Below are 110,960 nucleotides of genomic sequence, written 5' to 3'. Positions count from 1 at the left end.
GGTCGTGTTTCCGGTCCAGCCCGGATAGTCCAGATGCGGGAAGATCGAGAAGTCGACCAGTCCCAGCGTCTCGTCGGTGCCGCCCGGATGCCGGTCGACGAACTCCGGTCCGATACGCGGCGTGAGGGCCATGCTGCCCGCGCTGATGCCGACCCAGACGGTCTCATGCAGCTCCGGCAGGAGGTCGGCCAGTCCCGACCGACGGATCCATTCGGCCAGATACACCGCCTCGCCGCCGTCGACGAGAAGCGCATCGGCTTCCTGCACCCACGGCATCCATCGCTCGGGCGCGATCGTCGGCAGGGCGGTGAGCTCGAGGACGCCGACCGCACGCCACCCGAGCTCGACGGGGCTGTGGATGCCGCCGGGCCACCGCCCCGCCGTCGAACGCCACACCGTCTCCGGCGAGCACATCGGCTGCCCCCACTGCGCGGTCGGGATGAACAGCGCGGAGCTGTCTGCGATGGGTTTGCCGAGCAGGTCTTCGAGAGTGGTGCGGATGCTGTCGTTCGTGACGCCGCCCGAGGTCAGCAGGAGCTTCATGCGGACAGTCAATCGCGTACGGCGGCGCGCGGCCAGGGGGTGAGCCTCCGCCTGCCGGCGGTGCAGTGTTAGCGTGCGAGGGTGACCTCGACGCCGCCGCCCGATTCCGCGACCGCCCGCTCCATCCGTGTTTCCGCGGCCGTCATCACCGACGTCGACGGACGGCTGCTGCTCGTGCGCAAGGCGGGGACGACCGCGTTCATGCAGCCGGGCGGCAAGCCGGAGGCGGGCGAGGACGCGGCGCAGACCCTCATCCGCGAGCTCGCCGAGGAGATCGGGCTGCGCCTGCAGCCGAGCGACCTCACCGCACTCGGGGAGTTCACCGCCCCTGCCGCGAACGAGCCGGGCTTCGCCGTCGTGGCCGACGTCTTCCGCGTCGAGATCGGCGATCAGCAGCCCGTGACGGATGCCGAGATCGAGGAGCTCCGCTGGGTCGACCGGGCCGCGGCATCCGCTCTGGAGATCGCCCCTCTCGCCGCGGCCTACTTCCTGCCCGAGGCCTGAGCGCCGGCGGCGGCCGCCCGGATCACCACGAGCTCTTGCGGTAGTCCTTGAGGAAGATGCCGAAGAGGTCTTCGCCCGCCTCGCCACGGACGATCGGGTCGTACACGCGGGCGGCGCCGTCGACCAGGTCGAGCGGGGCGTGGAAGCCCTCCTCGGCGAGCCGCACCTTCGTGTAATGCGGGCGCTCGTCGGTGATCCACCCCGTGTCGACGGCGGTCATGAGGATGCCGTCGGTCTCGAACATCTCGCGAGCGCTGGTGCGCGTGAGCATGTTGAGGGCCGCCTTCGCCATGTTGGTGTGCGGGTGTCCGGGGCCCTTGTAGCCACGACCGAACACGCCCTCCATCGCCGAGACGTTCACGACGTACTTTCGCCGCGCCGGTGACGCCGCCATCGCGGGACGCAGACGCGAGACGAGCAGGAACGGCGCGGTCATGTTCGCGAGCTGCACCTCGAGCATCTCGAGGGGCTCGACCTGCTCGACCGACTGCGTCCAGCTGTTGATGTGGTTCTCATCGGGGATGAGGCCGCCGGCGTCGATCGCGGTGCCCGCCGCGAGACGCTCGAGCGACGACGATCCGGCGGCCATCGCCTCGGCGGTGAGCTCTTCGGCCGTGCGCGCGGCGGCGGCGAGGATCGGGTGGCTCGACACCGACTGGGCCAGGGCGAGCGGATGCGCATCGTTGGTGTGGCCGAAGGTCAGCAGCTCGGGCAGCGGTCCCTGCGGCAGCGGCGCGAGCTCGGCATCCACGAGCGGCTTGTACGCCCCGGCGGAGCGGCGCACGGTCTGCGCCGCGTTGTTGATGAGGATGTCCAGCGGTCCGTCGGCGGCGACGGCATCCGCGAGGCCGATGACCTGGGCGGGGTCGCGCAGGTCGATGCCGACGATCTTGAGCCGGTGGATCCAGTCGCCGCTGTCGGGCAGCGCCGAGAAGCGGCGGACGGCGTCGCGCGGGAAGCGGGTCGTGATGGTCGTGTGGGCGCCATCACGCAGCAGGCGCAGCGCGATGTACATGCCGATCTTCGCGCGGCCGCCGGTGAGCAGAGCGCGCCGGCCGGTGAGGTCGGTGCGGGCGTCGCGCTTGGCGTGACTCATCGCCGCGCAGTCGGGGCACAGCTGGTGGTAGAACGCGTCGACGGTCGTGTACTGCTCTTTGCAGATGTAGCAGGCACGGGGCTTGATGAGCTCCCCCGCGGTCGGGGCCGCGGTGCGGGCCGCGAGCGGGATGCCGCGGGTCTCGTCGTCGATGCGGTCGGGCGCTCCGGTGGCGGTGGCGGCGACGACCGCGCGGTCGGCGTCGGCGATGCGCTGGCGCTTCTCCTTGCGCGACATCCGCTTGACGTCTTTGTACATCTTGCCGGTCTGGCGACGCAGGGCGATGTAGGCGGGGTCGTCGCGATCGAGCAGGGATGCCGCGTCGATGACGCGCAGCGCGATCTCCAACTCGTGGGGGTCGATCGCGATGGGAGCCGGGGTCGCCGCGTCGTCCGGGTCGGGGGTGATCTCGGTGTCTGCAGGCGTTTCGGGCACGAGGGATTTTATCGGACGCGGCTGAGCGCGAGCCCGACCGGACGAGACGTCGGGGGCGGAGGCGACCGCGGCGCGCGTCAGCCCGCGATACCGAGCAGCTGCTTCGCCGCGGCGACGGCCGGGGCGCCGAAGATGCGCGGGTCTTCGTTGAGTGCGCCCGAGGTGATCGAGACGCCGAGTCCCGGCACGTCGACGAGCGTGCCGTACATGCGCAGGTCTCCGGTGGATTTCGTGCCGTAGGCGATGCCACCGCGAGCCTCGACGGCCGCATCGGCGATGTACTCCGACCCGATGGCGGCGATGTCGTCCTTCGTGGGCACGTCGACCGCCCCGTTGTTGGTCGTCACCGTGACGAGAACGGTGTTCGCGTAGTCGCCCATCGTCGACTTCCAGGCGCACTGCACGGTGCCGTCTTCGTTGCTCTGGTCGCTCAGTTCGAGCCGGTCGATCGCCGAGCCGAGCGCGGAGCCCATGGCGGCGCAGTCGGGATAGCGGGCGAGCACATCGGCGAGCGCCATCGTCGGCGCGGACGGCGCACTGCCACCGCCGTTGTTGCCTCCGCCGTCGCCGTCTCCATCGCCGGGGTCGGTCGCCCCGTCCGTCGGTGCACTCGTACCTCCGCCGATGGCTCCGGGCGCGGACATCGACGGCGCCGCCGCCGTTCCGCTTCCGGCGGCGCATCCCGCGAGGGCGAGCGCTCCGGCGGCGACGAGAAGGGCGAAGGCGGTACGGGAAGCGAGGCGGGAGGTTGTCACCCCGGCATCCTAGCCATCCGCGTGAGCCGGCCTCGGAAGTTCTCCACAGCCGCTCCGCCCCACTAGCCTGGCGCCATGTCCGAAGACCAGATCGACGATGGCGCCCACGGGGCCGCTCAAGGCGAGAAGGCCCTCGACCGCCTCGTCGCGTTCAGCGACGCGGTCGTCGCGATCGCGATCACTCTCGTCGTGCTGCCCCTGGTGGATAAGGCGATGGATGCCGAGTCGGCGTCGGCCTTCTTCGCCGACAACGTGACCGGGATGATCTCCGCGGCGCTGAGCTTCGTGGTGATCGCGGCCTTCTGGCGTGCCAACCACGTGATGTTCGTGCACGCCCGTGGCTACACCCGCCTGGTCGGCCGCCTGCAGACCCTCTGGCTCGCGACGATCGTCTTCCTGCCGGTCGCGACGGCGCTCGACCTCGCCGGGCCGGGTACAGACCGGGTCGGACTGGGGGCCTACGTCGGAACGATGCTGGTGGGCGGAGTGATCCTGCGCGTGCAGGCGGTCGCGCTGCAGCGGGTGGGACTGAGCGACCGTGCACCCGCACCCCCGCTGACGCACTGGATCGGCGCGATCCTGATGGCGGTCGCACTCGTGCTCGTGCTGCTGTTTCCTCAGTATGGCGCTCTCTGGCTGCTCGTCCTGCTGCTGGAGATCCCCCTCGGCCCCCTGCTGAATCGCGGGTCGCGCTGACGCTTAGGATCCCATCGCCGTCTGGAAGAGTCTGAGCGCTATCAACAGCCCCGCCACGGTGCCCGCGCTGGCGGCGAGCGGAACCCAGGTGAGATCCTTCTCCATCCGCCACGCGAAGAGAGCCGTGGCGGCGGTGCAGAGAAACATGAGAGCCGCGATGCCGTAGTAGATCATGCCGGCGCCCTGGGCGCCGACCCAATCGCAGTGATCTGCGCACACCCCTCCGGCGAAGATCGTGCTCCCCACCCAGATCGCAGCCGTGATCGCGAAAACGACGACCGGGATGATCGCGACGGCAAGAACGGATGCCGCGGCGCTCCTACCTGACTTCGTGCTCATCCGATCAGTCTGCCGTTGTCGGTCGACGCCACGCTCCCGTTGAACACATCGTTCCCGTACCGCGCGTTGCCCGGCCACGCGACCCGCAGCCCGCGCCGCCGGATCAGCCCCCTGTGATCCAGACGGTCGTCTCTCCCGGCACGGTCTCGCCGTCGACCGGTGCGCTCGACAGCACGACGCGCTGCCCCGGCGCGAGCGACAGCGCGAGCGGTGCGGAGCCGAACACGGTCACCACCTCCCACCCGTTCGGGCGGCGGAAGCGCAGCACATCGTCGCGGCCGGTCTCGACCCACTCCAGGCGCTCCGGCGCGAGCAGCTCGTGCCGCAGGGCGAGGGCCCGGCGGTAGAGCGAGAGGGTGGATGCCGGGTCGCTCTCCTCCGCCTCGACCGACGCGTCCGCGAACCATGACGGTTGCGGCAGGTGCGCACCCCCCGACCCGAAACCGAACGAGGAGCCCTCGCGGGTCCACGGCAGCGGCACGCGGCATCCGTCGCGTCCGTACTGCTCCTGGTGGGTGCGGAAGAAGGTGGGGTCCTGGCGCTGGTCGGCGGGGATCTCCGCCACCTCGTGCAAGCCCAGCTCCTCGCCCTGATAGAGGTATGCCGACCCCGGCAGTCCGAGCAGGAACAGCGACGCCGCACGCGCGCGGCGAAGGCCACCGGCGCGATCGATGACGGCCTCGTCGGCGCCGGCCTCGAGCCAGCCGCCACCGTGCCGATTGGGCACCGCGCCCTCGACCTCCTCCGCCCGCGGCAGCGCGTAGCGGGTGGCGTGACGGAACACGTCGTGGTTCGACAGCACCCAGGTGCTCGATGAGCCCGAGCGGGCCGCGAGGGCGATGTTGTCGGACACGATCTGGCGGAACTCGCCGGCGTCGAACGACGCGCGCAGCAGGTCGAAGTTGAACGACTGGCCCAGACTCTCCGGGCTCGCGTACTTCGGCACGCGGTCGGACGCGACCCAAGCCTCGGCCACCGCCGTGCGCGGCGGGTCGTACGAGTCGAACACGCGGCGCCACTCGGCGTAGATCTCGTGCACGTCATCGCGGTCGAGCAGCGGATGCGAGCCGTCGACGGGCAGCGCGGCGAGCTCGGCGGCGGACGGCAGCGGCTCGGTCAGATCCTTCGTCAGCATGTGCGCGACGTCGATGCGGAACCCGTCGACCCCGCGATCCGACCAGAACCGCAGCGTCGTGAGGAAGTCCTCGCGCACCTCGGGATTGTTCCAGTCGAGGTCGGGCTGCTCGATCGCGAAGCTGTGCAGGTACCACTGTCCGTCGGCGACCCGCTCCCACGTCGATCCGCCGAACGCGGCGGTCCAGTCCGTGGGCGGTTCGGATCCATCGGGGCCGCTGCCCTCACGGAAGATGTAGCGCCCCCGCGCCGCCGATCCGCGGCCCGCGGCGAGCGCCTCCTGGAACCATGCGTGCCGGTCGGAGGTGTGATTGGGCACGATGTCGACGACGATGCGGATGCCGCGCTCGTGCAGTGCCGCGACGAGCTCGTCGAAATCGGCCAGCGTCCCCAACCGCGGGTCGACGTCGCGGTAGTCGGCCACGTCGTACCCCCCGTCGGCGAGCTCGGACGGGTAGAAGGGACTCAGCCACACGGCATCCACCCCGAGTTCGGCGAGGTAGTCGACCCGCGACAGGATGCCGCGGAGGTCGCCGATGCCGTCGCCGTCGGCATCGGCGAAACTGCGGGGATAGACCTGGTAGACGACGGCTTGGCGCCACCAGTCACGATCCTCCGGGCGGGAGAGCTCGAGGCGGTCGGAGGCGGAGAGCACGGCGGACATGCGGGACCTTTCGGAGTCGGGGTCAGGTTCGGGGGGCCGGGCGGCGGCGCGGGCGTCAGCCCTTGACGGCGCCCTGGGTCACACCTTCCATCACCCAGCGCTGGGTGAAGAGGTAGGCAAGGATCGCGGGCGCCATCGCCATGAGGTACGAGGCGAACGACACGTTGTAGTTGTTGCTGAACTGCGTCTGGAAGAGGTTCTGGCGCACGGGCAGCGTCTGCAGGGCGGGGTCGGAGATGATCAGCGACGGCATCATGAAGTCGTTCCAGGCGTAGAGGAACGCGAAGATGCCGACGGTCGCGCTCATGGGTGCGAGCAGCGGGAAGATGAGCTTCCAGAACGTCTGCCACGTCGTCGCGCCGTCGATGCGCGCGCTCTCTTCCAGCTCGAGCGGAATCGACCGCAGGAACGCGGTGAACAGCAGCACGCTGAAGCTCAGCTGGAACATCGTGGCGAGGATGATGACCCCGAACGGGTTGTCCAGGCCGACGCGGCCGGTCAGCTGGATCTGCGGCAGCGCGACGACCGGGAAGGGGATGAACATCGCCGCCAGCAGATAGAAGAAGGAGTAGCGGAACAGCCGGCGGTCCCAGTTGCGCACGATCGCGTACGACGCGAACGCGGCCAGCAGGATCGTGGCGATGACGGTGCCTGCGGTCACCAACAGGGAGATGCCCGCCCCGACCGGGAACTTCGTGAGGTTCCACGCCTCGACGAAGCCGTCGAAGCTGAACGGCGCCGGCAACGAGAACGCGTTGCCGTCGACGGCTTGAGCGGTGGTCTTCAGCGACATCGAGATCGTGACGTACAGCGGCAGCAGCACGGTGACAGCGCAGAGGATCAGGATGATCGTCGTCGACCAGCTGACACGCTCACCGCGGGTGGTGGGACTCTTGCGACGGCGGTCGTCCGCGGGCGCGAAGGCCGCGGCATCCTCGACGACGAGGGCGGGTTGGGTGGACATCAGAAGGCGTTCCTTCCGCGAGTCAGCGAGAGCTGGAGCAGGGAGATGAGGATGGCGACGACGAAGAAGATGGTCGCGTTGGCCATCTGGTAGGCGTAGTCGCCGCCGTTGAAGCCCGCGATGATCGTCATCGCGACGCTGCGGGTGGCCGTTCCGGGGCCTCCGTTGGTGAGGCCCACGATGATGTCGTAGGCGTTCAAGAAGCCCTTGAAGCCGAGGATGATGTTGATCACGACGTACCCCGCGACCAGGGGCAGGGTGATGCGCACGAGCTGCTGACCCTTGGAGGCGCCGTCGAGCGCCGCGGCCTCGTACACGTCACCCGGCACGGCGAGCAGCCCCGCGATGTAGATGAGAAGCGTGCCGGGAATGGCCTGCCAGGCCGTGACGAGCACGATCGCCACCCACGCGAGGTCGGGGTTGGCGAGCAGGCTCGTCGACAGCGCCGGGATGCCGAGCGACTCCCCCAGCGCCGGAAGCGAGTTCGAGAACAGGAAGTTGAAGACGTAGGCGATGATGATGCCCGAGATGACCATCGGGATCACGAAGACGGTCCGAAGGGCGGTCTTCATCCGGATGCGGGCGGTGAGGCCGACCGCGAGCAGGAACGCCACCACATTGACGACGAGCACGGTCGCGATGGAGAACCCGATGGTGAAGAGGTAGCTCTGCAGGATCGCCGGGTCGCTGAACATCGCGATGTAGTTGGTCAGTCCTGTGAAGTGCCACTCGCCGATGCCGATCGAATCGGTGAAGCTGAAGAAGATCCCCACGACGCCCGGCACCGTGATCGCCAGCGTGAACAGCACGAGGCTCGGCAGCAGGAACAGGTAGTAGATCGGCTCGACACGGCGGTGGCTGCGGCGCGCCGTGCGGTCACCGGCGGTGACGATCGTGGACGTGGTCATTGCCCGGACTCCTCTGTCTCGGTCGTGGGGGCGGGGGCGCGGAAGGCGAGGCGCGCCCAGTCGGCATCCATCGTGCGGAGGGTGCCCTGGGGGCTCGCGCCGAGCACGACGGCCTGCACGTAGTTGAAGACGGGGATCGTCTTGGGCACCAGCACCGACGGCCCCTGGTAGACCTTGCCCGCCGTGTAGAAGGGGATCATGCCCGCGATGCGCGGGTCGTCGGGCGCGGGCGCATCCTTCGTGGGAGTGAAGCCGAGCTGCGACGTGTTGTACGCCTCGATGGTCTGGGGACGGTAGAGGTACTCGAGGAAGTCGCGCGCGGCATCCTTGTGCCGTGAGCCTTCGGGGATCATCGCGGCGAGGTCCATGTTGACGCGCACGCGGCGATCGGACGGGTCGTCGGTCATCGGCAGCGGGAACGTGCCGAGGTTCATGTCGGGCGAGGTCTTCGCGATCTCGCTGAACGCCCACGGACCCTGCAGGTACATCGCCGCCTCGCCCTTCGCGAAGGCGAGGTTGCCGTCGCCGTAGCCGCGGCTGGGCGCGTCGGTGTTGACGAACTGCGACGTGAGCTGGGTCATCTTCTCCACGGGCGAGGAGAAGTCCTTCTCGAACGAGGTCGCCGAGTCGGGCCCGACGTCGGCGCCTTCTGCCGCGAGCCGGTTGAAGAAGTCGACGACGTCGACCGCGCCGCCCACCGCGTAGTCGTACCAGCCCTGGCCGACCGTCCAGTCGTCTTTGAAGGTCGCGTAGAACGGGGTGATGCCGGCCGCCTTCAGCTTCGCGCAGGCGGCGAGCAGCTCGTCCCACGTCGTGGGGACATCGACCCCGGCCTCCGCGAACAGGTCTTTGTTGTAGATGACGGATGCCGCCATCACCGAGTAGGGCAGCGCACTGATGCGCCCGGGGCACGAGCCGTACTGATCCATCAGGCCGCGGAGGTCGTCGCGGGTCGTGGAGGCGGCCGTGGTGCCGGTGAGGTCGCTGAGTGCACAGCGCTGGACGAACCGCGCGGTCTCGTAGTTGTAGTTGGCGAGCATGATGTCGGGCGGGTTGCCACGGACGAAACTCGCCGAGACGACGTCGACGCCGGAGGTGTCCATCTCGACGCGCACGCGGTCCTGCGACGCGTTGTACGCGTCGACCACGCCGTTCATGAAATCGAGGGCCTCGCGCTTGCTGAAGGTGAAGCGGATCGTCTCGCGGCCGTCGCTGCTGCAGCCGGAGAGCAGGCTCCCCGCCAGCACGAGAGCGAATCCGGCGGCCACCGCCCGGAGCGCTCGTGAGGTTCTCACAGACACCTTCGTCCTTCCGTCCGACGGCATCGTGGCCGCCTTTCCAGATTCGACTTTGAGTAGATTTAGTGGTCGAATCAACTGTTCGGCAATACTCTGACAGAACACCTGCGGAAAGGTCAAGAGTGAGTCAGACGGTCCTCGACACGGGCACCGGTCGCGCCAGCGTCGACGGAGTGCTCGACTTCGCGTGGGATGCCGGCACCTTCACCGCCACCGAGGCGATGCGCGCAGCCTCGCTCACTCGTTCCACCGCGATCGAGGCCATCGACACGCTCATCGCCGCCGGGGTGCTGCAGGAGCTTCCCAACGCGCGAGATGCCGGCGAATACCGCGCAGGCCGGCCCGCGCGGCGCTTCCGCTTGCGCGACGACGCCGGCGTCGTCGCGGCGCTCGACGCCGGCGACACGCACCTGACCGCGGCCGTGTCCGACCTTTCCGGTGAGGTGCTGCTGCGGCGCCAGATCGCGCTCTCGCCCGCCCAGAGCGTCGACGAGCGCCGCGACACGATCGTCGCGCACCTGCGTGCGACGCTCGCCGAGGGCGGCGTGGCCCGCGACGACGTGCTCTCCCTGTGTGTGGGAGTGGCCGCCCCCGTCACGCTGCAGGGGCAGTCACCGCCGCACCCGGAGGGATTCTGGGAGCGCACGAACCCGGGTCTGATCGATGCGCTGGGCGACGAAGCCGACGTCGTCGAAGTGAAGAACGACGCGCAGCTGGCGGCGGCAGCCGAAGGCACCGCGGGCGAGGCCGTGGGATGCCGCGACTACGTCGCGCTGCTGGCCGGCGAGCGCCTCGGGGCCGGCGTCGTGGTCGACGGCCACCTGCTGCACGGCGCTCACGGCGGTGTCGGCGAGATGTTCGCCTTCGACTTCATCCGCGATGTGGATTCCGCGTTCGGTCTCGGACCGACTCTCGAACGCCTCGCGCGCGAAGCCATCGCCAAGGCGGAGACCGAAACGACCGAGCGCCGCGGACTCGCTGCCATGGACCCCGCGCAGGTGCGCGGCCGCGACGTGCTGGAGCTCGCCGCCGGCGGCGATCCTCTGGCGATCGAGATCACCGATGCGATCGGCCGCGTGCTCGCGCGCATCGTGGGCGTGCTCGGCAACATGTTCGACCCCGAGCGTGTCATCGTCTGCGGAGCCATCGCCGACGGCATCCAGCCGGTGCTCGACGCCGCCCAGCGCACGCTCGCCGCCCAGATCCACCTGCCCGCGCCGACGCTGCTGCGCTCGCACCTGGGCGGCGACGTGGTGATCCGGGGAGCGCTCGCCCGAGCCCGCGACAGCGCACGCTCGACCGCCCTGCCCCGCCGCGTCGCCCGCGCCACTCGCGCCGACTGACCACCGCCACGCCGGGACGTCTCATACCCGGCAGGCGCATAATGTCGGGCGTGCACCTGAGTATCCCGAGCCCCGACCTCAGCTGGTCCAGCTTTCACATCGGCCCGCTGACGATCCACGTCTACGCGCTGTGCATCATCGCGGGAATCATCGCCGCCGTCATCATCACCGAACGACGGCTGCGGGCGCGCGGAGTGCCGGCGGGAACCGTGATCGATGTCGCACTGTGGACGGTGCCGCTGGGCATCGTCGCGGCGCGGATCTACCACGTGCTCACGCACATGGGCGACTACTTCGCGCCCGGCGACAACCCGTGGGCCGTCGTCGCCATCTGGGACGGCGGCAACGCGATCTACGGCTCGATGATCGGCGGCGCGATCGGCATCTACATCGCCACGCGGCGCGCCGGCATCCGCTTCTTCGCCTTCGCCGACGCGCTCGCGCCGGCCCTGCTGGTCGCGCAGGCCATCGGACGACTCGGCAACTACTTCAATCAGGAACTGTTCGGGCTGCCGACGACCCTTCCGTGGGGCCTGGAGATCTCCCCCGACGCGCCGATGTTCCCCGCCGGGGTCGCGCCGGGCACGCTGTTCCATCCGCTGTTCCTCTACGAGATGATCTGGAACCTCGTCGGTGCCGCGCTGATCATCGTCCTCGAGCGCAGAGTGCGTCTCGGCTGGGGCCGCAGCATCGCGTCGTACTTCATCTGGTATGGGCTGGGCCGCAGCTGGCTGGAGGCGATCCGCATCGATCCCACGAGCGATGCACCCCTCGGCATCCCGGCGAACATCTGGGCCTCGTTCGCCGTCGTGCTGCTGGGCGTCGCGATCTTCGTCGTGCAGACGGTGCGCCATCGTGGCGAGCCCGACACGTCGCCGTTCACCGCCGCGGAGCAGCAACGACAGGATGCCGAGAAGCTCGCCGTGACCCGCGAGGACGCACCGCAGCCGTCGTGACGAGCGCCGCCCCGCAGCGGGGGTGACGTGGACGCGTCCCGCGGGAGCTCAACTCGGTGTGTCCGCGCCGAACGCTGCTGCGCCCGGACCGTGGAGGTGCCCCGTCGCGGGATCGACCCAGTTGCCGGAGCCGGTCATGCGGTGCCAACGCTTGTGGAACGCGAGGTCGGTGTCATCGGCGTCGAGGACTGCGGCTCCGCACAGCTCACAGACGCGGAGGAGGACGGTGTCGCCCTCCGCGGTCGTCAACGACACTGCACCGGTCGGGAATGAGACACCCATCGTGTTCCCCTCACTCCGCGGCTGTCGCCGCGGTCAGGCTCCGAGAATGCCCTCACCCTACGCGGTCCGCTCGTGCATCGACCAACACGCCGTGGCCGCAGCTATCGTCCCTGTCGACGGCCGCTGGCCGCTGGCCGCCTAGACAGAGACCCGTCAATCTATCCGTGTACAACTCCGGAGTTTTGGCGACGGCGAGCCCCGAAGGGGCGCGGAACCGGCAGACAGCCCGAGATTTCCGGAGTTATGAACGCACGGCCGGAGTAACTCCACCCGAGAAGGCCGGCGCCAGCACCGATGCCGCCGTCGTCACGCCCGCGGGGTCTTGATCATCGCCCCCGCGACGAGGAACACGATGGCAGCCGCGGGCTGCACCAGCGACCAGACCAGGCCGTCGAAACCGAAGGGGAACACGGGATTCCAGATCACCGCGATCACGGCGAACACGACCGCCCACACCCACTGACGCGCCTGCGCGGCGAACCAGCCCACGATCAGCGCCAAGATCGCGACGACGTAGAGCACGACGATCCCCCACCCCGCCGTCAGCAGCACGGGCGCGAGGAAGAGCACGGCGGCCGCGAGCAGGGCCGGGGCGAGGGCGTTGCGCTGGAAGGCCGGCTCGCTCCGCTTCGTTCCGCTCACGCCGGCACTCCCGTCGTCGCGTGCAAGGCCGGATCGATCATGGTCATACCAGCGAGTGTGGCACGGTCGAACGTGGGCAGAAGTGCGGCCGCGTCGGCGAGCGAGATCGTACGCTCGATGAGCTCCTGCGGGCGCAGCCGTCCCTCCGCGATGAGCGCGAGCATGGCGGGATAGTCGACCGCGGCCATGCCGTGGCTGCCGAGCAGATCGAGTTCCCACGCGATGACGCGTGCCATCGGCATCCCCGACAAACCGCTCGCAGACGGCAGCAGCCCCACTTGCACATGGCGTCCGCGGCGACGCAGGCTCAGCACCGCATCGGTCGCGGTCTGCTCAGCTCCCACCGCGTCGATCGACACGTGTGCGCCTCCCCCGGTGATCCGGCGCACGGCGTCGGGCACCTCCGCCCCGTCGGCGACGACGACGGCATCGGCGCCGAGCGCGGATGCCGCGTCCAGCGCGGCCCGGTTGCGGTCGACGGCCACCACGTGCGCACCGAGCGCGCGGGCGATCATGACGACGCTGAGTCCCACACCGCCGGCGCCGACGACCACGACCCACTCACCCGGCTGCACGCGCGCACGTCCGGTGAGTGCGCGGAATGCGGTGGCGAAGCGGCATCCGAGGGAGGCGGCGGCGGCGAAGGAGACGTCATCGGGAATGCGCACGAGATTGGTGTCGGCGGCGTGCAGCGCGACGCGCTCGGCGAACGAGCCCCAGTGCGTGAAACCGGGCTGCTGTTGGTCGGGGCACACCTGCGCGTCGCCCGTGCGGCACCACTCGCAGGTGCCGCACCCGCAGACGAACGGCACGGTCACCCGATCGCCGACGGCGAACCGCTCGACGCCCGCACCGGTCTCGACGATCACTCCGGCGAGCTCATGGCCCGGAACGTGCGGCACCGCGATGTCGTCGTGGCCCACCCACGCGTGCCAATCGCTGCGGCACAGGCCGGTCGCCCGCACCTCCACGACCACGCCGCCGACGGGCGCGACCGGGTCGTCGACCTCGCGCACCTCCAACGGTTCGCCCACGGCATCCATCACCACTGCACGCATCCGCACCCTTTCGTCCCCTTCACGCTAGCTGGTGCACCCGCGCTCACGCGGCGGCCGGAGCCGCTGCCGCGGGAACGGGAGGTGCCGGCGCGGCGGCGTCCGCATACGCACGCGACTGCCGCACGAACAGCATGAGCCACGCGAACAGCAGGCCGGCGATGATGAACTCCGACCCGGTGAGGTTGTAGTAGTTGATCGGCACCCACAGGGCGACCGCGACCACGATGCCCGCGACGACGAGCACCGAGAAGACCGCGATGTCGCGGCCGATTCCGGGGACGAGCGTCAGCAGGCATCCGACGAGAACGCCGAAGACGACGACCATTCCGGATGCCGCGCCCACGTGCACCGGAAAGGCGACGGCGTCCGGCACGAAGCCGGCGACCATCAAGCACAGACCGATCACGGCCAGCAGCCAGGCGAACAGGCGGGCACGGCGCTGTGCGGTGTCGACGTGCGCACGCAGACCCACCTCGAGGTCGTGAGCGACGAAGTTGGCGAGCGCGGTGATGACGGCGCCGGTCGTGATCAGGGAGAGGTTGAACTGGTAGCCGGCGTACCCCGACTCGTTGCCGAGTTCGGAGAAGTGGAACCGCCACCAGTCGCCCTGTGAGGCGCTCACCATGCTCGCGAGCGTGCCGATGAACAGCACGAGGGTGGCGAGCGAGGCCACGCCGGTAGAGGTGACCCGCGCCCCCGAGACCGATGCGACGTAGGTCATCGTGCCGGCGGCAGCGGCGACCAGTGCCGCGGCACCGAACGGGTCGATCGTGAGGCCGCGGAAGCCCAGCTGGAACAGCTCCGCCACGGCGACGACGACGAGGGCCGCCAGCATCATCATCGCCGCCGATAGCGCGATGAGGTCGGTCACGCGTTTGGCTCGCGGCAGGCTGTTGCGCCAGGCGAGATATCCGCGGCGCCGTTCGAGCGCGAACGAGACGGCGAACGCCGGACCGGCCGCGATCGCCGCGAGCAGCGCCGCAAGGCTGCCGACGGACTCGCCGCCGCCGAGCGGCATCCGCGCCCCGCCCATGACGAGCACGGTGGTGGCGGCGGCAACGAGCGCGGATCCCAGCGCCCACCTCGTCGCCCGGGCCTCGACCGTCGGTGAGAAGCGCGGAGTCTCGGATGCCGCGTGATGCGTCCAGCGCGCGGGGGACGGCCGCCATCTGCTCACAGATCGAGCTTACTTTCGGCCGCCTCCTGACCGATCGACGTCGGTCAGGAGCAGCGGGCCCGCTACCGCCGCCGCAACGACGCCGCCTCGCCGCCACCCTTCACTGGTTGGGCTCGCGTGTGATCATGTCTCATGCCGTCTTTCCCGGAGAGGAGCCTTCCCGCCGCGCCAGAGCGTGAACCGGATATCGATGACGACTTCAGCGCCGGGCTGAGCCCAGAACGATGGGTGGCGAGCTACCTACCGCAGTGGACGACCCCAGAGCGGGCGCGCGCGCATTACGGAATCGTCGCTGCCGGGATCGAGCTGCGGATCGACTCTGATCAGCTGGACTGGCGCCTTGAAGATGCACCTCTTCGCGTCTCCAATCTGCAGACGGGTGTGTATTCCGGGCCGGTCGGCTCACAGCTCGGAACACATCGTCACCGCGTCGATCTCGACGTCCGCACCGAGACACCGCAATGCCTCCTGTTTGCGCCGTCACGCGGGCGGGTGGACATCACCGTCTCCGCGAGCCGCGCCACCAACTGCATGCTCGCGGCATGGCTGGTGGGAACCGAGCACCGATCCCCGACAGAGTCCGGGGAGATCTGCATCTTCGAGATCGACGCCGACGGCATCGGCGAGGTCACCGTGGCCCGCACCGGCATCAAAGCGCACCACGACCCGGAGCTGACCACCGACATGGGCGAAGTCGTCATCCCCTTGGACGCATCCTCTCCCCACACCTGGACGGTGATCTGGGGTCAGGGCGAGACGGTCATCGGATGCGAAGGTCGCTCACTCCGTCGGATCACGCAGGCTCCCGACTATCCGATGTTCCTCATGATCGACCTCTTCGAGATCGGACCTCGCGGCGGCAGCTACCCCAAGTCCGCCACTATCCACCATGTCCGCGCCTGGCAATGACAAGTGACACGACGCGGCTCTGCAACACGCCGTCGTCGTCTTACTCGGTGTTGGCGGCCTCTCTCTGGGCGACGAGGTGGGCGCGGAGGCTCGCTCGCGCGCGGTGGTAGCGACTGCGGGTAGTGCCTTCTTTCAAACCCATGATTCGACTGGCGTCGGTGAGGGTGAAGCCTTCCCAGTGCACGAGCCCGATGATGTCGCGGTCGATCTGGTCCAGGCCTAGCAGCGCCTGACGGAGGTCGAGGTGGTCATCCGTGGTAAAGCCGGGGTGGTCGATGACGGTGAGCATGCTGCGGAGCCGATCGGCGAGGGCGTGCTTCCTGCCGAGGGTGCGGTAGTGGTGGTGGAGCATCTTGCGGGCGATGCCGAACATCCAGGGCCGGACGTCTTCGTCGCGGGCGGGTAGCGCTCCGGCTTTTCTCCAGAGCACGGTGAGCACCTCGGAGAGTAGGTCAGCGGCGTCTTCGACGGGATCGACTCGTCGGGTGAGGTAGGCGAGGATGTCGGCGGCGTTGTCGTTGACCGCGGCGATGACGCGGTCCCGGTCGCGAGTCATGATGCCGGCGCGCAGGTCATGCCCCACGCGTCCACTGCGCGAGCGTCGGAAGCAGCGTTCTCACCCAGCCAGCCGATGCCGGGAAAGGTCTGTTCCGCGAACGCCTGAACGACCGAAGCAAGAGCGCCAGAGACCCGTTCTTCCCCGTCCGGGTCGTCGGCGCCGGCACCAACCGGGGCTGCGTTGTAGAGGTCCTGTCCGAGGCCACCCCAGTCGTGGGCCGTGATCGCGGCGTCGAGTGTTGCGGCGTCGCCGGTGGTGGGGTGACGTAGTTCGATCCAGACCCGGCATTGCTCCGTGTGTCCGGTGGGGGTGGTCCAGGTGACAGGGATGGGTTGGGTGTTGCGAATGTTCTGGGCCGGCATGCTCACTCCGGCCCAGTGCGACATCGCGACGACCGCAGTGCTGGCCCCGGCGGTCAACGCGAGCCCTCCCGCCACGACAACGGGCAGCACCCAGGGTGCGCGCGGCGCCCGGCCTCTCCGCAACCGGGGTGGCATGGTGTCCCGGGCGACGTGTCCAGCCTCGGCTTCGACCGCCGACGGCAGGCGGTCAGCCATCCGGTTCAGTCGGATGTCCAGTTCGTCGTCGGTCATCAGTGCCTCCAGCCTCTCACCAGAAACATGCCCGGAACGGGCCCAACCGTTGCAGACCCGTTCCGGAATCTTTCCGCGGAACGTGAAGGTCTCCTCGATCACTCATACCAAGCTCCTTCGCGCGGCAATCATCCGTATTCAGCAAAGGTGGGGCCTGGCCGCAGACGGGATCGTCTCGCAGTACCAAGACGTCCGAGCGTGGATCAGCTGGCCGGAGCAATGCGGCCGTCAGTCGCGGACGACGCGGTAGCGGAAGGCCTGAATCCCGCGCGCCCACCGATGCGTCGACACCAGCTCAAGCGCCGTGGGGCCCACTCCGGGCGGATAGAACGGGGTGCCACCGCCGAGCAGGATCGGATACACGACGCTGCGGTACTCGTCGACGAGCCCCGCCGCGGCCAGGGTCGCCGCCAGGGTCGCGCCGCCGACGGCGATGTCACCCGCTGCATCGTCGTTGCGCATTCGCGCGACCTCGTCGATCACGCTTCCCCGGAGCAACGTGGTGTTCTGCCCGGGCGCGGCATCCAGCGTCGACGAGACGACGATCTTCGGCAGCGCCTTCCACACCTCGGCGAACTCGCGCTCGAGCGGCTCGAAGGTGGGCTCGACGTCGGGATCCTCCCAGTACCGCATCGTCTCGTAGAGGCGCCGGCCCAGGAAGTGGGCGCTGAGACCACGCACCTCCTCGAGGGCGGCACGGAAGATGTGCTCGTCGGGCGCACCCCAGTCGAAGCGCCCCTCGGCATCCGTGATGTAGCCATCCAGGGAATGCGACATCGAGAGGATGATCCGGCCCACGTTCCGCTCCTTCGCGTCGGTGCTGTGCGCTCGACGCTACCCCGGCCGGCGGCCCGGCGACAGCGGGTCGCTCGGCATCAGCGGGATGCTGCGCTCAGCACGCCCCCGTTCGATGCCCGCGGCACGAGGCGCTCCAGCTGGGTCACGTGGCGCGGCTCGAGCTCGGCGAGGGTCGAGACGCCCAGGAGCTTCATCGTGCGCTCGATCTCGGTGCGGAGGATCTCGATCGTGCGGTCGACGCCCTGGCGTCCGCCGGCCATCAGGCCGTACAGGTAGGCGCGCCCGATCAACGTGAACTTCGCCCCCATCGCCACGGCGGCGACGATGTCGGCGCCGTTCATGATGCCGGTGTCGATCATGACCGTGGCGTCCTTGCCGACCTCGCGCACGACCTCGGGCAGCAGGTGGAACGGGATGGGAGCGCGGTCGAGCTGCCGACCGCCGTGGTTGGAGAGGATGATGCCGTCGACGCCGCGATCGATCAATCGCTTGGAGTCCTCGACGTTCTGCACGCCCTTGACGACGATCTTGCCGGGCCACATCTCCCGGATGACGTCGAGGTCGTCGTAGCTGATGGTCGGGTCCATCGCCGCGTTCAGCAGTTCGCCGACGGTGCCGCCCGTGGTCGACAACGAGGCGAACTCGAGCTTCGGCGTGGTCAGGAAGTCGATCCACCACCAGGGCCGCGGGATGGCGTTGATGATGGTGCCGACGGTCAGCTGCGGCGGGATGGAGAACCCGTTGCGCTTGTCGCGCAGGCGCGCCCCGGCGACCGGGGTGTCGACGGTGAACTGCAGGGTGTCGAAGCCCGCCGCCGCCGCGCGCTTCACGAGTCCGTAGGAGATCTCGCGCTCACGCATGACGTACAGCTGGAACCAGTTGCGCCCGTGCGGGTTCGCCGCCTTCACGTCTTCGATCGAGGTCGTGCCGAGCGTCGAGAGGGTGAACGGGATGCCGGCGGCGCCGGCGGCTCCGGCGCCGGCCGTCTCGCCCTCGGTCTGCATGAGCCGCGTGAAACCGGTCGGCGCGATGCCGAAGGGCAGCGCCGAGGGGCCTCCGAGAATCTCGGTCGACATGTCGACCTCTGCGGCCGGACGCAGGATGTCGGGATGGAACTCGATGTCCTGGAAAGCCTGGCGGGCGCGGGCGAGCGACAGCTCCCCCTCGGCCGCGCCGTCGGTGTAGTCGAACGCTGCTTTCGGGGTGCGGCGCTTGGCGATGGTGCGGAGGTCGGAGATGGTGAGCGCGGCATCCAGGCGACGCTTGCGAGCGTCGAGTTCGGGCTTCTTGAACTGCATGAGCTCCAGGAGCTCGCCGGGCTTGGGCAGCTGACGCTTCACGGGTGACATGGCGGGCCTTTCGAGAGGGGTGGGAGGAGGTTGTGGGGGTCGCCGGCCGGTTACGGCAGCATCCACGAGAGGACGGAGGACTGCAACCCGACGAGCAGGCACATGGCGGCGAGCATGCCGAGGCTCCACCAGATGACGCGCCGGAGGATCGTCGACTCCTGACCCACCAGGCCCACGGCGGTCGCAGCGATCGCGAGGTTCTGCGGGCTGATCATCTTGCCGATGACCCCGCCGGAGGTGTTGGCAGCGACCAGCAGCGCCGGATCGAGGCCGGCTTTGAGCGCCGCGCTCTGCTGCAGCGTGGCGAACAGGGCGTTGGCGCTGGTGTCGGAGCCGGTGACCGCGGTGCCGAACCAGCCGAGGATCGGTGAGAGGAAGGCGAAGAGGGCCCCGGTGCCGGCGATGAAGGCGCCGATCGTCAGCGTCTGCCCCGACATGTTCATCAGGTAGGCGAGGGCGAGCACCGCGCCGACGGTCAGGAGCGAGAAGCGGAGCTTGACGAGCGTCTGCCACCACGTGCGGGCGGCGTCCTGCAGCGGGAGGCGGTAGACGAGCGCCACGATCACCCCGCAGATCACGAGCAGGCTGCCGGCCGACGACAGCCACGGCAGCGTGTACACCGTCGCCCCGGACGCGGCGCCGGACGAGGTGAGGATGTGGCCGTTGAGACCGGGCCACGGGATCTTCACGTCGGTCGCACCGAGAGCGGCCTTCAGGTCGGGCACGAGCTTCGCGAGGGAGAACACCACGATGACGAGCAGGTACGGGAACGTGGCGAGCAGCACCGTCGCAGCGCTGAGCGGCGCGTCGGAGACGGGGACGGGGCCGGTCGCGGTGCGGGTCGCGGCGGATGCCGAGGCAGACGCCGCTGATGAGCCGCCGACACCGGCGCGCGCTGCCCCGCGGCGGGTGCGGATGCTGCCCGTGGCCGCCTTCTCGCTGGCCAGGAGGTCCACCGCGGCGTTGGTCAGCAGTCGTTCGCGAGCGGCGGCGGTACCGCGGGGCTTCCAGAAGCGCAGGAGGATGACGGCGGCGAGGATGCCGGCGAGCGAGGCAACGATGTCGGTGAGCTCGACCGAGATCCAGGTGGCGCTGACCCACTGTGCGATCGCGAACACGACGCCGAAGACGACCGTCGCCGGCCAGGTCTCACGGATGCCCCGCCAGCCGTCGGCCAGCAGCACGATGATCAGAGGGACGAACATCGCGATGAGCGGCGTCTGGTGGCCGACGATCGCGCCGATGTGACGGTAGTCGATGCCGGTCAACGCTCCGGCGGTGACGATCGGCGTCCCCACGGCACCGAAGGCGACCGGCGCGGTGTTGGCGAGCAGCACGATCACGGCGGCGCGCATCGGCGAGAATCCGGCGGCCATCAGCATCACGCCCGTGATCGCGACCGGTGCGCCGAAGCCGGCGAGCGCCTCGAGCAGCCCTCCGAACCCGAAGGCGATGATGACGGCCTGGATGCGTGGGTCGTCCGAGAGCGCGTTGATCACGCGGCGAAGGTCTTCGAAACGTCCGCTGCGCACGGTCAGCTCGTAGAGCCAGATCGCGTTCAAGACGATCCACATGATCGGGAACAGCCCGAACACGAAGCCCTGCGTGGATGCGAGCAGGGCGAGGTCGACCGGCATCCGGAATCCGAGGACCGCGACGAGGAGGGCGACGGCGAGCCCGGTCAGTCCGGCCCAGTGCGCCTTCCACCGCAGCACGCCGAGTGCGATGAAGACCGTGAGGAACGGGAGGCTGGCCACCAGTGCCGATAGCGCGAGGCTGCCACCCACCGGAGCGAGTTCGGGTGTGTACATCTCAGTCTCATTTCGTACGTCGTTGTGCGAGAGTGCGAGGTTCGAGTGCCGACCATTTAGAGGTCTGACCGCTAGCGCAATGTATTCGACTGACCGCTAGGCTGTCAACACATCTGAGAAAGGTGGCGCGGATCCGATGGAGGAGCACGCACACGACACCCTCTGGCAGCCGGTCAAGAAGGCACGCGCCCACGAGCTCGTCATCGAGGCCATCGAAGACCGGATTCTCTCCGGAGCCCTTCAGGTCGGCGATGCGTTGCCGCCGGAGCGGGAGCTCGCCACCAGCCTGGAAGTCAGCCGCGCGGGCGTACGAGAAGCCGTCCGCGTGCTCGAGGCTCAGGGCGTGCTGCGTTCACAGCCCGGGGCGGGGGCCGCGGCGGGGACATTCGTGGCGGCGCTGCCCCGCGATGCACTCACCCGCTTCCTGCGTCTGCATGTCGCACTGTCGAACTTCACGATTCAGGACGTGACCGACGCGCGTGTGGTGCTCGAGCGCGCCAGCGCGGCATCCGCTGCGCGCCACCTCGACGACATAGCGCGATCGCAGATGGTCGACGCGCTCGACCGCATGGATCAGCCGCATTCCTCGCGCGACTCGTTCAACGAGGCCGACACGCAGTTCCACCTCGCGATCGCCGAAGCCTCGGGCAGCGCGTTGTCCGCGGCGCTGACCGCCGCGATCCGCAGTGCGATGAAGGTGCCGATCCTGCGCGCCGCCGAACGCACCGAGGAGTGGCCCGAAGAATCGGATCGCCTCCGGCGGGAACACCGCGCGATCTTCGCGGCCATCGACGGCGGAGATCCCGATCGCGCGGCCGACCTCGCCGAAGCGCACATCCGGCGCGCGGCATCCGTGCTGTTCGGGCTGCCCGCCGCACCCGCGCAATAGATCAGCCGACGACGGCATCCGCCGCGTGCGCGGTGTGGATGCCGGGATCCGGCCGCACCCCAACGGTGATGAGCCAGACGGCGAACCAGATCTCGAAGGCGAAGACGGGCACCGCCGCGATCGCTGCGACGACGCCGTAGAGGGATGGCTCCGGCCAGTTGCAGCCCGTTGCTGACGAGCACGACCACGCCGCCCGCCATCCCCAGCGCGGCGAGCGCGCGGGGTACGGCTCGCGCATCCCACAGCAGCCAGCCGAGGATCACCGTGTTGACGCTGATGACGAGGCCCTGTCCGAGCAGGAAGGCGGCGGTGTGCATGGCCGCGGATGCGCCGTCGACCGTCGTGCCGGCCAGCGCCGCTGCGAGCATAGGGAGCGCGCCGGCGACGATGACGGCCGCTTCGAGGGTACGCAGCAGGGCGAAGCTCGCCGCTCGGGCAGGACCGCGCGCCTGCAGCAACACCCAGAGCAGCACGCCGGTGCCGAGGCAGCCGAATGCGAGCACCAGCTCCAGAGCGACACCGGCGCGGACGAAACCTCCGCCATAGGCGATCACGGCGGTGACCGACGTGACGTGCGTGACGAGATAGAGGATGCCGGCGAGTTGCGACTGACGGCGGACGAGCTGAGACACGGTGTTCCTTCCATGTTTGGTATACGGCGTAAACCAGTTCGCACACACACTAGGTGTACGGTGTATACATGTCAACCGTGCGTCCACGCCTCGACCTGGAGCGCATCATCGATGCCGCGATCGCCATCGCCGACGAGAGCGGCCTCGACGCGGCGAGCATGCGTGCGGTCGCGGAGCGCCTGGGCGTGACACCGATGGCGCTGTACAAGCACCTGGCCGATCGTGCCGCCCTGGTAGATGCGATGCTCGACCGTGTCCTTGCCGACGTCGCTCGCCCCGCGCCCACCGCATCGTGGGACGACGCCGTGCGCTCGCGGATCATGGCAACGCGCGCAGCTCTGTCGTCGCACGCCTGGACCCGACAGGCGATCGAGACGCGCGAGCACGCCACGCCGCGCGTTCTCGCGCACATGGACGCACTCATGGCCGACATGTTCGCGGGTGGGCTGTCAGCCGATCTCGTGCATCACGCGATGCACGCCTTGAGCACCCGCATGTGGGGCTTCACCCGCGACGTGCTGCCCACACCGGTGCCCCCCGACGATCCACGGGAGCGCGCCGCCGCGATGGCCGCGTTCGCGACGACCTACCCGGCGATCATCCGCATGGCCACGACCGCGCCGCACGCCGGGCAGGCCTGCGACGACGACGCGGAGTTCGCCTTCGCCCTCGACCTGCTGCTCGACGGCATCCGACGTCGACACGAGCAGTCGTGGACGTCGGCCGAAGCCGGTGACGAACCCCGCCGGTAACGTGGAGGGAATGCCGCACCCTCCCCTCGTCACACTGCGCGCTCGCACCGCCGCCGATGTCGACGCCCTGTACCGCGTCGCCGCCGACCTGGACACGTGGGAGGAGCGCACGCCGTCGCGCCCGTCGCCGCTGACGAGGGCGGCGTTCGAGAAGCGGCTCACCGACGCGACGAACGGCTCGAGTACGCGCAGCATCGAGTTCGTGATCGACGTCGACGGCGCCGCAGTCGGCAGCGTGAGCCTGTTCGGCTTCGACGACCTCGCCCACCACGCCGAGATCGGCATCGCCGTGCTCGCCGAACATCGCGGGCACGGCATCGGATCCGCGGCCCTCGCCCAGATGGTGGAGTTCGCGTTCGTGCGCTGCAACCTGCGCCGGGTGCACCTGCAGGCGATCAGCTCGAACACGGGCGCGATCCGCGTCTACGAGAAGGCGGGTTTCGTCAGGGAAGGCCGCTTGCGCGAGCATGCGTGGGTGCGCGGCGCCTACGAGGACATGGTGGTTCTCGGGCTGTTGCGCGCGGAGTGGGAGCGCAAGGACGGCTGACGTCGCGCCCCGCTACTGAGCGGATGCCGGCGGCACGACCGTGCCCTGATGGAAGCGCAGGCGCGGTGCGGTGCCGCCGACGTCCCACAGTGATGAGTGCCGACTGATCCGCGAGGGCGTCGTGAGCCGATAGGTGACCAGCACCAGCTCGGGCGAGAGCTGACGGAACTGCCACTCATCGGTCTGCGGCGTGACGCGCGAGTCCGCGCTCTCCTCGGCAAGCGCACCGACGATCTGTTCCCGCGTCCAGAGGGTGCCGGAGCGGCCGATCTCGACGAAAGCGGGATGCAGCAGCTCGTCGACCTGCGCGGTGTCGCGGCGCACGTCGGCGGTGAGCAGGGCCGTCTCGGCATCCTTCACCGCCGCCCATTGCCGTACGCCGGCGTGACGCACCAGCCGGACGATGTGGATGGGATGGCCTGCCAAGAGCTGGTCGCGCTCGATCGCGTCGCGGACGAAGCCGTTGCGCAGATAGAACGCTTCGGCGCGGGGGTTGTCGTCCATCATCCAGAGGTAGGCGTCGCCGGCACCGATCGCCGCGTCCAGCAGCAGCTGCCCCGCACCGGTACCGTGGTGCGCCGCCAGGACGTAGATGCCCTCCAGCTCCCGCGACGTCGGCCGATCGTCGTCGCGCCCGTCACCGGCCGTCGCCCAGCCGACGATCCGCCCGTCGACCTCGGCGACGAAGACGTCGGTGACGTCGTCTTCGATGATCGACGCCCACCGCTCGATGCGCGGCTCGACCCGCAACCCGGCGAGGACCGTCGCCGGAAGCTGGCGGACGTACGCCTCGCGCCACGCCTGGACATGAACCTCGGCGACGCCCCGGGCGTCGTCGACGGATGCCGGGCGCACGCGCACGATGGGCGGGGCAACGGGTGCGCTCATCTCCTCATGTTCGCAGGCCGCATCGAAAGAGATTCGCACGAATCGCGTAACGAAAGCCGCGTCGAGTCATCTCATCAGTGCGGCGGTGATGGTATCCCGCCGTGTTCGGGCCTCGATGAGCTGGGGGGCTCGTCACCCGCAGACGCCGCCTTCCCCAGAGGCCCGTGCTGCGGGGCGGGGCGGCGCACAGCGTCGCCCCGCGGCCCGAACTCACCCGGCGGTGCCGGCGCCCTCGCTCTGCGTGGCCCGCGCGACCACGCGCACGCCCGAGACGCGGCGGCGGTCCATCGCGACCACATGGATCGCAGCATCGGGCAGCTCGACGGTGTCGCCGACAACGGCGAGACGCCCGAGCTGTTCGGTGACGAACCCGGCGATGGTGTCCGACGAGCCGGGCGGCAGCTGCACGCCGGTCGCCTCCTCGAAATCCGCGCGGTTGAGGCGCCCGTCGAAGACACCCGTATGCGCGTCGGCGACGGTGTCGTACTCGTCGAAGATCTCGCCGACGACCTCTTCGACGAGGTCCTCGAGAGTGACGATGCCGTCCGTCCCGCCGTATTCGTCGATAACGACGGCGATGTGGTCACCCTCGGCACGCATGCGCGTGAGGGTGGCCAGCACCCCGGCCGTCGCGGGGAGGTACGGGATCGGGCGGACGACCCGACTGACGGGGGCCTCGGCATCCCGCGACGCGATGTCGAAGAGGTCGCGCACGTGGACGAAGCCCGAGATGTCGTCGATGGACTGATCGACGACCGGATAGCGCGAGTGCGGCAGCTCGCGCACCTGGGCGACCGCCGCGGCGACGGTCGCGGTGGCGTCGAGGACGACGACGTCGGGACGCGGGCGCATCACCTCGCTGATCTGCCGCCCGCGCAGGGAGAGCACATCGTCGAGCATGCGCCGCTGATCGTCGGGCAGACCCTGGTGGGTCGCGACGATGTCGCGGATCTCGTCCTCGCTGAGCTCGTCGGCCGTCTTGTGCGGGTCACCGCCGAGCAGGCGCACCAGCGCGTTGGTCGACACCGACAGCAGCCAGATCACCGGTCGCATGACGACGGCGAACCCGTCGAGCACCGGGGCGACGGCGTAGGCGAACTGCGCGTTGCGCTGAATGGCGAGGCGTTTGGGCACGAGCTCGCCCAGCACGAGCGACAGGTACGCGATCACCAACGTCAACGCGACGGTCGCCAGCGTCATCGCGAGCTGCGGCGCGGCGCCCAGGCGCTCGAGCAGGGGTGCCACGGCCGGGGCGATCGAGGTCGCGCCGTAGGCCGCCGAGGCGAAGCCGGCGACGGTCACCCCGATCTGCACGGCCGACAGGAACGTGTTGGGGTTGCGGGCGAGGCCGGCCACCTTCTGCCCTCGCGCGCCGCGGGCGGCGATGGCGTTGATCTGGCTCTCGCGCAGGGTGACGAGAGCCATCTCGGTGGCGGCGAAGACACCCCCGACGAGCACGAAGACGAAGACGAGAGCGATGTTCCAGGCGAGATCGCCCATCAGCGGGCATCCTCGCGCGCGGCGGGCAGGGCGTCGCCCCGGGCATCCTTCCGCGTCTTCAGCAGGCTCGCGATCGTGGCGACGGCGACGGTGGCGGCGATGAACAGCAGCGACAGCCAGATCGGGATCTCCGGGATGAACGTCACGTGCTCGCCGCCGTTGATGAACGGGAGCTCGTTCTTGTGGAGCGCGTGGATGAGCAGCTTCACGCCGATGAACGCGAGGATCACCGCGAGACCCTGGGCGAGGTACACCAGGCGCTCCAGCAGACCGCCGATGAGGAAGTAGAGCTGGCGAAGGCCCATGAGCGCGAAGGCGTTCGCGGTGAAGACGAGGTACGCCTCCTGCGTGAGCCCGTAGATCGCGGGGATCGAGTCGACCGCGAAGACGAGGTCGATGAACCCGATCGCGACGATGACGAGCAGCATAGGGGTGACGAACCGGCGGCCGTCCTTCTTCACCGTGAGCCGGTCGCCGTCGTACTCGTCGCTGACCGGGAGCACACGACGTACGAGGCGCATGAAGCGGCCGTCGGCGGGGTTGGACTCACCGTGCGCGAAGGCCTGCCGATACGCGAGGAACAGCAGCAGCGCGCCGAAGAGGTAGAACACCCACGAGAAGTTCTCGATCAGCGCCGCCCCGACGGCGATGAAGGCGCCGCGCATGATGAGGGCGATGACGATGCCGATCATCAGCACTTTCTGCTGGTACATCTTCGGCACCGCGAACCCGGTCATGACGATGAGGAACACGAACAGGTTGTCGATCGACAGGGCCTTCTCGGTGAGGTACCCGGCGAAGTACTCGCCGCCGTATCCCCACCCCGAGAAGACGCCCACGCCGACACCGAACAGAAGCGCGAGACCGATGTAGAAGGCCGACCAGCGCGCGGACTCGCCGACAGTCGGCTCGTGCGGCTTGCGCACGTGGGCGAAGAACTCCCACACGAAGAAGGCGATCGTGACGGCGATCGTGATGATCCACACGAGGGGGGTGATGTTCACAGGAGGCTCCCGAAGAATGGCGTGACGTGGTCGACGCCAGAGTCTCCCCCATCCCTTGCGGGACCGGTCGGCCCGGGCCGCGATGCGACCGTAATGACGGACCGTCCGTATCGGAGTACTCCCCCTGGACTGCTGACACAGTAGGGCAGCGAAGTGACGCGAAGCTGGGAAGACGCCGGATGCCGCGGCATCCGGCCACCGCCGGCGCTCAGGATGCCGTGCGGATGCGCACCTCGCGCTCCATCCGCTTCTCGTGCCGGGCGCGTCCCTTGACCGCCTCGGCCTCGCGATTCTTCGGCGGTGCGGTCGTCACGAGCGCGTCGAGCAGGCGACGCGTGGCGGCGGCGATCTCGTCGATGGCCGCCTCGAACGCCTCGGCGTTGGCGCGCGAAGGATGCGCCGATCCACTCACTTTGCGGACGAACTGCAGAGCCGCTTCGCGCACCTCGTCATCGGTGGTGGGCGGTTCGAAGTTGTGGAGCACCCGGATGTTTCGGCACATGCGGCGAGCGTAGACCGCGGTGCGCCGCAGCGACAGAGGTGCCGCTACGGCGCGGGTGACCCGGTCAGCCCTGCGCCGCCGAGCCGTAGGCGCCGGCGCGGATCTCCTCGAGCAGAGACGGGCGGGTGGGCGTCCAGCCGAGGGAGGGCGCCTTCTCGCCGCGTCCCTGCTGGTCGAGCATGAGCGCATCGGCGAAGGGGGCACCCAGGCGTGCGCGTGAGGCCTCGACGCCCTCCGCAGCGACCGGACCGTCGGCGAGCGCTTCGCCGAGTTCGGTGACCGTCGCGTTGTGGCCGCTGAGGCCCAGCACGCGTCCGACGGGCTCGGAGCGCTCGATCACCCGCACGTACAGCTCGGCGAGGTCGTCGACGTGCACGGTCGCCCAGTGCTGGGTGCCGTCGCCGATCACGGTGAGGCGGCCCTCGCCGTCACGGGGCGCGGAGCCCAGCATGGCGGGGATTCCTGCGCCGTGGCCGTGCACGATGCCGGGCTCGACGATCGTGAGGGCGAGCTCTGCGGCGGCGAGGCGGGACTCCACCTCCTCCCGCCAGGCGACGATCGCGGGCGGGTGGAACGGGGTCTGCTCGGTGAGGTCGTCCGACGGGCCGTGGATCCAGAGACCGCCCGTGTGGATGTAGGGCTTGCCGGTGCCGCCGAACGCGGCGATGACGGCATCGGCGACGGCGCTGTCGAACTGGGGGGCCGTGCCGTCACCCGGTGCGGCGGTGTGGATCGCAGCATCCACGCCCTCCAGCAGCGGAGTGAACCAGTCGGCGTCGGTGACGTCGCCGACCACCGCAGTCGCTCCGGCCGCGGTGGCCTTCTGCGCGGCGTCTGCGCTGCGCACCGGCGCAACGACGTCGTGACCATGAGCGCGCAGAACGTCGAGGACGGACGAGCCGATGTAGCCGGTGGCACCGGTGAGGAGGATCTTCATTCCGTCATCGTAGGCACGACGACAGGGAGCGAGGGTCGGATTCGGCGCGCTCGTCAACCCCGAGATCGGATGCCGCGGCATGCCTAAGCTGGCGGCATGCGACGGTGCGGCGGGGACCCCGGACGCGTCCGGCGACGAGAGGCGGAGCGGCGATGCATGACGTCGTGGTGATCGGAGCAGGCCTCGCGGGGCTGCGGTGCGCGGTGATGCTGGCCGAGCGCGGGCTCGAGGTCATCGTGCTCGACGCGGGAGACGAGGTCGGCGGCCGTCAGCGCACCGACCTCGTCGACGGGTTCCGACTCGATCGGGGCTTTCAGGTGCTCAACCCGGCGTATCCGGCGCTGCGTCGCAGCATCGATCTCGACGCTCTGGCGCTGCGGTCGTTTCCCGTGGGCGTGCAGGTGCGCACCGATCGCGGCCTCGCTGAGCTGCGGCATCCGCTGCGCTCACCGCTGTCGATCCCCCGAACGATCGGCAGCGGGCTGGTGAGCGCTGCGGATGCCGTGGCGTTCGCACGCTGGCTGACGCCGGCGTTCACGCGGCGGCTGTCGGCACGGGCGCGAAGCGATCGCGCGCTGCGCGAGGGGTGGGATGCCGCGGGCCTGCGCGGACCGCTGCGCACCGCCGTGCTCGATCCGTTCCTCGCCGGTGTCGTCGCCGACGACGGTGGGGGCAGCTCGAACGCGTTCGTGCAGGAGTTGGTGCGGTACTTCGCGCTGGGGCGGCCGGGGCTTCCCGCGCAGGGGATCGCGGCGGTGCCGGCGCAGCTGGCGGCGCGGGCGCGTGCTGCGGGCGCGGAGATCCGGCTCGGGGCGCGAGCGGAGCGCATCGACAGGGACGGCCCGGTCGTCGAGGTCGGCGTCGCGGGTGGCGAGGCCCTCCGCGCCGGACGGGTCGTGGTGGCCGTCGGCGCGGAGTCGGTGGCGGAGCTGGCGCCGGTGCCGCGACCCGCGACCAACGGGCTGCAGACGTGGTGGTTCGCGGCGACGGCAGCACCCTCGGCATCCGCGCTGCTGCGCGTCGACGGACGCGACGCCGCCCGCCGCGGGCCGGTCGTGAACACGGCGGTCGTGTCGCACACCGTGCCGTCGTATGCGCCCGTGGCGCGCCATCTCATCGAGGCGACGTGCCTGCTGCCGCGGGGTGGCGCGGCAGCAAGCGAGAACGAGGTGCGCCGGCACCTCGCCGAGCTGTGGGATGCCGGGGTCACCGACTGGCAGTTGCTGCGTCGCGACGACATTCCGGATGCGCTGCCCGCACAGCCGGCACCGCTGCGCGCGCCCCGCCCGCCGCGCGTCACCGACCGGATGTACCTCGCCGGCGACCACCGAATTGCGGCGTCGATCCAGGGCGCTCTCGCCTCCGGCGAGCGCGCTGCTCGCGCGGTGCTCGTAGACGCGGGCGTGTGATGGGCGAGGCGGAGCCGCTGCGGTCAGCCCCGCGACCTGAGGACTTCGAGAGCGTCGAGCACGAGGTCGAGACCGAAGAGGAACTCCTGGGACGGGTCGTAGCCGCTCCCCATGAGATGCGCTCCAGACTCGTGTAGGTACGGATATCGATCGGCCGGCACCTGCGGCAGGTAGACGCCCTCGGTCATGTCGGCCATCTCCTCGGCCGTTGCGAACGGCAGGTTCGCCTCTTGCAGCGCGTAGCCGTAGACATGACTGTTCAGCAGCCAGTTCGCGTGCGTCGCCATCTCGATCGAGAAGCCGGCTCGCCGCAGGCACGCGGTCACGGCCTCGCGATGCCGCAGATTCGCCGGTCCGGGTGACGTGCGCGACTCCATCAGGCTGATCGCCCACGGATGCCGCGCGAGCACCTCCCGAGCCGACACCGCTTCGGCACGCATCGCGACCGTCCACGGGGCATCGAGAGAGGGCAACTCGATCTCGTCGAACACGACGTCGATCATCGCGTCGAGCAGCTCCTCCTTGTTCGCGACGTAGTGGTACAGCGACATCGCACCGGCGTCGAGCGCAGCAGCGAGACCGCGCATGCTCAGCCGCTCCACTCCGTCGCGGTCGGCGATACGCAGCGCCTCGGCCACCACGCGCTCGGCGCTGAGGCCGGTGCCGTCCGGTGTCGGCGTGCGTCGCTGCGGCATCGATCGGTCTCCTCATCGGGTCGAAGGACTTGACAATCGTACAGCGTACGGTCGATAGTACGGTGTACGACGTACAGTGTACGAAGCCAGAGCTCAGGAGATCCCGTGGCCACGACAGCCCTGCCGCACGCAGCTGCGGCGACACCCACACCACAACGCATGCGCGCCCTCGTGTACGAGCGCTACGGGCCGCCGGACGTGCTGCGGCTGGCGACGGTCGCGCTTCCGACGGCTGGCCGTCGCGAGGTTCTCGTCGAGGTCGGCGCGGCCTCCGTGCACCCCGGAGACTCCTTCGTCATGACGGGACGGCCGCGCTTGGTGCGGCTGGCGTTCGGCCTGCGCAGACCCCGCCGTCGCACGCCAGGCATGGATCTGGCCGGTGTGGTCCGCGCGGTCGGCGCCGATGTGACCTCGGTGCGCGTGGGGGACCGCGTCTTCGGCTGGACGACCGCGGGGGCGCTGGCAGAGTTCGCCACCGTACGTGACGACCACCTCGCGCCGATTCCCGCGGGTGTCCCGGTCGACGTCGCGGCCGCGGTTCCCACGTCGGGCATGACGGCGCTGCAGGCCCTGCGCGACGTGGCGCAGCTGCAGTCCGGGCAGACGGTGCTGATCACCGGCGCCTCCGGCGGGGTCGGCTCGTTCGCGGTGCAGATCGCGAAGGCACTCGGCGGCGAGGTGGCCGGTGTGTGCAGCGGACGCAACGTCGAGTTCGTCCGTCAGCTGGGCGCCGATCACGTCATCGACTACGAGACGACCGACGTGACTCGCGGGAGCACGCGCTTCGACGTGATCCTCGACAGCGTAGAAGCGCAGCCCCTCGCCGCGATGCGCCGCATCCTCACTTCGCGCGGCACCCTCATTCCGAACAGCGGCCGCGGCGGTGCCTGGATCGGACCGCTCGGCCGGATCGTACGAGCGCGCCTGCTGTCCGCCTTCACGCGCCAACGGCTGCGACCGTTCACCTCTCTCGGTCGGCGCGGCGACCTGCTCGTGCTCGCCGAGATGCTCGCGAGCGGCGAGATCACGCCGTTGGTCGATCGCCGCTATGCCCTCGCGGATGCCGCCGATGCCCTCCGGCAGGTCGCGACCGGGCACACCCGCGGCAAGGTCGTCGTCACCCCGTGACGCGGCACCAGCTCACCCACGCACCGCACCACCACACACAAGGAGAGACCATGTCGACCACGCTCAAGATCCGCACCCCGCTCGAGATCGCACCAGTTCCCGTCCCGGTGAAGCTCGCCGCCGCGTGGGCGAGCTTCATGTTCCTGTACGTCTACGTCGACGTCTTCAACTTCTACAAGCCGCATGTGGTCGCCGGCATCCTCGAGGGGATGGTGTGGCGGTTCGAAGTGAGCCCGCCCCTGCTGACGGCGATGCTCGCCTCGGTCATGATCCCGGCGGTGATGATCGTGCTGTCGGTGACCCTGCCACCGCGGGCGAACCGCATCGTGAACGTCGTCGTGGCCTCGCTTTATGTGCCGTACTCGGTGTTCAACATCGCCGGATCGACCCCCGAGTGGCTGCCGTTCTACGTACTGTCGATCGGGGTCGAACTCGCACTGCTGGGGTTCATCGTGCGGCGCGCGTGGGTCTCGGCCCCTCGCCGCGAGCCGGGTGAGCTCGGCGCGGAGAGGTGACGCCGGATGCCGCAGGCACGTCCCTCACTCCCACGTGGCGGTGTCGGGGTCGACGCCGGCGGCGCGCGCGCTCTCGTCGATCGCCCGGCTCAGCCACGCCGCCATCCCCGGCCGCACCGCGTCGTAGTGCGCGGAGAAGCGCGGGTCGGCGACGTACATCCGCCCGAGGCACACCTGCATCTGCCGGGTGACCGGGAAGAACTGCGAGAGCAGGGTGCGGTGTCGCTCGACGAGGCCGTTCGCCACGGCATCTCCGGGTGTCGCTCCGCCGTCGACCGCGGCGCCCATCTCGAGCTCGAACGCGGTCATCGCCTCGGTCACCGCCGCCCAGTCGCCGGCCGAGCGCGACGCCGCACGCTCGGCGTACTGCTGCCACTGCGTCGACTGCCCGTAAGCGTCGCGTGCCTGCGCGGGCCAGTCGGTGTTCCAGTCGGCGCCGAAGATCTCGCGCTGCTCGTCGTCGGAGAGCAGGATGCCGCGCTCCTGCGCCTCGATCATGCGCGCGAGGTCGTCATCGAGGTCGTTCAGCTGGGCGATGCGCTGGGCGAGCTGCGCGCGCTGCACCCGCAGCTGGTCGGCGACATCGCCCCCCGGCTCATCGAGGATGGCCCGGATCGCGTCGAGGTCGAGCCCGAGCTCGCGGTACACGACGATGCGCCGGAGGCGTTCGAGGTCGGCATCCGTGTACAGCCGGTAGCCGGCGCGCGATCGTGCGGCGGGGCTCGCGAGGCCGATCTCGTCCCAGTGGTGGAGGGTCCGCACGGTCAGGCCGAGGCGCGCGGCCGTCTCGCCCACCGGCAGGCCGTCATCAGACATGGGACTCATTGTCGTCGGTGCCGATGCCGACCGCGCGGAGGGTGCGGCCCTCGACGCTGTCGGGGTCGAACACCTTGCCCGCCGTGAAGATCACGCGGGTGTTCTCGGGGGTGATGACCTCGATGTCGCGGGTGTTCCACATCGTGTCGCGCGGGTGGGCGTCAATGCCGAGGGCGCGCAGGGCATCGGCGATCTGATCGATCTGGTCGAGCACGCAGGCGAAGCTCACGCTCGCGGCCGGGGCGGTGTCGTCCGGCGCGCCCGCGACGAGGAGCACGTCCTGGAACGCCCACCGGCGCAGGTGCGTCATCTGACCCGGAATGCCGAACAGCTCGAAGAACCCGAGGCCGCGGGTCCAGAAGTCGATGGATGCCGCGAGATCCGCCGTCGGAATCGTCACGAACATGGGCATGCCGTAGATGCCGCGAAACAGAGGCGGGGCGACGGCGTCGGGTCCCGGGGCAGGGACGGGGCTGATGTCGAAAGCGTCGGGAAGGTCGGTCATGAGACCACGATCGAGCCTGACGTCGCGTGAGGGTCAAGCCCGGGATGCGATCCGTGTCTGCAGCGTGCGGATGGTCGATCCCAGGATGCCGCGGGCCAGCAATCCGCCGGCGACGAACGGACCCGCGGCATCCTCGCCGACCGGTGGAAGCTGACGGAGGGCGGCGCGGACCGCCGGTGTCATCTGCTCGACTTGCCACTCGATCTCGGCATCCACGTCGTCGGGCCGGGCGGTGCTGACGGCCTTCACGGCGTAGGCGGCGGCGCCCAGGGCGTGCGCGCCCATGTGCGCGACGCCCGAGGCCTGCGCCGCCGACCGGGCCGCCGCGATCGCGGCGGGTGAGGTGACCGAGGCGGCGGCGCGGCCCGCGACGAACCGGCGGCGGATCTCGCCCGCCGAGTCGAGCTCGCCGCGGGCGTAGGCGCGGGCACGCGCGATGGCGTCACGCGGGCGATCGTCGTCGGGAGCTTCGCGTTCGAACAGAGGGAGCACGCGTTCGGCGCAGTCCGCGGCCCACGCGGCGACGAGGCGCCGGTCGGGCTCGCTCAGGGATTGCGGGGAGAGCATCTGCCCATGCTGTCACCGGAGCTGTTCGCGCGGCGGCCCCGGGCGGCGGCGCGCGGGGGAGAATGGCGGGATGCCACGTCGCGCGAAGAAGCCCGCCGCCACCGTTCCCTGGATCGTGATGGTGCCGTTCGCGGTGTCGGGCGTCATCCATCTCGTGCGACCCGGTGTGTTCACACCGATCATCCCGCGGGCGCTGCGGCGGTGGGACCGGCCGCTGGTGATCGCATCGGGCATCGCAGAGCTGGCGTGCGCAGTGGGGCTGGTCGTGCCCTCGACGCGGGCCGCCGCGGGGCGAGCGAGCGCGGTGGTGCTGGCCGGCGTCTGGCCCGCGAACATGCAGATGAGCATCGACCTCGGCCGCCGGGCGGCCCGCCGCCGCACCCCGAAGGCGTGGGCCGCGTTCGCCGTGTCGCTCGCGCGGCTGCCGCTTCAGGTCACGTTGATCCGGCGGGCGCTGCGGAGTTCACGCTGAGCCACGCGTGAGGCGCGCGCCGACGCGATGCGAGGTCAGACCCAGACGAGGAATCCGAGGATCGCGACTGCGACGGCCAGCAGCAGGAGCACCAGGTTCATCGGCAGCACCCTGGCTTCGCCGCGACGCACGTGGAAGATCACGGCGCCGACCTGCACGACCGCGAGCCCGATGGCGGCGAGGGGAGCCAGGATCGGAGCGATGCCTGTCAGCGGGGCAGGATCAGACCGAGCGCTCCCAACACCTCGACGACACCGATCACGCGGACGAGCGGCAGCGATTCGTCCTTCGCCCAGGCGATGCCCCCGGCGACAAGGGCATCGGGAGAGCGGAAGGCCTTCATACCCCCGGCGGTGAGGTAGACCAGGGCGAGCAGACCGGCAATGATCCAGTAGGCGATCGACATGAGTGATTCCTTCGGTTGTGGTGTGGTGATGACGGGTGGAACAGTGGTCAGCGCGGCGCCCGCGCGTTCCAGATCAGCGGCGCCTGGCGCAGCCAGGTGTCGTCCTCCAGGGAGTCGAGAAGGAACCGGGCGACGTCGGCGCGGCTGATGGTGAAGCCCGGCTTCGCCTGCTCCATCTGAGCGGCGCGCACCGGCCCGCGAGGTGTGGCATCAGACAGTGCGACGGAGCGGACCATGACCCACTCGGCATCCGAAGCACGAACGACGGCGTCGACGCCGTGGTGGTCGTTGTAGCCGTGGCGAATGCCGGAGCTCTTGATCAACGCTTTGAACAGCAGGTTGAACGAAGCCCAGGAGTCGCCGGCGCCCATGGTGGAGGCGACGGCGATGCGACGGATGCCCTTCTCTCTCATGACCGCGAAGGTGTCGCGGGTGGCATCCGTCATGAAGCTCGGCGGGCTCACCGCCTTAGACCAGGGGTTGTCGCTCGCGCGTGAGTTGTTGAGCGCACTCACGACCGCATCGGCGCCCTCTGCCGCCGAGAACGAGGACGGTGGTCACAGAAGAGTCCTTTCGGGGCATACGCACTGATGGTGTGGCAACATATCTTTCAGTCGGTAATCACGAGCGGCGGGGGCGAAAGATGGCGTCAGCGAGGACGATCAGCGGTCCGTGCCGGGCATGGCCGGCCGAGAGCGACTTCATCCGCGAGGTGCTCGACCGCATCGGCGACAAGTGGACAGTGCTGGTGGTGAGCACACTCGGCGGCGGACCATTGCGCTATTCGGATCTGCAGGCGAGCATTCCGGGCATCTCGCAGCGGATGCTGACCGTCACACTCAAGGCCCTTGAGCGTGACGGCTTGCTCACCCGCACGGCCTACCCCGAGGTGCCGCCGCGGGTGGAGTACGAGCTGACAGATCTGGGGCGGTCGCTGCTGGATGCCGTCATGGCGCTGGCCGGCTGGGCGGCCGCCCACCACGAGACCGTGGCGGCGAACCGCCGCGATCACGAGGTCACGGGTGTCGGCCGCGTTGGGGCGCATGCCATTCTCGCTTCCGTCGGCCAATAGCGCTCGCTCTACTTCTTGACGACCAGCTCGTGCACCGCGCGAGTGTGATGCATGTCCCAGTACAGGGGGGCGATGTCGGCAGCGGGGAGGAAGTCGAGTCCGGGCGCGGGTGCGTGCTCGGCGATCATGAGCGCGATGGCGACATGGGCGACATGGACGCCGCTGCCGGCGAGGGCCTGACCGAGGTTGAGCGCCCAGTTGCGCAGTGCCGCACCACCGGCGGTGACGTTGCCGTACTGGGCAACCGGGTACATCGATCCGGCGCCCGTGGTGAACAGCAGCGTGCCGGCACCGATCGCGAGCATCTCGGGCAGAACGACGTCGGCTGCCGTCATCGCGCCGTACAGGTAGTACTCGATCTGCGGCTGCACGTTCTCCGGGGTGGCTTCACGGATGTCGACGGGAGCCAGGGGACCTGCCGACGCGTCGGCCGGCGAGTACTCCAGCACGTCGATGCCGCCGAAGTGCGCCGTTGCGGCGGTCAGCGCTGCGCGGAGGGTGGGCCGGTCGAGCACGTCGGCGGCGAAGCCGGCGGCAGTGATGCCGTCGGCGGCGAGTTGGGCGACCAGGCTGTCGAGCTTCGCCTGGTTGCGGGAGATGAGCGCGACGTCGAATCCCTGGGCACCGAAGCTGCGCGCGATAGCGAGTCCCAGGCCGGAGCCGGCTCCGATGATGGCGATGGTGGGCACAGTCTTCCTCAGATTCGTCAGTGTGTGGGGGTCGGTGGGTTACGGGCGGGTGGCTGTGGGCAGGGCGCACGCTTCACCGTTGGGATCGCACGCGGCCGCGGCGGGGTCGCCGAAGGTGAGCAGGACGGGCTTCGCGGTGTCGTCGGTGCTCATGCCACACCGTCCGTGGCGTCTGTCACGAGGTTGTCGAGCACCTGCCCGTATGCCTCGACGGACTGGGCGCCCGACGCGGCGAAGCGGCGGTCGAAGACGGTGAAGGGCACGCCTTGGATGCCGAGTGCTTGACCTTCATGGGTGTCGGCGCGCACGGCATCGGCGTATTCGTCGCTGGTCAGCACCGTGCGAACGCGGTCTGTCGACAGCCCCACCTCTGCGGCGACCTGTGCGAGCACCTCGGCATCGAAGGGGTTGATCTCTCCGGCGAAGAATCGGTCTTGCACTCGGGAGAAGAACTCGAGGCCCTTGCCCGCCTCCTCGGCGTAGTGCACGACGCGATGGAAGTCGAAGGTGTTGGCGTTGAGCCGGTCGAGCGAGAAGGGCAGACCCTCGCGCTGCGAGAGCGCCTGAATCTGACGCTCGGCTTGAAGGACGACGTTCGCGTTGCCGCCGTGCGAGCGGATGAAGGCGCTCTCGATGGTCTCCGGTGTGTGCGGCGCGTTCGGGTTGAGCTCGAACGAGCGCAGCTTCACCTGGAACCGATCGGCATCCGCGCGGGAATCAATGGCTCGCTGCAGTCGATGCTTACCGACGTAGCACCACGGGCAGCTGAGATCCGCCCACATCTCGATGACGATCGGGGCCGCCGCATTGGTCTCCTTGGACGACATGATCATTACCTCACTTCTGATTCGTAACCACATTGTGAGTGAGTAAGGTGAGGCCTACAAAAGGCACTTCGAGGTGCGTTTCGTGAGGGCTCAGAGTCGCCGCCCGCTCCTGCGGCGGTGGTCCCTGGCTATGCGATACTTCCCGCATGTCGACACCGCCGCCGGACTTCCCTTCGTCTGTGGCTCCGGGCGCTCAGGCACCCGTGAGGCCACCCACATCGGGTGCTCGCATCGCCGACGTGATCTCCTCGGTGATCCTCATGGTCGCCGGCTTCCTCGGCTTCGCGGTGCTCGCGTTCATGTCGCTTTTTCTCGTCATGATGTCGGACGGGTGCTTCGGTGACCGGTGCAACACCGGCCTCATGTCGGTGGGCTGGCTGATCGCTCTCGGCGTGCCTCCCGTCGTGTTCCTCGCCGCGGCGGTGTGGACGATCATCCGCCTCGTCCGCCGCAAGATCAGCTGGTGGGTTGCGGCGGTCGGCGCGGCGTCGGGAGTAGCGATCTGGTTCGCGGGTGTAGGCATCATGAACGCGAGCCTCGGTCGCTGACCCTCGAGGCTCGAACTACCCCTCGGGAGCAGTTCACGTGGCGACGGATCCCGACGTCTTCACGTGGAACCTGAATGCGACTCCTACCCGAAGTCGCCCGGCGCCATATCCGTGAAGCGCGAGAAGTGACCCTGGAAGGCGACGGTAATGGTGTCGGTGGGGCCGTTACGGTGCTTGGCGACGATCAGGTCGGCCTCGCCGGCGCGGGGGCTGTCCTTCTCGTAGGCGGCCTCGCGGTGCAGCAGCACCACCATGTCGGCATCCTGCTCGATCGAGCCCGACTCACGCAGGTCGCTCAGGGCGGGCTTCTTGTCGGCGCGCTGCTCAGGACCACGGTTCAGCTGCGACAGGGCGATCACCGGCACCTGCAGCTCCTTCGCCAGAAGCTTCAGCGCACGCGAGAACTCCGAGACCTCCTGCTGACGGCTCTCGACGCGCTTGCCCGACGTCATCAGCTGCAGGTAGTCGATCACCACCATCTTCAGACCAACGCGCTGCTTGAGCTTGCGGCACTTCGCGCGAATCTCTACGAGCGTCATGTGGGGCTGTCGTCGATATAGAGCGGCGCGTCGTTGATGCGACCACGAGTCGCCGCGATCGTCGTCCAGTCGCGGGAGTCGAGCGTGCCCTTGCGCATGCTCTGCAGCGGAATGGCGCCCTCAGCGCTCATCAGACGCATCGCGATTTCGCTGCGACCCATTTCGAGCGAGAAGACGATCGTCGGCTGCTGCGCCTTGATCGCCGCGGCCCGCGCGAAGTCGAGCGCGAGCGTCGACTTACCCATGGCGGGACGCGCCGCGATGATGATCATCTGGCCGGGGTGCAGACCGTTGGTCAGCTGGTCGAGACCCGAGAAGCCGGTGGGGATGCCGGTCATCTGACCGTCGCGGCCGCGCGCGGCCTCGATCTCCTCCACCGCGGCATCCACCGCGATCTGTAGCGGCACGTAGTCTTCGGCCTGCTCCGCGCCGGTGACCGAGTAGATCTCCGCCTGCGCGTTGTTGACGAGGTCGAGCGCATCGCCCTGACCGTTGTAGCCCATCTGCACGATGCGCGTGCCGGCCTCGACGAGCCGCCGCAGCAGCGCCCGCTCGCGCACGATCGACGCGTAATAGGCGGCGTTGGCCGCCGTCGGCACGATCGAGGTCAGTGAGTGCAGGTAGTCGGCACCGCCGGATCGCTGCAGGTCGCCGGTCTTGATGAGCTCGTCGGTCACGGCGACGACATCGGTGGGCTCGCCGTGCGAGTACAGCGAGAGGATCGCCTCGAAGATCAGCTCGTGCTTGGGCACGTAGAAGTCGGTGCCGCGCAGCGCCTCGATCACATCGGCGACGGCGTCGCTCGACAGCAGCATGCCGCCCAGCGTGCTCTGTTCGGCGAGCAGGTCGTGCGGCGGCGTGCGCTCGGGGCCGCGGCTCTCCAGGGGTCCACCGAAGCGATCCTCGGAGATGTCCGCGATCGACATGCAGTCCCCTTCACACGCTCGATGACCGGTCCCGCCGCGAGACCACACGTCACGTTAGGCACGGGTTCCGACAGTCGCAAACAGGCCTGTGGATAACTCTGTGGATGATCTGCGCGAAACGCCGGACACCCTGTGCACAGTACCTGTGGAAACACGCCGAGCAACCTCAAGATTCATCGACACAAATGTACTTTGACCTGGGTTTTCCAGATTCACAACCTGTGGATGCGCAATGTGGTTGAAGTACCGCTTGAAGGTTGACGCTGTGGGTGAGGGTTGGGGACAACCATGGGGATGAATGCGCCCTTGTCAAGTCGAGGTGTCCGCCCCGGCGCGTCGGAAGTTTCGCGACAGGGGTCTGGACACGAGTGATATATCGGCGTATCTTCTCTGTTCCAGGCACTCCATGGGTGTCGGCGTGCGCCGGCATCCCGACACATCGTCGTGGGAGGTGAACATGGCAACAATCGCAGTCCCCCCGCTGCGCCGCGGACGATCGACCACCGAGTCGACACGGCGATGGGCGATGCTGGGCGCGCTCGGCGTCGGAGCCGCGTTCGCCTGGTTCGCCATCTCGCTCTTCTCCGGTCCGTCGGCCCACGCCGCCGACGACACGGACAACCCCCTCGGCTCCCTCGTGAGCGGCGTTTCCAGCACGCTCTCGAAGGTCACCACGCCCGTCCTCGACCCGGTCGCAGAGATCCTCTCTCCCGTCGCCGAGACCGTCGCCCCCGTCGTCGAGAGCGTCGCTCCGCCGGTGGGCGGCATCGTCGACTCCGTCGCCCCCGTCCTCGAGCCGCTCGCACCGGTCGGCCAGGTCGTCGCCCCCGTCGGATCGGCGGTCGGCGAGATCGTCAACCCCCTCGCACCCGTTCTCGCGCCGGTCACCGGCGCGGTGAAGCCCATCGTGGATGCCGCGGCCCCCGTCACCGACGCCGTGAGCTCACTTCCGGTCGTCGGCGAGCTCGTGACCCCCATCACGAGCGTCGTCGTCCCCCCTGTCGGCGGCCCGGCATCCTCCTCCGACCCCTCCGCGCCGGCCGTGGGAACTCCCCCCGCCGCGGCCGCTCTGGCCGTGCTGTCGGCCGCGTGGGATCAGACCATGCATGGCGTCGCGACCACGACGACAGCGGCCGCACTCTCGCTCGGCAGCGCCGTTACCTCGTTCGTTCCGGGCGCGGGCGCTGTCGCGTACCCGGCAGCGCCCGGCGCTCCGGCCGGCGGCTGGGGGCTTCTCGGTCCCACCCTGGACGCCACCTCGTTCCTCTCCAGCGGAGCTGGATTCTCGTTCGGCGCGGGCGCTGTGCTCGCCTTCGGTCTGTTCGCTGCACACCGTGCCTGGGTGCTGCGACGCCGACCGGAGGACGACTCTGCCCTCCCCGCGCCGGTGTTCGCCACCGACGTCTCCCCTGACTGACGGGGGTTCGGCCGCCTTCCGAGCGGCACGATCCCGCGCGCTGTGCGCGCATACCCCCCAACACTCTCAGGAGAGAAATCATCATGAACACCAACCTCAAGCGCGCCCTGTGGGGCACGCTCCTGGCCGGAGGCATCACGCTCTTCGGCGCAACGGTCGCCCAGGCGGCCGAGACAACGGGTGACGACGGTCTGCTGTCGGGCACCCAGGGGCTCATCTCCGTCGCGGTGCCCGTCACGGTCGCCGGCAACGGCATCTCGGTGCTCGGCGACGCCACCAGCACCGACGCGCAGACCTCGACCCCGTCGATCTCGGTCGGCAGCGGTGACGCGTCGACGAGCGGTTCCGACGGCGCCGGCTCGGGCACCCAGGCCCTCATCGATGTCGTCCTGCCGGTGACGCTCGGCGGCAACGCCGTCTCCGTCCTCGGTGACGCCGAGAGCACGGATGCCGCGACCTCGCAGCCCGCTGAGGCACCCGCAGCGGCGCCGGCGGCACCGGAGGCTCCCGCACCCACCACGAGCGGCTCCGACAGCATCCTGGGCGGCACCCAGGGCGTCGTGAACGTCGCCGCACCGGTGACCGTGGGCGGCAACGCCATCTCGGTGCTCGGCGACGCCGACAGCACCAAGGCCACCACCACGGCCCCCACCGGCACCGGCAACGGATCGACGGCAGGCGCCACCACCGACGGCACTGACGGCATCCTCGGCGGCACCCAGGTGCTCGCCCCGATCACCGCACCGATCACCGCGGGCGGCAACGCCATCTCGGTCCTCGGCGACGCCGACAGCACCAAGGCCACCACGGCCCCCACCGGCACCGGCAACGGATCGACGGGCGGCGCCACCACCGACGGCACGGACGGCATCCTCGGCGGCACCCAGGTGCTCGCCCCGATCACCGCACCGATCACCGCCGGCGGCAACGCCATCTCGGTGCTCGGCGACGCCGAGACCACCAAGGCCACCACCACGGCCCCGGCCGCCACCTCCGGCACCACGACCGGCGGCTCCACCACGAGCGGCCTGGACGGCATCCTCGGGGGCACGCAGCTGGGCCTGCCGATCACCGCGCCGATCACGCTCGGCGGCAACGCCGTCGCGGTCGTCGGCGACGCCACCACGACGGGGCCGACCACCGGCACCCCCGGAAACCCCGGCAACCCGGGCAACCCCGGAAACCCCGGCGGCAACCCGGGCAACCCCGGTACGACGCCGACCACCGGCGGCACGCCGATCACCGGAATGGTCGCCGCCAGCGGTCCGGTGAAGACGCTCGCCGTCACCGGCGGCGTGCTCGACATGCTGCCGCTGGTCGGCGGGCTGCTCGCCCTCGCGCTGGGGGTGATGCTCACCGCACGCCGCCGCAGCCGCACCGAATGACCCCCGGCGGCGGGGGCCGGCGACCGTGCCTGGCGCCGGCCCCCGCACCGTCAGGGCGTAAACGACGGATGCCGTGACCTCACCTTGGGGGAGGTCACGGCATCCGTGCGGCGTTTCGACGAGGCGCTGCGCGCCTCGCTCAACGACCGGGAAACCCGGCGGGTCTTACTTGGCGGCGACCACCTGGAGGGTGATCACAGCGGTGAGGTCGTCGCGCAGACGCACGGTCGCCTCGTGCTCACCGACGGCCTTGATGGGCGCGGTGATGTGGATCTTGCGCTTGTCGAGGTCACCGAAACCCGCTGCCTTGACCGCGTCGGCCACGTCGGCGGTCTTGACCGACCCGAAGAGGCGGCCTTCCTTGCCGGCCTTGACCGACAGCTTGACCTTGTTCGACTCGAGGGTGTCCTTGAGCGCGACGGCCTCTTCGTGGTCGTGGATCGCACGGGCGTCACGGGCGGCGCGGATCGACGCCACCTGCTTCTCGCCACCGCGGGTCCACGCCACAGCGAAGCCCTGAGGGATGAGGTAGTTGCGGGCGTACCCGTTCTTGACCTCGATGACGTCGCCGGCGCTTCCGAGCCCGGCAACCTCGTTCGTGAGAATCAGCTTTGCCATGATGGGTGCTCCTTAGCGGCCAGCGCCGGCGTAAGGCAGGAGCGCCATTTCGCGGGCGTTCTTGATCGCCTTGGCGATCAGACGCTGCTCCTGCACCGAGACACCGGTGATACGACGGGCGCGGATCTTGCCGCGCTCCGAGATGAACTTGCGAAGCGTTGCGACGTCCTTGTAGTCGATGACGCCGACGCGGATCGCCTTCGCGGGAGCGGCGTTCTTCGCGCCCTTCCGCGGCTTACGGCGATCGCCGGTAGCCTTTCCAGCCATTGTTTTCCTTAGATGTGAGCGGATGCCGAGGCATCCAAGATTTTCTGCGTGAGGGTTTCGACTCGGCCCTGCGGGCCTCGCTCAACCCCCGGCGGCGACGATCAGAAAGGAGTGTCGTCGCCGTAGGCGCCGGGTGCGCTCCAGGCGTCGGGTGCGGCAGAGCCCGGGGTCGCCCACGGCTCTTCCTGCTGCACCTGCTGCGGGCGCGACTGCTGGCCGCCCCCGTAGTTGCCTCCGCCGGAGGCGGCACGCGTGACCTGAGCCGTGGCATACCGCAGCGAGGGGCCGATCTCGTCGACCTCCAGCTCGATCGCGGTCCGGTTGTTGCCCTCGCGGTCCTGGTAGGAACGCTGCTTCAACCGACCGGTCGCGATGACACGGGAACCCTTCGTCAGCGAACCGGCGACGTGCTCGGCGAACTCGCGCCACACCGACGCACGGAGGAACAGCGCTTCGCCGTCCTTCCACTCGTTGGCCTGACGGTCGAAGTTGCGCGGCGTCGACGCGATGGTGAAGTTCGCGACGGGCAGGCCGTTCTGCGTGTAGCGCAGCTCGGGGTCTGCCGTGAGGTTTCCCACGACGGTGATGACGGTCTCGCCGGCCATCGTCCTTACGCCTTCGCTGCCTTGCGGGCGGCCTTGGCCTCGGCGCGCTCCTTCTCGGCGGCGACCTGAGCGATCGCCTCCTCGGCACGCAGGACCTTGGTACGCATGATCTGCTCGTTCAGCTTGAGCTGACGGTCGAGCTCCTGCGTGGCCTCGCTCGTGGCGGTGAAGTTGACGACGGCGTAGATGCCCTCGTTCTTCTTCTGGATCTCGTACGCCAGGCGACGCTTGCCCCAGACGTCGACGTTCTCGATGGAGCCACCGTCTGCGGTGATCACCTTGAGGAACCCGTCGAGCTTGGGGGCGACCTGACGCTCGTCGATCTCGGGGTCGAGGATGACCATGAGCTCGTACTGGTGTGAGTGCGTCACTAACCCACCTCCTTCGGACTAGAACGGATGCCGGGCATTTCCCGGCATCAGGAGGGTTGATGCACGTGCCCGAACTCTGTTCCGCGACGGAACGCAGACGGGCAACCACAACAGTCTACCCGACGACCGCTACGCTCGTGGACGACGGGGGCGACGGAAGGACGGTGGATGCCGGGCACGCACGTTCCCGCGCGCACGGGCGCGGTGCTGACCGCTCTGCTGATGGCGGCCGCGGTCTGCAATCTGACCACCGGCGGCGCCAGCGTCGCCCTGCCCGACATCGCCGGCACCTTCGACGCCCCGCAGACGACGCTCAACCTCGTCGCTCTCGGCACGGGGCTGGGGCTCGCGATGACCGTGCTGTACGCCGGCGCCCTCGGCGACCGCTACGGCCGGGTGCGCCTGCTGTGCACCGGACTGATCGGTCTGCTGATCGCCGGCACCGCGGCAAGCCTCGCCCCGACGATCGAGTTCCTCATGGGCGCGCGCGTGCTCACCGGCATCGCTGCGGGCTGCGCGTTTCCGACGACGCTCGCCCTGATCACCGCCCTCTGGGCGGAGGGCCCGGCACGCGTGCGCGCAATCGCCCTGTGGACGGCCACCGGGGCGGTGGCGACGGTCGCCGGCTCGGTGATCTCGGGGGCGCTCGTCGTCGCGTTCGGCTGGCGCATCGCCCTGCTGCTGCCCGTACCCGTCGCCGTCGTGGCGCTGCTCATCGCCGCACGGTCGATTCCGCGGGGCGTGGCGGAGTCCGACGAGCCGGTCGATCATCTCGGCGGCATCCTGTCGGTCGTCGCCGTGGCCGCACTGGTGCTCGGTCTCGGCGTCGTCTTCGCCCCGGGGGAGACGGGTGCGGGGGTGGGCCTGCTCGTCGCGGCGGCGGTGCTGATCGCCGCCTTCGCGGCGCGCCAGCTGCGGGTCGCCGCGCCCCTCTACGATCTGTCGATCGCACGGCGACGGCTGTTCTGGGTGCCGGCCGTCGCGGGCACGCTCGCCTTCGGCGCGCTCGTCGGAGCGATGTTCGTCGGTCAGCAGTACCTGCAGAACATCCTCGGCTACGACGCCCTGCAGGCGGGCATCGCGCTCATCCCGGCGGCGATCGCGCTGCTCGTGTGCGCCCCGCTGGCGGCGGTCCTCGTCGAACGCGGCACGCGGATGGCGATGATCGTCGGCTACGTCGTGCTCATCGCCGCCTTCGGCACGATGCTCGCGTGGAACGAGACCACACCGCCGGTGATCATCGCGCTCGCGTTCGCCCTGGTCGGCGGGGGTGCGTCGTTCGTGATGACCGCGGCATCCCGCTCCCTGACCAGCAGCACCCCGGTGCGCCGCGCGGGCATGGCCTCGGCGACCAGCGACCTGCAGACCGACCTCGGCGGCGCCGTGATGCAGGCGCTGCTCGGTGCCGTGCTCGCCGGCGGGTTCTCGCACGTGTTCGCCGGGCTCATCGCCGCCTCTCCCGAAGCCGCATCGCTCTCCGACGACATCACCCGGGCCCTGCAGGCGTCGTACGCGTCGGCCGCCCACGTGGCCGCCAACAACCCCGCCTACGCGGCGCAGATCCTCGAGGCGGCGCGGTTGAGCTTCGTCGACGGCGCCTGGGCGGCGTACCTCGTCGGCGCCGTCGCGCTCGTGCTGGGACTGATCGTGGTGACCGTGGGCCTTCCGGGGGTCGCCGTCGAGAAAGAGTTGCGAGGCCGTTATCGCGACGAGGACGCGCTGACGGCGCCCTGAAAGCTCGCCCGGGTAGCGTGGCGATATGAGCACGCCCGCGGCATCCTCGGCCTTCGACGCGCGACCGCTCATCGAGCCCGCCGACCGGGCGACCGTGCGCGCCTACGTGCGCGACCTGCGCGCGAGTGGACGGGCACCGGCGTCGAACATCGCGTCGCGGGCCGTCTTCGCCGTGCTCGCCGTCGTGGCCGTGCTCTTCGTCTTCGGGTCGACGGTGATCGGTGTCGTGGGCGGCATGATGACGGCATCCGGGGGCGGGTTCTCGCCCTTCATGATCGCGCCGATCCTCGTGGCCGTCGGTGTGGTCGCGGTGCTCGCGACCGCGCTGGTGCGCATGTTCGGCGCCCGCACGGGGGAGCGGTGGTGGCGCCTCGACCGCTTCGCGCGGGCCAACGCGATGACCTGGTACCCGTCGGTGTCGAACCCACCGCTGCCGGGAATGGTGTTCGGCATCGGACACGGGCGCATCGCGAGCGACGTGGTCCGCGGCGAGAGGCCGCGCTTCGTCGAGTTCGGCAACTATGTGTACCGCACGGGCTCGGGCAAGAACGAGTCGACGCATCGGTGGGGCTACGTCGCCGTCAAGCTGTCGACCCCGCTGCCCAACATCGTGCTGGATGCCGTCGGCAACAACAGCCTATTCGGCTCCAACCTGCCGGCCGCGCTCGACGGGTCGCAGCGGCTGAGTCTGGAGGGCGACTTCGACCGCACCTTCACGCTCTACTGCCCGTCCGGCTACGAGGCCGACGCGCTCTACCTCTTCACGCCCGACATCATGGCGCGGTTCGTCGACCACGCCGCCGCCCTCGACATCGAGATCGTCGACGATTGGCTCTTCCTCTACACGCCGCGCGAGGCGTCGACGCTCGACCCGGCCACCTGGGCCTGGCTGTTCTCCGTGGTGGCGGCCCTGCTCGACAAGCTCGCCCAGTGGGAGCGCTGGCGCGACGAGCGCCTCGCCGCACCGGCGACCGGCGCGGCCCTCCCCGCGCGTGACGCGGCGGGATCGGCGGCACTGCCGTTCGCGGCGCCCGCGGCATCCCTGGGTCCACCTCCCGGCGTCGCGCCGGAGGGCAGACGACTGCGGCGGCGCGTGCCATGGGCCGCGATCATCGTGATCGGCGCGGCGCTGCTGCTGATGCTGTTCGGCCCGCTGGGCGTGTTCGCCTCGATCATCGAGAACCTGTCGAACTGAGACCGCCGTTGCACGTGAAACGGTGCGCGCCGGCGGCCGCGCGACGGCCGGCTCAGGCTGCCGGCAGCGGCGCGAACAGGTCGACGGCGTTGCCGTCGGGGTCGAGCACCGTCGCGTAGCGCTGACCCCAGAACGCGTCGAACGGCGGAACGTGACCCTCGTGGCCCGCGGCGACGAGGGCGGCATACGCGGCATCCACCTCTGCCGGACTGTCCTTGACGAACGCGAGCGCGATGCGGTGTCCGCCGGACGCCGGCTGGTAGTCGGGGTCGAAACTGCGGATCGTCTCCACCGTGTCCCACGCCAGAGCGACGCCGCCGTCGAGGGTCGCGTCGACGTGCGGGGCGTCGAGCGCCCCGCGTGCACAACTCCGCCTGAACCGCGCACGCCAGCGCCGCACGCCCGCGCCGACGCCATCCAGGCGGAGTTACGCACGCCACGCGGGGCCGCGGCCGCGGATGCCGCGGGTTCAGCCGCGGGCGGCGCGCCAGGCCTCGCGGCGCGCGGCCTGCTCAGCGGGATCGGGCACCGGCAGCGAGGCGATGAGCGTGCGGGTGTAGTCGTCCTGCGGGTCGCCGAGCACGCGCGCGGTCGGACCGGTCTCGGCGATGGTGCCCTTGTGCAGCACGACGACCCGGTGAGCCAGCATGTCGACGACCGCGAGGTCGTGCGTGATGAAGAGGGTCGCGAAGCCGAACCGCTCCTGCAGCTCGCCGAACAGCTCGAGCACGCGCGCCTGCACCGACACGTCGAGCGCGCTGGTGGGCTCGTCGGCGATGAGCAGCTTCGGATCGAGCGCGAGACCGCGGGCCAGCGAGGCCCGCTGGCGCTGCCCGCCCGACAGCTCGTGCGGGAAGCGGTCGCCGAACGCCTTCGGCAGCTGCACGGCCTCGAGCAGCTCGTCGACGCGGTCGCGGGCATCAGCGGCATCCCGAGCCCCGCCGTGCACGATCAACGGCTCGGCGACGTTCTGGGCGATCGTCAGCAGCGGGTTGAAACTCGTCGCCGGATCCTGGAACACGAACCCGAGGTCCTTGCGGTGGGGCCGGAACGTACGCTCCTTGACCCCGTTCATCTCGACGCCGAGCACCCGCAGCGAGCCGCCGGTCACCGGCGTGAGCCCGGCGATCGCGCGGCCGATCGTGGTCTTTCCCGAACCGCTCTCGCCGACCAGGCCCACGACCTCGCCGGGCGCGATCGAGAAGCTGACCCGGTCGACGGCGCGGAATCCGGCACGACGCAGGCGCCCGGCGTACTCGATGACCAGGTCGGATGCCGCGACGACCGGCACCGCCTCGGCGGCGCCCGCCGGCAGCTGGCGGTCGATGATCTCCAGCCGCGGCACGGCGGCGAGCAGGCGCCTCGTGTAGTCGTCGCGAGGCGCGGCGAACAGCTCCGAGGCGGGCGCGGTCTCGACGACCTCGCCGTTCAGCATGACCGCCACCCGGTCGGCGAGGTCGGCCACGACGCCCATGTTGTGCGTGATCAGCACGATCGCCGTTCCGTCTTCGTCGCGGAGGCGCCGCAGCAGGTCGAGGATCTCGGCCTGCACCGTGACATCGAGCGCCGTGGTCGGCTCGTCGGCGATGATCACGGTCGGATCGAGCGCCAGCGCCGTGGCGATGACGATGCGCTGCTTCTGCCCGCCGGAGAACTGGTGCGGGTAGTCGTCGACGCGCCGCTCGGGCTCGGGGATGCCGACGCGACCGAGCATCTCGATCGCCCGCGCACGCGCCTGCTTCTTGGTGTACCTGCCGTGGGCGCGCAGGCCCTCGGCCAACTGCCACCCCACGGTGAAGACGGGATTGAGGGCCGTCGAGGGCTCCTGGAAGATCATCGCGGCCTTCGTGCCCCGCACCCGGCGCATCGCCTCGCGGTCGAGGCCGATGACATCCGTGCCGTCGAGCACGACCGCGCCCTGGGTGAGGGCGGTCTCGGGCAGCAGGCCCAGAATGCTGCGCGCCGTGACGGTCTTGCCGCTTCCCGACTCGCCGACGATCGCCAGCACCTCGCCCGGGCGCACATCGAGGCTCACCCCTCGCACCGCGTGCACGTCGCCGCCGTCGGTGGCGAAGGTGACATCCAGGTCGCGGATGTCGACCGCCCGTGCGTCGGAAGACGTCGCCGCCATCACTCCACCTCTCCCATGAACTCGCGCGAGGCCGGCTCGCTCGCCGCGACGGCATCCGCCGGAGTCGGTGCCGTCTTCGCCGAGCCCGCCCGTCGCCGCGCGCGCAGGCGCGGGTCGGCGAGGTCGTTGAGGCTCTCGCCGATGAGGGTGATGCCCAGCACCGTCAGCACGATCGCGATGCCCGGCGGGATCGCGGTCCACCAGATGCCCGCGGCGACGTCACTGATGGACTTGTTGAGGTCGTAACCCCATTCGGCCGCGGCCGTGGGTTGGATGCCGAAGCCGAGGAAGCCCAGCGCGGCGAGGGTCGAGATGGCCTCCGACGCGTTGAGGGTCACGATCAGCGGCAACGTGCGCGTGGAGTTGCGCAGCACGTGACGGAACATGATGCGCGGCGTCGACGCGCCGATCACCTTCGCCGACTCGACGAACGCCTCACCCTTGATGCGCACGACCTCGGCGCGGACGACGCGGAAGTACTGCGGAATGAAGACGACGGTGATGGATGCCGCCGCCGCCAGGATTCCCGGCCACAGTCCGGACTGGCCCCCGCTGATCGCGATGGCCACCACGATCGCCAGCAGCAGCGTCGGGAACGCGTAGATCGCATCGGCGACGACCACGAGCGTGCGGTCGACCCACCCGCCGAGATAGCCCGAGACCAGACCCAGCAGAATGCCGATGAACACCGACAGCGCGATCGCGACGATCACGACGTACAGCGCGGTCTGCGCACCCCAGATCACTCGGGAGAGCACGTCGTAGCCGCCGACCGTCGTGCCCAGCAGATGCGCTGCGCTGGGCGGCTGCTGCGCGCCGAAGTTGCCGTCGGGCCCGTCCAGCTGCGCGTAGCCGTAGGGGGCGATGAGCGGCGCGAAGATCGCGCAGAACACGAAGATGCCGGTCAGCACGAGGCCCGCGACGAGCATGCCGCGCTGCAGGCCGACGCTCTGGCGCAGCTGGTGGACGACCGGCATCCGGTCGATGAGGCGAGACTTCGTCATGTTCGCATCCCTCCTCAGTACCGGACCCGCGGGTCGATGAGCGCGGCGATGATGTCGACGGCGAAGTTCGTCACCGCGACGATGATGGCGATCATCGCGACGATCCCCTGCACGGCGACGAAATCGCGCGAACCCAGATACGCGGCCAGCTGGAAGCCGAGACCCTTCCACTCGAAGGTCGTCTCGGTGAGCACCGCGCCGCCGAGCATGAGCGCGATCTGCAGGCCGATGACCGTGATGATCGGGATGAGGGCGGGCTTGTACGCGTGCGTGCGCACCAGACGCCCCTCGCGCACGCCGCGCGAGCGGGCCGCGTCGATGTAGGGCATGTTGAAGGTGCCGATGACGTTCGTGCGCACCAGTCGCAGGAAGATGCCGGCAGTCAGCAGTCCCAGCGTGAGCGCGGGCAGCACCGCGTGCAGCAGCACGTCCTGCACGTAGGCCGGGTTTCCGGAGGCGATGGCATCGATGAGGTAGATGCCGGTGCCGCCGTTACGGCCGATCGCCAGCTCGGTGCGCACGCTCGCGCGCCCCGAGATCGGCAGCCAGCCGAGCCAGACCCCGAAGACGAGCTTGGCGACCAAGCCCGCGAAGAACACCGGCGTCGCGTAGAAGAGGATCGCGCTCACGCGCAGCACCGCGTCGGGCCAGCGGTCGCGCAGCGCCGCGGCGACGAGGCCGAGCGGGATGCCGACGATGAAGGCGACCACGAGCGAGTACAGCACCAGCTCGAGGGTCGCGGTGCCGTAGGTGGCGATGACCTGCACCACCGGCTGATTGTCGGTGATGGTCGTGCCGAAGTCGAAGGTGAAGATGCGGCCGAGGTACTCGATGTACTGCACGATGATCGGCCGGTCGTAGCCGGCCTCGTGGATGCGCTCGGCCAGCTGATCGGCCGGCAGCCGCCCGCCGAGAGCGGCGGTGATCGGGTCGCCGGTGAGGCGGATGAGGAAGAAGACCAGCGTCACGAGGATCAGCACGGTCGGGAAGATCAGCAGGAACCGGATGAGGATGTACCTGCCGAGCGCCGAACCCGATCCGGTCTTGCGGACCTCCAGCGCGGGAGGCGGCTCGGCGACGGAGGATGCCGCGACGGTGCTGGTCATGGATGCCTACTCTACGGATGATCGGCGGTGCGACGCGCTGCGCTCGCTCAACGACCGGGAGTGAGATCCCCCGGTCGTTGAGCGAGGAGCGCAGCGACGCGTCGAAGCGCCCGGGCGCGTTACTTCGTGATCGGTGCGAAACGCAGCTTGAACGACGCGTCGAGCGTGACGCCCTTCACGTCGGCACCGGTCACCGCGACCTGAGCGCCCTGCAGCAGCGGCACCGTCGAGAGGTCCTTGGCCACGAGGTCCTGGATCTTCTCGATGTCGGACGTGCGGGTGGCGGCATCCGTTTCGACGGCCTGCTTGAGGATCAGGTCGTTGACCTCCTGGTTGACGTAGTGGTTGCCCAGGAAGTTCTTCTCCAGGAAGAACGGCGTCAGGTAGTTGTCGGCGTCGGAGTAGTCCGGGAACCAGCCGAGCTGGTAGGCCGGGTAGACGTCGGCGGTGCGGTCCTTGGAGTACTGCACCCACTCGGTCGACTGCAGGTTGACCGTGAAGAGGCCGTCCTTCTCGAGCTGCTGCTTGACCAGCGCGTACTCGTCACCCGACGACGGGCCGTAGTGGTCGGGGCTGTACTGCAGGCTCAGCGCGACGGGCGTCGTCACACCGGCCGCAGCCAGCGCCGCCTTCGCCTTGTCGGCGCTGGGGCCTCCGTTGCCGTCGCCGTAGAGACCCTTCAGGGCGTCGGTCGCCCCGGCGAACCCGGCCGGGACGTACGAGTAGAGCGGGGTGTAGGTGCCCTTGTAGACCTGGTCGGAGATCGTCTTGCGGTCGAGCAGATCGGCCACCGCCTGACGGACGGCGAGCGCCTTGGCCGGGTCGGCCTCGGCGGTCGTCGCGCCGTACGGCTGCGTGTTGAAGTTGAAGACGATGTAGCGGATCTCGCCGCCCGGACCCTCGACGACCTTGACCTTGTCGTTGCCCGACAGGTCGGCCACGTCGGTCGACGACAGGCTGCGGTAGGCCACGTCGACGTCGCCCTGCTGGACGGCGAGCTTCAGGTTCGACGACTCGGCGAAGTAGCTGAGCACGGCGCCCGAGTTGCTGGGCGCGGCGAGCAGACCCTTGTAGTTCTTGTTGGGCGTGAACTCGACCGTCTTGTTGAAGTCCCACTTCGTGATCGAGTAGGGGCCGCCGAAGGCGTCGGCCTTCACGATGTCCTGGTCGGGCGTGACGGCGTCGGCCGAGAAGACCTCCTCATCGACGATCGCGCCCGGGAAGGACGTGAGGATGAAGGGGAAGACCTGGTCGTTGTCGGTCTTCAGCTTGAAGACGACGGTCGTGTCATCGGGGGTCGAGACGCTGTCGAGGTTGTACAGCAGGCTCGATGCACCGTTGGGGTCGGCGATCTTCAGGTTGCGGTCGAACGAGAACTTCACGTCGGACGAGGTCAGGTCGTGGCCGTTGGCCCACTTCAGGCCCGCCGGCAGCTTCACCGTGTACTCGTTGGGCGCGGTGAACTCGGCCGACTCGGCCAGGTCGGGGACGACCTTGTTGGAGTTGTAGTCGGTGTTCACCAGGTACGGGAAGACCTGGGTCTGCACGGCGAGCGAGCCGTTGTCGTACGAGCCGGCCGGGTCGAGCGTGGTGACCTTGTCGGTCGTGCCGATGATGATGGGCCCGGATGCCGCGCCGTCGGTCGATCCGCCCGTGTTGCCGCCGCCGGCGCAGCCGGCGAGGAGCAGCGCGGAGACGGCGAGCGCGCCCGCTGCCAGCGCGGTGCGTGCGCGGGCGGAGCCCGGCGAACTGAAGTGCAGTGCCATGTGTGAGTACCTCTGCTGTATGTCGGTAGGCCCCGCCAGGCAGGCGGGACTCAGGTCGCTATCCTGTCGTGCACATCGCCGATCTGCCTCGTGATCGCGCTTTTTGTAACAGGAATGAAACCCGGCACCACTGCGCGTGACGCGGGGTTTCGCCGGCCGACACCGACCGCGACGGTCAGAGGTCCCGCGCGGGCGGCGGGCCGGGCGGGAGCAGACCGTCGTCGCGCGCGGCCTGGGAGAGCTCTGTCTTGGTGCGCACGGGACGACCGACGGCGGCGTACTTGGCCTTCACCCGGTTGAGGTATTTGCGGGCGGTGTCGCCGCGCACGCCGAGGCGATCGGCGACCTCGCTGATCGTGAGACCGGAGGCATAGAGCACCATCAGACGCGACTCCTGCACGCTGAGGGCGGGGCGTACCGCGAGCGCGTCGAGCTTCGCGCGCGTGCGCGGCGACCAGGCGCGCGCACCCCGCCGCACCGCATCGACGACCGCCAGCACGACACCCTCGGACTCCCGCGAGGACACGATGCCCTCCACCCCGGCATCCATCAAGGTCCGGACGACGTGGTCGGGGGCGTCGGCGGTGAGGGCGACCACGCGCATTCCGGCTCGTCGACACGCAGCGAGGGCCGACAGGTCGGTCTCGACGCGGTCGGTGACGACGAGGAACAGCACCTGCGACGGGTGCGTGCCCGCCGGGCGGCGCGCCACGACCTCGCCGACCGTGGCGGCTTCGGCGACCACCCGCATACCCAGGCGACCCGCCAGCAGCTCGCGCGCGTGCGCCCTGCGAGCGCTCGATGGGTCGACGATCGTCACGCGCCGCAGCGCCGCACCCGCGGAAGCGGTCATGTCTCCTCCTTGCGTCCCTTCGAAGAGAGTGCGAAACCGACGATTCGTCACGCGAGTACGCCGACGAGTTTTCGGCCGTGACGAATGTCATGGCGCAGTCGTGACGGCCGTGTGCGGTGCACGGGCCGGCGCGCGGGCAGAGTCGGAGACATGGATGAGAACCAGGGACTGCTCGCGGTGGATGCCGCGGGCCTGCGCAAGAGCTTCGGCAGTGTCCGAGCGGTGGAGAGCGTCGATCTGCGGGTGCGCCCGGGCGAGATCGTCGCCTTCCTCGGCCCGAACGGCGCCGGCAAGACCACCACGATCGACATGCTGCTGGGGCTCTCCGACCCCGACGTCGGCGCTGTCCGCGTCTTCGGCGAGAGCCCTCGCGCGGCCATCTCGCACGGGCTCGTCTCCGCGGTGCTGCAGACCGGCGGTCTGCTGAAGGACATCACCGTCAGCGAGACGCTCGCGCTCACGGCGAGCCTGTTCGCCGACACCCGCCCGGTCGAGGAGGTCATGCAGCGCGCCGGCATCAGCGAGATCGCGAACCGGCGCGTCGGGATGTGCTCCGGCGGTCAGCAGCAGCGGCTGCGCTTCGCGATGGCGCTGCTGAGCGACCCGGGTCTGCTGATTCTCGACGAGCCCACGACCGGGATGGACGTCGAGGGCCGCCGCGCGTTCTGGAGCGCGATCCGCGCCGACGCCGCGCGCGGACGCACCGTGCTCTTCGCCACGCACTACCTCGACGAGGCCGACGAGTACGCCGACCGCATCGTGCTCATGAGCCGAGGCCGCATCGTCGCCGACGGCTCCACCGCCGAGATCAAGAACCTGGTCTCCGGCCGCATCGTGCGCGCCACCCTCCCGGGCGCCGACCCCGCGCGCCTGGCCGCACTCGCCGGCGTCGACGACGTCGAGTTCGCCGGCGACCGCATCAGCATCCACACGAAGGACTCGGATGCCGTCGCGCGCCACCTCCTCACCGAGACGGCGGCCCGCGACATCGAGATCACCTCACAGAACCTCGAGAGCGTCTTCCTCGCCCTCACCTCCGAAGGAGCCTCCGCATGAGCACCGCATCCTCCGCGCCGTCGGCACTGTCCGCCGATCGCGTCACCCTCGACCGGCGCGTCCCGCCGCTCGGCGGCTTCAACCTCACCTACCTCGGCATCGAGCTCAAGCGCCGCCTGCGCAATCGCCGCACCCTCTTCTTCACCATCGCGTTCCCGGTCGTGATGTACGTCATCATCGGTCTGCGTCTGCGCGATGAGCAGCTCACGGCGACGCCCGTCGCCGACGGCGGCGTGTCGGTCGCGGCGTACATCATGGTGTCGATGGCGATGTACGGCGCCATGATGTCGGCCACGCAGACCGGCGCGGCCGTCGCCCTGGAACGCACGCAGGGCTGGAGCCGGCAGCTGCGCCTGACGCCCCTGAACCCCCTCGTCAACATCATCATCAAGATGATCGCGGGCATGGTGCTGGGCCTTCTCGCGGTCGTCGCCACATATGCGGCCGGCGCGATCAGCGGCATCCAGCTCAGCGTCGGTCAGTGGATCGGCACGGGGCTCGTCGGCTGGGTGCTCGCGAGCGCCGTGTTCACGACGCTCGGACTGTTCGTCGGCTACCTCATGCCGAGCGAGAACGCCGCGCAGGTGACGAGCCTCGTCGTCGTGTTCCTGTCCTTCCTCGGCGGCCTCTTCTACCCGCTGAGCAGCATGCCCGACTTCATGCAGACCATCGCGAAGTTCACCCCGGTCTATGGCATCGGCGAGCTCGCCCGCTCACCGCTGACCGGCGAGAGCTTCGACGCGATGTGGCTGGTCAACGCGCTCGTCTGGCTCGTGCTGTTCGTCGCCGGCACGACGTGGGCGTTCCGGCGCGACACCAAGCGCGTCTGAGTCGGCGCGCCCTACAGTGAAGTCCGTGAGCGCGACACGAGACGATCTCGACGGGACCGGGTGGGACATCCCCCCGGTCCCCGCCTCGTCGACGACACCCACGGCGCGCGAGCTGCTGACCGCCCGCGCCGCCCGAGGCTGGTACGTCGGCGGCTCGATCTCGCTCATCTGGCTGTTCATCGTGGCCACCGAGGCCGTCGCCGCCGCGGACACCGCGATCTCGAGCGCGGTCGTGATCGCCCTGCTGGTGCTGTTCGCTGCATCGTTTCTGATGGCGATCCCTGTGTCGCGCCTTCTGCCGCCGCGGCTGCGACTGCTGCCGGCGGCCTGGCTGTTCCTCCTCTCCTTCACCCTCTTCCCGTGGATCGGGTGGGATGTCCGCGGTGTGTGGAGCTACGTGGGCGTTGCGATCGGCATGGCCGTCGTCCGCTTGCGCACCACCTGGACGCTGCTGCTCGTGCTGGGAGCGACCGCCCTTGTCACGGGCGTGATCTCGGACGGGTGGACGGAAGGCGTGCTGTTCCTGCCGGCTATCATCGTCTCGATCTCCGCGATGATGGCGGCGTTCGGCCGCAACATCGCCGCGATGAACGCCCTGCGCGCCACGCGGGATCAGATGGCGCAGATGGCCGTCGAGCGCGAACGCAGCCGCGTCGCGCGCGACCTTCACGACATCCTCGGTCACTCGCTCACCGTGATCACGGTGAAGACCGAGCTGGCAGGCCGACTGATCGACGTCGATGCCGCGCGGGCCAAGGCGGAAGTCGCCGAGGTCGAGGCCCTCGCGAGGGGCGCCTTGGCCGATGTGCGCGCGACGGTCGCCGGCTACCGCGGCATCACGGTGGCGGGTGAGCTGGCGGCCGCTCGGCAGGCGCTGGATGCCGCCGGCATCGCCGCTGAACTTCCCACCGCCACCGAGAACGTGCCCGCAGAGCGGCGTGAGCTGGCGGGCTGGATCGTCCGCGAGGGCGTGACCAACGTGATCCGCCACGCGCACGCGTCGCGCTGCCGCGTGCGCCTCAGCGGCCGCAGCGTGAGCATCGAGGACGACGGGGTGGGACCGGCATCCGGCGCGGGGACGGCGGGCAGCGGACTGATCGGGTTGCGCGAACGAGTGGAGGCGGCCGGCGGGCGTCTGATGCTCGGCCGCAGCGAGTGGGGCGGATTCCTGTTGAAGGTGACGCTGTGATCCGCCTGCTCATCGCCGACGATCAGGCACTCGTGCGCGGCGCCCTGTCGGCCCTGCTCGGTCTCGAGCCCGACATCGAGGTGGTCGCCGAGGTGGGTCGCGGCGACGAGGTCGTGGATGCCGCGGTGCGCACATCCGCCGACGTGGCGCTGCTCGACATCGAGATGCCGGGGATGGACGGGATCGCGGCGGCATCCGCGCTGCGCGATGCGCTGCCTACGTGCCGGACGCTCATCGTGACCACCTTCGGGCGGCCGGGGTATCTGACGCGTGCGATGCGGGCGGGAGCGTCCGGCTTCGTCGTGAAGGACACGCCCGCCGCGCAGCTCGCCGACGCCGTCCGACGGGTGGCGCAGGGGCTGCGGGTCGTCGATCCCGCCCTCGCCGCAGACTCGCTGGCCCAAGGAGAGTCGCCGCTGACCGGCCGCGAGACCGATGTGCTCGCCGTCGCCCGGACGGGCGGCTCGATCGCCGACATCGCGCAGATGCTGCACCTGAGCGAGGGCACGGTGCGCAACCACCTGTCCAGCGCGATCGGCAAGACCGGCGCCCGCAACCGCGCCGACGCCGTGCGGGTCGCCGACGAGAACGGCTGGCTCTAGCCGCGAAGAGAGCGGATCATCGCGCCGAGCAGCCGCAGCGCCTCGTCGCGGTCGCCGTCGTCGAGACCGTCCAACATGCGATCCTCCACCGATCGCACGGCCGTGCTGGCGGCGGACAGCGCCGTGCGGCCCCGATCGGTGATCGTCGCCGGGAGCACCTTGCCGGAGGCGGGGGTGTCGGGCCGCGAGATCTCACCATCACGCTCGAGCTTCTGCAGCAGCACGTTCATGGTCTGGCGGGTGACGAAGGTGCCACGGGCCAGATCCGAGTTCGACAGCCCGGGACGCTGTGCCAGCAGTTCGAGACACGCGTAATGGGTGACGCTCATCCCGAGCGGACGGAGAACGTCTTCCATCGCGCTCCTCAGAGCGCTCGCTGCCTCTTTGAGGCGATAGCCGACAGAGGTCGGTAGATCGACGACGGGCGTGCGTTGACTCATGTCAGTATCCTGACATACACTTGCGTGTCAGATAACTGACATACGAAAGGAACAACTCATGCCCGCCACCGGCCCCGACTTCATTTCCCTGCAGGTTCGCGACCTCGCCGCCTCCCAGGCGTTCTACGAGCAGTTCCTCGGGCTCACGCGCTCACCGGCAGGACCCCCGCACGCCGTCGTCTTCGCGACGACCCCCATCGCATTCGCCGTGCGGGACATCGTCGATGACGCCGTCCGCGAGGGCGCGACCCCGCCGGGAGCGGGCATCGCCCTCTGGCTGCACGCGACCGACGTGCAGCAGATCCACGACGCCTTGGTCGCCGCCGGCCACGAGATCGTCGCCGCTCCGATCGACGGCCCGTTCGGCCGCACCTTCACGTTCGTCGACCCGGACGGGTACCGGATCACGCTCCACGACCGCGCCTGACGGACGGGCGAGCGAGCGAGCGGGCGTGCGTGCCCGACCGTATGGATGCCGGCGTCAGCGCAGGCCGAAGTGGTCGAGCTCGGCGTCGTCGAGCATCCGCGAGCGGATGAGGAAGCGCATGCCGGTCGGCCCCTCGACGCTGAAGCCCGCGCCGCGGCCCGGAACGACGTCGATCGTGAGGTGCGTGTACTTCCAGTACTCGAACTGCGATGCGGAGATGAAGACCTCGATCGGGTCGTCCAGCCCCACGTCGAGGTCGCCGAGTTTCACGTCCGACGGCCCGGTCAGGAACATCCCGACGGGGTAGCACATGGGTGCGCTGCCGTCGCAGCATCCGCCGGACTGGTGGAACATGAGCTTGCCGTGCTGCGCCGTGAGCTGGCGCAGGAGGGATGCCGCGGCATCGGTCACCGCGACCCTGCTGAGTGTGGTGGTCATGACCGTCCCCGTTCTCCGCCGACACACGACCTGCCGCCCGAAACGCACGGGCGTCTGGGGCGGCAGGTCGTGTCTCGCCGATGTGTCTCGACTCAGAAGAAGCCCATCGCGCCTTCGGCGTAGGACACGAGCAGGTTCTTGGTCTGCTGGTAGTGGTCGAGCATCTTGAGGTGGTTCTCGCGGCCGATGCCCGACTGCTTGTACCCGCCGAACGCGGCGTGCGCCGGGTACTGGTGATAGGTGTTCGTCCACACGCGACCGGCCTCGATGCTGCGACCGGCGCGGTACATCGTGTCGGCCGACCGGCTCCACACGCCCGCACCCAGGCCGTAGAGGGTGTCGTTGGCGGTGTGGATGGCGTCGTCGAAGCCGTCGAAGCTGGTCACCGAGACGACGGGACCGAAGATCTCCTCCTGGAAGATGCGCATCGAGTTCTGTCCCTCGAACACCGTCGGTGCCACGTAGTAGCCACCGCTGAGCTCGCCGCCGAGGTCCACCCGCTCCCCGCCGGCGAGCAGCTTCGCGCCCTCGGCCTTGCCGATCTCGATGTAGCTGAGGATCTTCTCGAGCTGGTCGTTCGAGGCCTGGGCACCGATCATGGTGGCGGGATCGAGGGGGTTTCCCTGGATGATCTTGCCGACGCGCTCGAGGCCGTCGCCGAGGAACTGGTCGTAGATCGAGCGCTGGATGAGCGCCCGCGACGGGCAGGTGCAGACCTCGCCCTGGTTCAGCGCGAAGAAGGTGAAACCCTCCAGGGCCTTGTCGTAGTAGGCGTCGCGGTCGCGGGCGACATCCTCGAAGAAGATGTTCGCGCTCTTGCCGCCGAGCTCCAGCGTCACCGGGATGAGGTTCTGCGACGCGTACTGCATGATCAGCCGGCCCGTCGTGGTCTCGCCCGTGAACGCGACCTTGCGGATGCGCTTGTGCTGGGCGAGCGGCGCGCCCGCCTCGATACCGAACCCGTTGACGATGTTCACGACACCGGCCGGCAGCAGGTCGCCGATGATGTCGAAGAGGAACAGGATGGATGCCGGGGTCTGCTCGGCCGGCTTCAGCACGACGCAGTTGCCGGCGGCGAGCGCGGGGGCGAGCTTCCACGTGGCCATCAGCAGCGGGAAGTTCCACGGGATGATCTGGCCGACGACGCCCAGCGGTTCGTGGAAGTGATACGCGACGGTGTCTTCGTCGATCTGGCTGAGGGTGCCCTCCTGGGCGCGGAGCACACCGGCGAAGTAGCGGAAGTGGTCGATCGCCAGCGGGATGTCGGCGGCGAGCGTCTCACGGACCGGCTTGCCGTTCTCCCACGTCTCGGCGACGGCGATCTTCTCGAGGTTCGCCTCGATGCGGTCGGCGATCTTGTTGAGGATGTTCGCGCGGTCGGCCGGGGTGGTCTTCTTCCACGACTCGAACGCCTTCCAGGCGACGTCGACGGCGCGGTCGATGTCTTCCGCGGTACCGCGGCCGACCTCGGTGAACGGCTTGCCCGTGACCGGGGTGATGTTCTCGAAGTACTGCCCCTTGATCGGTTCGACGAACTCGCCGCCGATGTAGTGGCCGTACCGCGGACGGTACTCGGCGATGGCCCCGCGCTGGCCGGGAGCAGCGTAGACGCTCGAGACGCCCTCTTCGACGATGGTCATGATGTCTCCTTCGACAGTGCATGGTCCGCGGCATCCCCGCCGCGTTCGGATGCGCCGACGGTACGCACCGCAACGTTGCATCGCGTTGCATGGGCGGCGGGAGCCGCGGCATCCGCGTGGCATCCGCCGCGAGACACACCTTGCAAGCCGAGAAACCAGTGCGTGGGGTGTTTCTCGGCGAGCGCGTGGTTTCTCGCGGGTGCGCGGCGGGGGCGCGGGGGGGCGGGGCGGGGGCGCGGGCCGGGGGATGCCGGGGTCAGTCGTGGCCGAGGGCGGTGAGCCAGCGGCGGGAGGCGTCACGCACGGCGGCGGCGTCGCCCGCGGGAAGGAGCGCGACCAGGCGGTGCTCGTTGGCGAGGTGTGCCGTGAACGCGCGGTCGATGAGCTCGACGCCCTCGGGGGTGAGGCGCACGAGGCGCCGGCGGCGATCGTCCTCGGCATCCGCGCGGACGACGAGGCCGCGCTCGATCAGACGGTCGACCCTCTTCGTGAGTCCGCCGGTGGTGACCATCGTGTGGTCGGCCAGTTCACCCGCCGGCAGCTCGTACGGCGCACCGGCGCGGCGAAGCGATGCCAGGAGGTCGAACTCCGCCTCGCTCAGCCCGAACTGCGCGTAGACGGCGGTCAGCTCGGCCGTCAGCGCCGCGGCCAGGCGATGGACGCGCCCGATCACGCCCTGCGGGGAGGGATCGAGATCGGGGCGTTCGCGGCGCCACTGCTCCTGGACGAGGTCGACGTGATCCTGCACACCCTCGACATTACCTTCCGTGGAAGCTATATTCTCTTCCATGGAAGATAAAGGGCGTCGCTGGGTGCTCGTGACGGCGATCGCCCCCATCGCCTGGGGCAGCACGTACTTCGTGACGCGCCACCTACTCCCGCCCGATACGGCCCTGTGGGGGGCGGTCATCCGCTGTCTGCCGGCGGGTCTTCTCGTGCTGCTCGTCACGCGGCGCCTGCCGCGCGGCGCGTGGTGGTGGCGATCGATCGTGCTGGGCACCCTCACCGTCGGCGGCCTCAACGTGCTCGTCTACGTCGCGGCGCAGCGACTCGCCACGAGCCTGGCGGCGACGATCATGTCCACGTCTGCGGCGGCGCTGCTCCTGCTCAGCTGGATGATGCTCCGCCAGCGTCCGACTCTTCGGGCCGCCGGCGGTGCCGTCCTCGGCATCGTCGGCGTGATCGTCATGCTCCAGCCCGGCGGCGGGGATGCCGACGGGTGGGGCATCGCGGCATCCGTCGTGGCGATGCTGTCATCATCGCTCGGCTTCGTGCTGACGAGGCGGTGGGGAGCCGACGTGCCACCCCTGACGATGACGGCATGGCAGCTCATCGCGGGGTCGCTCGTCGTGGCGCCCGTCGCGATCGTCGTCGAGGGAGCACCGCCGGCGCTCGACGGACCGGCGCTGCTCGGTTTCGCGTACATCATCCTCGTGGCGACGGCGGTCGCCTACGCCGCCTGGTTCACCGGGCTCGCCCGCCTGCCCGGCGCCGTGGTCGGCGTGATCGGGCTGCTCAATCCCGTGACCGGTGTGCTCCTGGGCGTCGTCGTCGCGCACGAGCCGTTCGGTCCCGCGCAGTTGCTCGGACTCGTGCTCGTGGTCGTCGGCGTTCTCGCCGGCATCCGCCCCGCCGGCCCCGCCGGCCCCGACGGACCGGCGCCTGCGCCCGCGGCGCGGCCGCTCGTCAGAGGTGAGCGTCGACGGCGCGCGTGAGCGCGTCGAAAAGGGGGTTGTCGGCCAGGTCGTCCAGCAGCACGGCGCGACCGTCGGGTCCGGCCAGCGGGATCTGCCAGTTCGGGTACTCACGGTCGGTCCCGGGCTGGTTCTGCGCTCGGCGCTCCCCGACGGCATCCACGAGCGCGACCCCGATCAGCTGCGCGGGGGATGCCGTGATCAGCACGTTCAGCGCCTCGATGACCTCCGCCTCGCCGGGCTCGTCGCCGATCAGTCCGCGTTCGCGCAACAGCGCCAGCATGCTCGCGCGCTCGGCATCCGCATCGGCGAGCTCCTCCTCGACCGGGCGGGTGAGCAGACCGAGGCGGGCGCGGAGGGCGACGTGCTCGTCGGCGAGGTAGCCGGCGGTCGGCGGAAGATCGTGCGTGTTGACGGTGGCCAGCAGCGAGCGGCGGTACTGCTCCGGCGGCCGGAATCCGTCGCCCTCGCGCTCGAACCACAGCACCGAGGTGGCGAGCACCCCGCGCGCCGACAGGTAGTCGCGCACCCAGGGCTCGACGTTGCCGAGGTCTTCACCGATCAGCACGGCACCCGCGCGGTGGGCTTCGAGCAGCAGCACGCCGATCATCGCCTCGTGGTCGTAGCGCACGTAGGTGCCCGCGGCGGGGCTGAGCCCCTCGGGAATCCACCACAGCCGGAACAGCCCGATGACGTGGTCGATGCGCAGCGCTCCGGCGTGCCGCAGGAGCGTGCGGATCATGTCGCGCAGGGGTGCGTATCCGGCCTCGGCGAGCGCGCGAGGCAGCCACGGCGGCTGGTTCCACGTCTGCCCCTGCTGGTTGTACATGTCGGGCGGAGCGCCCACGGCCATGCCGGTCGCGTACATGTCGCGCAGCGACCACGCGTCCGAGCCCTGAGGATGCACCCCGACCGCGAGGTCGTGCATGATGCCGATCGCCATTCCCGCCGCCCGCGCTGCGGCCTGGGCGTCGGCGACCTGCTGATCGGCGATCCACTGCAGCCAGACGTGGAACGCGACCCGGTCCGCCAGCTTCGTCCGCAGCGCCGCCACCAGGGGCGAGCGGATGTCGTCGAGGTCGGCCGGGCGCTCCCGGCCCGCGTAGTGCTCCTCCAGCGCGCACCACAGGGCGAAGTCCTGCAGCGGCTGGCCCTCACGCGCGGCGAAGGCGTCGAGTTCGGCGCGCCGCGACGGCGAGAGCGGCACCGTGAAGATCGCGTCGAGCGCGAGCCGCTTGGCCGCCCAGACGGCATCGCGGTCGATGCGGTCTGCGTCACCGTCGGTCGACGCGACCGGTGCGCGAGCCGCCTCGACGACAGCGCGCTCGGTCGGGGTGAGCGCGGCGACCTCGCGGATGTGCTCCGGGCGGACGTAGAGCGGCGCGAGGAAGCGGCGGGTCGCCGGGCGGTACGGCGACGGCTCGATGGGGCTCGTGACCTCGGCCGCGTGCACCGGGTTGATGAGCAGGAAGTCGGCGCCGCGACGTCCGGCGATGGCGGCGAGGTCACCCAGATCGGCGAAGTCGCCGATGCCCCACGAGGCACGCGAGCGCACCGAGTACAGCTGCGCCATGAGCCCCCACCCGCGGTCGCGGCCGCGCCGCGCGGGCGGATCGGCCAGGCGATCCGGGGTGATGACGAAGGGGATGGATGCCGTGCGGTCGGCCTCCGCCGCACCGAACGCGCGCTGCTCGGCACGCAGGGTGTGCCAGCCCAGCGGAAGGTCGGCGGGCACGGGCACCTCGACGCGCCAGCGCAGGATGCCATCGACGAGCCGCGCCGCCGGACGCTGCTCCGGAATGGTCAGCTCACGCGTCCCAGCGTGTTCGAACTCGACGGTCAGCGCGACGTCGTGCCCGTCGTCGACGTGCACCCACAGCACGCCGACCCCGGGGCGGGTGACCACCGACGCCGGCAGCAGGTCGCGCCACACGCGCTCCTCCTCCGCGACGAGGGCCGCGCTGATCACGGCATCCGTCGACGCGTCGATGCCCATCGCCGCCAGCACCGCCCGCAGAGTGGATGCCGGGACGTGCACCCGGTCACCGAAGAACGACCAGTACTCCGTCGCGATGCCGAAGGCGCTCGCTAGTCGCGCCAGGTCGGGCGTGGGCGCGTCGTCGGTCATGTCGATCCTCCCTCAACGCCGCGCGGGCGTCTGCGCCCATCCTGGCACCCCGCCCCGGCCCCTGTCGTCCAGACCCGGCGCAGCCGGCCGCCCGAGCCCCGGGCCCCGCCGCCGGAACCCGGCGCGGCCGCGTGCACAACTCCGCCTCAACCCACGACCTCTCGCCCCCAGCCCGCCACCACCCCGGTTCAGGCGGAGTTACGCACGCCGGCACGCGGCACCGCGCACCCGGCGCCGCTCAGCGCTCGAGCTTCTCCAACCGCGCGACGAGGCCGGCCCGTCGCGGCGAGCGCGCCGGCAGCATCTCGAGCGCAAGGCGTAGCACCTCGGCATCGTCGGCGCCGTCGTCGGTGTCGGCGTACGCGAGCAGCACGTCGACGGAGGCCTCCGTGAGCAGGGCCTCGCGCAGGGCGAGGCGCACCGACTCGCGGAACTCCTCCACGCCGGGGGCGACCGAGTCGGGCAGCACGCGCCCGCGGTAGGCCGCGAGCGCGACGCGGTGCGCACCGCGTCCGAGCAGCGCGACCACCTGATGGGCGTCCGTGTGCAGCTCTGCCGTGAGGCGGTAGGGGCGGGATGCCGGCACCAGCTGCGGCGCCACCCGCTCCAGCACCTTACGCAGGCGCACCAGTTCGGGTCGCAGCGTTCCCTCCGCGTCGTCCTCGCCGTAGACGAGCTGTCCGAGCCGCTCGGCGGAGAGTCCTTCGCGGTGCACGGCCAGCATGAGAAGGATCTCGGCGTGCCGAGCCGACAGCTCGGTCACCGTGGCACTGTCGGGTCCGGCGACATCGAGGAGCGCCCGGTCGCGTCCGAGCACGCGCAGCATCGTCGTCGCGGTCGCCGTCGCCGCGGGCCGGCGCGCCCGCCGCGGTGCGGGAGGCTGGGCACGGGCGCGCAGCCGCCCCACGAGCAGCTCGGACTCGACGGCGCGGGCCGTCGCGTCGACGAGCAACTGCGCCTGCGGGGTGGCGGCATCGCTGTCGCCCGTGACGTCGATGACGCCGAGAACCCGGCGCGTCTCCGGATCGTAGACCGGCGCCGCCGTGCACGACCACGGTTGCACGAGGCGGTTGAAGTGCTCCGCCCCATGGATCTGCACCGAGCGCCCGAGGGCCAGGGCGGTGCCGGGCGCCGAGGTGCCCACCGCCTCCTCCGACCAGTTCGCGCCGGCGACGAAGCCCATGTCTCCGGTGAGGCTTCGCACCCGCCGGTCGCCTTCCACCCACAACAGCCGGCCGACGGCATCCCCCACGGCGACCACGACTCCCGAGTCGCTCTCGCCGCCCGGCAGCAGCAGGGCGCGGATCATGTCCATGGCTGCCGAGAGCGGATGCGCCTGCCGATACGCCTCGAGCTCTTCGTCGCCGAGATCGAGCGGCGGGAGACCCTCGGCACCCACGAGGTGCGCGAGCGAGCGGCGCCAAGAGTCCTGCACGAGCGGGCGGATCTGACCCAGGCGCGGATCTCCGATGTTGCCGCCGACCAGCTCTTCGTGCGCGCGCTCGATCAGCAGACGCGACGTCTCTGGCGAGACCTCGCGGCGCGATGACCACGGCGAGGGCACGGCAACTCCGTTCGACGGTGAGGAGGTGCCGTCAGTCTAGATCGCGAGCCGCCAAGATTGCCCCGAGCCGCCAAGATTCGACGCGCGGGAGCATGTCGGCTCGGCACGAACCTGGCGGATCGGCAGGGGGAGAGAGGGGTCAGCGGGCGGACCACCAGGCGCGCAGGCGCTGCTCGGCGGCATCCGCGCCGATCGGGCCCTCGTCCAGGCGCACCTCGAGCAGGAAGCGATACGCCTCACCGACCTCGCGCCCCGGCGGGATGCCGAGGATCTCCTGGATCCGGTTGCCGTCGATCTCGGGGCGGATGGCGGCGAGCTCCTCCTGCGACGCGAGCTCGTCGATGCGCCACTCGATGTCGTCGTACGCGCGTCGCAGGCGCGTCGCCTTCTTCGCGTTTCGGGTGGTCACGTCGGCGCGGGTAAGGATATGCAGCCGTTCGAGCTGGTCGCCGGCATCGCGCACATAGCGCCGCACCGCCGAATCGGTCCACGCACCCTCGGCGTAGCCGAAGAAGCGCAGGTGCTGCTCGATGAGCTGCGTGACCGCGGCGATGGTGTCGCCGTCGAAGCGCAGCGCCTGCAGGCGCTTGCGGGCCAGGCGAGCGCCCTTGACGTCGTGGTGGTGGAAGCTCACCCCGCCGCCGGGCTCCAGGCGACGGGTCGCGGGCTTGCCGATGTCGTGCAGCAGGGCGGCCAGGCGCAGCGTGGTGTCGGGGGCGGCGCCGGGATGGCGCGCGTGCTCGAGCTCGATGGCCTGACGCAGCACGGTGAGGGAGTGCTCGTAGACGTCTTTGTGATGGTGGTGCTCGTCCACCTCGAGGCGCAGCGCGGGTACCTCGGGCAGGATCTCGCCCATCAGTCCCGTCTCGACGAGGATGCGGATGCCGCGCACGGGATCGTCGGTGGCGAGAAGCTTCACGAGTTCGGCCTGCACACGCTCGGGGCTCACGATCGCGATCGTCGAGCGCAGGCGCTCCATCGCCTCGAGAGTGGCCGGCGCGACCTCGAACTCGAGCTGGCTCGCGAACCGGGCGGCGCGCAGCATGCGGAGGGGATCGTCGCCGAAGCTGACGTCGGGGTCGCCCGGAGTGCGCAGCACGCCGGCGAGGAGATCCTCGACGCCGCCGGTCGGGTCGACCAGGGCGGGAACAGGCAGACGCAGCGCCATGGCGCCGACGGTGAAGTCGCGCCGGGCGAGATCGTCCTCGAGGCGGTCACCGAACGCGACGGTGGGCTTGCGGGTGAGCCCGTCGTAGCTGTCGGCACGGTAGGTGGTGATCTCGACCTGCTCGGAGGTGCCGGACGGGCCGGGAATCTTCGCACCGATGGTGCCGAACGCCCGTCCGATGTCCCACGTCGCGGTCGCGAGGGGCTTGACGATCCGCAGGATGTCGTCGGGGCGGGCGTTGGTCGTGAGATCGAGGTCGTGGGTCGGACGTCCCAGCAGCGCGTCGCGCACCGGACCACCGACGATCGCCAGTTCGAACCCGGACTGGGCGAAGGCGGCACCGAGGGTCGCCATGATCGGCGAGGTCGCGAGCGACCCGAGCCGGTCGAGGCCTTCGGCCATGTTGAGCATGGTTTCCAGCCTACCGGCGCACCCTCGTCACCCCCGGGTTCACGCCAGGCGCAGCATCCCGATGAAGACGAGTTCGCGCACCCGCGGCAGCAGGTCGGCACGAAGCGCCGCAGCATCCACCTCGAGCAGTTGCGCGATCGCGTCGGAGAGCTGACCGACCGTGAGCTCGCCGTCCGCGGCGCCGACGAGAGCGGCGAGGGCGGGGTCGACCTCGACGGTGCGCGCGAGACCGCCGCCCTGTCGCAGCTCGATGACGCTCGGGGCTTCGGCGCCGGGCAGATGATGACGCGCCTCGGTGACGTCCTCGGCCACGATCGGGCGTGCGGCGGCGAGCGCCGCGTCATCGAGCTGCTCGAGCGCGTCGAAGGCGGCGAGCGCCGCTCCCAGGTGCACGCCGAGGGCGCGATCATCGGGCAACGGGTGCGTGACGCGCTCGTATCGGGCCAGCGCCGCGATGGCGGATGCCGGGCGCCGGAGCACCAGGTAGCCGAAACCGACCGCGTCGACCTCCCGTGCGGCGAAGTCGGCGAGCCACGCATCGACCAGCGCCGCGTAGCCCGGCGTCCCCGGTGCCGTGCCGCCGTCGCGAACCCACAGCTCGGCGTACGCCAGAGGGTCGAGACGTTCCCGCTCGATCACCCAGGCCTCCAGCGGCACCGGCGAGGCGGCGACCCATTCGCGGACGCGCTGCAGACCGTCCTTCCCCGCGCGGTACTCCCAGTTGCCCAGCAGCTGCGCGGTGCCGCCCGGCGCGAGCACCGCGCCGACCCCCGACACGAAGGCTGCGACGAGGTCGTCGCCGGCGTACCCGGCGTCGCGGTACTCGTATTCCGGCACGCCCGCGACGCGCGGGGTGATGACGAACGGCGGATTCGAGACGACACGGTCGAACTGCTCACCTGCGACCGGTTCGAAGAGGCTGCCGCGACGGGTGTCGATGCCCTCCACCTCGTTGAGCAGCGCATTGATGCGGGTGAACTCCAGGGCGCGCGGCGAGACGTCCGTGGCGACGATCGTCGGCGGGGCGGGCTGAGTGCGCAGGGCGAGGTGGGCGCGCAGGGCCTGGATGCCGCAGCCCGTGCCGACGTCGAGAACCCGCCCGGCGGGCGTGGTCAGCTGCAGACCGGCGAGTGTGAGGGAGGCACCCCCCACGCCGAGGACGTGGCCCGTGGGCAGCGGCCCCCCGAGCGCGGCCTCGTCGAGGTCGCTGGCGATCCACCATTCGGCGTCGTCGGGAGCGCCCGCGACGTCCTGGGGACGCACGAGAACCGTCGGCGCGACGGCATCCCCGTCGATCCGCGCGAAGCCGAGGTCGACCAGCCCCTGTGCTCCGAGCATCGGCAGGGCGCGCGCGACGGCAGCACGGTCGGTCGCCACCCCGAGGTACAGCAGGCGCACGAGGGCGGCGAGCGCGTCACTGCGCGGTGCCAGGGCCGCCAGAGCCGGTCCGTGCAGCCCGTGGCCGACAGCGGTGTCGGCGACCGGGCCCCACAGCGATCTGACGGCGTCGGCGCGGTAGCCGGCGGCGGCGAGGTCGCGGCGCAAGGCGCTGATGAGCGCGGGGTCGGGGTTCAAGGTGGGCTCCACAGCATCCCATCCTCACGCACGCCGGTGCGGGACGCCGCACTCGGCGAGGCGACGGATCGCGGCGATCACGGCCGGTCACGGGCTGCCCACAGCACGAGGACCCTAGAATCACAGCTGATCGTGCGGTCAGGCATCGCACAGGAGCCGATTCACGCTATGACTGTGTCTTTCCCCGCCGCCGCGCGCCGACCTCCCGACGGAGTGCGCGGCCGTCGTCGTCGCACGATCATCGGCGCGGCGCGGCGAGGGCTGCGAGCCGCCGTGTTGCTCGCAGCGTCGACCGGGATGGCGCTCGCGATCGTCGCCGCCCCCGCGCCGGCTCCCGCGGATGCCGCGACCGGTGCCCCGGAGCCCTCCGCAACTCCGAGCGCCACCGACGCCGCGGATGCCGCAAATCTGTCGGTCGTCGTCGCCCCGGCCGGCAACGGCGTGGTCAGCACGACGGTCGTCTCCGTCGCGGTCGCCGTCTCCAACACCGGCGACGCCCCAGCGGCGAGCGGAACGATGACCATCGCGCTGAGCCGATCGCCGCTGGCCACCAGCGCCGAGGTGACGAGCTGGCTCGACGCCCAGACGGTCGCCGACACGACCGTCGCCTCCGTACCGGTCACCGCCGTCGTCGCGCGCGGGACCGCGACGGCGACAGCGGCGGTCGATCTCGGCGCGCTGGGCACGCTCGCCCCCGGGGTCTACCCGCTGAGCGCCGCATACTCCTCCCCGACCACCGGCACACAGCCGCTCGTCGCGCACAGCGTGCTGACCGTGCCCGATGCCGCGTCCGCCGCGAGCGGTGTCGGCGTCGTCGTGCCGATCACCGCTCCGCCGACCACCACCGGCCTGCTCAGCGCGGACGACCTGAAAGCGCTCACCGCCGACGACGGAGCCCTGCGCACGCAACTGAACGCCGTGACCGGTACGCCGGCGATCCTCGCCGTCGACCCTGCGATCCCCGCGGCCATCCGCGTCCTGGGCTCGTCCGCACCGGCATCGGCGCGGCAATGGCTCGCCGACCTGCTGGCTCTGCCCAACTCCCGCTTCGCTCTGCAGTTCGGTGATGCCGACCTCGCCACGCAGATCGCCGCCGGTCTTCCCACGCCTCTGCGTGTCTCCAGCCTCGATCCCTTCATGTCGGCGCGGAACTTCACCTCCACCGCCGTGGCCGCCAGCGCAAGCCCCACAGCGACCCCCGCGCCCGACGGGCGCACGCTGCCCACCCTCGACCAACTGCTAGACATCGGCACGGCGCGCGCCAACGTCTTCTGGCCCGCGAAAAGGGTCGGCCACCGCGGGTGTCGTCGAGGCACTGCAGAGCGCGCCGGGCGCTCCCGGCTCGACCGAGCCCGCTGCGATCACGCTCGTGGGCACGAGTGTCTTCAGCGGTGCGTTCGGGGCACGAGCGGATGCCGCGGGCGCCGGCATCCTCGCCTACGACGACGGTGCTTCCCGCGCGCTGCGCACCGCCTCGCTCGCCTCCGACCCTGTACACCAGGGTGCCGGTCTCGCGGCCGCCTCCGCCTACGCGAGCGTCGCCACACGGGGTGCCGCCTCCTCCGCGCCGCTGCTCGTCGTCGTGGACCGCGCGACCGGACGGTCGGCGACGGGCCTGCGGGCCGCGATCGCCGCGGCATCCTCCCTGGCCGGGCGCACAGCCTGGGATCTGGATGCGCTGCTGGCGGCTTCGGCGACGGCGGTCTCCGTCACCGGAGGCGACGCGGCGGATCCGACACGCGTCGATGCCCTCCACGATCTGCTCGACCAGGAGAACCGCGTCGCCGCGTTCGCCACCGTGCTCGCCGATCCGACGCTTCTGACCGCGCCCGACCGGGCGGAGCTCCTGCAGCTCCTGGGCAACGTGTGGCGTGCGGCACCCGATCAGTTCGCCAGCGCACTGTCTGACCACCGCGATGCGACGAGCACGACCCTGGGGTCCGTGGCGATCGTGCCCCCCAGCGACATCACGCTGCTGGCCTCGTCGGCGCCGCTCACCTTCTCGGTGCGCAACGACCTGCCGTGGCCGGTCACACTGACCCTGACCGCCGCCCCCAACGACCCGCGCCTGATCGTGCAGAAGACCGCTGACGTGTCCGTGGGCGCCGCCCAGAGCACCCGCGTGCAGGTTCCCGTGCAGGCGCGCGTGGGCAGCGGCGAGTCGACTCTCGACCTGCAGCTGCGCAGCTCGGCCGGTGTGGAGATCGGCGCCCGGGTGCGCGTCGCGGTGTCGGTGCGCGCCGAGTGGGAATCGGTCGGCATCACCGTCATGTCGGTGCTCATCGGCGCGATGCTCGTGCTCGGCGTCGTCCGCACTGTGCGGAAGATGCGCCGCCGGCGCACCGCCACCGCCGCGGCGGCGCAGACCCCCAGAACAGAGGACGTCGATGGCTAATCTCGGTCGCGCGAGCGCCATCATCGGAGCGGGAACGCTGTTCTCCCGGGTCACCGGACTGGTGCGCTCTCTCGTGCTCGTCGCCGTGATCGGCTCGTACGGCAGTAAGGCCGCCGACGCTTTCAGCATCGCGGCGCAGCTGCCGACGAACGTGTACGAGCTCCTCGCCGCCGGTGTGATCACCGGCATCCTCGTCCCGCAGATCGTGAAGGCCGCCGCGCACAGCGACGGCGGCTCGCGGTACGTGTCGAAGCTGCTGACCCTCGGCAGTGTCGTGCTGGTCGCGGCAACGGCGCTCATGATGGCGCTGGCGCCCGCGCTGATCTGGCTCTATACGGAGGGATGGAACGGCACCCAGAAGGGTCTCGCCGTCGCCTTCGCCTACTGGCTGCTTCCGCAGCTGCTGTTCTACGGCCTGTTCGCCCTCCTCGGCGAAGTTCTCAACGCGCGAAAGGTCTTCGGCCCCTACAGCTGGGCTCCGACCGTGAACAACCTGGTCTCGATCGCCGGATTCGGGGTGTTCCTCCTGGTCTTCGGAGGTCCCTTCACCGCCGTCGCGGACTGGGATGCCGGAATGATCGCGCTTCTCGGCGGAACCGCCACGCTGGGCATCGCGATGCAGACGTTCGTGCTCCTGCTGTTCTGGAAGCGCACGCGGCTGCACATCCGACCCGACTTCGGATGGCGTGGCATCGGCCTCCGACACGTCGGCACGCTCGCATGGTGGACGTTCCTCGCCGTGGTCGTCGGCCAGCTCGCGGGAATCGTGCAATCCCGCGTCGTCACACAGGCGTCCGGCGAGGCGAGCGTCACCGTCATGGTCTACGCGTGGCTCATCTTCATGCTCCCGCACTCGATCGTCGCGATGTCGATCTCGACCACGTACTTCACGCGGCTCGCCGAGGAGGTCGCCGCAGGGCGGCTCGATCGCGTCGCTCCCAACCTCGACGAGTCCATCCGCGCCATCGCGCTGTTCGGGTTCGGATTCACGGCCGCGATCGGCGCGGCATCCGTCCCACTCTCCCGCGTGTTCACGACCGACTCCGACGGTGCGGTCCCGATGGCGTGGGTGCTGTGTGGATACCTCATCGCGCTGGTGCCGTTCGGTGTGCTGCTGATCATCCGGCGGGCGTTCTTCGCCTTCCAGGACACCCGCACGCCGTTCGTCTTCTCCTTCGTGCAGGCCGCCCTCGCCGCCCTCGGCGCCGCAGTCGCGGCGGTCGCGGTCGCAGCGGGACTGCTGCCGTTGGCCTTCCTCGCCGCCACCGTCGCCTTCACGCAGTCGCTCTCGACATACGTGCAGCTGCCGGTCGCGCTGCGCCTGCTGCGCCGACACACCGACACGACCGCTCTGCGCACGACGTGGAGGGCGCTCGGCCGCTTCGCCGTCGCCGCCGTCCCCGCGTTCGGCGCGGGATGGGCCGTGTTCCTGCTGGTGGGTGGACCTGCGGGCTGGACCGTGTCCGACCGCCTGCTCGGGGCGATCGGCGGCGGCCTCGTGGGCGCGGCGTCGCTGGTCGTCTACATCGCCGCTCTGGCGCTGCTGCGCACCCCTGAGCTCGCGATCGCGGGCCGACTCGTGCGACGCCTCACCGGCCGCTGACCGGCGGCGCGGAATGCCGCGCGGTTAGCATGGGTTGCACGCACTGGAGCCCGACAGGGGCTCGTGCGGAAAGGGAAGAGCACGTGCGACAGGTCATCATCATCGGTTCCGGCCCGGCCGGATTCACCGCCGCCATCTACGCGGCGCGGGCGAACCTCTCCCCCCTGCTGATCGCGAGCTCGGTCGAGGCCGGCGGCGAGCTGATGAACACCACCGAGGTGGAGAACTTTCCCGGATTCCCCGAGGGCATCATGGGTCCTGACCTCATGGCGAAGATGCAGGAGCAGGCGGAGAAGTTCGGCACCGAGGTCGTCTACGACGATGTCGTGAAGCTCGAGCTGACCGGCGACGTCAAGAAGATCGTGCTCGGCAGCGGCGCCGAGCACGAGGCCGAGAGCGTCATCTTCGCGACGGGTTCCGCCCCGCGAAAGATCGGTATCGAGGGCGAGTCGCGACTGTCCGGTCACGGAGTGTCGTACTGCGCGACCTGCGACGGCTTCTTCTTCCGCGAGCAGGCCATCGCCGTCGTCGGCGGCGGCGACTCCGCGATGGAGGAAGCGACCTTCCTCACCAAGTTCGCCTCGAAGGTGTACGTCATCCACCGTCGCTCGGAGCTGCGAGCCTCCAAGATCATGCAGGAGCGAGCCTTCGCGAACGAGAAGATCGAGTTCGTGTGGAACAGCGAGGTCGTCGACGTCCTCGGTGGCGATGCGGTCTCGGGACTGCTGCTGCGCGACACGGTCGACGGCACTGAGCGCGAACTGGCGGTGACCGGTGTCTTCGTCGCGATCGGCAACGACCCGCGCACCCATCTCGTGCACGACTCCCTGCGACTGACCGAGCACGGCACCATCTGGGTCGACGGTCGCTCCTCCCGCACGTCCGTGCCCGGAGTGTTCGCCGCCGGCGACGTCGTCGACCCGATCTATCGCCAGGCGGTCACCGCCGCCGGCAGCGGCACCGCCGCGGCCCTCGACGTCGAGCACTACCTCGCCGCCCGCGGCGATGCCGGAGCTCCCGAGACGGATGCCGCCGAAATCGACGGCCTCGAGCAGGTCGCCTGACCGACGCCCCGCGGGCCGGGTCGGGAACATCCCGGCATCCTCACGTGTTGGACACACCGGAGCCGAAAGAACCGCGGCTCACAACGAAGGAGACAGACATGACCGCCAAGGCCACGAGCGAGAGCACCTGGCAGCAGGACGTCATCGACGCTGAGGGACCCGTGCTGGTCGACTTCTGGGCCGCCTGGTGCGGTCCGTGCCGCATGGTCGGACCGATCCTCGACGAGATCCAGTCGGAGAACGGTGAGAAGATCACGGTCCTCAAGCTCAACGTCGACGAGAACCCCAACCTCGCCATGGAGTACCAGATCACCTCGATCCCCGCGATGAAGGTGTTCAACAAGGGCCAGGTCGAGAAGACGATCATCGGCGCCAAGCCGAAGTTCGCCCTCGAGCAGGACCTCGCCGCCTACCTCGGCTGAGCGATCCTCATCCCGCGTCCGCCCAGGGCGGCACGCCACCTCTGAACCGCACCGTCGTTCAGGATGCCTCGGCTCGCACCGACGCATCCCAGCGGCGGTGCGGTTCGCTTCCCAGCAGGCGCCAGACCGCGCGCGTCAGCGGCGGGTACTGCAACGCGATCTGTCGCAGCACCCGGTAGTTGCGCGACGCCGTCGGCTTGTTGCCGCCGTCGGAGGCGATGTTCTCCGCCCGCAGGGTGAGCACGACGAGCTCGTCGACCGAGGGCAGGTCTTCCATGAAGTCCCACGGGTCTTCCCCCTCGCGGATGCGCTCCTCAACGAGCACCGACAACTCGTCCGCCGCCTCCGCGCGCAGCAACTCCAGGCTGGCGCGGCGCGGGAGGGAGGGGTCGTCGGTCACCCCTCCAGCCTACGCGCCGCTTCCGACGCCGTAGCCGTCCTCACCCAGTTCGCCGAGAATGCGGTTGAGATCCTGCACGGTGGCGAAATCGATGTTGATCTGGCCTTTTCGTGCGGTCAGCGTGATCTTCACCTTGGTGTTGAGACGGTCGCCGAGGCGCTCGGCGACGTCGTCGAGATGCGCGCGACGTGCCCCCGCCTTGGGTGCGACCCGTCGTGAGCCGGCATCCGCGACACCCTTTGCGGCGGCCTCCGCGGCCCGCACGGAGAGATCCTCGTTGATGATCTTGTCGGCCAGGCGCTGCATGGCGTCGGTGTCGTCCAGCGACAGGATCGCGCGGGCGTGACCCGCGCTAATGACGCCCGCCGCAACCCGCTGCTGCACCGGCACGGGCAGTTTGAGGAGTCGGATCGTGTTGCTGATCTGCGGCCGCGACCGACCGATGCGCGTCGCGAGCTGCTCCTGCGTGATGCCGAAGTCCTCGAGCAGCTGAAGATACGCCGAGGCCTCTTCGAGCGGGTTCAGCTGCGAGCGATGCAGGTTCTCGAGGAGCGCGTCACGCAGCAGGTCCTCGTCGGCGGTCTCCCGCACGATCGCGGGAATGGACGTCAGACCGGCTTCCCGGGAGGCGCGCGTGCGGCGCTCCCCCATGATCAGCTCATACTTGCCCTCGTCGTTGAGGCGGACGACGACCGGCTGCAGCACCCCGAACTCACGGACGCTGTGGACCAGCTCGGCAAGATCATCGGGATCGAAGTTCGTGCGCGGCTGCCGCGGGTTGGGAACGATGTCGTTCGGGTCGATCGTGATCAGTCGGGCTCCCGGCACCGCGACCAGTTCCGTGTCTCCACCGCCCAGTGCCGCGGCATCCGTGACGTCCGCGCCGACATCGGCACGATCCGCGGACTCGACGGTCGCCGCGGCCACGGCAGACGAAGCCCCGGGGAAGAAGACGTCGACGGGACGGGCCTCCGCGCTGTCTCCGGTCGGGATCAGTGCGCCGATTCCGCGGCCGAGACCGGTACGTTTCGCCATCAGGAGTTCTCCTCGTTCGCGGGGGTGCGCTGAGCGCGTTGGACCAATTCGACCGCCGCTTCGCGATACGACACAGCGCCCGCCGACTGGCCGTCGTACGCAATGACGGTCTGCCCGAAGCTCGGTGCCTCCGAGACGCGCACCGAGCGTGGGATCACCGTTCGCAGCACCTCCTGCGGAAAATGCTGGCGCACCTCGTCGGCCACCTGCTGAGCAAGACGCGTGCGGCCGTCGTACATCGTGAGAAGGATCGTCGACAGATGCAGACGCGGGTTCAGGTGCTTCTGGATCATGCGGACGCTGCCCAGGAGCTGGCTCAGACCCTCGAGCGCGTAGTACTCGCACTGGATGGGGATCAGCAGTTCGCTCGCCGCCGTGAAGGCGTTGATCGTGAGAAGCCCCAGAGACGGGGGACAGTCGATGAGGACGATGTCCACACGTTCGGACGTCGTCGAGAGGAAGTCATCGAGCGCCGTACGGAGGCGGTGTTCACGCGCCACCTGCGACACGAGTTCGATCTCTGCGCCGGCGAGATGAATGGTGCTGGGTGCGCAGAGGAGATTGGGGGACTCCGGGCTCACCTGGATGATGTCAGCGAGGGGGAACTCGTCGATGAGCACGTCGTAGACGCTGGGGACATCCGCGGAATGCGGCACACCCAGTGCGGTGGATGCGTTTCCCTGGGGATCGAGATCGATCACCAGCACACGCGCGCCGAGCGACGCCAGAGCGGCCGCGAGGTTCACGGTGGTCGTGGTCTTTCCCACGCCGCCCTTCTGGTTCGACACGGTGAAGACGCGGGTGTCGCCCGTGAACGTCACATCGACGGCATCCAGCGCCTTGCGGCGGGACGTCAGGTCGGCCAGCTCCCGAGCGATCGGGCTGTCATCGATGGAGAAGGGTGCGGGTGCGGTCGCATTCTCCGATTCCGGCACCATCAACTCCTGTCTTCGCGGGACTTCTCTACTGTAGTCGAGGCGTCCGACGTGAACCGACGTCGAACCCGTTCCTCGCCGCCGTTTCACGTGAAACCATGAGACGCGTCTCGAGATCCAATTGCTCCGTTTCGACTCGCTCCGCTCGCTCAACGACCGGTAGTTACGGCTGCCGCACCACGCGGACCGCGAACGACGGCTGCCGCACCACGCGGACCGCGAACGACGTCCGCCGCGCGGCGTCGTAGCGCTCCTACCAGCGTTCCACGTGAAACCACGCGCGGCCTTCCGACAGCTGAGCGCTCGACTTCGACTCGCCATGCCCACTCAACGACCGATCATTGTGACACCCGGTCGTTGAGTGAGGTGCGTAGCGCTGAGTCGAAACGCCACAGGTGACGTTTCACGTGAAACGGTGAGCGCCATCCAGACAGCGAACGCACCACCCAGATCATCACCGGGAATGTTTCACGTGAAACAAGCAGGCTTTGCGCGCGCGCAACGACCGACGATTGCGGCGCTGGTCGTTGACGACGAGCGCGCCACCCAGTCGGTACGTCACGGCCGACATCCGCGTGGAGCGACCCGCGGGGTCGAGGGAATTGAACACCGCGTATCGACTCGCCGCACACACTCAACGGCCCATCCTTGCGAGGACCGCGTCACCTCTGGTTGTCAATCTCCCCAGCGTGGAGGCGGAGAGACAACGAGGGTGTTTCACGTGAAACGGCCACAAGCCCGCACGTAGACCACGGTGGATGCTCCGCGACGGACTCGAGGAATCAGGCAGCGCGTGTCGCGCGGATAACACGCGTCGGCTCGTCGATGACACCTTCGCCGACGGTCTCGACACGCACATCCGTGAGCTTGTAGCGACGGATCGCCTTCTCCGCAGCAGTGATCTCATTCTCCGCGTTGGCGCCCTTGAGCAGCACCAGTTCCCCACCCGGGCGCAGCAGGGGAGCGGTCACCGGGATCAGCGTGCGCAAGGCGCTCACGGCACGCGCGGTGACGGCATCCAGAACCGGACCTCCAGTCCACTCTTCGCCGCGTGCGCGTACCACCTCGACGTTGTCGAGACCGAGGTCAGCCGTCTGCTCCTCGAGCCACGCGACGCGGCGCTCCATCGGCTCGATGAGGACCCACTGCACATCCGGCCGGGCGATGGCGAGCACGAGCCCCGGAAGGCCGGCGCCGGATCCGACGTCCGCCACGCGGCCGCCAGTGGGGAAGAGCGGGGCCGCGATGGCGGAGTTGAGGATATGCCGGTTCCACAACCGAGGAGGTTCGAGTGGGCCGATCAGGCCGCGCTCCTCCCCGTGCGCGCCAAGAGCGGCGGTGAACCGGCGCGCAAGCGGCAGGCGGTCTCCGAAGACGACGAGCGCCGAGGCCGGCTCCGACTCCATCGCAACTGTTTCACGTGAAACATCGTCCATGGGCGTCAGGCGCGACGAATCACCGTGTGACGATCGGCGCCATCGCCGTACGACTCCGAGATCAAGCCGCGGTCGGCGACGATGTCGTGCACGAGCTTGCGTTCATAGCTCGTCATCGCGGGAAGCGACGCCTGCGACGCGCCCTCATCCAGTCGGGCGATCGCACGATCGACGAGCTTCTCCAGCTGACGCTGACGCGCGTCGCGGGATCCACCGACGTCGAGGATCAGACGCGAGAACCGGCCGGTCTTCGTCTGCACGGCGATGCGCACGAGCTCCTGCAGTGCCTGTACCGTGTCGGGCTCGGAAAGCAGCCGAAGGCTCTCGGCATCGTCGTTCTCGACCGACACGTAGGCGCGGCCTCCGCGCACGTCGAGAGCAAGGTCGCCATCGATATCGGCGATGTCGAGGAGCACCTCGAGGTAGTCGGCCGCGATGTCACCTTCCTGCTCGAGCTGCTCGGTGGTCGCAACGGGACGCTCGGTCGCGTCGCTCTCGGAAATCGTGCTCATGAGGGTCCTCGGAGAATCGTCGATCCGGTCAGGAATCGGTGGTGGGCTTGTTCTTCGGCGCCTGCGACTGCTTCTTCGCGCGCTGCTTGCTCACCGGCTGCTGACGCTTGGGAGCTGCGGCCTTCGCCTTCTGCGCCTCTTCGTAGAGACGCTGCTGCTCGGCCTGGTACTTCTCCAACGGCACGATCTTCCCCTGAGCATCGATCGCCTTGCCCTTGCGCGCGAGCCGCTCTTCGCGCGCCTTGGCCGCCTCGGAGCCGGGCGTCGGCAGGTTTCGGATCACGAGGAACTGCTGAACCATGGTCCAGATGTTCGACGTGAACCAGTACAGGACCACGCCCAGGGGGAAGAAGATGCCGGAGAAGATGAAGGCCAACGGCAGGATGTAGAGCATGATGCGCTGCATCTGGTAGGCCTGACCGGTCTTGGCCTCGGGGGAGAGGTTCTTCGAGATGATCTGTAGCTGAGTGATGAACTGCGAGGCGATCATCAGCACCACGAGCACGATCAGGATAGCGACGGTGGCTTCCCAGCCGTCCGGCTTCTGATTGATGGCCTCGACGAGGCTGGTGTGCAGGGGGGCGACGCCGAACAGCTTCGCCTCGTAGAACTGCCAGGTGAGGTCCTTGCTCAGCAGGCCCACACCGCCCACACCCCACTCGGCGTGCTTCTTCACATCGCTGAGCGTGTAGAACATGCCGAGCAGGATCGGCATCTGCACCAGCAGCGGCAGACAGCTCGAGACCGGCGTCGTGCCGTGCTTCTTGTACAGAGCCATCGTCTCGCGGCTCATCGCCTCGCGGGAGAGCTGATCCTTCTTACCCCGGTACTTCTCCTGAACTTTTCGCAGTTCAGGGGCGATTTCCATCATCTTGCGCTGACTCTTGATCTGACGCACGAAGAGAGGGATGAGGGCGCTGCGGACGACGATCACGAGGCCCATGATCGAGAGCACCCACGTGAGTCCGGCGTCGGCCTGGAGACCGAGCGAGGTGAAGATCCAGTGCCAGAACACCAGGATCGCCTCGACGATCCACTTGAACGGCCACATGATGGTGCTGAAGAAGTCGAGGCTCGACGACGGCGCCGGCGTGGTCGGCGTCGGCACGACGGGGGTCGGTGTCGCCGCCGCGGCGGCGTACAGAAGATCCAGCACGGATCAGTCCTTTCTCGGCGACGCGTCGGGCGACGCCTCACCTGTGGATGGCACGACGAAACCGAACCGGGTCAGCTCGTGTCGAAAGTTCTCGTGCAAGGGCACATCATCGATTCCACCACGCGCCCAGGGGTGACAGCGCGCAAGGCGGGCAGCGGTGAGCGCTGATCCCTTGACGAGGCCATGCTGCTGAACCGCTCCGACCGCGTAGGCAGAGCACGACGGATAGTACTTGCAGACGTCGCCGTACAGATGCGAGATCGTCGCGCGATAGCCGTGGAGCACGAGAAGCCCGGCGTTGCGCGGCAGGAGAGGGATGGACGAGAGCACGCCGGATGCCGTGAGGTGGCCCGTGCCGAGAGAGTAGGAGGGGAGTGTGGTCGTACTCACGCGGCGGCCCGTCGCGTCAGACATCTCGTGACCTCGTCGCGCAGCTGCGCGAAGTCGGCGGAGGCAGCGCTCGGCAGCGCGCGGATGACGATGTCCGCTCCCGGGCGGACATCGTCGATGGCCTGCGCGCAGACGGCCTTCAGGCGTCGACGAACGGTGTTGCGAACGACCGCACCGCCCACCTGCTTGCTGACGATGAAGCCGAAACGCGGTGGCCGTTGCTCCGTCGAGGTCGTGACGTACGTCACGGTGTGCGGCGCGGCACAGCGGACACCCCTGCGGACGACGGTCTTGTACTCCGCCCCGCGGGTGATGCGGTTCCCGCGCGCCAGCACTTTCGTCGGATCAGGCGGACAGCTCGGTGCGACCCTTGGCGCGGCGCGCCGACAGGATCGAACGGCCGGCACGCGTGCGCATGCGGGCACGGAAGCCGTGCTTCTTGGCGCGGCGGCGGTTGTTGGGCTGGAACGTGCGCTTGCTCATGAGGATCACTCCGGATCGGCGGTCACCCGAACGCTCTAGACCGGGGACACGGGGTACAGGGACTGTCCAGGAGCGTCCGAAGGCGCCCCAGGGCATAAGTCAACCGACTAAGGCTACGTCGAGAACCACAAGAACTCAAACCGAAGCACCCGGACGGGTCATTATCCACCGACTGTGGATAGCGTGTGGTGAAGACACGCGGGGCGGATCTACAGTGGATTTTGCTCTTCGCGGGGTCGCTGACTACCGTGACTGCGGTAGTTATCCACAGGTTCGATCATCGTCGATGTCGCCCTGCCCCGCACCGATCCCACCCCCGGAGGGGACATGTCACAGCACGAAATTCCAGATGTCCCCGTCTGGACCGCCGTGCTGGAAGAGCTCTCCGGAGACGAGCGCGTCACTCCGCAGTTGCAGGGCTTCATCAATCTCGCCGTCGCCCAGGGCGTCATGAGCGGCACGTTGTACCTCGATGTGCCCAACGACCTCACCGCGGCTCAGCTCAACAAGCGTCTGCGGGCACCCATCATGGAGGCTCTGGCCCGCGTCGACGCCGAGCCGGCGGCATCGTCGTTCCGTGTGGTGGTGAACCCCGAGCTCGCCGACGCGCATCTGACGGTTCCGGTTCCCGTGCAATCCGCATCCGCGCCGGTCCCGATCGCCCGGCCGGCCGCCGAAGACTACGCGGAGACGGCGGCGTCACCCTCCCGCAATGACACACGCCTGAATCCGAAGTACAGCTTCGACAACTTCGTGATCGGTCAGTCCAACCGCTTCGCACACGCGGCGGCCGTCGCCGTCGCCGAAGCGCCCGCGAAGGCCTACAACCCCCTCTTCATCTACGGTGACTCGGGGCTGGGCAAGACCCACCTCCTGCACGCGATCGGCGACTACGCGCTCAGTCTCTACACCGGCATCCGCGTGCGATACGTCTCCAGCGAAGAGTTCACCAACGACTTCATCAACTCCATCGCCAACAACCGCGGCTCCGCGTTCCAGGCTCGCTACCGCGATGTCGACATCCTGCTGATCGACGACATCCAATTCCTTCAGGGAAAAGCAGAGACGCAGGAGGCGTTCTTCCACACCTTCAACACGCTCCACGATCACGACAAGCAGGTCGTCATCACCAGCGATGTGCCACCGCGCCACCTCACCGGCTTCGAAGACCGCATGCGCAGCCGCTTCGAGTGGGGCCTCATCACCGACGTCCAGGCCCCGGACCTCGAGACCCGCATCGCGATCCTGCGCAAGAAAGCGCAGTCCGAGCGCCTCCTCGTTCCCGACGACGTCCTCGAGTACATCGCCACCAAGGTGTCGAGCAACATCCGCGAACTGGAGGGCGCACTGATCCGTGTGTCCGCCTTCGCGAGCTTGAACCGCTCGACGCTGGACATCTCGCTCGCCCAGACGGTCTTGCGCGACATCGTCGACACCGACGACGCGAACGTCATCTCACCGACCGACATCATCACGGCCACCGCCCAGTACTTCCGACTGTCGGTGGACGACCTGTACGGGTCGAGTCGGTCCCAGTCCATCGCGACCGCACGTCAGATCGCCATGTACCTGTGCCGGGAGCGCACGAGCCTTTCCCTCCCGAAGATCGGCCAGCTGTTCGGCAACCGAGATCACACCACGGTGATGTACGCGTACAAGAAGATCAGCGAGCTGATGAAGGAACGGCGCTCCATCTACAACCAGGTCTCCGAGATCACGACGCAGCTCGGCCGCGTCGGACGTTGAGCAGCCGCCCCGTCGGGGCCTCAAAAACCCTCGGTGTCGTCACCGGGGGTCTTTTCGCGCAGATCGTGCTTGACAGCCTCACACAGGCGGCGCCAATATACGCGTTCTGCACAGTGTGGACAGGCTGTGGATAACTCGGCATCCCCGTGGAGTCTTGTGAGTCGATGACGGTGGGCTGTGGATGACGATCGGACGACGGGGCCGACATCGTCGACCTCGCCCACCGACTCTCCGCAGGGTGCCCACAAGTTACACGCGTGTGGTTTCCCTGTCGCGACAGGGATCGGTCGAGTTCTCCACAGTTTCCACAGCCGTTAACACCATGACAGAGAACTTCATCAAGGAATCCGATTCGATCACCTCACGGTGTCGAGGGCTGAGGGACGGCGAAAGGATGCCGGGTCAATCCGTTCGGATCGTGGCACTAGCATGGGAGGGCCCTACTCGACGTCAAGGGAGCGCCAGTGAAGTTCCACGTGAATCGCGATGTGTTCAGCGAGGCCGTGTCGTTCGTCGTCAAGCTCCTGCCGCAGCGCAACCCGCAGCCGATCCTGGCGGGTGTGCTGATCGAGGCATCCGAGGACGGCTTGTCGCTCGCGGCCTTCGACTACGAGGCGTCGGCACGCACGACGATCGAGGCGACGGTCGACGATCCGGGCACCATCCTCGTCCACGGACGGCTGCTGTCCGAGATCGCGAGCCGACTGCCCAACGCGCCCATCCAGATCGAGGTCGGCGAGGACGACGGCATCCTGCTCACCTGCGGGTCCGCACGCTTCACCCTCGCGTCGATGCCGGTGCAGGAATACCCCGCGATCCCCGAGGTCTCGGGCGAGTCGGGACTCGTGCCCGCGGAGGACTTCGCCACCGCGATCGCCCAGGTGGCCTTCGCTGCCTCCCGTGACGACGTCACCCCCGTGCTCACCGGTGTCCAGCTGGAGGTGGCGGGCACCGAGCTCAGCCTCGTCGCGACAGATCGCTACCGTGTGGCCCTGCGCGACGTGAAGTTCGATGGCGGGGGTGTCGCCAGCGACGAGTCGACGACCGCACTCGTGCCCGCGCGTACGCTCACCGAGGTCGGAAAGACCTTCGCGCACTCCGGCGACATCCAGATCTCGTTCTCCGGATCCGGCGATCGCGAGATCATCGCCTTCACCGCGGGCAACAAGACGGTGACCTCGCTGCTGATCAAGGGAAACTTCCCTCCGGTGCGTCGCCTCTTCCCCGAGCAGACCGATCACTACGCCGTCGTCAACACGGCGGAGCTGGCCGAAGCGGTCCGTCGCGTCGCCCTCGTTCTCGACCGCTCCGCGCCGCTGCGATTCACGTTCACCGCGGACGGCGTCTCGATGGATGCCTCGGGCACCGAGCAGGCCCGGGCGACCGAGTCGGTCGATGCGACCCTCACCGGCGAGGACGTGACGCTGGGACTGAACCCGCAGTACCTCCTCGAGGCCCTCGGCGCCGTCAAGAGCGAGTTCGCGCGGATCACCTTCACCTCCAGCGACAACGCCAACAAGCTCAGCCCCGTGCTGATCACGCCGCAGACGTCGGGGACGCCCGAGAGCTTCAAGTACCTGTTGCAGCCCAACCTGCTGCTGCGCTGACGTCTTCTGCGCTCTCCCGGCGCACCGTCGGGAGTCGGCACCGCCGAATAGGCTGGGTCGGTGATCGTGGAGCAGCTCAGCCTCGTCGACTTCCGCAACTATGCGGCCGCCGACGTCACGCTGGATGCCGGCGCCAACGTCTTCGTCGGCCGCAACGGCCAGGGCAAGACGAACCTCGCCGAAGCCATCGGCTTCTTCGCCACCCTCGGGTCGCATCGCGTGTCGCAGGACGCTCCGATGGTGCGCGACGGCGCTGATGCCGCCATCGTGCGCATGCGTCTCGCGTACGGTGATCGGCGCGTGATGCTCGAGGCACAGGTGAACCGGACGGGCAGCAACAAGGCGCGGGTCAACGGCTCACCGGTGAAGACGTCGGAGCTTCCGCGCTACGCCCAGGTCGTCCTGTTCGCGCCGGAAGATCTGCAGATCGTCCGGTCCGATCCCTCCGCGCGCCGCCGCTTCGCCGACCAGCTCCTCATCCAGCGCGCGCCGCGGATGGCGGGAGTGCTCTCCGACTACGACCGTGTCCTCAAGCAGCGCACTGCTCTGCTGAAGTCGGCGCGTGCGCGTGGCGTGCGTGGGGACGCACTGTCGACCTTGGACGTCTGGGACGACAAGCTCGTCCAGCTCGGCACCGACGTGATCCGCGCGCGACTCGCCCTCGTCGACGATCTCGCCGGGCCGGTCGCGCGGGCCTACACCGCGATCGCCGGCGCCGACCATCGGCCCGAGATGGAGTGGATGCTCTCCATCGGCGGCCTCGACCCCGACGATGACGACATCGCGGCCGTCGACGGCTCGCCGGCGACTGTGAGGGGGCTGGGTGCCGGGGACATCCAGCGCATCTTCCGCGAGCAGCTCGTCGCGGTGCGCGCGTCGGAGCTGGAACGAGGGCTGACGTTGGTCGGTCCACATCGCGATGATCTCCTGCTGCGGGTGCGCGGCCTGCCGGTGAAGGGCTACGCATCGCACGGTGAATCCTGGTCGGTCGCCCTCGCCCTGCGTCTCGCGTCGGCAGAGCTTCTGCGTGCGCAGTCGCAGCTGGGCGATCCGGTGCTCATCCTCGACGATGTCTTCGCCGAGCTCGACGCCGATCGCCGTTCGCGTCTGGCGGCACTCGTCGAGGGCTACGAGCAGGTGGTCGTCACGGCCGCCGTCGAGGAGGATGTGCCTGCCGCACTGCGCGCGCGGACGGTGCGCGTGGTCGCGGGAACGATCGTGGCCGCCGACGCGGACGAGGATGCGAAGGTCGACGATGAGTGACGAGATCCCGGAGACGATCGGCACGTATCTGCGCCTGCGCGGCCTGGAGCCGTCTGCGCGCACGGCACGCCGGCGCAAGAAGCGCTCTGTCGACGACGATGACAAACAGCCGTTCGCTCCCGGCCGCGATCCCAAGGGGGTCGCCGACGTGCTCTCGGACCTCACACGCCAGTCGGGCTGGGACGCGCAGCTGGCGCGTGAGGACCTCGTCCTGCAGTGGACGGATGTCGCCGGTGAGGAGACGGCCCGCCACGCGCACCCCGTCGCCCTCGCCGACGGACTTCTGACCGTGCAGTGCGACTCGACGGCGTGGGCGAAGAACCTGCAGCTGATGCGCGCGGAGATCGTGACGCAGCTGATGCGGCGCTTCCCGGATGCCGGGGTGCAGAATGTCCGATTCGTGGGACCGGACGTCCCCTCATGGAAATGGGGCCCCAGAGCCGTTCCAGGGCGGGGTCCTCGCGATACCTACGGCTGAAGAGGGTCCGAGGGCATCTAGAACGATTTCAGGGCGCCACAGGGGCCTTCTCCGGGCTTTCGAGGGTCGTGTGGGGGTAGAATGAGACGTCTCTGATCGACCATCCAGGAGCGCTCGAAACCTATGACGTCCGATACCCCCGACAGCGTTCCTCAGGAACTTCCTCCGAAGCAGTCACAGAAGGTCGAGAACGATTACGGGGCCGACGCCATCCAGGTGCTCGAAGGCCTCGAGGCGGTACGCAAGCGCCCCGGCATGTACATCGGCTCGACCGGTGAGCGCGGCCTCCACCACCTCGTGTACGAGATCGTCGACAACTCCGTCGACGAGGCACTCGCCGGCTACTGCGACACCATCACGGTCACGATCCTCGAAGACGGCGCGATCCGCGTGGTCGACAACGGTCGTGGCATTCCGGTCGACATGCACAAGACCGAGGGCAAGTCGACCGTGGAGGTCGTGCTGACCGTGCTCCACGCCGGCGGCAAGTTCGGCGGCGGCGGGTATGCGGTCTCCGGTGGACTGCACGGCGTCGGCTCGTCGGTGGTCAATGCGCTGTCGACCCGGCTGGATGTCGAAGTACGTCGGCAGGGACACGTGTGGCGGCAGTCGTTCCGCGACGGCGGTGTGCCGCAGGCCCCGCTGAGCCAGGACGAGGCGACCGAGGAGACCGGCACGACCATCACGTTCTGGCCGGACGCGTCGATCTTCGAGACGATCGACTTCGACTACGACACCCTGCGCACGCGCTTCCAGCAGACGGCGTTCCTCAACAAGGGGCTGCGCATCACGCTGAGTGATCTGCGTCCCTCGTCGGCCTACCTCGTCGACGGTGAGGACGGCCAGGCCGTCGAGAAGCAGCCCTTCGACGACTTCCACTACGAGCGCGGACTGGTGGACTACGTCGAGTACCTCAACAAGATCCGCAAGGCCGAGGTCGTCAACGACGAGATCATCGAGGTCGAATCCGAGGACACGGAGCGCCACATCTCGCTCGAGCTCGCCATGCAGTGGACCACGAGCTACACCGAGAACGTCTTCACCTTCGCGAACACGATCAACACGCACGAGGGCGGCACCCATGAAGAGGGCTTCCGCGCGGCGATGACCACGTACATCAACAAGTACGCGCGTGAGAAGGGCCTGCTCAAGGAGAAGGACGACAACCTCACGGGCGAGGACATCCGCGAGGGCCTCACCGCCGTCATCTCCGTGAAGCTGTCGGAACCGCAGTTCGAGGGACAGACCAAGACGAAGCTCGGCAACACCGAGGCGAAGGCGTTCGTGCAGAAGGTCGTCGGCGATCAGCTCACCGACTGGCTCGACCGCAACCCCGCCCAGGCGAAGCGCGTCATCATGAAGGCCATCGATGCCGCCACGGCACGGCTGGCCGCACGCAAGGCGCGCGAGACCGCGCGCCGCAAGAGCGTGTTCGAGTCGGCATCCATGCCCGACAAGCTCAAGGACTGCACGAGCAAAGACCCGTCGATCAGTGAGATCTTCCTCGTCGAGGGCGACTCGGCCGGCGGCTCGGCCGTCCGCGGTCGCGACCCCGAGACGCAGGCGATCCTCTCGCTGCGCGGCAAGGTGCTCAATGTCGAGAAGGCGCGACTGGACCGTGCGCTCGGCAACAACGAGATCCAGGCGATCATCTCGGCGTTCGGCTGCGGCATCGGCGAGGACTTCGACGTCGCCAAGGCGCGGTATCACAAGATCGTGCTGATGGCCGATGCCGACGTCGACGGCCAGCACATCACGACGCTGCTGCTGACGCTGCTGTTCCGCTACATGCGCGGACTCATCGAGGCCGGCTTCGTCTATCTCGCCATGCCGCCGCTGTATCGCCTGAAGTGGACCAATGCCGAGCACGAGTACGTGTTCAGCGACCGCGAGCGCGATGCGCTCCTTGCCGACGGTCTGGCCGGGGGCAAGCGCATTCCCAAGGAGTCGGGCATCCAGCGCTACAAGGGTCTCGGAGAGATGAACCCGAAGGAGTTGTGGGAGACGACCATGGACCACAACACCCGCACACTCCGTCAGGTGACGATCGATGACGCGGCCGCAGCGGACGAGATCTTCTCGGTGCTCATGGGTGAGGACGTCGAGTCGCGACGCAGCTTCATCCAGCGCAACGCCAAGGACGTCCGCTTCCTCGACATCTGATGCCTTTCGACTCGTCGAGCGAGGAGCGCAGCGACGAGTCGAAACGCGACACACGCACCCCGGCCCCCGTGAGAACGAGAAGACATGACTGACGAAGAACGCCCCGACCCGAACGCCGGCCACAACCACGGCAACATCGACCAGGTCGACCTCCAAGTCGAGATGCAGCGCAGCTATCTCGATTACGCGATGAGCGTCATCGTCGGCCGCGCCCTGCCCGACGTCCGTGACGGTCTGAAGCCCGTGCACCGCCGTGTCATCTACGGCATGTACGACGGGGGCTACCGCCCTGACAAGAGCTTCAACAAGTGCGCGCGCGTCGTCGGCGAGGTGATGGGTCAGTACCACCCGCACGGTGACAGTGCGATCTACGACGCGCTCGTGCGCCTCGTGCAGCCGTGGTCGCTGCGCTACCCGCTGGCCGACGGTCAGGGAAACTTCGGATCCCCGGGCAACCAGGGTGCGGCCGCGCCGCGGTACACCGAAACGAAGATGGCCGCGCTCGCCATGGAGATGGTGCGCGACATCGACGAGGACACCGTCGACTTCGAGGCGAACTACGACGGCAAGACGCAGGAGCCGACGGTGCTGCCGTCGCGCTTCCCGAACCTGCTGGTCAACGGCTCGGTCGGCATCGCGGTCGGCATGGCGACTAACATCCCGCCGCACAACCTCCGCGAGGTCGCGGAGGGCGCGCTGTGGGCGCTGGAGAACCCGGACGCGCCGCGCGAGGAGCTGCTCGAGGCGCTCATGAGCCGCATCCACGGGCCGGACTTCCCCACCGGGGCGCAGATCCTCGGAACCAAGGGCATCCGCGAGGCGCAGCGCACCGGTCGGGGTTCGATCACGATGCGCGCCGTCGTGAACGTCGAGGAGATCCAGGGCCGTACGTGCCTCGTGATCACCGAGCTGCCCTACCAGGTCAACCCCGACAACGTCGCGCTGAAGATCCGCGATCTCGCGCGCGATGGTCGCATCACCGGCATCGCCGACATCCGTGACGAGACGAGCGATCGCACGGGTCAGCGTCTCGTCATCGTCCTCAAGCGGGATGCCGTCGCCAAGGTCGTGCTGAACAACCTCTACAAGCACACCCAGCTGCAGGAGAACTTCGGCGCCAACATGCTGGCGATCGTCGACGGGGTGCCGCGCACGCTGGCCCTGGACGGGTTCATCACGTACTGGATCGAGCACCAGGTCGAGGTGATCGTCCGTCGCACGGCCTTCCGACTCCGCAAGGCCGAGGAGCGCATGCACATCCTGCGTGCGTACCTGAAGGCACTCGACGCGCTCGACGAGGTCATCGCGCTCATCCGTCGCTCGCCGACGGTCGAGGAGGCCCGCGAAGGACTCAAGGCGCTCCTGGAGATCGACGACATCCAGGCCGACGCGATCCTGGCCATGCAGCTGCGTCGCCTCGCCGCGCTGGAGCGGCAGAAGATCATCGACGAGGCGACGGAGCTCGAGGCGCAGATCGCCGATCTCAACGACATCCTCGTCTCGCCGGCGCGCCAGCGGACGATCATCGCCGAGGAGCTCACCGGCATCGTCGACAAGTTCGGTGACGACCGTCGCACGCACATCCTGCACGGCTTCGACGGCGACATGTCGATGGAAGACCTCATCCCGGAAGAGGAGATGGTCATCACCGTCACCCGCGACGGGTACATCAAGCGCACGCGCAGCGACAACTATCGTTCCCAGCATCGCGGCGGCAAGGGCGTCAAGGGCGCCCAGCTGCGGGCCGACGATGTCGTCGAGCACTTCTTCGTGACGACCACGCACCACTGGCTGCTCTTCTTCACCACCAAGGGCCGCGTCTACCGGTCGAAGGCGTACGAGGTTCCCGAGGCCGGCCGCGACGCGAAGGGTCAGCACGTCGCGAACCTGCTGGCACTGCAGCCGGGTGAGGAGATCGCGCAGATCCTGGACATCCGCGACTACAAGGTCGCCCAGTACCTCGTGCTCGCGACCCGCGACGGCAAGATCAAGAAGACCTTCCTCAGCGAGTACGACACCAATCGTCAGGGTGGCATCATCGCGATCCGCCTGCGTGGGCAGGATGAGGAGGACGGCGACGAGGTCGTCAGCGCGCTGCTCGTCGACGACACCGACGACATCCTCCTCATCTCCCGTCAGGGCATGTCGCTGCGCTTCACCGCGACCGACGAGTCGCTGCGTCCCATGGGCCGCTCGACCGAGGGTGTGAAGGGGATGTCGTTCCGTGAGGGTGACACGCTGCTGTCGGCATCCGTCGCGAAGGACGATGCCTACGTCTTCGTCGTGACCGAAGGCGGGTACGCCAAGCGCACCGCTGTCGACCAGTACCGCCTCCAGGGACGTGGCGGACTGGGCATCAAGGTCGCCAAGCTGAACGAGGACCGGGGCGATCTCGCCGGCGGTCTGATCGTCGGTGAGGACGACGAGGTCTTGGTGGTTCTTGCCAGCGGCAAGGTGGTACGCTCTGCCGTGGCCGAGGTGCCTGCGAAGGGTCGCGACACCATGGGAGTGGTCTTCGCCCGTCCCGACGACGACGATCGCATCCTCGCAATCGCACGGAACTCGGAGCGAGCGCTCCGAGCGGAGCAGGACCCGGCCGAGACCACCGACGCCGAAGACTCCCCCGCTTCGCGCCCCGAAGGAAGTGACACCGACGCATGAGCACGGTAGCCGACAAGCTCGCCAAGAAGTCATCCAGTAAGACCAGCGCCAAGCAGGTGCGTCTGCGCCTCGTGTACGTGGACTTCTGGTCCGCCGTGAAGCTGTCCTTCCTCGCCGCGGTGGCCGTCGCGATCGTCACGGTGGTGGCGAGCTTTTTGATCTACACGGTGCTCAGCACGACGGGACTGATCGGCAAGCTCGACGACCTCTTCAAGGCCTTCGACGACAACTTCAAGTTGAGCGATGTGATCAACCTGGCGCAGGTCATGGCGTTCTCCTCCGTGGTGGCCATCCTGAACCTGATCGTGATCACGGTGCTGGGCGCCGTCGTCGCCGGGATCTACAACCTGATGGTCAAGGTGACCGGCGGACTGCTCGTCGGCTTCACGTCCAACTGACCGATTTTTTGTTTGCCCGCTCGTCGGGTAAAGTCTTGGAGGTTGACGGCGGCAACGCCGCCTCCGGACGGGGCTATAGCTCAGGCGGTTAGAGCGCTTCACTGATAATGAAGAGGTCCCAGGTTCAAGTCCTGGTAGCCCCACCACTACCCGTCCGGGGCCTTAGCTCAGTTGGTAGAGCGCCTGCTTTGCAAGCAGGATGTCAGGAGTTCGAATCTCCTAGGCTCCACAGTTTTTCTCCCCTCGGCTTCGCACGCTGACATACTCGCAGCATGCGGTTCGAAACGACGCTCTTCCAGCAGGGAAACAACACGGGCATCGTGGTTCCCCCAGAGGTGGTCGAGGCCCTCGGCGGCGGCAGCCGTGCAGCGGTCACGGTCACCGTGAACGGCTTCACCTACCCGAGCACGCTCGCGGTGATGGGTGGACGCCACCTCATCCCGTTCTCGTCCGACAAGCGCGCGGCGACCGGCCTCGCCGGCGGTGACGCGATCGAGGTCACCCTCGAGCTCGACACGGCACCGCGGACGGTCGAGGTCCCGGACGATCTCGCCGTCGCCTTGGACGATGCCGGGATCCGCGCGCGCTTCGACGCGCTCGCTCCCAGCGCGCGCAAGGCGCACGTCACGAACGTCGTCTCGGCCAAGACGGATGAGACCCGCACGCGACGCATCGCCGCGATCGTCGCGAAGCTCGCCTGAGCGGCGGCGCAGCCTCAATCCGTCGTGCGCGCGAAGCGCCGTCGGGTCTCGGCATCCGCGACGTAGACCACGAGTTGCACGTCGGTGTGATCCGACGGTCGCAGCTGGTGGTGCTCGAACACCAGCCGCCCCCGTTCGGGATGGCGGAACACGCGCTCGCGCGAGACGAAGCCCCCTACGCCGTGCTCATTCCACCGGGTGCGGAAGTCGTCGCTGGCCGCGATCAGTCGCGCAACCAGATCGCGGTAGCGCGGATCTCCCAGACGAGGTCCGGCCTCGGCGCGGAACTCGGCGAGGAATCGTCGGCTCGTGTCGTCCCAGTCGTCCAGCAGCGAGCGCACCGAGGGGTCGGTGAAGACCAGCCACAAAAGATTGCGATCTTCCGACGAGGTCGTGGCCACGCCGGGGTACAGGCGCTCGTACGCGCTGTTCCACCCGGCGATCCCCCAGTCGGGGGCGAGCGCATAGGCCGGATGCTCGTCGAGGGCGTCGAGAAAGCGCTGCACGGCGGCGGGCGCCGTATCCACGGCATCGGCGCGGGCCGCCGGCCGTGGCGCGAGGCCCACGAGACTCAGCACGTAATCGTGTTCGGCGTCGGTGAGGCGAAGCGCCGCCGCGACGGCGTCCAGGACTTGGCGCGAGGGGTGGATGTCGCGCCCCTGCTCGAGCCACGTGTACCAGGTGACGCTCACCCCCGACAGGTACGAGACCTCCTCACGTCGGAGGCCCACGGCGCGACCACGGCCGGCCGGCGGCAGCCCGTAGGCGGCCCGCTCCAGGCGCTCGCGTTGGCGTCGCAGGAACGAGCCCAGCTCCTGCCGCCGCTGACGGCCGTCGTCGCGGGTGCTCTCGTCAGTCACCCCACAAACCTAGTACTGCCACTACTAGGAGCAACGCAGACTTCCGACCGCGTGCCGCGGCATCCAGAGTGGAACCATGCCCACCCCTCTGCGCTCTCGCACCGTCACTCACGGCCGCAACGCTGCTGGCGCCCGTGCCCTGTTCCGCGCCGCTGGCGTGAACGCGGCCGACTTCGGCAAGCCGATGATCGCCGTCGCGAACAGCTTCACCGAGTTCGTCCCCGGCCACACGCACCTGCAGCCGGTGGGCCGCATCGTCTCCGACGCGATCACCGCGGCCGGCGGCATCCCGCGCGAGTTCAACACCATCGCCGTCGACGACGGCATCGCCATGGGGCACGGTGGCATGCTGTACTCGCTGCCCTCACGCGATCTGATCGCCGACTCGGTGGAATACATGGTCAACGCGCACCAGGCCGACGCGCTCGTGTGCATCTCCAACTGCGACAAGATCACGCCCGGAATGCTGATGGCGGCCCTCCGCCTCAACATTCCGACCGTCTTCGTCTCGGGCGGCCCGATGGAGTCGGGCCGGGCGACTCTGGTCGACGGGACCGTCCGCACCCTCGACCTGGTCGACGCGATCTCCGAGGCGGCGAACGACACGGTGTCGGATGCCGACATCCAGCGCATCGAGGAGAACGCCTGCCCGACGTGCGGATCGTGCTCGGGCATGTTCACAGCGAACTCGATGAACTGTCTCGTCGAGGCGCTCGGCCTCGCCCTCCCCGGCAACGGCTCGGTACTGGCGACCCACACCGCCCGCCGGGCACTGTACGAGAAGGCCGGGGAGGTCGCGGTCCAGATCACCCGCGCCTTCTACGACGAAGACGACGCGTCGGTGCTCCCGCGCGCCGTCGCGAGCCCGGCGGCCTTCGCCAACGCGATGGCGCTCGACATCGCGATGGGCGGATCGACGAACACGATCCTGCACCTGCTGGCCGCGGCGCACGAGGCCGGCATCGACTTCGGTCTCGACGAGATCGACGCCATCTCCCGTCGCGTGCCGTGCCTCGCGAAGATCGCACCCAACCCGGCCTACGGCCGCATGTACTACATGGAGGACGTGCACCGCGCCGGCGGCATCCCCACCATTCTCGGCGAGCTGCACCGCGCGGGGCTGCTGAACACCGAGGTGTCGTCCATCCACTCCCCCTCGCTCGACGCGTGGCTGGCCGAGTGGGACGTGCGCGGCGGGACGGCCTCCGAGACCGCTCGCGACCTCTGGCACGCGGCACCCGGAGGCGTGCGCTCCTCGAGCGCGTTCTCGCAGTCGGAGCGCTGGGCGACCCTGGACGAGGATGCCGAGAACGGCTGCATCCGCTCCGTCGCGCACGCCTACTCCGCCGACGGTGGTCTCGCGGTGCTGCGCGGCAACCTCGCGGTGGACGGCGCCGTGGTCAAGACCGCGGGCGTGGACCCCTCGATCCTGGTGTTCTCGGGTCCTGCGGTGGTCTGCGAGTCGCAAGAGGAGGCGGTGGCGAAGATCCTCGGCAAGAAGGTGCAGCCGGGTGACGTCGTCGTGATCCGGTACGAGGGTCCCAAGGGCGGCCCGGGTATGCAGGAGATGCTGCATCCCACCTCGTTCCTCAAGGGCCGGGGCCTGGGCAAGGTGTGCGCCCTGGTGACCGACGGTCGTTTCTCGGGCGGCACGTCGGGTCTGTCCATCGGTCACGTCTCGCCGGAAGCAGCCAGCGGCGGGATCATCGCCCTCGTCGAAGACGGTGACATCGTCGACATCGACATCCCGTCGCGGTCGATGAGCCTGCGTGTGGACGACGACCAGCTCGAGCGACGTCGCGCCCGACTGCTGGACGAGGGCGGATACGCGCCGCGCGATCGTCAGCGACCGGTGTCGCTGGCGCTGCGGGCATACGCGGCGATGGCGACCTCGGCCGATCGCGGAGCCGTCCGCGATGTCGAATCCGTCGAACGCGCGCTGCGTGAACGCGAGCTGCGCACGGCTTCGGTCTGACCCTCGGATCTGCCGATCGCGACCGCTAGGCTCTCGGCATGGACTTGCGGGTCGCCGCCTACGCCGTCGTCGTCGACGAGTCCGACCGCGTGCTGCTCGCCCACTGGCACCAGGGGCGCCGCGGAGCTTGGACCATGCCCGGCGGCGGCCTGGAAGAGGGCGAGGATCCCGTGGATGCCGCGCGCCGAGAGGTGTGGGAGGAGACCGGGTACCGCGTGCGGATCGGCACGCTCCTCGGCATCCACTCCCGCGTGATCCCGGCGAACCGCCGGGTCTTCGCCGCCGACACCGAGCCCCTGCACACGCTGCGCATCGTGTACCGCGCGCAGGTGACGGGAGGTCAGCTGCGCCACGAGAAGAACGGATCGACCGATCGGGCGGAGTGGTTCGGCCTCACGGCGCTGCCGCCGCAACGGGTGAAGCTCGTCGACATCGCGCTCGGGATGGCCGGGGTGGCCGTCACCGGCGCGGTCTGAGCGCGCAGCGCGATGCGCTCAGGACGCCGCCGGCTGCGAGATGTCGGCGACCGTCGCATCGTATGCACGGATGAGGTCGTCGGCGTCGACGAACAGGCTGTAGCCGTGAGCCCCGGCACCCATCGCGATACGTCTGCCCACGATCGACGCGTCCGCGTACACCGGCCAGTCGTTCGTGCTGCCGATCGGCACGATGGTTCCCCGCTCGTAGCCGGTCGCGGCCAGAGCGAGCTCCGGCTCGGGGAGTCTCAGCTTGTTCACCCCGACCAGCGCGCGCAGCTTCGGCCAGGAGATCGCCAGATCTCCCGGGATCAACGCGAACAGATACGTGTCGTCGGACTTCTTGACGACGAGTGTCTTGACGATGTCAGCAGGCTGCAGACCGAGCAGGCCGGCCGCCTCCGCAAGGCTGGATGCCGCGGGCCGCTCACGAAGCTCGATGGCCAGGTCGCGCGCGGCGGCCGCATCTCGGACGCGGTCGAGGGGATCAGGCATCCGGGGCGCGCAGCGGGTCGTCCGCCACCCACAACTCGTCGTCCGCGCGAAGGGTCTGCCACGCCGCGTAGACCACGCCGGCCGCCGCCGCGATGCCGAGGAGGATCGCGATGACGCCCCCGGCGCCGATCCCCTTCTTCGCAGCGGGGACGCTCAGCTGCTTCGTCGCCTTCTTGCCGTACTTGTCGGCCTTCTTCTGCAGGGCGGCGAGGTCGATCGATCCGAAACCGCGACCGGCGGCCAGATCCTGGCGCTTCTCGTTCGCGGCATCCCACACCGAGAGCGCCGAACCGATCAGGGCACCCGCCGTCGGGACGACCTTGTCGTTGTAGACCTTCTTGGAGGTCGCGACGCCCTGCTCGACATAGGGGGCGGCGTACTTCTCGTAGGTGTGCTGCACGGTCGGCACGACCTGCTCGCGGTTGTAGTTGCCGAGCTGGCGGCCGGCTTCGCGGGCGACCTCGCCCGCCTGTCCGATCAGGACCTGCTGCGACTCCCACAGCGTGTTCGCCTGGTGCTGGAGCTTGCGGAGTTCCTTCTTGCGCTTGCGGCTGAGGCTCACGGTGCCCTCCCTGGGTTCCGGCTGGGTTTCATCCCATCTTGCCAGACCTCCCGGGCCTCGCGAGGGGTTGACAGGTGAGAGAATGCTAGGCATGCCGATCCACACCGCCGTCGCGACCATCCACACCAACCACGGCGACATCGTCGTCAACCTCTTCGGAGACCACGCACCGCGCACCGTGCAGAACTTCACGGGTCTGGCCGACGGCTCGCAGGCCTGGACGCACCCGGCGACCGGCAAACCCGGCGAGGGTCCGCTGTACAAGGACGTCATCTTCCACCGCATCATCCCGAACTTCATGATCCAGGGCGGCGACCCGCTCGGTCAGGGCGTCGGGGGCCCGGGCTACAACTTCAACGACGAGATCCACCCCGAGCTCACCTTCGGTGCGCCCTACCTGCTCGCGATGGCCAACGCCGGACTGCGCCGCAACGCCATCACGGGCAAGGCCGAGGGCACCAACGGCTCGCAGTTCTTCATCACGACCGATCCGACGCCGTGGCTCAACGGCAAGCACACGATCTTCGGCGAGGTCGCCGACGACGCCTCACGTGCCGTCGTCGACGCGATCTCGGCCGTTCCCACCGCCGCGGGCGACCGCCCGATCGAGCCCGTCGTGATCAGCTCGATCGACGTCGTCCCCGCCTGAAGAGAGCGGAACCGGCCCGCGTGACCGACTCCGACATCCGCACCAATCCGGACAACTTCTGCTACCGGCATCCTGACCGCCAGAGCTTCGTGCTCTGCCAGCGGTGTCTGCGCACGATCTGCGGAGAGTGCCAGACGCCGCTGCCGGTGGGCGTGATCTGTCCGGAGTGCCTCGCCGAGCAGCGCCAGGCCGCCAAGGCGAATGTCACGCGGATGCCGCGACGGCGTCCGTCCGGCATCGACGGCAAACCGGTCGTGACGTACACGTTGGTCATCGTCACCACCGTGTTCTACCTGATCGGACTGATCCCGGGCATCGGCCCGCTGGTTCAGAGTCTTTTCGCGTTCGCACCGTGGCTGGCCTACACGCAGCCTTGGCGATTGTTGACCGTGACGCTCGTGCACGCGAGCCCTTTCCACATCGCCTTCAACATGCTGGCGCTGTGGGCGCTGGGACGCAGTCTCGAACCGCTGCTCGGGCGATGGCGTTTCTTGGCGCTCTACCTCCTGAGCGCGTTGGGTGGGTCCGTGCTGGGCGCCTTCGTCGCGCCGACGACATGGGTGGTCGGCGCTTCCGGTGCGGTCTGGGGTCTTCTGGGCGCGATGTTCGTCATCGGTCGTCACCTCGGCGCCAACGTCACCGCGATCGCCGTGCTTCTCGGGATCAACCTCGTGATCACGTTCCTGCCCGGATCGGGCATCGCGTGGCAGGCGCACATCGGCGGCGGCCTGGTGGGCGCCCTGATCGGCGTGATCTTCGCCCGGACGCGGAAGATCCGCCAGCGCGCCCTGCAGATCTGGTTGCTGATCGCAGTGGGCGTCGGACTCATCGGCCTGCTGAGCGTGCCGCTGTTCCTCTATGCCTGAGAGTTATCCACAGGTTCATCCACAGATGGGGATGAATTACACCCGTGTAACTCACAGGCACTGACACCTGTGGAGAGGCCGAGGGGTGGCGGTCAGCGCCAGCGCGTCGTCATCAGGAACCCGATGAAGGCGATCCCGAAGCCGATGACGAGGTTCCATCCGGCGATGCCGGGAATCGGCAGCGCCTGGTTGCTCAGGTAGAACACGATCACCCACAGCAGCCCCAGGATCATGAGCCCGAGCATGATGGGCTTGAACCACACCGGGTTGGGTGCGGACTCGCCTTCGCCGTACTCCGCGACCTGCTCGTCGTGCTTTCCTGAACGCGCCATGGCCAAGATTCTACCTGGCAGGTCTCCCCCAGCCACGCTGTGCGACAATCACAGCGTGAAGGACGGCACCGGCGACAACGCAGCCGAGGGCATCGACCCCCTCGAGCACACGTCTCGACGTGCGCGGCGTCTTGCCGCGCAGTCGGAGGGGTCCGGGCCGACGATCCCGGCGCAGACGAACTCGCAGGAGCCGGAGGGCACGTCCCCGGCGGCGCGCCCGGTCAAGCCGGTGAAGCCGCGGCGACGAGCCTCTTTCCTCGGCGTGCTCGGCGAGCTGCTGATCACGGCCGGCGTCGTCGCACTGCTCTACGTCGCCTGGCAGATGTGGATCGGTGACTGGATCATCGGGTCTCAGAAGCACACCGAGGCCAGTGCGCTGTCGCAGAGCTGGCTGCAGCAGGCATCGCAGAGCCCGACGGCATCCGACACTCCGTCTCCATCTCCGAGCGCGAGTTCATCTCCGGAGGCCGCCGCACCTGTCGTTCCGGTAATGGCCCAGAAGGACTACGGTCAGCAGTTCGGGGTCATGTTCATCCCGCGTTTCGGGCCGAACTGGCAGTTCACCGTGGCCGCGGGCACCGGCCGTCACGACATCCTCGACGCGGGCGAGATCGGTCACTACACCGACACCGCCATGCCCGGAGAGGTCGGCAACACCGTGTACGCCGCCCATCGGTGGACCTCGGGCGCACCCTTCGACCCGATCGACAAGCTCGTGATCGGCGACGCCATCGTCATCCAGACCCCGGACGGCTGGTACACCTATCGCTTCCGTACTCTCGAGTACGTTCAGGCGACGCAGGTCGAGGTCTTGCTGCCCGTTCCGCAGCAGGTGGGCATGGCGGCCACGGCCGTTACCTCACCCTGACCAGCTGTGCCCCGAAGCTCAACATGCTCGAGCGCATCATCGCATACGCCGTGTTCGAGAGCTTCACTCCGACCTCGGCGGGACCACCCGCGTCGCTGACCCAGGGAGTGTCCGCCTGATGTATGCCGCCCTCTGGCGCGTTCTGCCCGGCCCGGCCTGGGTGCGCATCGTGATTCTGCTGGTCCTGCTCGCCGCGGTGCTCTACGGGCTGTTCTGGTACGTGTTCCCGTGGGTCGGCCAGTTCATCAATCCGCAGGATGCCACGGTCGGCGGCTGACGGGCGTCGCGTCCTCGTCGTCGACAACCACGACAGCTTCGTCCACACGCTCACCGGCTATCTGCAGGAGCTGGGTGCAACGACCGACATGGTCGAAGCGGATGCCGTCGACGACGCGAGTGCGTTGATCGCGCCGTATGCCGGAGTGCTGATCTCGCCGGGGCCCGGCGCCCCCGCGGATGCCGGGGCGTCGATCGACATCGTGCGCGCGGCGGGGGGTCAGGGGATCCCTCTGCTCGGGGTGTGCTTGGGCCACCAGGTGCTCGCGGCGGCGTTCGGCGCGACGGTCGCCGAAGCCCCCCGACTGCGCCACGGCACGACGTCGCAGGTGTGGCACGACGGCGCGTTCCCCTTCACGGGACTGCCCTCACCCTTCCCCGCGACGCGATACCACTCCCTCGCCGTTGTTCCGGACTCCCTACCCGCCGAACTCCAGGTGACAGCGCAGACGTCGTCCGGAGTCATCATGGGACTCGCCCACCGTGACCTGCCGCTCTGGGGGGTGCAGTTTCATCCCGAGTCGGTGCTCACCGAGGGGGGCCATCTGCTGCTGGGCGCATGGCTCGAGCGCCTCGGAGTCACCGGCGCCGAGGCGCGGGGCCGTGAGCTGCGGCCCCTCCGCGGACTACTTTCCGGTGCAGACGCGGAGCTCGACCGTGGAGTGGATCGGCACGTCGCCCGGGGGCAGTGACTGCCCGGCGACGATCGGTGTCGATCCCACGGCGGGGCACGACGGGTCTTCGACGACGCTCGCGGTGAGCTTGAGGTCATCGGAGGTGAGGTCGCGGGTCGCCGCGTCGACGGTGTAGCCGACGAGATTCACCAGAGCGACCTTGCCGCTGGCGACCGTGAGGTTCACGCGCGTTCCGACCGGGATCTGCGTGCCGGCGGTCTGGTCGGCGGAGATCACGATGCCCTGCGCGAGGTCGGGATCGCTGCGCGTCGTCACGGCGCCGAGCTGCAATCCGACGGCCTTCAGAGCCGCTTCGGCATCTGTCGAGGACTTTCCGGCGATATCGGGCATGGCGCTGGTCTGCTGTCCCGTGGAGACGTAGACCGTGATCGTCTGGCCGGGCGCGACGATCGTGCCCGCGGCGGGATCGGTGCGGATGACGTTGCCGGCCACGATCCCGTCGTCGCTCTGGTCCACGCGCTTCGCCTCGAGATCCTGCCCCGACAGCTTCTCGCTGGCGCGGTCCCACGACATGTCGACGACGTCCTCGACGACGCGCGAGTTCTGGGGAACCGCGCTGCCGGGACGTATCGTGATCACCCAGATCAGCACGGAGATCAGCACGACGGCGAGCAGCGCGACGCCGGCCCAGATCCAGGCGGCCGGGGGTCCGGCCTGCGTCCGTCGCATCGTGGTGTCGGCGGTGAGCTGTCGCAGTGACCGGGCCGTCTCGGCAGCCTGTCGCGGATTCGCACCGTACAGCTCGCTCGCCAGGGCGCCGACCTGCTTCTTCGTGGGGGCGTGACCGTCCACGGTGGCGTCGAGCGCCTGGCGGAACGACGCCGCATCCTGGTATCGCTGGAACGGGTCCTTGGCGAGAGCGCGCAGCGCCACGGCGTCGATCGAGCGCGGGATCGCATCGACCAGTTCGGACGGCGGCAGGGGCGTCTCGCTCACGTGCTGGTAGGCGACGGCGACCGGTGACTCGCCGCGGAAGGGCTGGCGACCGGTGAGCAGCTCGTACAGCACGATGCCGGCGGAGTAGAGGTCGGCGCGCGCATCGACCGGCTCGCCCTTGGCCTGCTCCGGCGACAGGTAGGCCGCGGTGCCGATGATCGCGGTGGTCTCGGCGACGGTGGAGGAAGAGTCGGACACGGCGCGCGCGATGCCGAAGTCCATCACCTTCACCTGGCCGCCGGCGGTGATCATGACGTTTCCGGGCTTGATGTCGCGGTGGACGACGCCGGCGCGATGGGAGTACTCGAGTGCTTCGAGGATGCCGTCGACGTAGCGGATCGCGTCGCCGACGGGCACGCCGCCATCGCTGACGACATCCTTGAGAAGGGTGCCCTCCACGAGTTCCATCACGATGTACGGCACGGGATGCGTCGAGCCGTCCGGGTCGGTCTCGGCATCTTCACCGGCGTCGTAGACGCGGACGATCGCGGGGTGCGACATCCTCGATGCCGACTGCGCCTCGAGCCGGAACCGAGTGCGGAACGCGCTGTCTTCGGCGAGCTCCCGCTTGAGGATCTTGATGGCCACCTGACGCCCGAGGGTCAGGTCCTGCCCGCGATACACGCTGGCCATGCCTCCGCGGCCGATGAGTTCATCGACCCGATACCGCTCGGACAGCACACGCGGATCTGCAGACACTTCTCTCCCCTGGGCTGACTCATAGCCAGCCTAATAGAACCCTCCTGTGCGACCCCTGGACCCCGTCAGTCCGCGCCCCCCACCCCGGGGGCGCGACGCCGCTCAGGGAGCCGGCGTGCCCGTGGGCGTCGTCGTCGTCGGGATCGGAGCCTGACCCTCCTGCGAGTCCGGGCTCGTGCGATCGCCGCACTGCGCGCTGTACTTCACGAGGATCAACGAGCCCGGCTGCACGTTCTTGTCCGCCGTCACCTGAAGGCTCCGCGGAGCGGTGGGCGACTGGTAGGTCGTGCTGTTGTTGGCGTTGAAGGTGCCGTTGATCACGGTGAAGTTGTACGCGGTCACCGAGGACCCGGCCGGGCATCCGCTGAACGCATCCCACGTCACGGTGAAGGTCTGCGACCCCTTCGGGTCGTTCGTCACCGTCGGCGCGTTCGGCGTTCCGATCGGGCTCATCTCGTCGTAGAAGGTCAGCGTCACCGGGCTGCTGAGCTTGACGTTGCCCGTGGTCGGGTTGGTCTGGTACACCTTGCCGACCTCGTCCTGCGTCGTTGCCGCGGATCCCCGCTCGCAGGAGACGTTGGTGAAACCGGCCTTCTCAGCGATGGCCTTTGCGGCGTCACACGTCTGCCCGATCAGTCCAAGGCTGTCGATGGCCACCGTCGTGGGACTCGCCGAGGGTGACGGGGGCGTCGCGGAGCGGCTGGGTGTCTGCGATGGCGCGCTCGACGTCGGAGCGGGCTGCGCGCCCTGATTCGCGAAGAGGGCGAACAGCGTGCCGCCCAGCACGATGAGCAGCAGCGCGATGAGCGCGACCAGCGGCCACGTCCACGGGCTGCGCTTCTTCTTCTGCGGCTCGTCCGCGGCGTCGGCGGCCGCGACGGCGCCCACCGCTCCCGCCGTCGGCAGAAGACGTGTGGCCTCCTGGGTCGCGACGCCCGGCGTGAGGAGCTTGGTCGCCTCGTCCATGGCCATGCCGCCGGCGATCGCCGGGACGATGGCCGCCGCGCCGGCGACATCGCCGCGACGGAGTGCGGTCGCCGCGCGGGCGACCGCCGAAGCGGTCGCGGGACGGTCCTCGGGCTTCTTCGCGATCATGCTCATCACGAAGTTGCGCACCGGTTCGGCGATGGTGGCGGCCAGCGGCGGCGGGGTGTCGTTGATCTGCGCCATCGCGATCGCCACCTGCGACTCCCCGGTGAAGGGACGCTTGCCGGCGAGGCACTCGTAGGCGACGATGCCCAGCGAGTAGATGTCGGTCGCGGGGGATGCCGCATGGCCCGACGCCTGCTCCGGCGACAGGTACTGCACGGTTCCCATCACCTGACCGGTGGCCGTGAGCGGTACCTGATCGGCGATGCGGGCGATGCCGAAGTCGGTGATCTTCACCCGTCCGTCGGGTGTGATGAGCAGGTTCCCCGGCTTGATGTCGCGGTGCACGAGGCCGGCGGCGTGCGCGGCCTGCAGGGCGGCCGCGGTCTGAGCGACGATGTCGAGGGTCTTGTCGGTGGACAGCGAGCCCTCGCGCTCGAGGATGGTCGACAGGGCTTCCCCGGGGACGAGCTCCATCACGAGGAAGGCGGAGCCGTTCTCCTCGCCGTAGTCGAAGACGCTCGCGATCCCCTCGTGGTTGACGAGCGCCGCGTGGCGGGCCTCGGCACGGAAGCGCTCCAGGAAGCCCGGGTCTCCCATGTACTCGTCTTTGAGGATCTTGATCGCGACGGTGCGTCCGATCACATGGTCGGTGGCCTCCCAGACCTCACCCATGCCGCCGATCGCGATCCGCGAATCCAGCTCGTAGCGTCCACCGAAGCTCACACCCTGTGTCGGTCTCATCTGCTCAGCACCGCCTCCATGACTTTCTTCGCGATTGGAGCCGCGATCCCGTTGCTCGTGCCGGACTGCCCGAGACCTCCGCCGTTTTCCACCATCACGGCGACGACCACTTTCGGGTCGTTGGCCGGGGCGAAGCCCGTGAACCAGAGAGTGTACGGATCCGAGGGTCCCTGCTCCGCGGTACCGGTCTTCCCGGCCACGTCGACCCCGTCTATTGTTGCACCGCTGGCCGCGCCGTCACGGACATTGGAGATCATCAGCGAGGTCATCGTCGCGGCATCCGTCGTACTCAGCGCACGACCCAGCTCGGTGTCGGCGAACGTCTCCTGCACGGTCAGATCGGGCGCCACGACGCGGTCGACCATACGCGGCTTCATGACCATGCCACCGTTGGCGATGCCGGCGGCGACCATCGCCATCTGCAGCGGCGTGGCGGTGACGCTGCCCTGACCGAAACCCGACAGCGCGAGCTGTGCCTGGTCGAGCGCTTTGGTCGGGTACGCGGAGGTGACGACGCCGAGGGGGATGTCGATGCTCGCGTTGTTGAAGCCGTACTTCTCGGCTTCGGCGCGCAGCGCGTCCTGACCGAGGGCGACGGCGAGCTGGGCCATCGGGATGTTGCAGCTCAGGCGCAGGGCGGTCGCAATGGTGACCTGATCGCCCGGGCCGCACGTGTTGCCGTCGAAGTTGCGGATCGAGGTCGACGTGCCCGGCAGCGTGTAGGTCGCGGGGTTCGGGAAGGTCGAGTCGGGCGTGAACTTGCCCGATGCCAGCGCTGCCGAGACGACGACGAGCTTGAAGGTCGACCCGGGTGGGTTCAGCGTGCCGATGGCGCGGTTGTCGAGCGGGTTGACCGCGGCGTTCATCAGCTGGTCGTAGGTCGTGTTGACCTGCTGCGCGTTGTGCACGGCCATCGCGTTGGTGTCGTAGCTCGGGCTCGTGACCATCGCGAGAACGCGCCCGGTCTTGGGCTCGAGGGCAACGACGGCGCCCTGATAGGTGCCGAGCGCGTCGAAGGCGGCCTTCTGGATGGCCGGGTCGAGGGTGAGCAGCACGTTGGAGCCGCGCGCGGGCTGACCCGTGATGATCTGATCGACGCGCGAGAGGAACTGCGAGTTGGCGGTGCCCGAGAGCTCCTTGTTCATCGCCTGCTCGAGTCCGGTCACCGAGTTCAGCAGCGGGTTCATGTAGCCGGTCACCGGCGCCCACATCTGGGGGTCGGCGTACTGGCGCTGCCAGGCGTACACGTCGTCGCTGGGCACGGAGTCGGCGATGACGGTGTCGCCGGCGATGATCGACCCGCGCTGCACCTCGAACGAGTCGTAGAGCGCGCGCTTATTGAGCGGGTTCTCGCTGAGATCGCCGGCCTGGACGACCTGGATCCAGCTGGTCGCGCCGAACAGGGCCACGAACATGGCCAGCATGATCAGCGACAGCCGTCGCAGTTCGCGGGTCATCCGATCACCACCCGGGGGCGCGAGCGCACGGCATCCGAGATGCGCAGCAGCAACGCGACGACGATCCAGTTGGCCACCAGCGACGATCCGCCCGCCGCGAGGAACGGGGTCGTCAGCCCCGTCAGGGGGATGAGTCGGGTGACGCCCCCGACCATGATGAACACCTGGAGCGCGATGGTGAACGACAGGCCGGTGGCCAGCAGCTTTCCGAAGTCGTCCTGGCCGGCGATGCCGATGCGGATGCCGCGACTGGTGAACACCATGTACAGGCAGAGGATCGCGAAGACGCCGATGAGCCCCAGCTCTTCGCCGATGCTGGGGAAGATGTAGTCGCTCTGCGACAGGGGGGTCAGCCCCGGCCGTCCACGGCCGAGACCGGTTCCGAGCAGGCCGCCCTCGGACAGGCCGAAGATGCCGCTCACGAGCTGATAGCTGCCGCCCGCGCTGTCGATGACGGCGGGGTTGAAGGCGTCTAGCCAGTTCTGGAAGCGCCCACCCACGTAGCTGAGCACCTGCGAGGCGATGAGGGCGCCGCCGACGGCGAGGAGCAGGCCGAGCACCGCCCAGCTCGTCTTGCCCGTGGCCACGTAGATCATCGCGATGAACATCCCGAACATGAGCAGACCCGTGCCCAGGTCGCGCTGGAAGATGATGATCGCCATCGAGGCGAGCCAGATGAGCAGAAGGGGACCGAGCTCGCGGGCGCGCGGCCACGTCATACCGAGGAAACGCGTTCCCACCGAGGTGAGGGCTTCGCGCGTGCGCACGAGATAGCCGGCGAAGAAGATCGCCAGCGCGATCTTCGCCAGCTCGCCCGGCTGGAAGGAGAAGAGACCGCCGATGGAGATCCACACATCGGCGTTGGCGTCGGTGCCCAGTCCCGGGACGAAGGGGAGCACGAGCAGCAGGATGCCGACGAAGCCGAACACGTACGTGTAGCGGAAGAGCACGCGGTAGTTCTTCAGGAAGATCACGATGGCGACCGCCGCGGCGCTCGCGATGGCGAGCCACACCAGTTGACGGGTCGAGAGGGCGTCCCACCCGGTGCTCTGGTCTTCGATGTCGATGCGGTAGATCATCGCGAGGCCCAGACCCGACAACACGGTCGCGATGGGAACGACGAACGGGTCGGCTTGAGAGGCCTTGAAGCGCAGCACGATGTGCAGGGCGAGCACGAGCACCGTCAGCGCGCCGCAGTAGTAGAGGAACGTCCAGTCGATGTGGCCGAGCGCGCCCAGCTGCACGAGGGCGATCGCGGCGCCGTTGATCACGAAGGCGAACAGCAGCAGCCCGAGTTCACGGTTGCGCTGCGTCTGCGGCATCCGGAGCTTTCGCAGCGCCTTGACGACCGTGGTGTCGGCCTGGACGGTGTCGGTCGCCGAGCTCATCGTTCACCCTCCAGAGTGGTGCGCAGGGTGTCGACGATCTGCTCGGCATCGGAGAGCGACCGCGCCGAGATCGTCGAGGTGACCGCGAGACGTTGATAGAACGGCAGATCGTTCAGAGAGATGCCGGTGTCCTCGTAGACGGACGAGAGGGAGATCGGTCCGATGTCCTGCTGGATGCCGCGGTAGATGACGACGGTGTCGGTGTCGGCGCCGACGAAGTACCGCGTCTGAGTCCAGGCGTAGGCGCCGAGCGCTGCCGCCGAGAGGGCGGCGAGGATCGCGATCAGGCCGACGACCCACCAGATGCGCCGACGGCGGGCGCGTCGGCGGTCTTCCTCGATGAGCTCCTCGAGGAACTCCGCGGCGGGCTCGAAGTGCGTCGGTTCGTTGGCCGCCTGGCGGGCGGTGTGCAGCCAGCTGGTGCGCCCGGGGCGGGCGGCCGGCACGTCGACGCCCTGCGGGTTGGATGCCGAGCCGACGATCGTCGCGGTACCGCTGAACATCGGGTGGCTGCCGCCCACATCGACGATGACGACGGTCACGTTGTCGGGCGCGCCGCCGTCGAGCGCCTGCTTGAGCAGGAGATCGGCGGTACGACCCGGCGGGTAGTGGTGGCCGAGCACCTTGCTGGTGTGGGCGTCATCGACGACGCCGGACAGGCCGTCGGAGCAGAGCAGCCAGCGATCACCGGGCTGCGTCGGCATGATGAACGTGTCGACCTCGGGGTCGGGGTCCATGTCGCCGAGTACGCGCATGAGCACGGACCGGCGCGGGTGGTAGCGGGCTTCTTCGGGAGTGATGCGACCCGAGTCGACGAGGCGCTGCACGAAGGTGTGATCGGTCGTGATCTGGGTGAGCGCATCGTCGCGGTAGAGGTAGATGCGCGAGTCGCCGATGTGGGCGATCACGGCGTAGTCGTCGACCATGATCAGGCCGCTGACGGTGGTGCCCATGCCCGCGAGCTCGGGCCGTCGTGCGACGGTGTCGATCAGCACGCCGGCGGTCGAGGAGATGGCTTCCTGCAGCGCCTGTTCGGCCTCGGCGGTCGACGTGTACGGGCGGTCGAGGTCTTTGAGGCGGTGGACGGCGATGCTCGAGGCGACGTCGCCTCCGGCGTGGCCACCCATCCCGTCGGCGACGACGAAGAGATTCGAGCCCGCGTAGCCCGAATCCTGGTTGTTGGAGCGCACCTTCCCCGTGTGGGAGATGGCGACGCTCGATCCCTCGAAGACCATGGGAGGCGGGCTACTTCCTCAGCTCGAACGTCGTCGCGCCGACCTTGATCGGTGCGCCCACGCGGATGGGCACCGGGGTGCTCACGCGAGCACCGTCGTGCCAGGTTCCGTTGGTGGAGTCGAGGTCCTGGATCATCCACTGGTCGCCCCAGAGCAGCAGGCGCGCGTGATGGCTGGAGGTGTAGTCGTCGCGGATCACGAGCCCCGACTCGCTGGAGCGGCCGATCGTGAGCGCGTCAGAACCGAGCGGCAGCTCGAGGCCGGCCTTCGGGCCGCTCGTGATCACGATGCGCGACACGGCGTCGCGGGTCGCCTTCTGCGGTCCGCTCGGGCTCGCAGCGGCGGCGGGAGCGGCCGGGGCGATGGGTGCCGTTGCCGCCTGAGCGGGGGCGGGAGCGGATGCCGCGGGGGCGACACCGGCGGCCGCGGGTTCGGGCAGCTTTCGCACCTTCACCCCGAAGAGGTCGGCGCGCAGCGAGTAGACGACGGCGAAGACGAAGAACCACAGCAGGATCAGGAATCCGATCTGCAGCAGCAGGAGAGTCAACTCGCTCACGCGGATCCTCCGATTCCAAAGGCGCGGGTCGCGTCGGCGGCAGAGGTCGAGGGTCGAGGGGGCGCGGCCTGTGCGATGACGCGGAAGACGATCTCGGTGCGGCCGATCGTGACCACGGAGTCGGGGAGCAGCGGCGCTTCGGTGATCTTCGTACCGTTCAACTGCGTGCCGTTGGTCGATCCCATGTCGCGCACCATGGCGCGCTCGCCGTCCCAGAGGATCTCGACATGGCGACGGCTGGTCCCGGCATCCGGGATCGTGATGTCGGCGTCGCTGCCGCGTCCGATCACGGTGCGTCCCTTCGCCAGCGTGTGCTGCGCTCCGGCGATCTCGACGATGCCGCGCCAGGCGACCTGGCCCGCCGCAGTCTGCGAGGCGACCCGCAGCGTGCCCGTCGACAGTGTGGCATCGCCCGCGAGGGCGATCGTGACGGGGCCGGCGAAGGTGAATCCCTGCGCCTTCGCGTGAGCGTCGACGAGGGTGTGCAGTTCGGAGTCCAGCGCGCTGCCCAGGCCGAGCATGCGCTCGGCATCGGCCGGCGACATGCGCACCTCGAAGGTGTTCGGGGCGAGGATGCGGTCGCGGCTGACGACGGCAGCCTTCGCATCGAGCTCGCTGCGCAGGGCGGCCGCGATCTCGACGGGCTGAATGCCGCTACGGAAGGACTTCGCGAACGCGCTGTTGACTGCGCGCTCGAGTCCCTTCTCGAAGCTGTCCAGTAGTCCCACAGGGCTCCTCAGGATCGCCGACCGGTGCGTACATGCTAGTTGCACAGGCTGAGCAGACGCGGAACGCGCGGAACTGGCGCGCGGGGGAATGTGGGTTCGACTGCCACCGCTCGCTCAACGAGCGGCAGATGGCCAGCCCGCTCGTTGAGCGAGACCGGCACAGCCGAGTCGAAACGGGTCTCGGAGCGTGATATCCTCGGGAAGTTGAGTCCGTGAGATCTTCGGAGATCGCGGCTCGCGCGAGTGGCGGAATAGGCAGACGCGCTGGCTTCAGGTGCCAGTGCCCGAAAGGGCGTGGGGGTTCAACTCCCCCCTCGCGCACCATAGGAGGCTTACTGCAATCGCCCCGGCTTTGCAGGGCGGTCAGCAGGTCACCTACGGTTCCAACGAAAAGGTCACCCTTCGGGGTGGCCTTTTCTGGTGTTTCCGGGCTTCTGCAGGACCCTTCGGCCTTCGCCGCGAGAAGTTCGACGAGTGGGGATGTGCGCGAGATAGAGTGGGCCTCGTTCCCAGGTTCGAGCGTTCTGTTCGTCAAAGATCCGAGAGTCGCGCCAACGTGATCAGGTCCGTGAAGAGTATCTTCAGTTCATCCAACCTGGTCACCTCGAAACCAGTCAGGTCACAGGGCGGGCAGCTCTCGTCATTCTTGGTGTTCGGTTTCTTGGCGGTCTTCTCGGTCGCGATGACGCCCGTCTCGTGGTGGGCGCTCTTTTCTGAAGCCGCTGCGCCATCGTTTGGCACGAGAACGATGCGGATCACCGCTGTGTGGCTCGTTGCCTCCATGGGTCCACTCGCGGTGTACTTCGGGTCCTCTCCTCGTGGGCAGAGAAGAAGCGCCCGTCTCTCGCGGGCGGCTGTGCGACGATCGGTCCCGCTCTTCGCCACACCCATGGCTCTATGGTTTGCGTTCGTGTTGTGGTTGGGGACTGTTGGTTCCGGCGTTCGACTGAGCGTGGTGGCTTTCGCGTTGGTGCTCACCTGCGCCAGTTTTATGACGCCGGTGTCTTTGATCGGCGCTGCCTCCGGCCGACGTTCGCTGACATGGGTGCTGCCGCTCGCTCTCCTCGCTCTGTCTCTCGGCGCCTACTTCGTGATCAATCGTGAGGTGTTTCGCGCCTAACCGCGGCTCTGGCAGTACCGCCGTCATAGACCGCTCTGGTCTGCATCTCTCAAAGTGCACAGCAAGAGAGGAGCGGCTCGCGATGACCGTCGGTATCAGTTCGTCACGCCGGATTCTGCGGGATCCACCGGGAGCGCCCGAGGCGCGTACCGTGCATATCTCACGCGTCCCCGCACTCTGTGCGCACCTCCGGGACCTGCCACGGGATGCCGCCGATGCGAGAGCTACGACGTGATCCACACCGTTCTCGCGTCGTCTCACGACACCACGCTGTCGCTATGGATGACGCTGGCCGTCGTTGTGGGTGTTCCCGGCATCCTCGGCGCCGTGTACCTCGCGTTCGCACGCCGGAAGTAGCGCGCGGCGGTCACGAGGCCGCTCGTCGCGTTCAGCGCGCGGCCGGGGCGGCTCCCGGGGTGACCCCGTACAGGCGCCGGACGGTGTCTTCGGCGCCGTGCGCGTCGCGCGTGGCGATCCGCTCACGCAGCAGCCGCCAGTTATCGCGGCGGGGGGCGGCCTCGGCGCGGACCCCTGACCATCCGCGCAGGTTGCGTTCGACGACGATGGACGTCTCGTGGATGATCGTGTCGAACACGCTGTTGCCGGTCGCCCGCGCAGCGACGATGCCCAGACGGGATGCCGCGGAGAACACCGCGGCCGCGTCGCCCGTGTCGATGCCCGCCAGTGCCGCATCGACCGTGGCGACGAGGTCGGCGAGATCTTCGTCGGAACAACGCGACACCGCGAGGCTGAGCGCGTTGCCGAGGAAGTAGGCGGCGAACTCGCCGGTGTCGCGGCGCAGTGCGTCGCTCGGTGCGGTGACACGCGTGTAGCGACCGACCGCGATCTCGACGAGCCCGAAGCGCTCCAGTCGCTGCAGTGCTTCGCGGACCGGTGTTCTCGAGACGCCCAGC

General features: G+C 69.1%; 117 protein-coding genes, 3 tRNA genes and 3 pseudogenes (2 of these 123 cut by a window edge). 47 read left to right on the top strand and 76 right to left on the bottom strand.

Features of this window, described 5'->3' with window-relative positions; all coding sequences use genetic code 11:
- Positions 1–543: the 5' portion of a Type 1 glutamine amidotransferase-like domain-containing protein gene (locus I5I_RS11600; protein ID WP_036319576.1), read on the bottom strand. The gene continues 132 nt to the left of window position 1, outside the view; the window shows 543 of its 675 coding nt (coding positions 1–543); its start codon is at positions 541–543; its stop codon lies off the left edge, out of view.
- Between the two features lie 81 nt (positions 544–624).
- Between I5I_RS11600 and I5I_RS11595 the strand changes: the two genes are divergently transcribed.
- On the top strand, positions 625–1,047 hold the full coding sequence (locus I5I_RS11595; protein ID WP_036319575.1) for an NUDIX hydrolase: 423 nt from the start codon (positions 625–627) through the stop codon (positions 1,045–1,047).
- 22 nt (positions 1,048–1,069) lie between these two features.
- On the opposite strand, the gene I5I_RS11590 is transcribed toward I5I_RS11595, so the two are convergent.
- Positions 1,070–2,578, bottom strand: a complete 1,509-nt coding sequence (locus tag I5I_RS11590; protein WP_083868012.1) for an SDR family NAD(P)-dependent oxidoreductase — start codon at positions 2,576–2,578, stop codon at positions 1,070–1,072.
- A 77-nt stretch (positions 2,579–2,655) separates the two neighbouring features.
- Entirely contained in the window at positions 2,656–3,333 is a 678-nt protein-coding gene (locus tag I5I_RS11585) for a hypothetical protein (RefSeq protein WP_036319574.1), read from the bottom strand.
- A gap of 75 nt (positions 3,334–3,408) precedes the next feature.
- On the opposite strand from I5I_RS11585, the gene I5I_RS11580 reads away from it, so the two are divergent.
- The gene (locus I5I_RS11580) at positions 3,409–4,029 is read left to right on the top strand and encodes a TMEM175 family protein (protein WP_036319573.1); all 621 of its coding nucleotides are present in this window, start codon (positions 3,409–3,411) and stop codon (positions 4,027–4,029) included.
- A gap of 3 nt (positions 4,030–4,032) precedes the next feature.
- On the opposite strand, the gene I5I_RS11575 is transcribed toward I5I_RS11580, so the two are convergent.
- The 5 genes from I5I_RS11575 to I5I_RS11555 all read right to left on the bottom strand — a co-directional run bounded on the left by I5I_RS11575 (position 4,033) and on the right by I5I_RS11555 (position 9,339).
- Positions 4,033–4,368, bottom strand: a complete 336-nt coding sequence (locus tag I5I_RS11575) for a hypothetical protein (RefSeq protein WP_036319572.1) — start codon at positions 4,366–4,368, stop codon at positions 4,033–4,035.
- Positions 4,369–4,471: 103 nt separating this feature from the next.
- On the bottom strand, positions 4,472–6,166 hold the full coding sequence (locus I5I_RS11570; protein ID WP_036319571.1) for a glycoside hydrolase family 13 protein: 1,695 nt from the start codon (positions 6,164–6,166) through the stop codon (positions 4,472–4,474).
- 55 nt (positions 6,167–6,221) lie between these two features.
- Positions 6,222–7,130: a carbohydrate ABC transporter permease gene (locus I5I_RS11565; RefSeq protein ID WP_036319570.1), complete on the bottom strand. Its 909-nt coding sequence runs from the start codon at positions 7,128–7,130 to the stop codon at positions 6,222–6,224.
- The gene (locus I5I_RS11560) at positions 7,130–8,038 is read right to left on the bottom strand and encodes a carbohydrate ABC transporter permease (RefSeq protein ID WP_036319569.1); all 909 of its coding nucleotides are present in this window, start codon (positions 8,036–8,038) and stop codon (positions 7,130–7,132) included. The genes I5I_RS11565 and I5I_RS11560 overlap by 1 nt, the downstream gene beginning before the upstream one ends.
- Positions 8,035–9,339: an ABC transporter substrate-binding protein gene (locus tag I5I_RS11555; protein ID WP_036319598.1), complete on the bottom strand. Its 1,305-nt coding sequence runs from the start codon at positions 9,337–9,339 to the stop codon at positions 8,035–8,037. Before I5I_RS11555 ends, I5I_RS11560 begins: the two co-directional genes overlap by 4 nt.
- 119 nt (positions 9,340–9,458) lie before the next feature.
- On the opposite strand from I5I_RS11555, the gene I5I_RS11550 reads away from it, so the two are divergent.
- Together I5I_RS11550 and lgt are read left to right on the top strand one after the other, a co-directional pair.
- Complete coding sequence (locus tag I5I_RS11550; protein ID WP_036319568.1) at positions 9,459–10,679, top strand: ROK family protein; 1,221 nt, start codon at positions 9,459–9,461, stop codon at positions 10,677–10,679.
- A 41-nt stretch (positions 10,680–10,720) separates the two neighbouring features.
- On the top strand, positions 10,721–11,635 hold the full coding sequence (gene lgt / locus I5I_RS11545) for a prolipoprotein diacylglyceryl transferase (protein WP_036319567.1): 915 nt from the start codon (positions 10,721–10,723) through the stop codon (positions 11,633–11,635).
- A 48-nt stretch (positions 11,636–11,683) separates the two neighbouring features.
- Here lgt and I5I_RS11540 read toward each other — a convergent pair whose 3' ends face one another.
- The 4 genes from I5I_RS11540 to I5I_RS11525 form a co-directional block, all read right to left on the bottom strand.
- Positions 11,684–11,917: a hypothetical protein gene (locus tag I5I_RS11540; RefSeq protein WP_036319566.1), complete on the bottom strand. Its 234-nt coding sequence runs from the start codon at positions 11,915–11,917 to the stop codon at positions 11,684–11,686.
- A 306-nt stretch (positions 11,918–12,223) separates the two neighbouring features.
- The gene (locus I5I_RS11535; protein WP_036319565.1) at positions 12,224–12,559 is read right to left on the bottom strand and encodes a DUF6804 family protein; all 336 of its coding nucleotides are present in this window, start codon (positions 12,557–12,559) and stop codon (positions 12,224–12,226) included.
- Entirely contained in the window at positions 12,556–13,617 is a 1,062-nt protein-coding gene (locus tag I5I_RS11530) for a zinc-binding dehydrogenase (protein WP_036319564.1), read from the bottom strand. The genes I5I_RS11535 and I5I_RS11530 overlap by 4 nt, the downstream gene beginning before the upstream one ends.
- 43 nt (positions 13,618–13,660) lie before the next feature.
- Complete coding sequence (locus tag I5I_RS11525) at positions 13,661–14,794, bottom strand: DUF998 domain-containing protein (RefSeq protein ID WP_036319563.1); 1,134 nt, start codon at positions 14,792–14,794, stop codon at positions 13,661–13,663.
- 132 nt (positions 14,795–14,926) lie between these two features.
- Here I5I_RS11525 and I5I_RS11520 point away from each other — a divergent pair, with 132 nt between their 5' ends.
- Positions 14,927–15,703, top strand: coding sequence for a hypothetical protein (locus I5I_RS11520; protein WP_051039597.1), 777 nt, complete (start codon positions 14,927–14,929; stop codon positions 15,701–15,703).
- Positions 15,704–15,743: 40 nt separating this feature from the next.
- Here the strand turns inward: I5I_RS11520 and I5I_RS11515 are convergent, their stop codons facing one another.
- From I5I_RS11515 to I5I_RS11495, 5 genes are all read right to left on the bottom strand, one after another.
- A complete protein-coding gene (locus I5I_RS11515; protein ID WP_036319562.1) occupies positions 15,744–16,259 on the bottom strand; it encodes an RNA polymerase sigma factor in 516 nt (171 codons plus the stop codon).
- Entirely contained in the window at positions 16,256–16,957 is a 702-nt protein-coding gene (locus tag I5I_RS11510) for a hypothetical protein (protein WP_036319561.1), read from the bottom strand. Before I5I_RS11510 ends, I5I_RS11515 begins: the two co-directional genes overlap by 4 nt.
- Before the next feature lie 126 nt (positions 16,958–17,083).
- Positions 17,084–17,653 (bottom strand): dihydrofolate reductase family protein, encoded by a 570-nt coding sequence (locus I5I_RS11505; protein WP_036319560.1) that lies wholly within the window; start codon positions 17,651–17,653, stop codon positions 17,084–17,086.
- Between the two features lie 77 nt (positions 17,654–17,730).
- Complete coding sequence (locus I5I_RS11500; RefSeq protein ID WP_036319559.1) at positions 17,731–19,002, bottom strand: alpha-hydroxy acid oxidase; 1,272 nt, start codon at positions 19,000–19,002, stop codon at positions 17,731–17,733.
- Between the two features lie 50 nt (positions 19,003–19,052).
- Positions 19,053–20,813, bottom strand: a complete 1,761-nt coding sequence (locus I5I_RS11495; RefSeq protein WP_036319558.1) for an L-lactate permease — start codon at positions 20,811–20,813, stop codon at positions 19,053–19,055.
- A 136-nt stretch (positions 20,814–20,949) separates the two neighbouring features.
- On the opposite strand from I5I_RS11495, the gene I5I_RS11490 reads away from it, so the two are divergent.
- Positions 20,950–21,702, top strand: coding sequence for a FadR/GntR family transcriptional regulator (locus I5I_RS11490; RefSeq protein WP_036319557.1), 753 nt, complete (start codon positions 20,950–20,952; stop codon positions 21,700–21,702).
- Between the two features lies 1 nt (position 21,703).
- Here the strand turns inward: I5I_RS11490 and I5I_RS17635 are convergent, their stop codons facing one another.
- Together I5I_RS17635 and I5I_RS17630 are read right to left on the bottom strand one after the other, a co-directional pair.
- Positions 21,704–21,940, bottom strand: a complete 237-nt coding sequence (locus tag I5I_RS17635; protein ID WP_239640103.1) for a hypothetical protein — start codon at positions 21,938–21,940, stop codon at positions 21,704–21,706.
- Positions 21,921–22,205, bottom strand: a pseudogene (locus tag I5I_RS17630) (DUF4386 family protein); the annotation flags it as partial. The gene I5I_RS17635 and the pseudogene I5I_RS17630, both read right to left, overlap by 20 nt.
- Before the next feature lie 197 nt (positions 22,206–22,402).
- Here I5I_RS17630 and I5I_RS11480 point away from each other — a divergent pair.
- Positions 22,403–23,086 (top strand): TetR/AcrR family transcriptional regulator C-terminal domain-containing protein, encoded by a 684-nt coding sequence (locus tag I5I_RS11480; protein ID WP_036319556.1) that lies wholly within the window; start codon positions 22,403–22,405, stop codon positions 23,084–23,086.
- Between the two features lie 10 nt (positions 23,087–23,096).
- The gene (locus I5I_RS16095) at positions 23,097–23,633 is read left to right on the top strand and encodes a GNAT family N-acetyltransferase (protein WP_148285545.1); all 537 of its coding nucleotides are present in this window, start codon (positions 23,097–23,099) and stop codon (positions 23,631–23,633) included.
- A 12-nt stretch (positions 23,634–23,645) separates the two neighbouring features.
- On the opposite strand, the gene I5I_RS17160 is transcribed toward I5I_RS16095, so the two are convergent.
- The 5 genes from I5I_RS17160 to I5I_RS11450 form a co-directional block, all read right to left on the bottom strand.
- Positions 23,646–24,521, bottom strand: coding sequence for a GNAT family N-acetyltransferase (locus I5I_RS17160; protein ID WP_187289946.1), 876 nt, complete (start codon positions 24,519–24,521; stop codon positions 23,646–23,648).
- A gap of 210 nt (positions 24,522–24,731) precedes the next feature.
- Positions 24,732–26,021 (bottom strand): hemolysin family protein, encoded by a 1,290-nt coding sequence (locus tag I5I_RS11465; protein ID WP_036319555.1) that lies wholly within the window; start codon positions 26,019–26,021, stop codon positions 24,732–24,734.
- Positions 26,021–27,025, bottom strand: coding sequence for a TerC family protein (locus tag I5I_RS11460; protein ID WP_036319554.1), 1,005 nt, complete (start codon positions 27,023–27,025; stop codon positions 26,021–26,023). Before I5I_RS11460 ends, I5I_RS11465 begins: the two co-directional genes overlap by 1 nt.
- Positions 27,026–27,233: 208 nt before the next feature.
- Complete coding sequence (locus I5I_RS11455; protein WP_036319553.1) at positions 27,234–27,527, bottom strand: DUF2277 domain-containing protein; 294 nt, start codon at positions 27,525–27,527, stop codon at positions 27,234–27,236.
- 64 nt (positions 27,528–27,591) lie between these two features.
- Complete coding sequence (locus I5I_RS11450; protein WP_036319552.1) at positions 27,592–28,464, bottom strand: NAD-dependent epimerase/dehydratase family protein; 873 nt, start codon at positions 28,462–28,464, stop codon at positions 27,592–27,594.
- A 152-nt stretch (positions 28,465–28,616) separates the two neighbouring features.
- On the opposite strand from I5I_RS11450, the gene I5I_RS11445 reads away from it, so the two are divergent.
- A complete protein-coding gene (locus I5I_RS11445) occupies positions 28,617–29,873 on the top strand; it encodes an FAD-dependent oxidoreductase (RefSeq protein WP_036319551.1) in 1,257 nt (418 codons plus the stop codon).
- A gap of 23 nt (positions 29,874–29,896) precedes the next feature.
- Here I5I_RS11445 and I5I_RS11440 read toward each other — a convergent pair whose 3' ends face one another.
- Positions 29,897–30,568, bottom strand: coding sequence for a TetR/AcrR family transcriptional regulator (locus I5I_RS11440; RefSeq protein ID WP_036319550.1), 672 nt, complete (start codon positions 30,566–30,568; stop codon positions 29,897–29,899).
- 105 nt (positions 30,569–30,673) lie between these two features.
- Between I5I_RS11440 and I5I_RS11435 the strand changes: the two genes are divergently transcribed.
- On the top strand, positions 30,674–31,696 hold the full coding sequence (locus I5I_RS11435) for an NAD(P)-dependent alcohol dehydrogenase (RefSeq protein ID WP_239640101.1): 1,023 nt from the start codon (positions 30,674–30,676) through the stop codon (positions 31,694–31,696).
- A gap of 50 nt (positions 31,697–31,746) precedes the next feature.
- Positions 31,747–32,211, top strand: a complete 465-nt coding sequence (locus I5I_RS11430; RefSeq protein WP_036319548.1) for a DUF6326 family protein — start codon at positions 31,747–31,749, stop codon at positions 32,209–32,211.
- A 24-nt stretch (positions 32,212–32,235) separates the two neighbouring features.
- On the opposite strand, the gene I5I_RS11425 is transcribed toward I5I_RS11430, so the two are convergent.
- Genes I5I_RS11425 through I5I_RS11415 form a run of 3 tightly spaced genes read right to left on the bottom strand, consistent with a single transcriptional unit; the run spans position 32,236 to position 34,099 of the window.
- Entirely contained in the window at positions 32,236–33,027 is a 792-nt protein-coding gene (locus I5I_RS11425; RefSeq protein WP_083868011.1) for a MerR family transcriptional regulator, read from the bottom strand.
- Entirely contained in the window at positions 33,020–33,532 is a 513-nt protein-coding gene (locus I5I_RS11420; protein WP_036319546.1) for a VOC family protein, read from the bottom strand. Before I5I_RS11420 ends, I5I_RS11425 begins: the two co-directional genes overlap by 8 nt.
- Positions 33,533–33,565: 33 nt before the next feature.
- Positions 33,566–34,099: a putative immunity protein gene (locus I5I_RS11415; RefSeq protein ID WP_036319545.1), complete on the bottom strand. Its 534-nt coding sequence runs from the start codon at positions 34,097–34,099 to the stop codon at positions 33,566–33,568.
- 70 nt (positions 34,100–34,169) lie between these two features.
- Between I5I_RS11415 and I5I_RS11410 the strand changes: the two genes are divergently transcribed.
- The gene (locus I5I_RS11410; protein ID WP_036319544.1) at positions 34,170–34,571 is read left to right on the top strand and encodes a DoxX family protein; all 402 of its coding nucleotides are present in this window, start codon (positions 34,170–34,172) and stop codon (positions 34,569–34,571) included.
- Between the two features lie 35 nt (positions 34,572–34,606).
- Here the strand turns inward: I5I_RS11410 and I5I_RS17870 are convergent, their stop codons facing one another.
- The 3 genes and pseudogenes from I5I_RS17870 to I5I_RS16480 form a co-directional block, all read right to left on the bottom strand.
- Positions 34,607–34,729 (bottom strand): hypothetical protein, encoded by a 123-nt coding sequence (locus I5I_RS17870; protein WP_306305739.1) that lies wholly within the window; start codon positions 34,727–34,729, stop codon positions 34,607–34,609.
- Positions 34,730–34,779: 50 nt separating this feature from the next.
- The gene (locus tag I5I_RS17865) at positions 34,780–34,977 is read right to left on the bottom strand and encodes a DoxX family protein (protein ID WP_306305738.1); all 198 of its coding nucleotides are present in this window, start codon (positions 34,975–34,977) and stop codon (positions 34,780–34,782) included.
- Between the two features lie 47 nt (positions 34,978–35,024).
- A pseudogene (locus I5I_RS16480) lies at positions 35,025–35,507 on the bottom strand (NAD(P)-dependent oxidoreductase); the annotation flags it as partial.
- Between the two features lie 113 nt (positions 35,508–35,620).
- Here I5I_RS16480 and I5I_RS11395 point away from each other — a divergent pair.
- Positions 35,621–36,049 carry a winged helix-turn-helix transcriptional regulator gene (locus I5I_RS11395; RefSeq protein WP_016463881.1) on the top strand — a complete coding sequence of 143 codons (429 nt, stop codon included), beginning with the start codon at positions 35,621–35,623 and terminating at the stop codon, positions 36,047–36,049.
- Positions 36,050–36,057: 8 nt separating this feature from the next.
- On the opposite strand, the gene I5I_RS11390 is transcribed toward I5I_RS11395, so the two are convergent.
- The gene (locus I5I_RS11390) at positions 36,058–36,738 is read right to left on the bottom strand and encodes an SDR family NAD(P)-dependent oxidoreductase (protein ID WP_036319543.1); all 681 of its coding nucleotides are present in this window, start codon (positions 36,736–36,738) and stop codon (positions 36,058–36,060) included.
- Positions 36,739–36,887: 149 nt separating this feature from the next.
- Positions 36,888–37,565, bottom strand: a complete 678-nt coding sequence (locus I5I_RS11385) for a DsbA family oxidoreductase (RefSeq protein WP_036319594.1) — start codon at positions 37,563–37,565, stop codon at positions 36,888–36,890.
- Between the two features lie 239 nt (positions 37,566–37,804).
- On the opposite strand from I5I_RS11385, the gene I5I_RS11380 reads away from it, so the two are divergent.
- Complete coding sequence (locus I5I_RS11380; protein ID WP_148285544.1) at positions 37,805–38,113, top strand: hypothetical protein; 309 nt, start codon at positions 37,805–37,807, stop codon at positions 38,111–38,113.
- An 83-nt stretch (positions 38,114–38,196) separates the two neighbouring features.
- Here I5I_RS11380 and dnaB read toward each other — a convergent pair.
- Positions 38,197–39,578 (bottom strand): annotated as a pseudogene (dnaB, locus tag I5I_RS11375) (replicative DNA helicase).
- A 457-nt stretch (positions 39,579–40,035) separates the two neighbouring features.
- Between dnaB and I5I_RS17805 the strand changes: the two are divergent.
- Positions 40,036–40,995 (top strand): hypothetical protein, encoded by a 960-nt coding sequence (locus tag I5I_RS17805; RefSeq protein WP_036319593.1) that lies wholly within the window; start codon positions 40,036–40,038, stop codon positions 40,993–40,995.
- An 83-nt stretch (positions 40,996–41,078) separates the two neighbouring features.
- Positions 41,079–42,380 carry a chaplin family protein gene (locus I5I_RS11365; protein ID WP_036319541.1) on the top strand — a complete coding sequence of 434 codons (1,302 nt, stop codon included), beginning with the start codon at positions 41,079–41,081 and terminating at the stop codon, positions 42,378–42,380.
- Between the two features lie 165 nt (positions 42,381–42,545).
- Here I5I_RS11365 and rplI read toward each other — a convergent pair whose 3' ends face one another.
- From rplI to rpsF, 4 genes are all read right to left on the bottom strand, one after another.
- On the bottom strand, positions 42,546–42,998 hold the full coding sequence (rplI, locus tag I5I_RS11360) for a 50S ribosomal protein L9 (protein ID WP_036319540.1): 453 nt from the start codon (positions 42,996–42,998) through the stop codon (positions 42,546–42,548).
- A 12-nt stretch (positions 42,999–43,010) separates the two neighbouring features.
- The gene (gene rpsR / locus I5I_RS11355) at positions 43,011–43,265 is read right to left on the bottom strand and encodes a 30S ribosomal protein S18 (protein ID WP_005054609.1); all 255 of its coding nucleotides are present in this window, start codon (positions 43,263–43,265) and stop codon (positions 43,011–43,013) included.
- 101 nt (positions 43,266–43,366) lie between these two features.
- Positions 43,367–43,870, bottom strand: coding sequence for a single-stranded DNA-binding protein (locus tag I5I_RS11350; protein ID WP_036319539.1), 504 nt, complete (start codon positions 43,868–43,870; stop codon positions 43,367–43,369).
- 5 nt (positions 43,871–43,875) lie between these two features.
- Positions 43,876–44,214 (bottom strand): 30S ribosomal protein S6, encoded by a 339-nt coding sequence (gene rpsF, locus I5I_RS11345; protein ID WP_036282987.1) that lies wholly within the window; start codon positions 44,212–44,214, stop codon positions 43,876–43,878.
- A 195-nt stretch (positions 44,215–44,409) separates the two neighbouring features.
- On the opposite strand from rpsF, the gene I5I_RS11340 reads away from it, so the two are divergent.
- Complete coding sequence (locus I5I_RS11340) at positions 44,410–45,975, top strand: MFS transporter (RefSeq protein WP_036319538.1); 1,566 nt, start codon at positions 44,410–44,412, stop codon at positions 45,973–45,975.
- A 25-nt stretch (positions 45,976–46,000) separates the two neighbouring features.
- Positions 46,001–47,170, top strand: coding sequence for a hypothetical protein (locus tag I5I_RS11335; RefSeq protein ID WP_036319537.1), 1,170 nt, complete (start codon positions 46,001–46,003; stop codon positions 47,168–47,170).
- Between the two features lie 52 nt (positions 47,171–47,222).
- Here I5I_RS11335 and I5I_RS11330 read toward each other — a convergent pair whose 3' ends face one another.
- The 6 genes from I5I_RS11330 to I5I_RS11305 form a co-directional block, all read right to left on the bottom strand.
- Entirely contained in the window at positions 47,223–47,570 is a 348-nt protein-coding gene (locus tag I5I_RS11330; RefSeq protein WP_051039593.1) for a VOC family protein, read from the bottom strand.
- 69 nt (positions 47,571–47,639) lie between these two features.
- A complete protein-coding gene (locus tag I5I_RS11325) occupies positions 47,640–49,301 on the bottom strand; it encodes a dipeptide ABC transporter ATP-binding protein (RefSeq protein ID WP_036319535.1) in 1,662 nt (553 codons plus the stop codon).
- The gene (locus tag I5I_RS11320) at positions 49,301–50,305 is read right to left on the bottom strand and encodes an ABC transporter permease (RefSeq protein WP_036319534.1); all 1,005 of its coding nucleotides are present in this window, start codon (positions 50,303–50,305) and stop codon (positions 49,301–49,303) included. The genes I5I_RS11325 and I5I_RS11320 overlap by 1 nt, the downstream gene beginning before the upstream one ends.
- A gap of 14 nt (positions 50,306–50,319) precedes the next feature.
- The gene (locus I5I_RS11315) at positions 50,320–51,411 is read right to left on the bottom strand and encodes an ABC transporter permease (protein ID WP_036319533.1); all 1,092 of its coding nucleotides are present in this window, start codon (positions 51,409–51,411) and stop codon (positions 50,320–50,322) included.
- Between the two features lie 119 nt (positions 51,412–51,530).
- Positions 51,531–53,177, bottom strand: a complete 1,647-nt coding sequence (locus I5I_RS11310; protein ID WP_036319532.1) for an ABC transporter substrate-binding protein — start codon at positions 53,175–53,177, stop codon at positions 51,531–51,533.
- 175 nt (positions 53,178–53,352) lie between these two features.
- Entirely contained in the window at positions 53,353–54,030 is a 678-nt protein-coding gene (locus tag I5I_RS11305; RefSeq protein ID WP_036319531.1) for a response regulator transcription factor, read from the bottom strand.
- A 150-nt stretch (positions 54,031–54,180) separates the two neighbouring features.
- Between I5I_RS11305 and I5I_RS11300 the strand changes: the two genes are divergently transcribed.
- Genes I5I_RS11300 through I5I_RS11285 form a run of 4 tightly spaced genes read left to right on the top strand, consistent with a single transcriptional unit; the run spans position 54,181 to position 57,707 of the window.
- Positions 54,181–55,086 (top strand): ABC transporter ATP-binding protein, encoded by a 906-nt coding sequence (locus tag I5I_RS11300; RefSeq protein ID WP_036319530.1) that lies wholly within the window; start codon positions 54,181–54,183, stop codon positions 55,084–55,086.
- Positions 55,083–55,916, top strand: coding sequence for an ABC transporter permease (locus I5I_RS11295; RefSeq protein WP_016463852.1), 834 nt, complete (start codon positions 55,083–55,085; stop codon positions 55,914–55,916). Before I5I_RS11300 ends, I5I_RS11295 begins: the two co-directional genes overlap by 4 nt.
- 25 nt (positions 55,917–55,941) lie before the next feature.
- Positions 55,942–57,105, top strand: a complete 1,164-nt coding sequence (locus tag I5I_RS11290) for a sensor histidine kinase (protein WP_239640099.1) — start codon at positions 55,942–55,944, stop codon at positions 57,103–57,105.
- Positions 57,102–57,707 (top strand): response regulator transcription factor, encoded by a 606-nt coding sequence (locus I5I_RS11285; RefSeq protein WP_036319528.1) that lies wholly within the window; start codon positions 57,102–57,104, stop codon positions 57,705–57,707. The genes I5I_RS11290 and I5I_RS11285 overlap by 4 nt, the downstream gene beginning before the upstream one ends.
- On the opposite strand, the gene I5I_RS11280 is transcribed toward I5I_RS11285, so the two are convergent.
- Positions 57,704–58,147 (bottom strand): MarR family winged helix-turn-helix transcriptional regulator, encoded by a 444-nt coding sequence (locus tag I5I_RS11280; protein WP_036319527.1) that lies wholly within the window; start codon positions 58,145–58,147, stop codon positions 57,704–57,706. The genes I5I_RS11285 and I5I_RS11280 overlap by 4 nt on opposite strands.
- A gap of 58 nt (positions 58,148–58,205) precedes the next feature.
- Here I5I_RS11280 and I5I_RS11275 point away from each other — a divergent pair, with 58 nt between their 5' ends.
- Positions 58,206–58,574 (top strand): VOC family protein, encoded by a 369-nt coding sequence (locus I5I_RS11275; protein ID WP_036319525.1) that lies wholly within the window; start codon positions 58,206–58,208, stop codon positions 58,572–58,574.
- Between the two features lie 54 nt (positions 58,575–58,628).
- Here I5I_RS11275 and I5I_RS11270 read toward each other — a convergent pair whose 3' ends face one another.
- The 3 genes from I5I_RS11270 to I5I_RS11260 all read right to left on the bottom strand — a co-directional run bounded on the left by I5I_RS11270 (position 58,629) and on the right by I5I_RS11260 (position 61,400).
- On the bottom strand, positions 58,629–59,012 hold the full coding sequence (locus tag I5I_RS11270; protein ID WP_036319524.1) for a DUF779 domain-containing protein: 384 nt from the start codon (positions 59,010–59,012) through the stop codon (positions 58,629–58,631).
- A gap of 92 nt (positions 59,013–59,104) precedes the next feature.
- Positions 59,105–60,652: an acetaldehyde dehydrogenase ExaC gene (exaC, locus tag I5I_RS11265; RefSeq protein WP_036319523.1), complete on the bottom strand. Its 1,548-nt coding sequence runs from the start codon at positions 60,650–60,652 to the stop codon at positions 59,105–59,107.
- A gap of 256 nt (positions 60,653–60,908) precedes the next feature.
- Complete coding sequence (locus I5I_RS11260) at positions 60,909–61,400, bottom strand: MarR family winged helix-turn-helix transcriptional regulator (RefSeq protein WP_036319522.1); 492 nt, start codon at positions 61,398–61,400, stop codon at positions 60,909–60,911.
- A 40-nt stretch (positions 61,401–61,440) separates the two neighbouring features.
- Here I5I_RS11260 and I5I_RS11255 point away from each other — a divergent pair, with 40 nt between their 5' ends.
- Positions 61,441–62,367 carry a DMT family transporter gene (locus tag I5I_RS11255; RefSeq protein WP_239640098.1) on the top strand — a complete coding sequence of 309 codons (927 nt, stop codon included), beginning with the start codon at positions 61,441–61,443 and terminating at the stop codon, positions 62,365–62,367.
- On the opposite strand, the gene malQ is transcribed toward I5I_RS11255, so the two are convergent.
- The 6 genes from malQ to I5I_RS17610 all read right to left on the bottom strand — a co-directional run bounded on the left by malQ (position 62,339) and on the right by I5I_RS17610 (position 70,073).
- Positions 62,339–64,474, bottom strand: a complete 2,136-nt coding sequence (gene malQ / locus I5I_RS11250) for a 4-alpha-glucanotransferase (RefSeq protein WP_036319521.1) — start codon at positions 64,472–64,474, stop codon at positions 62,339–62,341. The genes I5I_RS11255 and malQ overlap by 29 nt on opposite strands.
- A 238-nt stretch (positions 64,475–64,712) precedes the next feature.
- Complete coding sequence (locus tag I5I_RS11245; RefSeq protein ID WP_036319520.1) at positions 64,713–66,038, bottom strand: GAF domain-containing protein; 1,326 nt, start codon at positions 66,036–66,038, stop codon at positions 64,713–64,715.
- A 139-nt stretch (positions 66,039–66,177) separates the two neighbouring features.
- Entirely contained in the window at positions 66,178–67,617 is a 1,440-nt protein-coding gene (locus tag I5I_RS11240) for a CCA tRNA nucleotidyltransferase (RefSeq protein WP_036319519.1), read from the bottom strand.
- A 39-nt stretch (positions 67,618–67,656) separates the two neighbouring features.
- The gene (locus I5I_RS11235) at positions 67,657–69,204 is read right to left on the bottom strand and encodes a DUF7059 domain-containing protein (protein ID WP_036319518.1); all 1,548 of its coding nucleotides are present in this window, start codon (positions 69,202–69,204) and stop codon (positions 67,657–67,659) included.
- A 149-nt stretch (positions 69,205–69,353) separates the two neighbouring features.
- Positions 69,354–69,878 carry a hypothetical protein gene (locus I5I_RS17615; protein ID WP_239640097.1) on the bottom strand — a complete coding sequence of 175 codons (525 nt, stop codon included), beginning with the start codon at positions 69,876–69,878 and terminating at the stop codon, positions 69,354–69,356.
- A 15-nt stretch (positions 69,879–69,893) separates the two neighbouring features.
- Positions 69,894–70,073: a hypothetical protein gene (locus I5I_RS17610; RefSeq protein WP_239640096.1), complete on the bottom strand. Its 180-nt coding sequence runs from the start codon at positions 70,071–70,073 to the stop codon at positions 69,894–69,896.
- Positions 70,074–70,561: 488 nt separating this feature from the next.
- Here I5I_RS17610 and I5I_RS17605 point away from each other — a divergent pair, with 488 nt between their 5' ends.
- The 4 genes from I5I_RS17605 (at position 70,562) to trxA (ending at position 74,676) form a co-directional block, all read left to right on the top strand.
- Entirely contained in the window at positions 70,562–71,587 is a 1,026-nt protein-coding gene (locus I5I_RS17605; RefSeq protein ID WP_239640095.1) for a DUF6049 family protein, read from the top strand.
- Positions 71,580–73,190 carry a murein biosynthesis integral membrane protein MurJ gene (murJ, locus tag I5I_RS11225; RefSeq protein ID WP_036319517.1) on the top strand — a complete coding sequence of 537 codons (1,611 nt, stop codon included), beginning with the start codon at positions 71,580–71,582 and terminating at the stop codon, positions 73,188–73,190. Before I5I_RS17605 ends, murJ begins: the two co-directional genes overlap by 8 nt.
- An 83-nt stretch (positions 73,191–73,273) precedes the next feature.
- On the top strand, positions 73,274–74,254 hold the full coding sequence (gene trxB / locus I5I_RS11220; protein WP_036319516.1) for a thioredoxin-disulfide reductase: 981 nt from the start codon (positions 73,274–73,276) through the stop codon (positions 74,252–74,254).
- A gap of 98 nt (positions 74,255–74,352) precedes the next feature.
- A complete protein-coding gene (gene trxA, locus I5I_RS11215) occupies positions 74,353–74,676 on the top strand; it encodes a thioredoxin (RefSeq protein ID WP_005054661.1) in 324 nt (107 codons plus the stop codon).
- A gap of 58 nt (positions 74,677–74,734) precedes the next feature.
- Here the strand turns inward: trxA and I5I_RS11210 are convergent, their stop codons facing one another.
- The 9 genes from I5I_RS11210 to rpmH all read right to left on the bottom strand — a co-directional run bounded on the left by I5I_RS11210 (position 74,735) and on the right by rpmH (position 81,023).
- Positions 74,735–75,076 (bottom strand): hypothetical protein, encoded by a 342-nt coding sequence (locus tag I5I_RS11210; protein WP_036319515.1) that lies wholly within the window; start codon positions 75,074–75,076, stop codon positions 74,735–74,737.
- Between the two features lie 9 nt (positions 75,077–75,085).
- Positions 75,086–76,111 carry a ParB/RepB/Spo0J family partition protein gene (locus I5I_RS11205; protein ID WP_036319514.1) on the bottom strand — a complete coding sequence of 342 codons (1,026 nt, stop codon included), beginning with the start codon at positions 76,109–76,111 and terminating at the stop codon, positions 75,086–75,088.
- Positions 76,111–77,046 carry a ParA family protein gene (locus I5I_RS11200; protein WP_036319591.1) on the bottom strand — a complete coding sequence of 312 codons (936 nt, stop codon included), beginning with the start codon at positions 77,044–77,046 and terminating at the stop codon, positions 76,111–76,113. Before I5I_RS11200 ends, I5I_RS11205 begins: the two co-directional genes overlap by 1 nt.
- 782 nt (positions 77,047–77,828) lie before the next feature.
- Positions 77,829–78,482 carry a 16S rRNA (guanine(527)-N(7))-methyltransferase RsmG gene (gene rsmG / locus I5I_RS11195; protein WP_036319513.1) on the bottom strand — a complete coding sequence of 218 codons (654 nt, stop codon included), beginning with the start codon at positions 78,480–78,482 and terminating at the stop codon, positions 77,829–77,831.
- A 5-nt stretch (positions 78,483–78,487) separates the two neighbouring features.
- Entirely contained in the window at positions 78,488–78,994 is a 507-nt protein-coding gene (locus I5I_RS11190) for a Jag family protein (protein ID WP_036319512.1), read from the bottom strand.
- Between the two features lie 28 nt (positions 78,995–79,022).
- Positions 79,023–80,150, bottom strand: coding sequence for a membrane protein insertase YidC (yidC, locus tag I5I_RS11185; protein ID WP_082013772.1), 1,128 nt, complete (start codon positions 80,148–80,150; stop codon positions 79,023–79,025).
- 3 nt (positions 80,151–80,153) lie between these two features.
- Entirely contained in the window at positions 80,154–80,564 is a 411-nt protein-coding gene (yidD, locus tag I5I_RS11180) for a membrane protein insertion efficiency factor YidD (protein ID WP_036319589.1), read from the bottom strand.
- On the bottom strand, positions 80,537–80,875 hold the full coding sequence (gene rnpA / locus I5I_RS11175) for a ribonuclease P protein component (protein WP_036319511.1): 339 nt from the start codon (positions 80,873–80,875) through the stop codon (positions 80,537–80,539). Before rnpA ends, yidD begins: the two co-directional genes overlap by 28 nt.
- Positions 80,876–80,885: 10 nt before the next feature.
- Complete coding sequence (gene rpmH / locus I5I_RS11170; RefSeq protein WP_005054680.1) at positions 80,886–81,023, bottom strand: 50S ribosomal protein L34; 138 nt, start codon at positions 81,021–81,023, stop codon at positions 80,886–80,888.
- Positions 81,024–81,350: 327 nt separating this feature from the next.
- Between rpmH and dnaA the strand changes: the two genes are divergently transcribed.
- The 10 genes from dnaA to I5I_RS11120 all read left to right on the top strand — a co-directional run bounded on the left by dnaA (position 81,351) and on the right by I5I_RS11120 (position 92,040).
- The gene (gene dnaA / locus I5I_RS11165) at positions 81,351–82,769 is read left to right on the top strand and encodes a chromosomal replication initiator protein DnaA (RefSeq protein ID WP_036319510.1); all 1,419 of its coding nucleotides are present in this window, start codon (positions 81,351–81,353) and stop codon (positions 82,767–82,769) included.
- Between the two features lie 464 nt (positions 82,770–83,233).
- The gene (dnaN, locus tag I5I_RS11160) at positions 83,234–84,376 is read left to right on the top strand and encodes a DNA polymerase III subunit beta (RefSeq protein WP_036319509.1); all 1,143 of its coding nucleotides are present in this window, start codon (positions 83,234–83,236) and stop codon (positions 84,374–84,376) included.
- A 60-nt stretch (positions 84,377–84,436) separates the two neighbouring features.
- Positions 84,437–85,639: a DNA replication/repair protein RecF gene (gene recF / locus I5I_RS11155; RefSeq protein ID WP_036319508.1), complete on the top strand. Its 1,203-nt coding sequence runs from the start codon at positions 84,437–84,439 to the stop codon at positions 85,637–85,639.
- On the top strand, positions 85,632–86,117 hold the full coding sequence (locus I5I_RS11150; protein ID WP_036319506.1) for a DUF721 domain-containing protein: 486 nt from the start codon (positions 85,632–85,634) through the stop codon (positions 86,115–86,117). Before recF ends, I5I_RS11150 begins: the two co-directional genes overlap by 8 nt.
- Positions 86,118–86,240: 123 nt before the next feature.
- Positions 86,241–88,280: a DNA topoisomerase (ATP-hydrolyzing) subunit B gene (gene gyrB, locus I5I_RS11145; RefSeq protein WP_036319504.1), complete on the top strand. Its 2,040-nt coding sequence runs from the start codon at positions 86,241–86,243 to the stop codon at positions 88,278–88,280.
- 84 nt (positions 88,281–88,364) lie between these two features.
- Complete coding sequence (gene gyrA / locus I5I_RS11140) at positions 88,365–90,941, top strand: DNA gyrase subunit A (RefSeq protein WP_036319502.1); 2,577 nt, start codon at positions 88,365–88,367, stop codon at positions 90,939–90,941.
- Positions 90,938–91,339 (top strand): DUF3566 domain-containing protein, encoded by a 402-nt coding sequence (locus I5I_RS11135; RefSeq protein ID WP_036319501.1) that lies wholly within the window; start codon positions 90,938–90,940, stop codon positions 91,337–91,339. The genes gyrA and I5I_RS11135 overlap by 4 nt, the downstream gene beginning before the upstream one ends.
- 69 nt (positions 91,340–91,408) lie before the next feature.
- Positions 91,409–91,485, top strand: a tRNA-Ile gene (locus tag I5I_RS11130).
- Positions 91,486–91,495: 10 nt separating this feature from the next.
- Positions 91,496–91,568 (top strand) — tRNA-Ala (locus tag I5I_RS11125).
- 43 nt (positions 91,569–91,611) lie between these two features.
- Complete coding sequence (locus tag I5I_RS11120) at positions 91,612–92,040, top strand: YdeI/OmpD-associated family protein (protein WP_036319499.1); 429 nt, start codon at positions 91,612–91,614, stop codon at positions 92,038–92,040.
- A 14-nt stretch (positions 92,041–92,054) separates the two neighbouring features.
- On the opposite strand, the gene I5I_RS11115 is transcribed toward I5I_RS11120, so the two are convergent.
- Positions 92,055–92,900 (bottom strand): helix-turn-helix transcriptional regulator, encoded by an 846-nt coding sequence (locus tag I5I_RS11115; protein ID WP_036319497.1) that lies wholly within the window; start codon positions 92,898–92,900, stop codon positions 92,055–92,057.
- Between the two features lie 76 nt (positions 92,901–92,976).
- Between I5I_RS11115 and ilvD the strand changes: the two genes are divergently transcribed.
- Together ilvD and I5I_RS11105 are read left to right on the top strand one after the other, a co-directional pair.
- Positions 92,977–94,875, top strand: coding sequence for a dihydroxy-acid dehydratase (ilvD, locus tag I5I_RS11110; protein ID WP_036319495.1), 1,899 nt, complete (start codon positions 92,977–92,979; stop codon positions 94,873–94,875).
- Between the two features lie 38 nt (positions 94,876–94,913).
- Complete coding sequence (locus I5I_RS11105) at positions 94,914–95,351, top strand: NUDIX hydrolase (RefSeq protein ID WP_036319493.1); 438 nt, start codon at positions 94,914–94,916, stop codon at positions 95,349–95,351.
- Between the two features lie 18 nt (positions 95,352–95,369).
- Here I5I_RS11105 and I5I_RS11100 read toward each other — a convergent pair whose 3' ends face one another.
- Positions 95,370–95,846 (bottom strand): aminoacyl-tRNA deacylase, encoded by a 477-nt coding sequence (locus I5I_RS11100; protein ID WP_036319491.1) that lies wholly within the window; start codon positions 95,844–95,846, stop codon positions 95,370–95,372.
- The gene (locus I5I_RS11095; protein WP_036319490.1) at positions 95,839–96,408 is read right to left on the bottom strand and encodes a hypothetical protein; all 570 of its coding nucleotides are present in this window, start codon (positions 96,406–96,408) and stop codon (positions 95,839–95,841) included. The genes I5I_RS11100 and I5I_RS11095 overlap by 8 nt, the downstream gene beginning before the upstream one ends.
- Before the next feature lie 91 nt (positions 96,409–96,499).
- On the opposite strand from I5I_RS11095, the gene I5I_RS11090 reads away from it, so the two are divergent.
- The gene (locus I5I_RS11090; protein WP_036282703.1) at positions 96,500–97,057 is read left to right on the top strand and encodes a peptidylprolyl isomerase; all 558 of its coding nucleotides are present in this window, start codon (positions 96,500–96,502) and stop codon (positions 97,055–97,057) included.
- A 20-nt stretch (positions 97,058–97,077) separates the two neighbouring features.
- Positions 97,078–97,923: a rhomboid family intramembrane serine protease gene (locus I5I_RS11085; RefSeq protein WP_036319488.1), complete on the top strand. Its 846-nt coding sequence runs from the start codon at positions 97,078–97,080 to the stop codon at positions 97,921–97,923.
- 92 nt (positions 97,924–98,015) lie between these two features.
- On the opposite strand, the gene I5I_RS11080 is transcribed toward I5I_RS11085, so the two are convergent.
- Positions 98,016–98,255, bottom strand: coding sequence for a cell division protein CrgA (locus I5I_RS11080; protein WP_005054721.1), 240 nt, complete (start codon positions 98,253–98,255; stop codon positions 98,016–98,018).
- Between the two features lie 55 nt (positions 98,256–98,310).
- Here I5I_RS11080 and I5I_RS11075 point away from each other — a divergent pair, with 55 nt between their 5' ends.
- The 3 genes from I5I_RS11075 (at position 98,311) to I5I_RS11065 (ending at position 100,091) form a co-directional block, all read left to right on the top strand.
- Positions 98,311–99,123 carry a class E sortase gene (locus I5I_RS11075; protein WP_239640094.1) on the top strand — a complete coding sequence of 271 codons (813 nt, stop codon included), beginning with the start codon at positions 98,311–98,313 and terminating at the stop codon, positions 99,121–99,123.
- A gap of 118 nt (positions 99,124–99,241) precedes the next feature.
- Positions 99,242–99,400, top strand: coding sequence for a hypothetical protein (locus tag I5I_RS17155; RefSeq protein ID WP_036319487.1), 159 nt, complete (start codon positions 99,242–99,244; stop codon positions 99,398–99,400).
- The gene (locus tag I5I_RS11065) at positions 99,381–100,091 is read left to right on the top strand and encodes an anthranilate synthase component II (protein WP_036319485.1); all 711 of its coding nucleotides are present in this window, start codon (positions 99,381–99,383) and stop codon (positions 100,089–100,091) included. The genes I5I_RS17155 and I5I_RS11065 overlap by 20 nt, the downstream gene beginning before the upstream one ends.
- On the opposite strand, the gene pknB is transcribed toward I5I_RS11065, so the two are convergent.
- The 7 genes from pknB to I5I_RS11030 form a co-directional block, all read right to left on the bottom strand.
- On the bottom strand, positions 100,026–101,729 hold the full coding sequence (pknB, locus tag I5I_RS11060; RefSeq protein WP_036319483.1) for a Stk1 family PASTA domain-containing Ser/Thr kinase: 1,704 nt from the start codon (positions 101,727–101,729) through the stop codon (positions 100,026–100,028). The genes I5I_RS11065 and pknB overlap by 66 nt on opposite strands.
- Positions 101,730–101,831: 102 nt before the next feature.
- Positions 101,832–103,562, bottom strand: coding sequence for a protein kinase domain-containing protein (locus I5I_RS11055; protein WP_036319481.1), 1,731 nt, complete (start codon positions 103,560–103,562; stop codon positions 101,832–101,834).
- The gene (locus I5I_RS11050) at positions 103,559–105,019 is read right to left on the bottom strand and encodes a peptidoglycan D,D-transpeptidase FtsI family protein (RefSeq protein ID WP_036319480.1); all 1,461 of its coding nucleotides are present in this window, start codon (positions 105,017–105,019) and stop codon (positions 103,559–103,561) included. Before I5I_RS11050 ends, I5I_RS11055 begins: the two co-directional genes overlap by 4 nt.
- Positions 105,016–106,407, bottom strand: a complete 1,392-nt coding sequence (locus I5I_RS11045; RefSeq protein WP_036319477.1) for an FtsW/RodA/SpoVE family cell cycle protein — start codon at positions 106,405–106,407, stop codon at positions 105,016–105,018. Before I5I_RS11045 ends, I5I_RS11050 begins: the two co-directional genes overlap by 4 nt.
- On the bottom strand, positions 106,404–107,642 hold the full coding sequence (locus tag I5I_RS11040; protein WP_036319473.1) for a PP2C family protein-serine/threonine phosphatase: 1,239 nt from the start codon (positions 107,640–107,642) through the stop codon (positions 106,404–106,406). Before I5I_RS11040 ends, I5I_RS11045 begins: the two co-directional genes overlap by 4 nt.
- Before the next feature lie 10 nt (positions 107,643–107,652).
- The gene (locus I5I_RS11035) at positions 107,653–108,198 is read right to left on the bottom strand and encodes an FHA domain-containing protein FhaB/FipA (protein ID WP_036319471.1); all 546 of its coding nucleotides are present in this window, start codon (positions 108,196–108,198) and stop codon (positions 107,653–107,655) included.
- Positions 108,195–108,926: an FhaA domain-containing protein gene (locus I5I_RS11030; protein WP_036319470.1), complete on the bottom strand. Its 732-nt coding sequence runs from the start codon at positions 108,924–108,926 to the stop codon at positions 108,195–108,197. Before I5I_RS11030 ends, I5I_RS11035 begins: the two co-directional genes overlap by 4 nt.
- Positions 108,927–109,163: 237 nt before the next feature.
- On the opposite strand from I5I_RS11030, the gene I5I_RS11025 reads away from it, so the two are divergent.
- Positions 109,164–109,250: transfer RNA gene (locus I5I_RS11025), tRNA-Leu, on the top strand.
- Between the two features lie 207 nt (positions 109,251–109,457).
- Here I5I_RS11025 and I5I_RS16910 read toward each other — a convergent pair.
- Complete coding sequence (locus tag I5I_RS16910; protein WP_148285542.1) at positions 109,458–109,904, bottom strand: hypothetical protein; 447 nt, start codon at positions 109,902–109,904, stop codon at positions 109,458–109,460.
- Positions 109,905–110,277: 373 nt separating this feature from the next.
- On the opposite strand from I5I_RS16910, the gene I5I_RS17800 reads away from it, so the two are divergent.
- Positions 110,278–110,403, top strand: coding sequence for a hypothetical protein (locus tag I5I_RS17800; protein WP_275574466.1), 126 nt, complete (start codon positions 110,278–110,280; stop codon positions 110,401–110,403).
- Between the two features lie 31 nt (positions 110,404–110,434).
- Here I5I_RS17800 and I5I_RS11015 read toward each other — a convergent pair whose 3' ends face one another.
- Positions 110,435–110,960, bottom strand: partial view of a GntR family transcriptional regulator gene (locus tag I5I_RS11015; protein ID WP_036319466.1) — the 3' portion only. It continues 140 nt past the right edge of the window; 526 of the gene's 666 nt are visible here — the last part of the coding sequence; the start codon falls outside the window, past its right edge — the gene reads right to left on this strand; its stop codon occupies positions 110,435–110,437.

It is taken from the genome of Microbacterium sp. B24, from assembly GCF_000333415.1.
In the GTDB taxonomy this organism is placed as follows: Bacteria; Actinomycetota; Actinomycetes; order Actinomycetales; family Microbacteriaceae; genus Microbacterium.
This window is presented reverse-complemented; position numbering and strand designations above follow the sequence as displayed.

Bases quoted from the DNA above. Each gene is read 5' to 3' on its own strand.
- I5I_RS11580 (WP_036319573.1), top strand. From the start codon at position 3,409: ATGTCCGAAGACCAGATCGACGATGGCGCCCACGGGGCCGCTCAAGGC.
- I5I_RS11575 (WP_036319572.1), bottom strand. From the start codon at position 4,368: ATGAGCACGAAGTCAGGTAGGAGCGCCGCGGCATCCGTTCTTGCCGTC.
- I5I_RS11570 (WP_036319571.1), bottom strand. From the start codon at position 6,166: ATGTCCGCCGTGCTCTCCGCCTCCGACCGCCTCGAGCTCTCCCGCCCG.
- I5I_RS11565 (WP_036319570.1), bottom strand. From the start codon at position 7,130: ATGTCCACCCAACCCGCCCTCGTCGTCGAGGATGCCGCGGCCTTCGCG.
- I5I_RS11560 (WP_036319569.1), bottom strand. From the start codon at position 8,038: ATGACCACGTCCACGATCGTCACCGCCGGTGACCGCACGGCGCGCCGC.
- lgt (WP_036319567.1), top strand. From the start codon at position 10,721: ATGTCGGGCGTGCACCTGAGTATCCCGAGCCCCGACCTCAGCTGGTCC.
- I5I_RS11540 (WP_036319566.1), bottom strand. From the start codon at position 11,917: ATGGGTGTCTCATTCCCGACCGGTGCAGTGTCGTTGACGACCGCGGAG.
- I5I_RS11530 (WP_036319564.1), bottom strand. From the start codon at position 13,617: ATGCGTGCAGTGGTGATGGATGCCGTGGGCGAACCGTTGGAGGTGCGC.
- I5I_RS11520 (WP_051039597.1), top strand. From the start codon at position 14,927: ATGCCGTCTTTCCCGGAGAGGAGCCTTCCCGCCGCGCCAGAGCGTGAA.
- I5I_RS11515 (WP_036319562.1), bottom strand. From the start codon at position 16,259: ATGACTCGCGACCGGGACCGCGTCATCGCCGCGGTCAACGACAACGCC.
- I5I_RS11500 (WP_036319559.1), bottom strand. From the start codon at position 19,002: ATGTCACCCGTGAAGCGTCAGCTGCCCAAGCCCGGCGAGCTCCTGGAG.
- I5I_RS11495 (WP_036319558.1), bottom strand. From the start codon at position 20,813: ATGTACACACCCGAACTCGCTCCGGTGGGTGGCAGCCTCGCGCTATCG.
- I5I_RS11490 (WP_036319557.1), top strand. From the start codon at position 20,950: ATGGAGGAGCACGCACACGACACCCTCTGGCAGCCGGTCAAGAAGGCA.
- I5I_RS17635 (WP_239640103.1), bottom strand. From the start codon at position 21,940: ATGCGCGAGCCGTACCCCGCGCGCTCGCCGCGCTGGGGATGGCGGGCG.
- I5I_RS11480 (WP_036319556.1), top strand. From the start codon at position 22,403: ATGTCAACCGTGCGTCCACGCCTCGACCTGGAGCGCATCATCGATGCC.
- I5I_RS16095 (WP_148285545.1), top strand. From the start codon at position 23,097: ATGCCGCACCCTCCCCTCGTCACACTGCGCGCTCGCACCGCCGCCGAT.
- I5I_RS17160 (WP_187289946.1), bottom strand. From the start codon at position 24,521: ATGAGCGCACCCGTTGCCCCGCCCATCGTGCGCGTGCGCCCGGCATCC.
- I5I_RS11465 (WP_036319555.1), bottom strand. From the start codon at position 26,021: ATGGGCGATCTCGCCTGGAACATCGCTCTCGTCTTCGTCTTCGTGCTC.
- I5I_RS11455 (WP_036319553.1), bottom strand. From the start codon at position 27,527: ATGTGCCGAAACATCCGGGTGCTCCACAACTTCGAACCGCCCACCACC.
- I5I_RS11450 (WP_036319552.1), bottom strand. From the start codon at position 28,464: ATGAAGATCCTCCTCACCGGTGCCACCGGCTACATCGGCTCGTCCGTC.
- I5I_RS11445 (WP_036319551.1), top strand. From the start codon at position 28,617: ATGCATGACGTCGTGGTGATCGGAGCAGGCCTCGCGGGGCTGCGGTGC.
- I5I_RS11440 (WP_036319550.1), bottom strand. From the start codon at position 30,568: ATGCCGCAGCGACGCACGCCGACACCGGACGGCACCGGCCTCAGCGCC.
- I5I_RS11430 (WP_036319548.1), top strand. From the start codon at position 31,747: ATGTCGACCACGCTCAAGATCCGCACCCCGCTCGAGATCGCACCAGTT.
- I5I_RS11425 (WP_083868011.1), bottom strand. From the start codon at position 33,027: ATGTCTGATGACGGCCTGCCGGTGGGCGAGACGGCCGCGCGCCTCGGC.
- I5I_RS11420 (WP_036319546.1), bottom strand. From the start codon at position 33,532: ATGACCGACCTTCCCGACGCTTTCGACATCAGCCCCGTCCCTGCCCCG.
- I5I_RS11415 (WP_036319545.1), bottom strand. From the start codon at position 34,099: ATGCTCTCCCCGCAATCCCTGAGCGAGCCCGACCGGCGCCTCGTCGCC.
- I5I_RS11410 (WP_036319544.1), top strand. From the start codon at position 34,170: ATGCCACGTCGCGCGAAGAAGCCCGCCGCCACCGTTCCCTGGATCGTG.
- I5I_RS17865 (WP_306305738.1), bottom strand. From the start codon at position 34,977: ATGTCGATCGCCTACTGGATCATTGCCGGTCTGCTCGCCCTGGTCTAC.
- I5I_RS11395 (WP_016463881.1), top strand. From the start codon at position 35,621: ATGGCGTCAGCGAGGACGATCAGCGGTCCGTGCCGGGCATGGCCGGCC.
- I5I_RS11385 (WP_036319594.1), bottom strand. From the start codon at position 37,565: ATGTCGTCCAAGGAGACCAATGCGGCGGCCCCGATCGTCATCGAGATG.
- I5I_RS17805 (WP_036319593.1), top strand. From the start codon at position 40,036: ATGGCAACAATCGCAGTCCCCCCGCTGCGCCGCGGACGATCGACCACC.
- I5I_RS11365 (WP_036319541.1), top strand. From the start codon at position 41,079: ATGAACACCAACCTCAAGCGCGCCCTGTGGGGCACGCTCCTGGCCGGA.
- rplI (WP_036319540.1), bottom strand. From the start codon at position 42,998: ATGGCAAAGCTGATTCTCACGAACGAGGTTGCCGGGCTCGGAAGCGCC.
- rpsR (WP_005054609.1), bottom strand. From the start codon at position 43,265: ATGGCTGGAAAGGCTACCGGCGATCGCCGTAAGCCGCGGAAGGGCGCG.
- I5I_RS11350 (WP_036319539.1), bottom strand. From the start codon at position 43,870: ATGGCCGGCGAGACCGTCATCACCGTCGTGGGAAACCTCACGGCAGAC.
- rpsF (WP_036282987.1), bottom strand. From the start codon at position 44,214: ATGGTCATCCTCGACCCCGAGATCGACGAGCGTCAGGTCGCCCCCAAG.
- I5I_RS11340 (WP_036319538.1), top strand. From the start codon at position 44,410: ATGCCGGGCACGCACGTTCCCGCGCGCACGGGCGCGGTGCTGACCGCT.
- I5I_RS11335 (WP_036319537.1), top strand. From the start codon at position 46,001: ATGAGCACGCCCGCGGCATCCTCGGCCTTCGACGCGCGACCGCTCATC.
- I5I_RS11325 (WP_036319535.1), bottom strand. From the start codon at position 49,301: ATGGCGGCGACGTCTTCCGACGCACGGGCGGTCGACATCCGCGACCTG.
- I5I_RS11320 (WP_036319534.1), bottom strand. From the start codon at position 50,305: ATGACGAAGTCTCGCCTCATCGACCGGATGCCGGTCGTCCACCAGCTG.
- I5I_RS11315 (WP_036319533.1), bottom strand. From the start codon at position 51,411: ATGACCAGCACCGTCGCGGCATCCTCCGTCGCCGAGCCGCCTCCCGCG.
- I5I_RS11310 (WP_036319532.1), bottom strand. From the start codon at position 53,177: ATGGCACTGCACTTCAGTTCGCCGGGCTCCGCCCGCGCACGCACCGCG.
- I5I_RS11305 (WP_036319531.1), bottom strand. From the start codon at position 54,030: ATGACCGCTTCCGCGGGTGCGGCGCTGCGGCGCGTGACGATCGTCGAC.
- I5I_RS11300 (WP_036319530.1), top strand. From the start codon at position 54,181: ATGGATGAGAACCAGGGACTGCTCGCGGTGGATGCCGCGGGCCTGCGC.
- I5I_RS11295 (WP_016463852.1), top strand. From the start codon at position 55,083: ATGAGCACCGCATCCTCCGCGCCGTCGGCACTGTCCGCCGATCGCGTC.
- I5I_RS11280 (WP_036319527.1), bottom strand. From the start codon at position 58,147: ATGAGTCAACGCACGCCCGTCGTCGATCTACCGACCTCTGTCGGCTAT.
- I5I_RS11275 (WP_036319525.1), top strand. From the start codon at position 58,206: ATGCCCGCCACCGGCCCCGACTTCATTTCCCTGCAGGTTCGCGACCTC.
- I5I_RS11270 (WP_036319524.1), bottom strand. From the start codon at position 59,012: ATGACCACCACACTCAGCAGGGTCGCGGTGACCGATGCCGCGGCATCC.
- exaC (WP_036319523.1), bottom strand. From the start codon at position 60,652: ATGACCATCGTCGAAGAGGGCGTCTCGAGCGTCTACGCTGCTCCCGGC.
- I5I_RS11255 (WP_239640098.1), top strand. From the start codon at position 61,441: ATGGAAGATAAAGGGCGTCGCTGGGTGCTCGTGACGGCGATCGCCCCC.
- malQ (WP_036319521.1), bottom strand. From the start codon at position 64,474: ATGACCGACGACGCGCCCACGCCCGACCTGGCGCGACTAGCGAGCGCC.
- I5I_RS11240 (WP_036319519.1), bottom strand. From the start codon at position 67,617: ATGCTCAACATGGCCGAAGGCCTCGACCGGCTCGGGTCGCTCGCGACC.
- murJ (WP_036319517.1), top strand. From the start codon at position 71,580: ATGGCTAATCTCGGTCGCGCGAGCGCCATCATCGGAGCGGGAACGCTG.
- trxA (WP_005054661.1), top strand. From the start codon at position 74,353: ATGACCGCCAAGGCCACGAGCGAGAGCACCTGGCAGCAGGACGTCATC.
- I5I_RS11205 (WP_036319514.1), bottom strand. From the start codon at position 76,111: ATGGCGAAACGTACCGGTCTCGGCCGCGGAATCGGCGCACTGATCCCG.
- rsmG (WP_036319513.1), bottom strand. From the start codon at position 78,482: ATGGACGATGTTTCACGTGAAACAGTTGCGATGGAGTCGGAGCCGGCC.
- I5I_RS11190 (WP_036319512.1), bottom strand. From the start codon at position 78,994: ATGAGCACGATTTCCGAGAGCGACGCGACCGAGCGTCCCGTTGCGACC.
- yidD (WP_036319589.1), bottom strand. From the start codon at position 80,564: ATGTCTGACGCGACGGGCCGCCGCGTGAGTACGACCACACTCCCCTCC.
- rpmH (WP_005054680.1), bottom strand. From the start codon at position 81,023: ATGAGCAAGCGCACGTTCCAGCCCAACAACCGCCGCCGCGCCAAGAAG.
- dnaA (WP_036319510.1), top strand. From the start codon at position 81,351: ATGTCACAGCACGAAATTCCAGATGTCCCCGTCTGGACCGCCGTGCTG.
- I5I_RS11150 (WP_036319506.1), top strand. From the start codon at position 85,632: ATGAGTGACGAGATCCCGGAGACGATCGGCACGTATCTGCGCCTGCGC.
- gyrB (WP_036319504.1), top strand. From the start codon at position 86,241: ATGACGTCCGATACCCCCGACAGCGTTCCTCAGGAACTTCCTCCGAAG.
- gyrA (WP_036319502.1), top strand. From the start codon at position 88,365: ATGACTGACGAAGAACGCCCCGACCCGAACGCCGGCCACAACCACGGC.
- I5I_RS11135 (WP_036319501.1), top strand. From the start codon at position 90,938: ATGAGCACGGTAGCCGACAAGCTCGCCAAGAAGTCATCCAGTAAGACC.
- I5I_RS11120 (WP_036319499.1), top strand. From the start codon at position 91,612: ATGCGGTTCGAAACGACGCTCTTCCAGCAGGGAAACAACACGGGCATC.
- ilvD (WP_036319495.1), top strand. From the start codon at position 92,977: ATGCCCACCCCTCTGCGCTCTCGCACCGTCACTCACGGCCGCAACGCT.
- I5I_RS11105 (WP_036319493.1), top strand. From the start codon at position 94,914: ATGGACTTGCGGGTCGCCGCCTACGCCGTCGTCGTCGACGAGTCCGAC.
- I5I_RS11100 (WP_036319491.1), bottom strand. From the start codon at position 95,846: ATGCCTGATCCCCTCGACCGCGTCCGAGATGCGGCCGCCGCGCGCGAC.
- I5I_RS11090 (WP_036282703.1), top strand. From the start codon at position 96,500: ATGCCGATCCACACCGCCGTCGCGACCATCCACACCAACCACGGCGAC.
- I5I_RS11080 (WP_005054721.1), bottom strand. From the start codon at position 98,255: ATGGCGCGTTCAGGAAAGCACGACGAGCAGGTCGCGGAGTACGGCGAA.
- I5I_RS17155 (WP_036319487.1), top strand. From the start codon at position 99,242: ATGTATGCCGCCCTCTGGCGCGTTCTGCCCGGCCCGGCCTGGGTGCGC.
- I5I_RS11065 (WP_036319485.1), top strand. From the start codon at position 99,381: ATGCCACGGTCGGCGGCTGACGGGCGTCGCGTCCTCGTCGTCGACAAC.
- I5I_RS11055 (WP_036319481.1), bottom strand. From the start codon at position 103,562: ATGAGACCGACACAGGGTGTGAGCTTCGGTGGACGCTACGAGCTGGAT.
- I5I_RS11050 (WP_036319480.1), bottom strand. From the start codon at position 105,019: ATGACCCGCGAACTGCGACGGCTGTCGCTGATCATGCTGGCCATGTTC.
- I5I_RS11045 (WP_036319477.1), bottom strand. From the start codon at position 106,407: ATGAGCTCGGCGACCGACACCGTCCAGGCCGACACCACGGTCGTCAAG.
- I5I_RS11040 (WP_036319473.1), bottom strand. From the start codon at position 107,642: ATGGTCTTCGAGGGATCGAGCGTCGCCATCTCCCACACGGGGAAGGTG.